The sequence below is a fragment of the Kribbella deserti genome, assembly GCF_042434725.1.
GTDB classification, from domain to species: Bacteria; Actinomycetota; Actinomycetes; order Propionibacteriales; family Kribbellaceae; genus Kribbella; species Kribbella deserti.
Map to the genome: position 1 here is coordinate 1 of NZ_JBHLTC010000057.1, position 111686 is coordinate 111686.

The following is a 111686-nucleotide window of genomic DNA, read 5'->3' on the forward strand; positions in this document are numbered from 1 at the left end:
CAAAGCCGTCACCAGCGCCCTGTTCGACTACATCGAAGGCTGGTACAACACCCGCCGCCGACACTCCACCCTCGGCTACCTCACCCCCAACGCCTACGAAAACACCATCAACCCCGCGGCCGAACAAGTAGCCTGACCACCCCACACCAACCCCGTCCGTCGAACCGGGTCAACTTCACTACAACTAGCGATCGTCGCGTGTTGGGTGGCGCCCGGTGCTTGGGGCTGGGCGCCGCCTTCGCGGTGATGATGGAGGCGGGTTCGTATGCGGGTAGTTGGCGGGTTCTGTGGAGCCCCGAGCCGGGAACGGCGTCCGGTTGGAAGCGTGAGACCTGGGCTGCCAGTGAGACCTCCACATTTGCCGCCCGATCCCATCCCCTGGCTGCCCGTCTTCCGCCCCAGTTTCGCCCTGGTCTGTCGCCGTAGGTCGCTGGTTCGGCCCCGGTTCGCTCTTCGCCTTTGCGCTCAGCTGGATCCGTCGAGCGGCCGCCGGTACGGCACGTGCCCGGCCCAGCTGGCGGGTTGTGGGGCGCCGACCGGGCCGGCTACCGGGTTGTGGTGTGCCCACTACCGAGTATTTGCGCGACTACCCGGTTCCAGCCAGGTAGTCGCGCAAATACTCGGTAGCCGACCTCGGGGTTCACCCCGACCGCCACCTCCACGCGAACCCGGCGCGATCACGCGAACCGGGCGCGATCACGCGGGCCCGGCGCGGAGCGTGCGGAACCGCCCGAGTCGACCGGCCATACCTCACCCGTCCCCCTGATAGCCCGCTGTCCTTGGCCGGGTCGGCCCGGGTCAAGGGCGCGTGCGTATCGAGCTGGCTGGCCAGCGGTGTCGACCGACCTCGAGCGCCAGCCGGGCGACCGTGGCGATCACGCGGCGAACTCCCTATCTCGCCCCCTCGCATTCACCGGGTTCGGGCGAGGTTGACGGCGCTGCTGATCAGACCGATGTGGCTGAACGCCTGAGGGAAGTTGCCGAGGAACTGTCCGGTGGTGGGGTCGATCTGTTCAGGCAGGAGACCGACGTGGTTGACGCGTGCGCAGAGCCGTTCGAAGCGTTCCCTGGCCTCGGCCAGACGACCGCTGTGGGCGAGGTTGTCCACCCACCAGAACGAGCAAAGCAGGAAAGCGCCCTCCTCCCCGCCCAGACCGTCGGGCGATTCCGCGGGTAGGTAGCGGTAGAGCAGGTCGTCACCGGCGCCGAGCCGGTCGATGACGGCGTCGACCGTCGCCATCATCCGGGGGTCGGCCCCGTCGAGGACCCGTCGCAGCGGCAGCGCCAGCAGGCTCGCGTCGACGGTTCCGGGCTGGCCAAGGTGTTCAGTGAGGTGTCCGGCGGCCGGGTCCCACGCCTGCTCGAGCAGGCTGGCGCGGATCGTGCCGGCCAACTCGCGCCACCGGCCTTCCTCACCGGCGCGACCCGTAGCGGCGGCGATGCGCGCCATCCGGTCCGCGGCCACCTGACACATCGCGACCGAGTAGGTGAACGGGCGGCCCGCGTCCCGGATCTCCCAGATGCCGTGGTCCGGCGTGCGCCAGTTGTTCTCAGCCGCGGTTGCGAGTTCGACCAGCTTGGCCCACCGCCGGTCGTCGACGATGCCGCCGCCGCGGACCCACTGCCAGGCGCAGTCGAGGATCTCGCCGTACACGTCATGCTGCACCTGATCGGCGGCTGCGTTACCCCATCGGACCGGGGCGGACCGGCGGTAGCCTTCCAGGTCGGGGTCGAGGCGTTCCGCTGTGGGTTGGGTGCCGTCGAGGGTGTAGAGGATGTGCGGTCGGCCGTCGCGCAGGCAGGCGTTCAGGACCCAGGCGAGGAAGCCTTCGCTCTCGTCGGTCAGGCCGATGCGGCGTAGCGCGTAGACGGTGTAGGCGGCGTCGCGGACCCACGTGAACCGGTAGTCCCAATTGCGTTCGCCGCCGATGGCTTCCGGCAGGGACGACGTCGGGGCGGCGACGATCGCGCCGCTGGCGTGGTGGTCGCACAGCTTCAGGGTGATGGCGCTACGCCGGACCAAGTCCTCGTACGGTCCGGTGTAGGTGATGTTCGCTGCCCACTTCCGCCAGGCCGAGGCCGTCGCCTCTAGGGCCGTGGCCACGTCGTCCGCCGTGCGGAGCCGGGTGGGTCCGGCGGCCCAGCGCAACACGAGCCCAAGACGGTCACCCGCCCCCAGCCGCACCGAACCATCGAGGCGGTCGAGTCCGTCAACGGTGAGGGTGCTGGTGAGGGTGACCGGGGTCGCAGCGCCGGGCCACCCGAGCGTGATCTCGTCTGGGCCGGCTGCCGGTGTCAGGCCGCCGCGGCCGGTAAGGCGAACCCGCAGGTCGACCTCGCCGTGCAAGACGGTGACTAGGCGTGCCAGTTCGCCGGGGCCGCTGGGACTCCCGGCGCCCAGCGCCCCGCCGGTGACCATGGCGTCGGTGATCTGCACCGTGCCGGTGTCACACCGCAGCTCGGTGACCACCACGGCGGTGTCGGCCAGATAGCGTTGCCGCACTTCCCGCAGCGGCCCTGCCGGCTGCACCGTCCAGGCTCCGCCGCGTTCTGCGTCGAGCAGTGACGCGAACAGAGCCGGTCCGTCGAAGCGGGGCAGGCACAGCCATCGGATGGAGGCGTCCATACCGACCAGTGCCGCCGTGGCGCCGTCGCCAATCAGCGCGTGGTCCTCGATCCTGGGATACCCATCGGCCGCTTCCACTGGACGGGTGAAAGGTCTGATGCCGAGGTCGAGCGTCATGTCCGCCTCCATAGCTGTTGGCCGCTGGCCTTGCTTCGGTTCGCCGCCGCTGGATCGGGTACCGCCGAATGTCTCGCAGTGCCTTGCGCCGCGTGTGCTGAGGATGAGTTAGCTCCTCAGTCCGGCGGAAGGGGCTCGTCAGATCTGGTTACATCTCGGGGCGAGGGCTGGTAGATGTCGGGAACTCCGTCTGCGTCGTAGTCGCGGGCGGCGCGTTCGTGCAGGCGGCGGTAGACCTTGTTGCGGCGGCCGAGTACAACCGCGGCGAGGGTGGCGGCGATGACCGAGCCGACGACGATGGCGACCTTGGCGGCCTCGTCACGTTCGGTGCCGGTGCCGTAGGCGAGTTCGCCGATCAGCAGACTGACAGTGAAACCGATCCCGGCCAGCAAAGAGACGCCCAGAAGATCGGTCCAGGTCAGGCCGTCATCGAGTTCTGCGCGGGTGAAACGCGCGATCAGGTACGACGAGCCGAGAATGCCGATCACCTTGCCCAACACCAGACCGGCGACGATCCCCAAAACGATCGGGTCGGTAGCGATCGTGCCTAAATCGGTGCCGCGCAGCGAGACCCCGGCGGCGAAGAAAGCGAAGACCGGTACGGCGATCCCGGCCGAGATCGGTCGCCACCGGTGCTCGAAGTGTTCCGCCATGCCGGTTTCGGCGCCGTTGCGAGCCAGCACCGGGACGGTGAAACCGATCAGCACCCCGGCGATCGTGGCGTGCACCCCGGAGGCATGCATGAGCGTCCACGCCGTGACGGCCAGCGGGAGGAGCACCCACCACCACGTCTTGCCGCGCTGCACCAGCATGGCGAAGACCGCGATCGGCAGCAGCGAGCCGAGCAGGAACAGCAGGTTGAAGTCGTCGGTGTAGAACACCGCGATGATGGTGATCGCGAACAGATCGTCGACCACCGCCAAGGTCAGCAAGAACGCCCGCAGCCCTAGCGGCAGGTGCGAGCCGATCACCGCGAGCACCGCCAGGGCAAACGCGATGTCGGTGGCGGTCGGGGCAGCCCAGCCCTGGAGGGCGGCGCTGTCGCCCAGGTTGAAAAGCACGAAGATCAACGCGGGTACGGCCATCCCACCGATCGCGGCGACGATAGGCAGCGCGGCCTGCCGCGGATTACGCAGATCGCCTGCGACGAACTCACGTTTGAGTTCCAGCCCCACGACGAAGAAGAAGATCGCCAGCAGCCCGTCACCGGCCCAGTGGGCCAGGTCGAGATCGAGGTGCAAGGACTCACCGCCCGGCCAGGGCACGAAACGTCTGACGCCCTCGTAGGCTGCTGTCCACGGTGTGTTGGCCCAGATGAGCGCCAGCACCGCACCGAACAGCAACAGAGCGCCACCGACCGTCTCCATCCGCAAGGCCTCGGCGACGAACTTGGCCTCGCGCCAAGACGACAGCCGGAACAACCGCGGCTGCGCAGACTTCTCGTCAGGATGGTCGGTCATCCAGACGCCCCTCTGCCGAAGAAATGCTTCATCGTGATCGCAGTACCCCTCGCCCCGCGCCTGAACCCCACCGAGTACATTCCGCAACTTCCGGCGGTCTGAGCGGAGCCCAGCCTCACCCTGCCCCACTTGAACCCTGCGCACGGGCGCGCTGACCGTGGCCGAGATACCAGGATCAGACTGTTGCTGTGCAACTCGCTCCGCTCCATAGAGTCGCCGCAGGTGCACGACTAGCGGAACACGGTGTGGTTCAGACCGTCGCCGCTGTACGGACCGCTACCGGCTCAGCTGTGCTCAGATGCCGGGTAGCAGCGAGTCCTGCGGTCCGCTGCTTCCCGCTGCGTACTCGCCGAGCGGCACCACATCGGCGCGCCAGGCTGCCAGTACCGGCTCCACAATCCGCCAGCATTCCTCGGCCGTGTCGCCGCGTACCGACAGGGTGGGATCGCCGTCGAGAGCGCCCTTGAGCACCTCGCCGTACGGCGGAAGGGCGCCGGGGCCGAAGTCGGCGTCCAGCGTGACCGGATCGAGGACGAACGGGTCACCGGGGCCGTTGATGTTCAGATCGATGCCGAGCCGGTCCGGCCCGAAGCCGATCCGGAGCCGATCCGGCTGCTCCCAGCCGCTCAGCCCGTCCGGAACTCGCGGCGGCTGCTTGAACGTGATCACCGCCTCCTTGCGTGTACTGGTCATCGCCTTGCCTGACCGCAGCCGGAACGGCACCCCCGCCCACCGCCAGGTATCCACCATGACCACCATCTCGGCCAGCGTCTCCGTGCCCCGCCCGGCGTCCACCCCCGCCTCATCGGCGTAGGCCGGCAACCGCCGGCCGCCGATCTCACCGGCGACGTACCGCGCCCGGCGGCTGGAGGCGGCCGGGTCGTTCCCCCACAGATGCGTGGCCCGCAACACCTGAGCCTTTCGATCGCGCAGTTCCCGGGCGCCCACCGTCGGCGGCGCCTCCATCGCCAGCAGAGCCAGCACCTGCAACAAATGACTCTGCACCATGTCCACCAACGCACCGGCCTGGTCGTAGTAGCCCGCCCGGTCCTCCAACGCGAGGCTCTCGTCGAACACGATGTCGACGCTGGCCACGTGGTCCGCGTTCAGGACCGGTTCGAGAATCCGGTTGGCGAACCGCAGCCCCAAGATGTTGAGCACGGTGGACTTACCCAAGAAATGATCGACCCGGTGAATCTGCTCCTCGGCAACCAATCCGGCCAAGTCCTGGTTGAGCTGCACGGCACTGGCACGATCGACACCGAACGGCTTCTCCACCACCAACCGGGTTCCCTCGGGCAGCCCGAGCGAGCCCAGCGCACGGCACGCCTTCGCCGTCACGGCGGGCGGCAACGCGAAAAAGATCACCACGTCCCCGCGGCAGGCGTCGAGCAACCGCCGCAGATCATCGGCGCGCGTCACGTCAGCCTGCAGATACGTCGTCTGACGCACCGTGGCCGCGACGCGCCCGCCGTCGGAAGTGGCGGCGAACGACTCGCTGACCCGCCGACGCCAGCGATCCTCATCCCAGTCCTCGAGGCCACTCCCCAGTAGGAACAACCCCGGGCCCGCGCCCGCAGCCAGCAAGCCGCTGAGACCCGGCAGTAACAGCCGCCCCGTCAGATCGCCCGTCGCACCCAGCACGAGAAGCGTCTGCTCACTGCCGCCACCACGATCTTGCGCTCGGTCCACAGGGGTAGAGATCAATCGTTGCGCAGGCCTAATCGTCATTACTTCCGATACCCAAACATCGCACTTCCACACCGGCTGCGAGGGCGGCCGACGCTCGCCGCGAGTCCACCGATACCGCCGTTGCGCACCGCGGCGGCCGTGCACCCGACGACATCATCACCTGCGCAACCACGGCTGGCGGCCGCGTGTCGACTGGTTCGGAGCCCGGCTCTTCGGGAAGTAGCTCTCCCTCGTACGTAGGGGCCTTAGCGTGCGAAGAGAAAAGCCTGGGGGACTTGTTCGTCCGGGTCGCACAGCCATTGGGCCTCGATCTCGAACCCGGCGTCCCGCAGCCAGGAAGCCACCTTGTCGGGCTGCCGGCGGTGTACGTAGACCGTCATCGGGTGGCCGCCGTACCCCTGGGTCTTCAGGCGCGAGGTGTCACCAACGTGAAAGCCGAGCTGCAACGGCCCGCCCGGACGCAGTACTCGGCGGAAGTGCGCGAAGACAGTCGGCACCTCGTCGTCGGGGATGTGAATCAGCGACCACCAGGCGAGCAGACCTGCCACCGAAGCGTCACCCAGGTGCAGCTCCGTCATCGAGCCCACCTCGAACGCCAAGCCGGGGTGGTCCCGCCGGGCCACGTCGATCATCGCCGGCGAGAGATCGATTCCGAAGGCGTCGACGCCGAGGTCGTTCAGGTGGGCGGTGACGTGGCCGGGCCCGCAGCCGACGTCCGCTACCGGCCCGCCACCAACGGCCCGCACGCGATCGGCGAACACCGCCAGAGCGGCACGAAGGTAAGGGCCGCCAGCGATGGCGTCGCGCAGGTGGTCGGCATAGCTGATGGCGACCGTGTCGTAGGAGTTTCGAGTGTCAGCCAACCAGTCGCCCGTGCTCATCACCGCACGATATCCAGCACCCCGGTCCACCAGCTGGCCAGGCACACCGCAGCACGGCGCGGGCGAGCCGGTTCGTTGGGCGCAGCGAGCTAGGGCAGCAGGGGGCGCATGAAGGTTCGGTCGTGGCGGAGGACGCAGCCGCTGGTGTCGCGGATCTGGTCGGCCTCGATGAAGTCGGGGTGGTTTCCGAACAGGGCGCGGTATTCCTCGTAGGCGGCCAGGCTCGGGAAGCTGAACAACGCGAGGGCCTTATCGCTGGCACCTTCGGACGGCAGGAAGTAGCCATGGTGAGTACCGCCGTGAGCGTTCACCAGGTGCATCCAGCGCCGGGCGAACTCCTCGAAGGCGTCCAGCTTGGCCGGATCGATGACGTAGTCCACAACACAAGTGATCATCCCCCCAACTTAGAAGCGCCAGATCGTGCCGGTTCGGGCAACGTCAATTGGCCGTCGTAGTCCGGCGGGCAAGATCGTGGAGGGTTGTCGCGTGCTCTGGACCTGGAAGTCGGTTAGCGTCGTCGCGTGGCGAATAACTCGGGAGAGCCGCAGTCCGGCCCAGGTCAGCACCAGCAGCCTGGACAGCCTCCCCCTGGGCAGTACGGTCCTCCCGGGCAATACGGTCAGCCCGGGCCCTATGGACCTCCGGGCCAGCACGGTTCGGCTGGGCATCCGGGGCAGCAGTGGCCGGGGCAGCCGCAGTATCCGAGTCAACCTCAGCAAGGTCCGTACCAAGGCCAGCAACCCCAGCAAGGCCCGTACCAGGGTCAACAGCCACATGGGCCGTATCAGGGACAAGGGCCGCAGGGGCAGCAGCCGGGTGGACCGGCGCAAGGGCCGTATCCCGGGGCGCCGCATCCGAACCAGCCGTACCCCGGCCAACCGCCGTACCCCGGTCAACCGCCGTACCCCGGTCAACCGCCCTACCAAGCCGGTCCGGGAGGTCCGCGAGGCCCAGGTGGTCCGGGCCAGGGTGGGCCGTTTTACTTGAGTGGGCCGCCGCCGCGTCCGCCCCGGCGTGGTGGTCTGATCGTTGGCCTGTGCGTCTTGGTCGCGGTAGTACTGATCGGCGGAGGCGCTGTCGTCGCCGCAGGTCTGGACAACGATGAGCCGACTACTGGTCCCACGATCACGCCCGCGACGACTCTGCCGACTCTGACGCCTACCACCGAGCCCACGACCGTCCCCGCGCCTACTTCGGCCGCACCCACCAAACCGCCGACTACCGCGCCGACGAAGAAGCCGACGACTAAGGTCACGCCGCGGCTTACGAACACCCAGATCGTTACGCGGAACAGGATCTACTTCACGGGCCTACTGCCGGCTTCACGCTGTGCCGAACCGTCGGCCCGGCCGACATCAGTTGCGGGCGTTCGGGCGTACTACACCCGGTTCCTGCCCTGCTTGAACAAGGCATGGCGTCCCGCGATCGTGAAGGCCGGCTACCGCTATAGGAGCCCCCGGCTGCTCGTGTTCGCTGGGACGACCTTCAACACTCCTTGCGGGTTGGCGTCCGTGACGGGCTACTACTGCGGTGCGACCGAGACGATCTACCTGAGCGCGGCGAAGGCGATCAGCAACTACCGCCAGTTCGACAAGGTGTGGACCCGTGCGGACATGGCTTTCACGATCGCCCACGAGTACGGCCACCACGTGCAAATGATGACTGGCATCATGGTGGCCTCGTGGGATCGCCAGTACGACCTGGCCGGCAAGTCCGCCCAGTTGGAGGAGAGCCGCCGCCGCGAGCTGCAGGCCTCATGCTTCAGCGCGGTCTTCCTCGGCGCGGACAAGGCCTACTTCCCGGTCACGGGCAACTTCGGCTACTGGTGGCGCTGGGCGATGGCCAACCGCGGCGATCAGTGGAACCCGGTCCGCGACCACGGTGACAAGAAGTGGCACGCCTGGTGGTCGATGCGCGGCTTCAACTCCAAGAACCCGGGCCTGTGCAACACCTACGTCGCCTCCAGCACCACCGTCAGCTGAATAACCGCAGCTGAAAAAGATCTGAGGCCGGTGTCAAAATCGGCCCGGTTCGTTCGACGCCTCTGTGACAGCACAGCACAGAGGGAGTTCGACATGACCGACCTGATGACCGACGACTTCGCATCCGTGACCGGACTGCTCTGCGGTGGTTTCGGTGGCACGGTGCACCTGCCGGGCGACGAGCAGTACGACGTGCAGCGCCGCCCGCTCGACCCGAACCTGGATCCGAAGCCCGCCGTCGTCGTGGAGGCCCACCGCCGCGAGGACGTGCAGTCGGCCGTCCGGGTGGCCCGTCAGGCGGGTCTGCCGTTCGCCGTTCAGGCCACCGGGCACGGCACGCGTCTACCGTCCGATGGCGGCGTACTGCTCAAGACGGGTGGAATGGCCTCCGTGCTGGTGGACCCGCAGCGCCGCGTCGCGAAGGTGGGACCGGGCGCACGTTGGGGCGAGGTCATCGACGCGGCTAAGCCGTTCGGACTGGCGCCGCTCGCTGGTTCCTCCCGTGACGTGGGTGTCACCGGCTACACGCTCGGCGGCGGGATCGGCTGGCTCGCCCGCAAGTACGGGTTTGCCGCCGACAGCGTGATCCGTGCCGAGGTAGTGACCGCCACAGGCGCGGTTGTCGTCTGCAGCGCGAAGGTACGTCCCGACCTGTTCTGGGCGATCCGAGGCGGCAGTGGCAACTTCGGCGTCGTCACCTCGCTGGAGTTCCAGCTGTACCCGGTGGCGAGCGTGTACGCCGGGATCGCCTACTTCGGGATTGACCGGGCTAAAGAGACCTTGGAGCTGTACCGCACTTGGAGCCGGCAAATCCCGGACGAACTGAGTACGGCCATCACCCTCACCAACAGGCCCGACGGAACCCGGGCGATGGCTATCAAGGTCATGTACGCCGGTGAGGCCTCTGCGGCGGAGGAAATCCTCAAGCCGCTGCTGGAGGTGGCAGGCCCGGTTCGAGAGGGTGGCTACCGCCAGATGGCGTTCGGCGATGCGCAGATGGGTGGAACCGCTTCAAGGCACCTCGACCTCTTGAACGAGCTCCCCGACGAGAAGGGCTTCGACGTACTCCTGGAGCTGGACGCGACGGTGGAGATCCGCCACTGGGGTGGCGCGATGAACCAGGGTGAGACGCCCGTAGGCCACCGGCAGGCGCAGTACTCGCTGATCATCGACAAGGTGGTTCCAGGCCTGCCCAGCACGGGCAGGACGTTCTTGAACTTCCTGTCGGATCCGGCCCGCACGGCCTCGTCGTTCACCGAGGAGAACTACAAGCGGCTACGGGAGGTCAAGCGGGCCTACGACCCCGACAACTTCTTCCGGCTGAACCACAACATCCCGCCGGCCTGACGAGGTTCAGCTGGTTCCGGCGTTGCCGTACACGGTCACGTGCACGTGGTCGAAGTGGTTCGCGGTGGCGCCACCACGGTCCTCCATCGGCCGCCAGCCTTCGCTGCTGCGCTCGACGGTCCAGATCTTCTGCTCCCAAAGAACCTCGCTGACGCCGAGTTCCTTGTGGTGCGAGCGGACCCAGGCGGCGATGTCGTCGCCGGTCGAACCGGTGACCATGATGTCGAGCGCGCGGCCGACGCCGTGCTCGCCACTATCGCCGGAGCGAACGCCGCCGTACGACGAAACCGACGGGAAGAGCGCGCAGACGGCGCGGTGCACGCGGATCGCGTCGGGACGCAGACCGTCCTCGACGCCGCTGCCGTTCTTGCACGGCGCGGCAGAGATCCCGCCCGCGGTGTCCTCGTCCTCATCCTCGGGAGGCGGCATCTTGTCGGCGAGGTACTCCGACTTCACCCAGAGCGATTTCTTGTCCTTGACGATCTCGGCCCACTCGCCGTCCTTCTTGCCGGTGACGGAGACCTTGGTGCCGGCGGTGAGCACGGTCAGCAGTGAAGCGGTCTCGTCGGGCGCGAGCCGGACGTTGAGGTTGACCGTGACGTACTTCGTACCGATCGGCTTGGGAGCCTTCGGCGGTACGGGTACGGCGGCACGGGTCGGCGTGGGCACGGTCTTCGCCTTCGCCAGCGGCTTCTTGCTCGGCTTGGCCGTCGGAGTCGGCTTGAGCGTGGGCCGCGGCGCGTTCCGGCTGGTTCCGAACTCACGGTCCGGTACGACGATGGCGCTGATCGGAGTGCTGCTCTCGGCCAGCGGGAGGTCTTGCGGGGTGTCCGGCCGCGTCAGCGCGAAGGCGATACCGCCACTCAGCGCGAGAGCCAGACCAGTTGGTACGGCGATTCGGACGATCCGGGCTGCCAGGGGCTTCGCGGACACCTGCTTATGTCGCGCGTGTCTGTGGCGTGCCTGGGGCACAACGAATCACCTACCTGCCGTCAGGGTCCCGTGAGGGGTCGAGACCAAACCGTTATCGATCGCGATGAGTCAAGCACACCTATGGGCAACTCCTCACCTCCGCCCCACCGATTTAACGGACTGTGTACATCCGGCCACGTCTGATCCGGGCCACAACGGGAATGCCGCGGCGCTCGGCAGCGGTCAGACGGCCGAAACGATGCGTAGTTGCCGGCTCGCGGACGGTGTAGCTCCCCGCCTGGCTGGAGCGTGCAGGAGCGGCAGCGCAACCGCTCAAAGCGGCCAGCTGAGGTTGAAGCAGGGTTGAGGTGCATGCCCGTGGGCACTGGGATGGTGGAGTCCACCGTCGATCCCCGCCCTGGTGGGCCGAACATCTATAGGAGGATTCATGCTCGTCCTCGGACTGATCCTGTTGTTGCTTGGGATCTTCCTCAACATCTCCATCTTGTGGACCATCGGCGTGATCTTGCTGGTGGTCGGTGCCGTGCTGTACTTGCTCGGCGCAACGGGCCGCGCCGTCGGCGGCCGTAAACATTGGTACTGAGCAGGAACCTCGGGGAATTCGTTGGGGCGGCGACCAGGTGGTCGCCGCCCCGCGGCATGTCCAAGCCCGCCGCACCCGAAGCGCGTCCGAAGGCCCGTCGCTGTCGATAAGACCTCGGCAGAGCGGGAGTCTCAGCTCACCGTGATGGTCAGGTACCGGTAGAGCGGGCTGTTGTCCAAACCAGCGCGCACCAGCGACAGCCGAACCTTGTACGTGCCCTTGGCCGTCGGCTTCCAGTAGCGCGCGAAACTGCCGTCAGCGTTGGACGGGCCGGAGGACAGCGTCCAAACCCAGGACGCGCCGTTCCAGTAGTCCGTACGAGTCTGCACCGTGCCGGGGAAGACCGTGCCCGAGACCTTCCAGTACGCCCCGACCTTCGCGTACGGCGACGCGGACAGCGTGGGCACCGCCATCAAGCGATGGGCCGTGCGTACGTACGACGTCCTGGCCGAGCTGTACGAGGCCGTCTTGGCCGTCTTCACGTAGAACCTGGTCGTCTGGGTGAACGGGATCAAGGCCCGGAAGCGCCCGTTCGTATCGCTGGTGACGTTGGCCAGCACCTGCTGGTCGTTCACGTGCATGACCTGAACCACCCGCCCGGGACTCGGCACGAGCCCTCCGGTCGAGGTGTAGCGCTGCAGGGTGCCGGTCACGACGGTGTTGCCCTTCCCGGTGACCGTGGCCGGCTGAGCGACGGTGATGACGCTTTGCCGGACCACCTTGAAGCGGTAGCTCAACGTCCGCACGCTGGTGCCGTGCTGGAGTTTCACGATCTCCCAGGTGCCGAACCCGTCAGCCAGCGGCACGGTGAGGAACCCGTAGACCGTGACCAGCGGCGGACTCCCGGTGCCACCGCGGTGGTCCAGCGAGACGACCGTGCGATGGCTGCCGTCGATCTTCTGTACGGTCGCGAGCGTTCCCTCGCACGGGTAGTCGACCGGCAGCGGCAGTTCAATGCCGAGCTGCAGGTCGTCCGCACCGATGGCCGGCGGCTCGGTGAGTGGGAATCCACCCGCCCAGACACCTTCGTGCGGTGTTTCGCTGATGCAGAGGTCTTCGGCGGTAGCGGCCGAGGCCGGGCCGGTCACCCCTGCGGAGAACAAGAGAACGGTTATGGCGACAGCGAGGCGTCGGCGCATCAGACACACTCCTTAGTGGATGAGCGCACGGACAGCGCGCTCATCCACTTGATGCGGCGATTGGCCGGGAAGTTGTCACCGCGGTGCGACTGACCGAATGAGGGGCTCGACATCCGGCCCGAAACGTCGAAAAATCGGTTTCGGCCTCGACGTTTTGTCAAGAGGCGCTCACCGAGGGCCTGCCGACACGTCAGGATGGTGCCGTGAAGTACATGCTGCTGATCTACAGCAACGCCGAGAGCTGGGACTCGCTGTCCGCCGAGCAGCGGGACGAGTTCGCGCGATCGCATGCCGAGCTTTCGGCCGAACTCGCCGAATCCGGCCAGCTGGTCAGTTCGGCCGGGCTGGCCGATCCGATCACGACCACAACCGTGCAGGTGCGCAATGGCGCGCGCACCACCACGGACGGGCCGTACGCCGAGGCCAAGGAACATCTCGCCGGGTTCTACCTGATCGAGTGCGACGATCTCGACCAGGCGATCGCGTATGCGGCCCGCCTGCCCGACGCGGAGTACGTCGCCGTCGAAGTCCGGCCTGTCATGGTCGACGCAGGCTTGGAGATGTGAGCGGGCCCGGAGAGATCGAGCACCTGCTGCGCGAGTTGGCGCCGCAGGTGCTCGGCGCGCTTGTCCGGCACTACGGCCACTTCGATCTGTGCGAGGACGCCGTCCAGGAGGCCCTGCTGGCGGCGGCGTTGCAATGGCCGAAGGAGGGTGTGCCGGAGAGCGCCCGCGGCTGGCTGATCCGGGTGGCCTCGCGGCGGCTGATGGACCAGTTGCGCAGCGAAACCGCCCGCCGCAAACGCGAGGAGTCGGCCGCGAACCTCGCCGGTCCGGACGAGTTGGTTGCCGCAGGCCCGGATGTCGACCGTGTCGACGACGGTGACGACACGTTGACGCTGCTGTTCCTTTGTTGCCATCCATCCCTATCGGCCGCGTCTCAGATCGCCTTGACCTTAAGGGCTGTCGGCGGTTTGACCACCGCGCAGATCGCGCACGCGTTTTTGGTGCCTGAGGCAACGATGGCGCAGCGCATCAGCCGCGCCAAGCGCAGCATCAAGAACGCCGGCAGTACCTTCGAGATGCCGCCGGAGGAAGAGCGCGACGAGCGGCTCGGTGCCGTACTGCACATCCTCTACCTGATCTTCAACGAGGGTTACACCTCGTCGTCCGGTTCGGAACTGCACCGGGCCGAGCTGACCGCCGAGGCGATCCGGCTGGCGCGTGCGGTGCACAAGCTGCTGCCCGATGACGGCGAGGTGGCCGGTCTGCTGGCGTTGATGCTGCTCACGGACGCCCGTCGCGCGGCCCGGACCGCGGTGGACGGCTCGCTGGTGCCGCTGGCCGACCAGGACCGCTCGTTGTGGAACACCGAGGCCATCGTCGAGGGCGAGGCGCTGGTCAGCGACGCGTTGTCCCGCACGAGGCTCGGGCCTTACCAGATCCAGGCCGCGATCGCCGCCGTGCACGCAACCGCGCCCAAGGCCGAGGACACCGACTGGCCGCAGATCGTCGCGTTGTACCGGGTCCTCGAACAGGTTTCGGACAACCCGATGGTTCGGCTCAACCACGCGGTCGCGGTGGCGATGGCCCGCGGGCCGAAGGCGGGCCTGGCGCTGTTGGAGCCGCTCGAGTCCGATGGCCGCGTCGCCACGCACCACCGTCTCAACGCCGTACGGGCTCATCTGCTGGAGATGGCCGGAGAGACCGAGGCGGCGAAGGCGGACTACCTGCTGGCGGCTCGCCGTACGACGAGCATGCCCGAGCAGCGCTACCTCCAGGAGCGGGCTAGCCGGCTTTGAGTCCCGCCGCGCGGGCGTCGATCAGCTCGTCCCAGTGATCGTGGGCCCACTCGCAGGCGGCGTTGATCGGCCCGAGCAGGCTGTGGCCGAGCGCGGTCAACTCGTACTCCATCCGGCGCGGGTGGCCCACGAACTCCGTCCGGCGAACGAGGGCCGTCGCGTTCGAGCGTGCGCAGGGATCGCGTCAGTACCTTCGCGGTGATTCCGCGCAGCGGCACCCGTATACCTCCTGAAGGCCGGCGCAGCTATGCGCAGCACACTGGGAAGCGCGGTAGACAATAGTGTGTGCCGCACTGTACTGTCTTGGCCATGGCCGATGCCGAAGAACTGATCCTCAGTCAGGCCCAGGAGCTCCGTCGCGGGACGGTCGTACTGGCCTGTCTCGCGCTGCTCGAGGAGCCGCAGTACGGCTACGCGCTGCTCGTGACGCTGAACGACGCCGGCGTCACGGTCGACGGCAACACGCTGTACCCGTTGCTGCGCCGCCTGGAGAAGCAGGGCCTGTTGACCAGTGACTGGAACACCGACGAGTCGCGGCCGCGGAAGTTCTACCGCGTCACCCCGGAGGGCTCGCTGGTGCGGGCCGGCCTGGTGCGCGAGTGGGAAGACCTCGTCGCCTCGATCGCCCGACTGACCAAGGAGAACCGATGAGCGGGAACACGCTGACCGATCGCTATGTGCACGAGGTGGTCCGGCGGATCCCGGCCGACCAGCGCGCGGATGTCGCCGACGAGCTGCGCACCACCATCGCCGATACCGCCGACGCGCGGGACGAGGCCGACCCGGCGGCCGCCGAGCGCGCGGTCATCACCGAGATGGGCGACCCGATCCGGCTCGCCGCCAAGTACGCCGATCGCCCGCTGGCGCTGATCGGGCCCGGCCTCTACCCGGCGTACATCCGGCTGCTCAAGCTGCTGCTCACCACCGTGCTGCCGATCGTGGTCGCGGTCCTGGTGGTGATCGAGGTGCTCGACACCAACGACGTGGGTTCGGCGATCGGCGCGGCGATCGGTGGTCTCTTCGCGGTCGGCGCGCAGATGATCGCGTGGCTGACGGTCGTGTTCGCCTTGATCGAACGCAGCCAGCAAGGCGGACTGGCCGCCTCCACCGTGGACCAGTGGACGCCGGACGACCTGCCCGAGCTGCGGCAGACCGAGAAGCGCGACCACGGTGCCGCGGCGGCCGTCGGATGGAACGCGCTGGTGATCGCGTTGATCGTCTGGCAGCACACCGCCGAGCCGTACCGGGCCGGCAGCGACCGCATCGAGGTGCTCGACCCGGCGCTGTGGTCGGGCTGGATCTGGCCGATCCTGATCGGCCTGGCCGCGATCGTCACGCTCGACGTCATTCGCTTCGCCACCGGCCGGAGGTCCATGCTCGACGCCGGGCTGTACACCGTGGCCCAGGTGGTCTTCGCCCTGCCGCTGGCCTGGATCCTGTGGCAGCAGCAGTTCTTCAACCCGGTCTTCCTGACCCATTTCAACAACGGCTGGACCACGCCGGACGCGATCTACACGATCTCGGCCATCGTCGTACTGCTGGTCAGTGGTTCCGAGATCATCAGCCGCTTCCGCGACACCCGAAGCCAGAGCTGATCGTGGGAAGCGGGCCCGCCGGCCGTCCCCTGTAGCGGTCGGCGGGCCCGGCGGTGGGTGCCGCCACTTGGTAAGGCGACGCGAGACGGCCATTCGTCACGGTGACCCGCGCCACACCGCCGTACCGGAGTCGCGCGGGTTGGGCGGGTGTGCCAGCGTGGGGTTGTGGATCTGACCAAGGCGACGCTGCTGCGCGAGATGCTGACCGGTACCGAGCTCGGCAGCCGCACCACGCAGTTCGCGTACTCCCTGCGCCGGTTCACCACCCGGCCGCGCGGCCTGATGTTGTTCGGCCCGCGGGGTGACGAACCGTGGCACCTCACCGCTCACCTGGACGACGAACTGCACCGGGCCGGTGTCGAGGATCTGCGCCCGTCCCTGGTCCGCTGGGAACCGCCGCCCGACGCACCACCCCATCTGGCGATCGGCCTCGACCGCCTCGCCGACGCGGGCCGCGGCGAATCCCTGCTGGTGGTCAGCGAGGACACCCCGCACGAGCGACTGCTCGAACGCATCAACGACGTACGCCGCCGCGGCACCACCATCTTCAGCATCGACAACGGCGACAAGGACCTGGCCTCCCTCAGCCACGAGTCACTCGTGCCCGAACTCCTCGTGCCGGACGGCATGGGCAGCGGCTGGATCCGGCACCAGGTGGCCCTCGAATACGACCCCACCGTGCCACAGCCACCCGCCGACGAAACCACGCCGGAACCGAGCGCCGTACCGGACGAAACCCTGCAGGCCGTCCGCGAAGCCGTCGCCGGTTTCGAGATGACCCAGCACTTCGTCAGCCTCGCCGTAGCCGACGAAGACGCCTCCAACCCCCGCTGGCGCCGCCGCCTCCGCACCCTCATAGAACGCCTAGGCGGCGACCCCGGCTAACACCGTCACCATTTCGCCGGCACGCCCCGCCCAGCCAACATCGCGGACGCCAACCGCGCGGCACCCGCCCATCCGCCCGACCTGGTTCGTCCCTCGCTGACCGCCCAACGATTCTTTAGGAGTCTGCTGGACGTTTTCACGGCGAAATTTTGTCCAGCAGACTCCTAAAGAATCGTTGGTCGCCGTGGTCGCCGTGGTCGCCGTGGTCGCCGTGGTCGCCGTGGTCGCCGTGGTCCGGTTCGCGGTTCTGGCGGGGGAAACCGATCCCTGGCAGGGCTATTGCCCTGCTCGGAAGCCGTTGGGGTGGCCGGCTCCCGCAAGGTGTCCCTGGTGATGCGGCTCAGCGCGCCGGCGGGGACGCCGTACGTCCAATGCCGGCCTGCCGCCCCGATACGCCCACCTCCCTGCGAGTGGACGCGTGCACCCGCGACGACGCGTGCACCCGCGACGACTCGGGTGGATGCGACCACTCGGGTGGATGCGACGACTCGGGCGGATGCGACGGCTGGGGCGGATGCGACGACTCGTGCAGAGGCGACCGTTCGCTGGTGGACGCGACGACTCGTGTCGAAGGCGACGGCTCGCGTGCGTCGTGGTGGGTGGGCGTTAGAAGGTGAGGGTGACTTTTCCTGCCAGTCCGCCTTGGGCGAAGCGGTGGTGGGCGGGTTGGATGTCGTGGATGCCGAAGGTGGAGTCGACGCGGGGTGAGACCGCTCCCTGGTCGACGTATTCGGCGAGCGTGCGGAGGCCGGGGCCGTCCTCACGGACCTGGTTGACCGTGGTGCGGATGTTGCGGGCCGAGAGGTCGGGGACCGGGCCGGCCTGGGTGGCGACGGACGCGTACCGGCCGCCGTCGGCTACGGCGTCGGTGACGAAAGCGCCAAAGGTGAAGGCGCCGAAGGTGTCGAAGACCGCGTCGTAGTGGTGGTGTGCCAGGGCCGCCGGGTCGGTGGTGGCGAAGTCGGCGCCGTGGCTCTTGGCGAAATCGAGATGGGCGTCCCGGGCGACCAGCGCGTCGACGAGTACGCCCCGCGCTGCGGCGAGCTGGAGGGCGAGACCGCCGACCGCCCCACCGGCGCCGGCCACGAGCAGCCGTTCGCCCGGTGACGTCGCCAGCCACTTCAGTGTCTGCAGAGCGGTCAGCCCTGGGAGCGGCAGGGTGGCTGCCTCGACCAGGCTGATCGATTCGGGCGCCGGTGCCACCGAGTCCGCCGGTAACGCGACGAGGTCCGCCCAGGTGCCGCGACCCGTGTCCAGCTGGTGCGACATCGCGATCACGCGTGCGCCGACGGCCAGGCCGCTCGCTCCGCCGTCGAGCACGATTCCGGCCAGGTCCCAGCCGAGGGTGCTCGGCAGCGGCGGCACTCCCGGGCCGAACGTGCCGGACCGGGTCTTGTCGTCGACCGGATTGATACTGGTCGCGATCACGCGGATCAGCACCTCCCCGGGGTTCGCCTTGACCTCTGCGACGCCCTCAACCCGCAGGACCTCAGGTCCACCGAAGCGGTCGATCTGGATGGCGCGCACGAACGATCCTCCCCTCAGTCGACAGTCACCGTTCAGGTCCAACCGCGCTCTCGTCAGGTGCATTCCTCCGGGCAACGCTTCGCTGGGAGAGCATCCACGTGGCCGGAACGCGGTGTGCTTCGCCGGAAGGTGGTCCGGAGACGGCGGAGGGTCAGGCGTAGGGCGGTGGGAGGGGGTGGTTCCGGCGGGAGGTCGTCGGAGTAGAGGCGGCGCTGGTTCTCGGCCACCAGGTGGCGGTTGACGGCGAGGTTGAGGGGATCCATGGCTTGCCTCCGACGTAAAGGGTGGCGCCCCGGGTGGGCGCTTCCCTCGTAGATCGGAGCCGGTTCGTGGCCCTCGACATTTCGAAAGGCGGGTGGTCAGCCTTGGGTGGAGGTGCGGACGATCAGTTCGGGGGTGAAGGTGAGACGTTGGTGTTCGTGGTCGGGATTGGAGGCCTCGTCCAGCAGCAGTTCGGCGGCGGTTTTGCCGAGCAGCTGGCGCGGCTGGCGGACCGAGGTGAGCGGTACGGCGGCGGCCTCGGCGAATTCGATGTCGTCGTAGCCCACGATCGCCAGGTCCCCCGGAACACGCAGGCCGAGCCGCACGCACTGCTGGAGCAACCCGAGGGCAAGCAGGTCGTTCGCGCAGAAGGCGGCGGTAGGACGCCGGCTCGCGGGCAAACCGGCCAGCCGCTCCCCGGCGCCACGGCCTTCCGCGACGGTCAGGGCGGCGGTGGGGATGTCGATCAGATCCTCCGCCGGTAGACCGGCCCGGGCCATCGCCTGCTGGGCGCCCGTACGGCGGTCGACGACCTGACCGATGTTCTCCGGACCGCCGACGTACGCGATGCGGGTGTGGCCGAGTTCCACCAGGTGGCTGATCGCGACGTCGCCACCGAGTACGTCGTCCACGGAGACCGAGCAGTGCGACAGATCCTCGGCGGCGCGGTCGACCACGACCACCGGCGTCCCGCGATTCGGCAGGTTCGACAGCCGGTCGGACGCCGGATCGACCGGCGTGATCAGCACACCCTGCACGCGTTGTTGCTCCAGCAGGTCGAGGTAGTCCGCCTCGCGTCCGGCATCGTCGTTGCTGTTGCACAGGACAACCGAAAGCCCAGCCTCGCGCGCGGCTTCTTCCACTCCACGCGCGACATCGGTGAAGAACGGGTTGCCCGCGTCAAGCATCAGGTAGGCCAGGATCCGGCTCTTGCCCGATCGCAGCTGCCGCGCCGATTCGTTGCGCACGAATCCGAGTGACGCCATCGTCTGCTCGACCTTGGCGCGGGTCTTCGGGCTCACGGAGTCGGGTCGGTTCAGCACGTTCGACACCGTGCCGAGGGAGACGCCCGCGGCGGCGGCGACGTCCTTGACCCCGGCCGCGCCTTTACCCGGGCCGGACCCGTTCGTGCGTCGCGCCATCTGTTCTCCTCCGCCGACCGGGTCAATTTTGAAACGTGTTCAAAGCCGAAGGTTATCCCGAAAACGGCGGGAAAACCCTGCCAGTGCGGAACTCTTTCGCGATGGACTCTTGACGGTGTCCCGGCCTGGCCGTAACTTCGTGGCCACCTGATTGAAACCTTTCAAAAACTCCCGCCCCATCGCACATCAGCCGCAAGGAGAACCACGCATGCCGGGTGAGGCCCTGGTCGAGCTGCGTGCCGTCAGCAAGTCGTTCGGCGCCGTGGCCGCCGTGCGCGACGTGTCCTTCGGGCTGTACGGCGGTGAGGCGCACGCGCTGGTCGGGGAGAACGGCGCCGGCAAGTCCACCATCGTGAAGATGCTCGCGGGCGTGCATCGCCCCGACACCGGCACGATCGAGATCGACGGCCGGCCCGTCACCCTGGGCAGTCCCGCGGAGGCCCGGGCGGCCGGGATCGCGGTCATCTACCAGGAGCCCACGCTCTTCCCGGACCTCTCCGTCGCGGAGAACATCGCGATGGGCCGCCATCCGCTCGGCCGGTTCAACGCCATCGATCGCGCGGCGATGAACGAGCAGGCCGAGCAGTTGTTCCGCCGCCTCGGTGTTGTCATCGATCCGGCCCGCCCCGCGCGCGGGCTGTCGATCGCCGACCAGCAGCTGGTCGAGATCGCGAAGGCCTTGTCCGCCGAGGCGTGGGTGGTCGTGATGGATGAGCCGACCGCCGCGCTCACCGGGGTCGAGGTCGAGCGGTTGTTCGCCGTGGCGCGCTCGCTCAAACAAGACGGCGCGGCGCTGGTGTTCATCTCGCACCGGTTCGAGGAGATCACCGCGCTGTGCGAGCGGGTCACGATCATGCGCGACGGGCGGCACGTTTCCACCGACCCGCTGGCCGAGCTCAGCGTGGACGAGATGGTACGGCGCATGGTCGGTCGCGACCTGGACGCCCTCTTCCCCAAGCAGGACGTCGAACCCGGCGCGGTCGTGCTCACCGTCGAAGGGTTGAGCCGGGAAGGCACCTTCCAGGACATCTCATTCGAGGTTCGCGCGGGTGAGATCGTTGCGCTGGCGGGACTGGTCGGATCGGGTCGTTCCGAGGTGGTCCAGTCGATCTTCGGCGTGGATCCCCGCGACGCGGGCACGGTCGAGGTGGTCGGGCGCCGCCTGCCGCCGGGCTCACCGCGCAAGGCGATGGCCGCAGGTGTCGCGCTCGTACCGGAGGACCGCCGCCAGCAGGGCCTGGTGATGGATCTGTCGATCGAGCGCAACGTCACGCTGGCGCGCTCGCGCAAACTCGCCCGGTTCGGGTTTCTCTTCGGTTCCAGCGAACGCAAGCAGGCCACGGAGTGGACCGAGCGGCTCAAGACGAAGTACGGCCGACTCAGCGATGACGTCAGCACGCTGTCGGGCGGTAACCAGCAGAAGGTCGTGCTGGCCAAGTGGCTGTCGATGGCGCCGCGCGTGCTGATCGTGGACGAGCCGACGCGCGGGATCGACGTCGGTACGAAGGCCGAGGTCCACCGGCTGATGTCGGGCCTCGCGGCCGAAGGAGTCGCCGTACTGATGGTGTCGTCCGAACTGCCCGAGGTGCTCGGTATGGCCGACCGCGTGCTGGTGATGCGCGAGGGCCGGCTGGTCGCGGAGCTCCCGCGCGCGGAGGCGACCGAGGAGTCGATCATGTTCGCGGCGACCGGTCAGGAGGCGCGGGTATGAGCACGGCCACGCTGAACCTCGCGCCGAAACTGAGCCTGGTCCTCAAGGCGCGTGAGCTGGGCATCGTCATCGCGCTGGCCCTGCTCGTCGGCGTTACCGCGATCTCGAACCCGCGGTTCCTCTCCGGCCAGAGCATTCGCGACATCCTGCTCGGTACGGCGATCCTGGCCGTTCTAGCGGTCGGCCAGGCCATTGTCGTGATCACCCGCAATATCGATCTGTCGGTCGGGTCGATCCTCGGCCTGAGCGCGTTCACCGTCGGCACGCTGTTGCGGGACAATCCGGGCCTTCCCGTCGTCGTCGCGCTGCTCGCCGGCGCCGGGGTTGGTGCCGTCTGCGGGTTGGCGAACGGCGCGCTCGTGCAGTTCGGCCGGATCCCCGCGCTGGTGGTCACCCTGGGCACGTTGTACGTGATCCGGGGAATCACCTACTTCTGGGCCGGTGGCCAGCAGGTCAACGCCGACGAACTACCTAGCGGATTCCTTGCCTTCGGCAACGCGACGCTGCTCGGTATTCCTTACCTGGTGTGGATCGCGCTGATTGTGCTCATCATCGCGGCCGTTGTCCTGCGCAACTACCGGGTCGGCCGCGAGTTGTACGCGATGGGCTCGAGTCCGCAGGCGGCAACGCTCGCGGGTATCCGCGTCGGGCGTCGTACGATCGCTGCCTTCATCGTCAGCGGGGGCCTCGCCGGTCTGGGTGGTGTGCTTTTCGCCGCGCGGTTCGGCACCATCGACGCCGCCGCCGGAACCGGCCTGGAACTGAACGTCGTGGCCGCGGTCGTCGTTGGCGGCGTGGCGGTCTTCGGTGGCAGCGGCAGTGTCTGGGGCGCCGCGCTCGGAGCGTTGCTGCTGACAACGATCGGCAGTTCGCTCGCCGTGCTGGAGATCAACCAGTTCTGGCAGCAGGCCATCGTCGGCGCGTTGATCCTGCTCGCGATCGGCTCGGACCGCCTGGTCGCGGCGCGGATGGCCGCCGCTTTGAAGAAGCGAGGATCCCGTGTCTCTTAACAAGCGCGGCTGGGACACCGCGATCATCGCGCTGACCCTCGTCGTCCTCGTCATCGCGTCGGGCGCCGTCGACAACTTCGCCAGTTCGCAGAACTTCGGCTTCCTCGTGCTCGACCTGCTGCCGATCGCGCTGGTGGCCCTGCCGATGACCTTCATCATCGTGACCGGCGAGATCGACCTGTCGGTGGCAAGCACGCTCGGCCTGTGCAGCGCGGTGATGGGCTCACTGTGGAACGCGGGTCTCTCGATCGAAACGATCATCCCGCTCTGCTTGCTGCTCGGGGCGGTTCTCGGCGCGATCAACGGGTTGTTCGTCACGGTGCTGGGCCTGCCATCGCTGGCGGTCACGATCGGCACGCTCGCGCTTTACCGCGGCCTGGCCTTCGTCGTGCTCGGCGACGGCGCCGTCGCGGACTTCCCGGCGCTCTACACCGACTGGGTGACGGGTGGTTCCCCGATTCCGAACGTGCTGTACCTGATCGTGGTGCTGGCCATCGTGTTCGGGCTGATCCTGCACGCGACGCCGATCGGCCGGAACCTGTACGCCGTCGGCGCCAGCGAGCAGGCCGCGCGATTCGCCGGCGTACGTCCCGGCCGGACCAAGTTCTGGCTGTACGTCGCAAGCGGGGCGGTCGCCGGTCTGGCGGGCGTGCTCTGGACCTTGCGGTACTCCAGCGCCCGGGCCGACAACGGCGCGGGCCTCGAACTCGCCGTCGTCGCGGCGGTTCTGCTCGGTGGTGTCTCCATCTTCGGTGGTCGCGGCACGCTGCCCGGAGTGCTCGCGGGTGTTGTCCTGCTGGCCTCCCTGCAGAACGCGTTGCGCCTTTCCGATGTTTCGAACGAAGCCCTCAACGTGGTCACCGGTGCGCTGTTGATCATCTCGGTCCTGGCCCCGAACGCGGTCAGCGCCGCCCAGAAGTCTTTCCAGCGCCGCCAGCGGATGCTGCTTTCAGAAAGGACCGACGCATCATGACGTACCGCTCCCGCTCCCTGGCCACCGTGGCCGTATTCGCGCTGGCCGTGACCGCCTGTGGTGGCACCACCAAGAACAGCACGGCCGGTGACAACACCGCGGCCCCGAGCACCTCGCAGGCCACCGCGGACCCGAACGCGCCGCTGAAGGAGGGCCTGAAAATGGCCTTTCTGCCCAAGCAGCTGAACAACCCGTACACCGATGTCGAGGTGGGCGGCGGCAAGGCGGCGGTCGGCGAGCTCAAGGGCGAGTACAAGCTGGTCGGTCCGAACGACGCCAGCGCGTCTTCGCAGGTCAGCTACATCAACACGTTGATCCAGCAGCAGCAGGACGTGATCGCGGTCGCGGCCAACGACCCGAACGCGGTCTGCCCGTCGCTGAACCAGGCCCGTAAGGCCGGTATCAAGGTGGTCTCGTTCGACTCCGACGCCTCGAAGAACTGCCGGGACGCGTTCATCAACCAGGCGTCCACCCAGGGCATCGGTGAGAGCCTCGCGAAGATGGCGAACGAGCTGGCCGGTGGCTCGGGCGAGATCGCCGTACTGTCCGCGACGCCGAACGCGACCAACCAGAACGCCTGGATCGAGGTCCTGAAGAAGGAGCTCGCCAAGCCGGAGTACGCCAAGCTCAAGCTGGTGAAGGTGGCCTACGGCAATGACGACGACCAGAAGTCGTTCCAGGAGGCGCAGGGCCTGCTCTCGTCGTACCCGAACCTCAAGGTGATCGTGTCGCCGACCACCGTCGGTATCGCGGCGGCCTCCCGCTACGTGAGCGCCTCCAGCTACAAGGGCAAGGTCGCGATCACCGGTCTTGGCCTGCCGAACCAGATGCGCCAGTACGTGAAGGACGGCACGGTCAAGAAGTTCGCGCTCTGGAACCCGGCCGACATCGGTTACCTCGCGGCGTACGCGGGTGCGGCGCTCGCGTCCGGCCAGATCAGCGGCGCCGAGGGCGAGAAGTTCAAGGCCGGCAAGCTCGGCGAGTACACCATCGGCAAGGACAGCGAGATCGTGCTCGGCCCGCCGACCGAGTTCACGCCCGCCAACATCGACCAGTTCGACTTCTGAGCGCGAGAAGGCCGACGAGATGCGCTACTGCTTCACACTCCAGGTCCGGACCGACCGCATGCCGGAGTACGTCGACCGGCACCGGGAGGTCTGGCCGGAGATGCAACAGGCCTTGCGGGACAGCGGGTGGCGCAACTATTCGCTGTTCCTGCGCGAGGACGGCCTCCTGGTCGGGTACGTCGAGGCGGACGATCTGGCCGCGGCCCAGCAGGCAATGGCCGCTACCGAGGTGAACGCCCGGTGGCAGGCGGAGATGACCGAGTTCTTCGAGAACGCGGAGCGGCCGGACGAGTCGTTCGTCCTGCTGCCCGAGATCTTCCATTTACGAGAAACGGGTGAGGGATAGCGATGACGGCCGTGACGGACGCCCTGCGCAGGCAGGAGATCGAGCTGCCCTCCTGGGCCTTCGGTAACTCGGGTACGCGGTTCAAGGTGTTCAGCCAGCCCGGCGTGCCGCGCTCGCCGGAGGAGAAGATCGACGACGCGGCGGTGGTGCATCGCCTGACCGGGGTGGCTCCGAGCGTGGCGCTGCACATCCCCTGGGACAAGGTCGACGACTACGCCGCGCTCAGTGCCTACGCCAAGGAGCAGGGCGTCCGGCTCGGCGCGATCAACACCAACGTCTTCCAGGACGAGGACTACAAGCTCGGCAGCGTGACGAACCCGGACCCGCGGATCCGCCGCAAGGCCACGGACCACCTGCTCGAGGCCGTCGACATCATGGACCAGACGGGATCGCGCGATCTCAAGCTGTGGTTCTCCGACGGCACGAACTACCCGGGCCAGGACGACATCTGGGACCGGCAGGACCGCTTGGCCGCCGCGCTGCGCGAGACCTACGACCGGCTCGGGGAGCACCAGCGCATCCTGCTGGAGTACAAGTTGTTCGAGCCCGCCTTCTACACCACCGACGTGCCGGACTGGGGTACGTCGTACGCGCACTGCCTCGAACTGGGGCCGAAGGCAACGGTCTGCATCGACACCGGGCATCACGCGCCGGGTACGAACATCGAGTTCATCGTGGCGTTCCTGCTGCGGGCCGGCCGACTCGGCGCGTTCGACTTCAACAGCCGGTTCTACGCCGACGACGACCTGATGGTGGGCTCGGCGGATCCGTTCCAGCTGTTCCGGATCATGAACGAGATCGTGCGCGGTGACGCGCTGGACCCGGCGAACGGCATCGCCTTCATGCTCGACCAGTGCCACAACATCGAGGCCAAGATCCCGGCCATCATCCGCTCGGTGATGAATGTGCAGGAGGCCACCGCGAAGGCGCTGCTGGTCGACCGGGCCGCGCTCCGCGAGGCGCAGCAAGGCGGCGACGTGCTGGCCGCGAACGCCGTTCTGATGGACGCCTACAACACCGACGTACGGCCGTTGCTGGCCGAGCTGCGGATCGAGCAGGGACTGGACCCGGACCCGATCGCCGCCTACCGGCACAGCGGGTACGCCGAGAAGATCACCGCCGAACGAGCCGACGGCCAGCAGGCCGGATGGGGAGCCTGAACCAGTGAACGACACCGCAGCCGAGCTTGTTGCCCGTAGCAACAGACTGGGCGCCGACCCGCGCAACACCAACTACGCGGGCGGAAACACGTCCGCGAAAGGTACGGCGACCGATCCGGTCACCTCACAGCCGATCGACCTGGTCTGGGTCAAGGGCTCGGGTGGTGACCTCGGCACGCTGACCTCGCAAGGCCTCGCGGTACTGAGGCAGGACCGGCTGAACGCGCTGGTCGAGGTCTACCCGGGCGTCGAGCGCGAGGACGAGATGGTCGCGGCGTTCGACTACTGCCTGCACGGCAAGGGTGGTGCCGCGCCGTCGATCGACACCGCCATGCATGGCCTGGTGGACGCCCCGCACGTCGACCACCTGCACCCGGACTCGGGCATAGCCCTGGCCACGGCGGCCGACGGCGAGGCCCTGACCCGCGAGTGCTTCGGCGACCGGGTGATGTGGGTGCCGTGGCGCCGACCGGGGTTCCAGCTCGGCCTGGACATCGCCGCGGTGAAGCGGGACAACCCGCAGGCCATCGGCGTGATTCTCGGCGGGCACGGCATCACCGCCTGGGGCGACACCTCCGCGGAATGCGAGGCGAACTCCCTCGACATCATCCGGACCGCCGAGCGCTTCCTCGCGGAACGCGGTAAGCCGGAGCCGTTCGGCCCGGTGGTGCCCGGGTTCGAGGCACTGCCCGAAGAGGACCGGAAGGCTCGCGCGGCGGCACTCGCGCCGTATATCCGGGGCCTGGCGTCGACCGACAACCCGCAGGTGGGGCACTACAACGACAGCGAGGTGGTGCTGGAGTTCACCGCCCGCGCCCGGCTGGCCGAACTGGCCGCGCTCGGTACGTCGTGCCCGGACCACTTCCTCCGGACCAAGGTTCGCCCACTGGTGCTGGATCTGCCCGCGACGGCATCCCTCGACGAGGCCGTGGCGCGGTTGCGCGAGCTGCATGCGTCGTACCGCGAGGACTATGCGGCGTACTACCAACGGCACGCGACCGAGGACAGTCCGGCGATGCGCGGGGCGGATCCGGCGATCGTGCTCGTACCGGGTGTCGGCATGTTCAGCTTCGGCAAGGACAAGCAGACGGCCCGCGTCGCCGGTGAGTTCTACATCAACGCGATCAACGTGATGCGCGGCGCGGAGGCCGTCTCGACGTACCAGCCGATCGACGAGCGCGAGAAGTTCCGGATCGAGTACTGGGCCCTCGAAGAGGCGAAGCTCCAGCGGATGCCGAAGCCCAAGCCGCTCGCCACCCGCGTCGCCTTCGTGACCGGTGGTGGTTCGGGGATCGGCAAGGCCATCGCGCTGCGCCTCGCGGCGGAAGGCGCCTGCGTCGTCGTGGCCGACCTGGACACCGCCGCGGCCGAGGCCACCGCGAAGGAGATCGGCCCGACGGCGGTCGCGGTCACGGCCGACGTATCGAACGCCTCCGCCGTGCAGCAGGCGTTCGACGAGGGTGTGCTGGCCTTCGGCGGTATCGACCTGGTGGTGAACAACGCCGGGCTCTCGATTTCGAAGCCGCTGCTGGAGACCACGGAGAAGGACTGGGACCTGCAGCACGACGTGATGGCCAAGGGCTCGTTCCTGGTCTCGCGCACGGCCGCGAAGGCGATGATCGACCAGGGTATGGGCGGCGACATCGTCTACATCTCCAGCAAGAACGCGGTCTTCGCCGGTCCGAACAATGTCGCGTACGGCGCCGCGAAGGCCGACCAGGCCCACCAGGTCCGGCTGCTCGCGGCCGAGCTCGGGCCGCACGGCATTCGCGTCAACGGCGTGAACCCGGACGGCGTCGTTCGTGGCTCGGGCATCTTCGCCAAGGGCTGGGGCGCACAACGCGCCGCGGTGTACGGCGTACCGGAGTCGGAGCTGGGCGCCTTTTACGCACAGCGCACGCTGCTCAAGCGGGAAGTCCTGCCGGAGCACGTCGCGGCCGCGGTCTTCGCCCTCGCCGGTGGCGACCTGTCCCAGACCACCGGGCTGCATGTCCCCGTCGACGCGGGCGTTGCCGCCGCATTCCTGAGGTAGGCGCTGATGGCCGTGCGGAAGACGAAGATCGGGCTGGTGGCCGGTGGGCTGGGCGCCTACTGGCCGCAGTTCCCTGAGCTGCTGCCGCAGTTGCAGGCCTCGGCACGCCGGGTGTCCGAGCGGTTCTCGGCGCTCGACTGCGAGGTCGTCGATGTCGGCTTCATCTCGGATCCGCACGAAGGCGCTGCCGCCGCGGAGAGGTTGCGGCTGGCGGACTGCGACCTGATCGTCGGCTTCCTCACGACCTACATGACCGCGTCGATGCTCGTCCCGGTCGCGCAGCGCAGCGGTGCGCCCGTGCTGTTGCTGAACCTGCAGCCGACCGAGGCGATGGACCACGCGTCGTTCGATACCGGCGCGTGGCTCGCCTACTGCGGTGCGTGCCCGCTGCCGGAGATGGCGAACGCCTTCGAACGTTGCGGTATCGCCTTCCGCTCGGTCTCGGGGTACGTCGAGGACGAGCGCGCGTGGACCCGCATCGAGCGCTGGATCAAGGCCGCCGGGGTGCGCGCCGCCTTCCGGCACGGGCGGCACGGCCTGCTCGGGCATCTCTACCCCGGCATGATGGACGTCTCGACCGATCCGACCCTGGTCTCCGCGCAGCTCGGGGGACACGTCGAGATCCTGGAGATCGACGACCTACGCGTGCGCGTCGAGAAGGTGACCTCCTCGGAGACGGACGCCCGCCTGACCGAGGCGAGCGAGATCTTCACGCTGGACGACTCGGTCAAACCCGACGACCTGCGCTGGGCCTGCCAGGTATCGGTTGGGCTGGACCGCCTCGTGGAGGACTTCCAGCTCGACACCCTCGCGTACTACCACCGCGGCCTCGACGGTGAAACCCACGAACGCGTCGCCGCCGGCATGATCCTCGGCGCCTCGCTACTCACCGCCCGGGGTATCCCGGCCGCGGGGGAGTACGAGCTGCGCACCTCGCTCGCGATGCTGGTGATGGACCGCCTAGGCGCAGGTGGATCGTTCACCGAACTGCAGGCGCTGAACTTCCGCGACAACGTGGTAGAGATGGGGCACGACGGCCCGGCCCACCTCGCGATCAGCTCGGCCAAACCGTTACTGCGCGGCCTAGGGATCTACCACGGCAAACGCGGCTGGGGTGTCTCCGTCGAGTTCGACGTGGCCCACGGCCCGGTCACCTGCCTCGGCCTCGGCCAGCTCCGTGACGGCTCGTTCCGCCTGATCGCCTCCGAGGGTGAGGTCGTACCGGGCCCGCTGCTGCAGATCGGCAACACCACCTCACGCGTCGACTTCGGTCAGGACCCCGGCGAGTGGACCGACGCCTGGTCCGCCTCGGGCGTAGCCCACCACTGGGCCCTCGGCACCGGCCACCGCGTCGCCGAACTCCGCGCCGTAGCCGACCTCCTCTCCCTAGACCTCCAGGTCATCCAATGAATCCCGTTCATCGGACCCAAGTGACCAGGCGTGTCGTGGTTCATCGGACCCTTGTGACCGAATTGACCGGACGTCTCGGTGGCGGTGATTCCGCATGATCACCGTGGCGGCGGTCGATCTCGGTGCCTCGAGTGGCCGGGTCATGACCGGACGGGTCGGTGGCGGCCGGCTCGAGCTGGACGAGGTGCACCGGTTCTGGAACGGGCCGGTCCAGTTGCGGTCGACCCTGTACTGGGACGTGCTCGGCCTCTATCGCGAAACCCTGGCCGGTCTCGCGCAGGCGGCTCCGCTCGACGGCATCGGCATCGACTCGTGGGCGGTCGACTACGGCCTGCTCGATGCCGACGGCAACCTCCTCGGCAATCCCGTGCACTACCGGGACGACCGAACCACCAGGGTGAGGCTGACCGACGTCAGCTCCGACGAGCTCTACGCCATCACCGGCCTGCAACACCTTCCGTTCAATACGATCTACCAACTACTTGCCGAAGGCCCCCAAATCGCGCGGGCCTCGAAGTTGTTGATGATCCCGGACCTGCTCAACTACTGGCTCACCGGCCATATCGGCGCCGAGATCACGAACGCCTCCACGACCCAGCTGTACGACGTTCGCGCGCGCACGTGGTCCAGCGAACTCGCGACGCGCCTCGGTCTGCCTTCGGGCCTTCTCCCGCCGCTGCACGAACCAGGCACGGTCCTCGGGTCGTACGAGGGGACTCCGGTGATCGCGGTCGGCTCGCACGACACGGCCTCCTCGGTGGTGGCGGTGCCCGCTGCCGGCGAACGGTTCGCCTACATCTCGTCCGGAACCTGGTCGCTGGTAGGACTCGAACTGGACAAGCCCGTCCTGACCGCCGAGGCGAAGGCGGCGAACTTCACCAACGAAGGCGGCGTCGACGGGCGGATCCGCTTCCTCCGGAACGTGATGGGCCTGTGGATCCTGCAGGAGTGCCTGCGCTCCTGGGGTACGACGGACCTGCCCGGGTTGTTACGCGAGGCCGCCGCCGTTTCGTCATCCGGGGTGCTGATCGATCCGGACGATCCGGTGTTCCTTGCCCCGGGCAACATGCCGGAGCGGATCGCCGAGTGGTGCCGGCGCGCGGGAGCCGAACCGCCCGAGGGCGCCGTGGCGATCACCCGTTGCGTGCTGGAGAGTCTCGCGCTGGCCTACCGCCGTACGCTCGCGCAGGCGCAGCGCATCGCGGACCAGCCGGTGGACGTCTTGCACGTCATCGGTGGTGGTTCGCGCAACGAGCTGCTCTGCCAGCTCACCGCCGACGCGTGCGGGCTGCCGGTGCTGGCCGGGCCGGTCGAGGCCTCCGCGCTCGGCAACGTACTGGTCCAGGCCCGGGCGCTCGGCGCTCCGCTGGCCGGACTGGAACAGATGCGGGCGCTGGTGCGCTCGACCCATGAACTGCGGCGTTATCAGCCGCGCGCTACACCGGCCGACTGGGCCGCCGCCGAGGCCCGGGTGTACGGGAGTGTGACCGAATGACGACCACCTACTACAACGGTATGAGTGTCGCGATGAGCCGACGGGAGATGCCAGACCTGCCGATGCTGGGGCACGGTGACATCCAGCTGCTTCGACTGCTGTCGACCGGGTTGCCGGTCGAGGCCGTCGCACGCCGCCTGGACCTGTCCGAGCGGACCGTGCGCCGCCGGACCCGGGCGATCTGCGACCGGCTCGGAGTCGGTACCGCGATCGAGGCGGTCGTCTGGGCCGTCCGCCGCGGCCTGCTCTAAATCTCCAGGCGGGTGGCCGAACAGTCCAGCGGGAATGCGCCTTCCGGCTCGCTGGAATACACCCGCTTGGCAATTTCCGCAATTAGCGGAAAACACCTTTCGATAGCAGTCGAATAGTTGTCGAATTCGGCTGTCCGCAACTGGTCAGCGCCGTTGACGGCTCTGTTGACGACTGCGATGGTTCCCTGGTCGGCGTTCGCCGCGACCGAATCGATTGGCTGGGGATTCATCGTGAAAACTCGCAGTTGGCTGGCCGTCGCGGCCTCGCTTGTGCTGCTCATCTCGTTTCCTCCAATTGCGGAAGGCGGCGTGTTGAATAGCGCCGAAACGCCGGTCGTTTCGCGGCTGCGCGCCAATCAGCTGACCGATCCGTTGGCAATTCCCGCCGGCCCGCCGAAGCTCAGCTGGCAGCTTTCGGCCGAGCGGCGCGGCCTGAGCCAGCGCCGCTACGAGATCCACGTCGCGTCCAGCGCCGATCGGCTGGCGACGCCGGATGTGTGGGACAGCGGTGAGGTCGAGTCGGCGCAATCGGTCGACGTGCCGTACGGCGGTCCGGCACTCGCCCGCTACTCGGCGTACTACTGGAGCGTCCGGATCTGGGACGAGGCGGGCACTGCCTCGGCGTGGAGCCCGGCGGCCCGGTTCGAGACGGGCGCGCTGCAACCGTCGGACTGGACCGGCGAGTGGATCGGCGCCTCGGACGCGGCCGGTCCCGAGTGGACCGACTACACGATGGACCTGGACGCCACGGTGCAACGCGACGCCCTCGGGGTGTTCTTCCGTGGCCGCGGCGGCCTCGGCTACATGTGGCAGCTCAACACCGCCAAGGGCCAGCCGCTGTTGCGCCCGCACGTCCGGAACGCCGACGGCTCCTACGCCTTGCTGGCGGAGATCCCCGTTTCGGCCAACCTCAGCCAGCGGAACAACCTGCGCATCTCCGTGGTCGGCCAGACCATCACCACCTGGATCAACGGCGTACAGGTCGACCAGCGGAACCGCTCCGAGTACAACGGTCCTGGCGCCGTCGGCTTCCGCATCCACGCGGCCGAGGTAGGCGTGGTGCATCGGCTCAAGGTCACGAATACCGCGGGCGCCGTACTGATCGACACGGCTTTCCCTGGTGGCGACGGCACCTTCCCCGAGGGCGTCGTACAGCCGGCCGGCGGTCTGGTGGTCGGACGTGGCGCGACGCTGGGCAGTGGCGACATCGATCTGTGGGCCCCGGCCAAGGCGATGCCACTCTTCCGCAAGGACATCTCGCTGCCGGCCGGCAAGAAGGTTGTTCGCGCACGGCTGCACGCGTCGGCCCAAGGCGTGTACGAACTGCGCGTCAACGGCACCAAGGCGGGCGATCACGAACTCGCACCCGGCTGGACGGACTACCGCCAGCGCATCCAGACCCAGACGTACGACGTCACCTCGCTGCTTCGCGCCGGCGCCGCCAACACGCTCGGCGCCGAACTGGCCAAGGGCTGGTACGCCGGGCAGATCGCGATCTTCCGGCGCGAGCGGTACGGCTCCAACCCGGCGTTCACCGCGCAACTGCGAGTCACGTACGACGACGGCAGCACGGACGTCTTCGCGACGGACTCGAGCTGGCGGACCAGCCCCGGCGCCGTACGGGCCGCTGACCTGCTGCATGGCGAGGCGTACGACGCTCGCGCGGCGCAGCCGGGTTGGGACCAGCCGGGCCATCCCGCGACCGGGTGGCAGCCGGTGCAGGTTCGGCCGTCCGCTACCGCGCTACTCGTGCCGCAGACGGACCAGCCGGTGCGGGTGACGCAGACGCTGACCGCGAAGGCCGTACCGTCCAAGACGCCCGGCACCTACCTGTACGACCTCGGGCAGAACATGGTCGGCGTACCGCGGATCACCTTGACCGGAACGCCGGGCAAGTCCGTGCGTATCCGGGTGGCCGAGGTGCTCGACAAGGACGGCTTCATCTATACGGACAACCTGCGTAGCGCGCGGGCCACGGACCACTACACGTTCGCCACGAGTGCGCCGGAGACCTATCGGCCGCGCTTCACCTTCCACGGTTTCCGCTACGTCGAGATCACCGGCCTGCCGTCGGCGCCGCCCGCGAGTGCCATCACCGGGCTGGTGCTCGGGACGGATGGCGAGCTGACCAGTCGATTGACCACCAGCTCGGCCATGGTGAACCAGCTGCAGAGCAACATCGTCTGGGGACAGCGCGGCAACTTCCTCTCCATCCCGACGGATACCCCGGCCCGTGACGAGCGCCTGGGCTGGACCGGCGATATCAACGTCTTCGCCCGGACAGCCGTCTACAACATGGACTCGCAGGCCTTCCTGACCAAGTGGCTGCGTGACCTGCGACTGGAACAACTGGCGTCCGGGGCCTATCCGAGCGTGGCCCCGACGGTTCCGGAGGAGTTCAACGGCGGTACGAACGACGCTGGCTGGGCCGACGCGGGAGTGAACGTGCCGTGGACGCTGTGGCAGGCGTACGGCGACACGGCCATCATCCGGGAGCAGTTCGACTCGATGCGGCGGTACGTCGACTACCTGGCCTCGACCGCGAACGGGTTCATCCGGCATGGCGGCCAGTACAACGACTGGCTCAACCTGGAGGACCCGAACAACCAGACGGAGCCGGAACTGGTCGGCACGGCGTTCTTCGCCAAGAGCGCGCGCCAGCTCGGCCAAATGGCGGCCGCGATCGGCCGGCCCGCCGAGGCGACTCGCTATCAGCAGCTCTACCTGAATGTGCGCAACGCCTTCGCGGCCAGGTTCGTCGCCGCGGACGGACGGGTGGGACGTGGCAACCAAACCGACTACATCCTTGCTATTAGCAATGATCTGGTGCCGGCGGATCGTGTCGTGGCCGCTGGCAACCACTTCGCGACGAACGTCGCCGCGGCCGGGCAACTGCGAACGGGCTTTCTCGGCGTTGACGGCCTGTTGCCGACTTTGACCAAGGTGGGACGGACCGATCTCGCCTACCGGCTCTTGCAGCGGACCGAATACCCGTCGTGGGGATACGAGATCGGCAAGGGCGCGACCACGATCTGGGAGCGCTGGAACTCGATCAATCCCGACGGCACGTTCAACGACGTCAACATGAACTCGTTCAACCACTACGCGTATGGCGCGGTCGGCGAGTGGATGTACCGAACCATGGCCGGGGTCTCCGCGGCCGAGCCGGGTTATCGCAAGGCCGTGATCGCGCCGGTGCTGGGATCGGGGCTGACGTTCGCCGACTTCAGGCACCTCACGCCGTACGGCGAAATCGCCAGCCGCTGGGATCGGGTCGGATCGGACGGCCTGACGCTCGACGTGACGGTACCGGGTAATACCACCGCGGTGGTCCGGATCCCGGCTTCGGATCGCAGCCTGATCACCGAGAACGGCCAGCCGTTGGCGGGCGAGGTCGTGGACGAAGGCGATACCGTCGCGCTGACCGTTGCCTCGGGCAAGTATCGGTTCGCGGTCCGGCCGGCCGACGGCGCGATCGACCATGTGGACCTCGGTGATCCGGCCTCGGAGACAGCGCACTGGGTGACAGCCGCGCCATCGTCCGGTACGGGCGTCGAGGCGGGACGCACCCGGCGGTACTCGGGTCTGCGCGTGCCGGGTTCGTGGTTCGAGTTCGATCTGCGGATCCAGCCGGGGCAGCCGTTTGTCATGCGTTTGATGGAGACGTTCGACGTGGCGCAGGTGAAGGACTACGAAGTGCGGGTCAACGGTGTGGTCGCGCACCACCGGGTGAACAGCCGGTCGTCGGGTGGGCTAGACGGGTACCAGTTCCGGGTCGATGACCCAGCGTTGCTGACGGGTTCGGTGGTCCGGGTGCGAATTCAGCACAACGCGGCCGCATCCGGTTACGACCCGTCACTGGCAGACGTCTGGGTGCTGCCGGGGTCATAACTCTGGACGCATGGGTACGCCGGGGTGGGGTACCGGCGTACCCATACCAACCCGAGGAGAGACCATGGACGGCACAACCGTGCTGTGGATCGTGCTGGCAGTCGTCGCGCTGCTGGTCGTAGTGGTCCTGGTGATGGCCGGGATGCGCAAGGCCAAGGAGCGGCGGCTCGAGAACGATCGGCAGCAGGCCTACAACAAGGAACAAGAGGCCATCGAGGCCGAGCGTCGCGCCGAGAAGCAAGAGGCCGTCGCCGCCGAGGTGGACGCGCGGGCCCGTAAGGCCCAGGCCGAAGCCGACGAGAAGGCCGCACGCGCCCGTCGTCTCGCGGCAGGTGCCGAGGAACGTCAGTCGGACGCGGCCGAAGCCCGTGCCGAGAGCGACCGGCAGCGCGAACACGCCGACAAGCTGAACCCGGAGCGCGACACGACCACGATGTCCGACGACGGCCGCTTCGCCGACGACGACCTCTCCCGCGACGACCAGGCCGCGCTCGACGACCAGGCTGCGCGCGACGACCAGGCTGCGCGCGACGGTCAGGTGATGCGGGATGACCAGCTTGCTCGTGACGGTCAGGTGACGCGTGACGACGAGGCGTCGCGCGACGATCAGCTCGCGAGTGACGGTCAGGTGACGCGTGAGGATCCAGCTGTGCGGGACGGTGAATTCGGCAAGGACGGCGACGCGCGGGTGAATCCCGCCGACGGCCGGGACATGACCGCCACCGACGGCAACGTCGACGGCCACACCCACTCGAAACACGCCTCCCACTAGAGGGCACCGCGATTCAACTTGTGCGACGATCGGACCCGTTTTGCCGCTCGACCGCTGCCTGTCAGCTACAGGCGGCCTAGCGGCGGCAAACGGGTCCGATTGTCGCAAGAGTGGGCTTCAGGCGGTTCGGAGACGTCGCAGGCTTCGGTGCCAGGGGTTTGAAGGCAGCTGGGGATTGAGCAGGGCCGCTGCCACGCAGTACTTGCTGATCTGGATCGGCCGGATGCCGAGATCCCGCAGCACCCGGTCCGCCGCTCCCGCCCGGCCGGCCGTTTTGCTCTCCACCAGTACGGCGCCAACCGGCCCACGTACGGCCCGTGCCTCGTCCGAGCCACCCTGGTGGAACAGCAGGTCGATATCGCAGGTCAGCCGCGCGTGGTCGATACGATCCACCAGCGTGGTCCGGCGATAGGTCGTCGTGAGGGTCGGCCCGAGATCCCCCTGGTCGCGTACGCCGTACTCCTGGCAGAGCTGAGCTCGCAGGAACTCCGTCGCGGCCGGCGTGAGATCCGATCGATCGGCCAGCTCGTACGGCATGCGGGCTTTCACCGTTTCGCTGCGACCGCCCTTGAGTTTCACCTCGAAGGTGCATTCGCCGCTGTCGAGGTACGCCCGCGTACGGACCTTGTAGCGGCGGCGCCGACGTTGCACGTGTTCCCGGTAGAGCCGGTGGTCCGCGCTGTCGAAGTACACGGACTCGTAGTTGAAGCTCCGCCGTCCGTCGATGTCCAGTACGGCGAACCGGTCACGCAGCCGATCGGTCATCGTGATGAAGGCATTCACCGGCACCAGGTACTTGCGGTCGATCCGGACCTGAAGCGCCGCCTCGTTGAGCACCTCGGCCAGCGAGACGGGCCGGAGGCCGCTGACCGCGCCGGTCATTGCCGCCAGCAACGGAGAGGGGGCGGTCATGACGCGAACCGGTTCACGGTGCGAAGGCTCGGCACGTGCTGGGGCTGATCGGTGCGCACGCGATACCGCACGTCGACCACGGTGATGTCGGTGACCAGGTCGACCTCCAGCACGACGTAGTACCGGATGTCCGCGCGCAACAGCCGCTCCAGCGCCGGCTGGATGTCCCGCGGATCAGGATAGGCCTGATCCAACGTGACCTTCTGGCGACGCGACCGGGCCGTCAACGCGGGGTGATCCACCAGGTACATCAGGGCCACCAGCAGCAGGCTCAATGCGGGCGCGAGCCAGACCGGTCCGGGATGTAGGCCGTTCACCAGGCCCATGGCCAGGGAGACGAAGTAGTACGCGACCTCCTCCTGGGTGATCGAGTCCGACCGCAGCCGGATGATCGAGAGAATGCCGAACAACCCCAGGCCCAGGCCCATTCCGGCCCCGCTGCCCGCGAGCATCGCCGTCACGGCCATCACGCCGACGTTGAGTGCGACGTACGCGAGCAGCAGGTCCCGCCGGTGGTAGCGGCGGAAGTAGATGCCATAGGCAAGTAAAGCGATCGCGATCAGATCCGCGAGCACTGCCAGTCCCAGACCGGGCATGGGTTCATCCTCTCGGGCGACTCCGGCGACGCCGCTCCAGCGAGCGCGGTCGCCGATCGTTTCGGGCGGGCGACCGATCAGCCGGTCGCTTGACACCTTCGAGTCAACCCAGCGCGGGTGAGGTCAGCCTGTGCGGCCGATGAGAGACCTCTCATGTCCGCAGGCGATACCCCATGCCGCGCACGGTCTGGATCCGCTCGGTGCCGAGTTTGCGCCGCAGATAACGGATGTAGACGTCGACCACATTCGAGCCGGGATCGAAGTCGAACCCCCACACCTGGGACAGCAGCTGCTCGCGCGACAACACCTGGTCCGGATGCCGGCAGAGCACCTCGGCCAGCACGAACTCCCGCGCGGTGAGTTCGATGCTCTGGTCCCCGATCGACGCGCGCCGCGTCCGCAGATCCAGGGTCAGATCGCCCACCACCAGCAGGGTCGCCTCGGCGGGTGGACCATTTTCGCCGCGTAGCCGCAATCGCACCCGGGCCAGGAGTTCCTCGAAGGCGAAGGGTTTCGCGATGTAGTCGTCGGCGCCACTCTCCAGCCCGGCCACGGTATCCCGCACGCTGTCCCGGGCGGTCAGGATCACCACCGGCATGCGCACCCGGGCCTCGCGAATCCGCCGCAGCACGGTGAAACCGTCCACCTTCGGTAAGCCGATATCCAGCACCAGCAGGTCGTACGCCCCGCTGACCGCTTCCTGGTACGCCGTCTCGCCATCCCCCACGGCGGTGGTGAGAAAGCCGTTGCTGCGCAGGCCGCGTTCCAGGAACGAGGCGATTCGTTCTTCGTCCTCCGCGATCAGGATCTTGTTCACAGGCTCACCGGTTCGGGATCGTCGGCCGGCAGTACGGCCTGGGATGGCAGTTCGAGCACAAACGTTGCTCCGGGCCCCGATTGCAGGGCCAGTCGGATCTCCCCGCCGTGCGCCCGGGCGATCGACCGGACGATGGCCAGGCCCAGTCCGGCGCCTTCGGTCCGGCGCTGATCGTTGCCGCGGGCGAATCGTTCGAAGACGCGCTCGCGATCGTCCGGGGCGACGCCACTGCCGTTGTCGGCCACCCACAGCTCGACCCGGCCGGGCAGGGCCCGGGAGCCGACAGTGATGCGATCGCCGTCGGCGGTATGGCGGACCGCGTTCGCGACGAGCTGCATCAACGCCTGGGTCAGGCGCTGGCCGTCCGCCTCGATGAACGCGTCGGCGGCCTCGTCCACCCGCCACTGCCGATCGGCCAGTGGCCGGGCCTTCGCGACCACGTCCACGACCAGGTCGGTCAAGTTGACCTCGCCCACCGAAAGGAAGTCGGGCCGCTCGCTCTTGGCCAGCAACAGCAGCTCGGCCACGATCCGGTCCATCCGGGACAGCTCGTCGAGTACCAGCGCGGTCGTCTCGGCCCGATCGGCCGGATCGTCGCCCATCAGTTCGAGATGACCCCGGACCACGGTGATCGGCGTTCGCAGCTCGTGCCCGGCGTCATCCAGGAACTGGCGCTGGGCCACGAACGCGACTTCGAGCCGGTCCAGCATCGTGTTGAACGTCCGGGCCAGCTGCGCGACGTCGTCATTGCCCACCACCTCGATCCGCCGTCGCAGATCCGTCTCGCTGATCTGCTCGGCCGTCGTCCGGACCAGCCGGATCGGCGCGAGCACCCGGCCCGCGACCAGCCAGCACGCCACGGCCGACATCGCCAGCGCGCCGACCACCACGATGCCGAGGACCTTCGCGACATCGTTCAACGGCTTCGCCATCACATCGCGGAATTCCAGCACCACGAGCGCCGCCGTACCGGGTGTCGACCCGACGCGAACCGGCAGGACGGCGTACCGGACGCGGCCGGCGCTGCTGTCCACCCAGCCGTACGACGGGCCGGTGGCGGCGGCGATCCGGGCGACGAAGGCGTGATCGCTGTCGAGGCGTGCGGGTGGTTCGGCCAGGCTGCGGTGATGCGCCCGGCCGTTGAGCACGCTGAAGAACGCTTCGGAGGTGTCGGGCAGATTGCTCTGCATCCACCGGTCCAGCAGCTGCTCGGGCCGGGTGAACGCCTGGGCCTGCGGAGAGGCGGCGAACAACCGGAACTTCTCCGCCTCGTGGCTCAGTTCGGCATCCGCCATCGCGTCCGACCGCGCGCCGAGCGCCTGCCAGGTGAGAAACACCAGCGCGGTCAGGGCCAACGTCAGCACGCTCAACGTCCACCCGATGATCCGCACCCGCGCGCTGAGCCCTTGCCTCCCACCGTTCCGCCGCCATCGTGAGGCCGCTGGCGGCTGGGTGGTGGGCTCAGTCATCGTCGAGGTCATCGCGGTCATCCGCGTCGTCATCGTCGTCGTCCCCGGCGGGCGGTACCGGCGGTGGGGAGACCGGCACGGCCTCGCTCTGGCCTTGCGACGGCGCGGCGGTGGATGAGCCGGTCGGTCGCCGCGACGGCACCACAGTGGGACCAACCGTCGGCCGTGGCGTAGGGCTGACACCGGCCGTTGGCGAGGCTCCAGGCGTCGGCGTGGCTTCAGGCGTCGGCGTGGCTCCTGGGGTCGGAGTGACTTCCGGCGTCGGGGTGGTCTCGGGGCTGGCGGGCGGGTTCGAGCCGGGGGTGGTCGCGTCGGCGGCGGGCACGATGACAACGCCGTCGCCCAGTTCCGGCGCGGACCGGTCGGCGATGAAGTCGGTCAGTACGAACCCGCCGACCACCAGCACCGCGGCCACCGCGAGATAAACCAGCCGGGGAGATCGCATACGCCCACCCTCCACCTCCGACCCGACGACCAGGATGAGTCGTAGATGAGAGTCCTCTCATCTACCGCCCGCCTACACCGTACGAGGCGGCCTCCACCCTGAAGCGAATGAACGCAAGCCCTGCGGCCCGTCAGCAGGTCGGGGTGGAGGCGGGCAGGCCGCGGTAGAGCTCTAGGCGGACGTTGTCGTTGCGCGGGAGCAGTACGGCGATGCCGTCCGCGGGCGTCCACGCGGCCGGCAGGATCAAGTACTGGTCGTTCGATTGCAGCACCAGCTTCAGGCCGTCGTACCGGAACGCGTAAAGCGCGTCAGAACCTGTGCAGGGTGTTTCGGTCACGCCCTTGCCGCCGAGGTTGAGTTCGCCCGTGCTGTAGACGACGGCGTTCGGGACCTCGGGTAGTTCGCCGACGAACTGCTCCGCCCGGGCCCGTCCCACCGCCGACGAGTAGTCATTGGTCGCCCAGAACAGACAGATACCGACGAGCGCGAATACCCCGGCCCATTCGGCCATTCGCCGCGGACTGAGGTCTTCGGCGGTTTCCGGCGGCGGCGCTTCCGTCGTACGGCGGAGGTGGTTCGCGTACGAGAGCAGCAGTACGCCGCCCGCGAGGCTCAGCGGCGCGGCCAGCTCGATCCGGTCGCGCAGGGGTTCCGCGAACATCGCGACGAGTCCGATCGTCGCCAGGATCCCGCCCGCGATGAGCAGGGCCTCCGGTCCGACTGCCCGCTGACGCCGGACCAGCGGACGGCTCCAGATCGCGACCAGCACCACGCAGGCGAACACCACGAGCGGTACGAACAGACCGTCCACACTGAGTACCAGGTAGTCGACCGTGGTCAGCCCGAGCAGCGACGTGTCCACGCCGAAGTAGTCGTAGAACCAGAACCCGCGCTGCCAGCCGAACCAGAACAACAGCCCGGTCAGCAACGTCGTCGGCGCGATCACCGTGCCGAACAGCCGCACCACCTGCGGCAGCCCGACCGAAAACGCCGCCCCCGAAACCACCGCCTCCCCCAACGGCACCGACTCCTCCGCCTTGGCCGTGCCACCCGGCCGCGTCGGCCCGCCCGGCTGTGCCGCGTCTGCGGGCTTGGCCGGGTCAGGCGGTTGGAGCTGGGTGGCGGTCATTCCCCGGCCTCACTGGGCGTCTCCTCCGGAGCGACCGACTCCGCCGGTGACTCCGCTGGCGAAGGCGACTCGGACGGGGACTCTTCCGGCGAAGGCGATTCCTCCGGGGACGGGCTCGGGGTCTCGCAGGGCGAGGTACCGGCGAGGAGGGTGATGGTGCCGCCGCGCGGCACGGTCGCGCCCTCGTCCGGCCTCGACGAGTGGAACTCGCAGTTCTCCCAGTCCGGTGCCGAGTTCTCGACCACAACGCTGACGCACAACGTGCCGTCACCGCACTGCTTCCGGACCGACGCCTCCAGATCACGCACCACGTCGTCGATCGGATTGCCCTGCGTGAATCGGGTCGTAGTCACCTTGATCGGCGGCTTCGGGGCCTTGCCGTCCCGGTCCCGCGGTGCTCCGGCGACGCCATTCGGCTCGTTGCCGCCGGACCCACCGCCCTGGCCCGATCCGTTGCCCACCACCGATCCACAACCGGTGGCCAGCATCAAGGTGGCTGTCATCGCGATCAGTTTCCGGCTGTTGCTCATTTCGGTCCCCCAGTGCTCGATGTCGATATCACTCATCGTGCTCAAGAGGCTTCAGCCAGCCTTAAAGCCGGGATGGGGGTCAGATCAGGTAGCGGAACTCCGCGCTGTCGGGCTTGATGCGCTCGATGTCGAGGGGTGCGGCCTTCATCCGGTCGAGTAGGCCGGCCAGGTCGTGGGCGCGGCCGATCTCGATACCGACCAGCGCGACGCCGGTCTCGCGGTTGTTGCGCTTCACGTACTCGAACAGCGTGATGTCGTCGTCGGGCCCTAGTACGTCGTCTAGGAACTGCCGCAACGCCCCAGGCTCCTGCGGGAACGTCACCAGGAAGTAGTGCTTCAAGCCTTCGTAGATGAGAGAACGCTCGACGATCTCCCCATACCGGCTGACGTCGTTGTTCCCACCCGAGAGCAGGCAGACGACTACTTCGCCCGGTTGTACGTCGACCCCGTGGCCGAGCGCTGCGGTTGAGAGAGCGCCCGCTGGCTCTGCGATCAGCCCATCCGTCTGGTACAGCTCCAACATCTCCGAGCAGACAAGGCCTTCCGGGACCGACGTCATCGTTGCGCCCGCTGCAGCCACTAGCGGCAGCGTCACATCGCCTACGCGCCGTACGGCGGCTCCGTCCACGAAGCTGTCCAGGTGTTCCAGCGTGACCGGCTCACCGGCTTCGAGGGCCGCCGCCATACTTGCAGCGCCTTCAGGCTCTACACCGATCACGCGAACGTTTGGATGACGCGCGGCCAGCCAAGTCGTCATACCTGCGATCAAGCCGCCACCGCCGACAGGAACCACTAGTACGTCGGGAGCCCGGCCTAGCTGCTGTACGACCTCTACGGCGACCGTTCCCTGGCCTGCCACGGTTCTCGGGTCGTCGAACGCCGGGACGAGCGTGGCGCCGGTCGCGACGGCCTCGGCCAGTGCGGCGGCGGCCGCGTCGTCGTACGTGTCACCGGTGACGATGACCTCGACCTGAGCGCCACCGAGTGCGGCGATGCGATCGCGCTTCTGGCGAGGCGTGGTGCGCGGGACGAAGACGCGTCCATGTACACCGAGAATGTGGCACGAGTACGCCAGTCCCTGGCCGTGATTGCCCGCGCTGGCGCAGATCACGCCGGCGGCCTTGGCCTTGTCGTCGAGTTGCGCGATCAGGTTGTACGCGCCGCGCAGCTTGTACGAACGGCCGATCTGCAGGTCTTCGCGCTTCAGGTAGACCTCGGCGCCGGATCGTTGCGACAGCCGCGCGTTGTGCTGCAGGGGAGTGCGAATCGCGACCTCGGTCAGCCGCTGAACCGCCGCCTCGATCGCGTCCGCGTCGACCGACTGCCCGGTCCGGGGACTGCTGCTTGCCATCACACCTTCTTCAACCGTGAAGCACTTCCTCCGAAAATGAAGTACTTCGGAAAACTAATCCGCATCAGCCTTGAAACAGGAGGTATGAACACTCTCCTGACTGGGGAGTCTAGTTTTCATACGCTCACCCGGTGTAACGACCAGCCGCCTGGATCGGATGTGCCGGGTACAACCGGCCAACGGGGGCTGGATTTGGGGGCAGTATGAAATCGATTCCGTTCGATCTGTGGGGCGATGCGTTGTGGTGTGGTCAGGAGGTCGTGCGGGAGGCGCCGCACGAACAAGCGATCCGGGGTCTGTTTCCGGACCCCATCCCGGCGCGAGGCGCAGATCTGGACACCGAGGCGGAACTCGTCCCGGAACCGTACAACCGTTTTGATCCCCGGGCGATCGCCGTCCGGGTGCATGACCAGGTAGTCGGCTATCTGCCCAGGGAGGACGCGCACCGCTATCACCCGGTGCTGACCGAACTGGTCGCGCAAGGCCTGCAACCACGGGTCCCGTGCCACATCTGGGTCAGTGAGTGGGCTCCGGCCGACTGGGAGCACAAAGACAGCGAGTCGACCGATTTCCACGCCAGTGTGGCGATCGCGCTGGGCCAGCCGCACATGCTGGTCCCGGTCAATCTGCCGCCGCCGGGCAGCTATCAGTTGCTGCCCTCGGGTGGTGGCGTGATGGTCTCCGGCAGCGGCGACCACGCCGACGTACTCGCGCCGTTCTTCCGCCCCGAGGGCGAGTGCTGGGCCTATGCCACGCTGCACGCCGTCGAGGAGGAAGGCGACGAGCGGCCCAAGATGGTCGTCGAGGTGCGGATCGACGACGAGCCGGTCGGGCGGCTCAGCCCGAAGCTGAGTCACGACTTCCTGCCGGCCATTTCCTATCTCGCCGACATGCGGGCCGAAACCGCGGCCCGGGTGATCGTGCGCGGCGACCGGATGGTCTCGGAGGTGATCCTGTACGCGGCCCGGAGTCACGACCTGCCGGCCACCTGGCCGGATGGTCTGACCCGGTCGCCAGTGGCCGCTCCGGGATGGCACTACTGGATAGGGAAAGAGGCCAACTGAGCCGATTCAGACGGTGAGGCTCTCGTTCTCCACGGCGGTCAAGGTGGGACCACCGAAGACAACGGCAGCCCGTTTCGTCGCCGCGACCCGATCGAGCGCCGGGCCGACGTGCGTGACCACGAGTCGCCCCACGCCGGCCCGGCGAGCCAGCTCGCCCGCGTCCTCCGGGGTGTGATGCACCTCGGAGGGCTGATCCACGTCCGCCTCACACAGCAGTACGTCGGCTCCCGCGGCCAAGACGTCCAGCCCGGGCGATGGCGCGCAGTCGCCGGAATACACCAGCGTGCGCCCGTTCGCCGTTGCGCGCAGGCCGTACGCCTCAGTGCCGTGCTTGACCGGCTTGCTGAGCAGGGAGAGGTCGTTGATCCGCACCTCGTGGCCGTCGGACAGGTCCTGCAACTCCAGCACCTCGTCGGCCACCCCGGGCTGGAGGAACCAGCCGCCGATGCGATCGCCCATGCCGGCCGGGGCGTAGACCGGAATCGGCGCCACCTTGGGCAACAAGCCGAAACTCAGCGCGTAGTACGCGTTGACGAGGTCCAGCGTGTGATCGGCGTGCAGGTGGGACAGCCAGATGGCGTCGAGCTCCTCGAGCCGGGTATGCCGCAGCAGGTTCATCATCGAGCCCGGGCCGGCGTCCACCCACACCTTGGCGTTCTCGGTGCGCAGCAGATAGCCCGAGCAGGGCCGATCCGGCTGGGGATAGGGCGCGGCCGTTCCCAGCACGGTCAGCGTGAACACGGTTAGCGAGCCTGTCCGGTCAGCATCTACAGGGTCTCGCCGATCAAGGTGTAGATGCGGTCCATCGCGCCCGGCAGATCGTCATGGCCGAAGTCCGGGTAGATGTGCAGGGCCTTCGGCGCGGTGACCTTGTTGTACGCCGCGAACTGGGTGGACGGCGGGCAGGTCTTGTCCTCGAGGCCGACGAACATCTCGACCCGGCCCTGGATCCGGTCGGAGAGGTGCTGCACGTCGACATAACCCAGCCGGTTGAACACCTCCTGCTCACGCTGGTGCTGCGGATCGCGCTTGCGGAACCAGGTGCTGATCTCGTCGTACGGCGCGGACTCCAGGCTCATCTGCCACGCGCGCTGGTAGTCGCACAGGAACGGGTAGACCGTCGCGACGAGCTTGACCCGCGGTTCGAGCGCGGCCGCGACCAGGCTGAGGCCGCCGCCTTGGCTCCAGCCGGTCGTGGCGATGCGGTCCGGGTCCACCTCGTCCAAGCTGCTGACGATGTCGAACAGCCTGCGGGTGTCGAGAAAGACGTGCCGGTAGAGCAGTTGGTCCGGCCCGGCGTCGAGCCCGTCCACCACGTGGTGCTTGAGGTTGAACGAGTTGGCGCGCGGCAGGTTGTCGACGTACCCGACCTGTTCACGCACGTCCAGCGCGGCGATCGTGAACCCGCGGGCAGCGTAGCCCAGCAGTTCGGTCCACTTCGGGGGCTCTCCGCCGTACCCGTGGAACATCAGGACGGCAGGCGCGGGGCCGTCGACGGACAGCGGGCGGACCAGCTTCGCGTGCACACGGGCGCCGCCGGTGCCGGTGAAGTAGAGGTGCTCCGTGCGGGCGAACGGCACGGTGAAGTCGGCGGGCACCAGTTCGACGTCGGCATCAACACCGGCGAGCTCGGTCAGGCTCTTGGCCCAGAACTCGTCGAAGTCGGCCGGCCGGGGATTGGTGCCCTGGTACGTCTGGAGGGCCTCGAACGGCAGATCGAAAGCAAGTGGCACCGGTGACTCCTCAGGTCAGGTCAGTACAAGCAGGGCTTATTCTGCGCGACCATCCCAGATCGTGTAGCCGTGGGCGGAGTTCAGCCGGTCGCGCAGCTCGATCTGGAGTGGCTCCTGGCGGGCCGGTGGCAGCCAGCGCAGCGGGATCAAGGTGGTGTCGTCGGGCCGTTTTGTCCGCAACGCGACAGCGTCGCCCTGGGTTGTCGCCACCAGCTCCACGGTCTTGATGTCCATCCAGTTGGTCCGCAGCCCGCGCACCTCGACCCACTCCTTGCCGAGCTTGAGCAGCACGGGCGGCCGGACCAGCACCCACAGGCCGGTGAGCGTCACCAGGCCACCGAGCACGGCCAGCACGGTGACGAGGGAATCCGGCGCGTTGAAGGCCCACAGGACCGCGGCCACACCCAGGATGATCAGGCCGACCGCGGGTATGCCGAGGAAGCGGTCCGGTCTCATCCGGTACGTCGACGAGCTCATTCGCCAAGGATGTCAGTCCGCGCCGACGTTTTCCGCTCCGGGGCTACTCGTCCTCGTCCTCGCTGATCGGGTGGTAGGCGCAGACATCGGCCAGGTCCTGCTCGTTACCCGGCTTCGTAGTGGGCTTGCTGGTCGGCTTGGTGGTCGCCTTGCCCGTCGTGGTGGTGCTGGGCGGCTTGGTCGTGGACGAAACCGGCTTCACCTTGGGCTTGGTCGCCTTGGCCACGAGTTCGGCGATCGCCTCGTAGTCGGGGTTACGCCCGTTGGGGAAGTTCTTGGACTTGTCCAGGTCGACGTTGGTGACCTTGGCGCCCTTCACCTTGAGCCCGAGTTCGACGAACGCGCTCAGGATCTCCTGTGGAATATCCGTGCGCAGCAGCTTCTTGCTGGCCGAGGCGATCTGCTGGTACTTGGTCACCAGCGTGGCCGGCTGGGCGCTGTCGACGATCGCCTTGATCGTGCAGCGCTGGCGCTCCTGGCGGGAGATGTCGGTCAGTCCGTACCGCCCGCGGGCGAACCACAGCGCCTCTTTGCCGAGCAGCTTCTTGTTGGCGCCCGGCGTCAGGTAGTACCGCGGCAGAGTGTCGTCGTCGGGGCTGCTGGTCCGGCCGGTGTCGCCGCCGACCGGGACCTTGTAGTTGATGTTGACCTTGATGCCGCCGAGGGCGTTGATGATCGACTCGAAGCCCTCGAGGTTGACCTGCATGTAGTAGTCGATGTCGAGGCCGAGCGCCGCGCCCACCGACACCTTGAGCACGTCGGCGCCCTCGTTGTCGGACTCGCCGAGAATGCTTTTGTGCTCGGCCGGAATGTTCCGGTACATCGCGTCGAGGTAGTACTCGGGCTGCTCGGCGGGGCCGTTCGGGTCCCAGTAGCCGTCCGGATACTTCTTGTGCAGCGGGGAGTCCTCGGGGAACGGCATCCGCATCCAGTTCCGGCTGAGCGAGATCAGCGCGGTATCACCGGTTTTGGTGTCGATACTGGCCACCATCACGGTGTCCGTCCGGGTGCCTTCGCGGCCGGCGCCGTCGTCCGCGCCGAGCAGCAGGATGTTCAGCCGGGGTGTGTGCGCCCAGGGGTCCTTCTTGTTCTCGACCTTGGGCCGGGTGGCGCTCTTGGACTCGCCCTCGGCCTGGAAGACGCTGCCGACCAGATCGCGCTGCACCAGCACGTTCTGCGCGGCCAGGGCCATCGGTGCCGCGATCGCGAAACACAGCAATCCGACAAACGCCGATCCGAGCGCACGGCCGCCGTTCGACGCGGCGGCCGGCCGCAGCAGCCGGTGCGAGGCGATGATGGTCGTGATCCAGGCCAGCGTGACCACGACGATGGCGCCGGTGATGATCAGCAGCTGGCTCGGATCGACCAGCAGGCCGAGCACCTCGTCGCGCCGGGTCAGACCCACCACCGCGAGCAGCACCACCACCGCGCCGGTGAGCGTCATGATGAAGGCGCCGAGCTTGGCGCGACCGCCCATGATGAAACCCGAGCCGGGGATCAGCGCGCTGACCAGTGTGAGCCCGATCGCTCGCCCAATGGAGCGAGCCCGGTACGCTCTGTGACGGCCGGATGACCGCGAGCCCTGGGTCGATCTCCGTGCTGCACGAGAGCTGCGGGACATGGCTCCGGTTCCTGTTGGACGACAAGACACGGGCGACGCGACGGCCCCCGTGATCTTGACGCCGTCCCACCCACTTAGGTTGACGTACCGTCTGCCCCTTTGGTTGCCGCTGGCCGAACCACGGTCAGATTACAGGTGCGCCCCATGTCGATCCCAAGCTCCGGGACGCCGTCTTAACGGTTTGCGGTACCCATTTTGCCGCCGGAGCCGATCACCCGATACTCTGGGCCGTCGCCGGATCGCAGTCGGATCCAGCGTGGAGGTGTCGCCTAGTCCGGTCGATGGCGCCCGCCTGCTAAGCGGGTTGAGGGTAATCCCCTCTCGGGGGTTCAAATCCCCCCACCTCCGCCGGTAAGACGAAGAGCGGTAAAGGCCCCCAAGGCCTTTACCGCTCTTCGTCGTTCAGGCGCAGCCGGTTCCCCCACACCCTTGCCGTTCCCTCACCACCCGCACGTACGCCGGTCGCTCCCGCACGCTGTTCGTCGTACCAGGTGGTCTGCGGCGGCTTGGCGCGGGAACGCGATCGGCCCGGGCCATCCGCTTCCGGAAGATGGCTCGGGCCGATCGTCGTTCGCTGCTCGGCGCCGGCGTCGTTGACGGCGCCAAGCGGCGGGTCTTCGGTACTACGCGCCGAGGCGCTGCTTGAGGGTGTCGAGTTCGACCCGCAGGGCGGCCGGAACCTTGTCGCCGATCTTGGCGAACCACTCCTCGATCAGCGGGATCTCGGCCTTCCACTCCTCGTCGTCGACGTTGAGTGCGACCTGCAGGGCCTCCAGCGACAGGTCCAGCCCGGAGATGTCGATGGCGTCCGGTGTCGGTACGTGGCCGATAGAGGTCTCGACCGCGGCGGCCTTGCCCTGGAGGCGCTCGATGACCCACTTGAGCACGCGGCCGTTCTCGCTGAAGCCGGGCCAGACGAACTTGCCCGCCTCGTCCTTGCGGAACCAGTTCACGTAGAAGATCTTCGGCAGCTTGGACGCGTCGTTGTCCTTGCCGACGGTGATCCAGTGGTTGAAGTAGTCACCCGCGTCGTACCCGATGAACGGCAGCATGGCCATCGGGTCACGTCGTACGACGCCCACCTGGCCGACCGCGGCCGCGGTGGTCTCGGACGACAGGGTGGCGCCCATGAACACGCCGTGCGCCCAGTCGCGGGCCTCGGTCACCAGCGGCACCGTGGTGGCGCGCCGGCCGCCGAACAGGATGGCCGAGATCGGCACACCGTTCGGGTCCTCGTACTCGTCGGCGATGATCGGGCACTGCTTGATCGGGGTGCAGAAGCGGCTGTTCGGGTGCGAGGACAGCTCGTCCGAGTCCGGCGTCCAGTCGCGGCCCTTCCAGTCGGTGAGGTGGTTCGGCGGGACCTCGGAGTAGCCCTCCCACCAGACGTCACCGTCGTCGGTCAGCGCCACGTTGGTGAAGAGCGAATTGCCCTTCTCGATCGTGCGCATCGCGTTCGGGTTGGTCTTCCAGCCCGTGCCCGGGGCCACGCCGAACAGACCGAACTCCGGGTTCACCGCGTACAGCCGGCCGTCCTCGCCGAACCGCATCCAGGCGATGTCGTCGCCGAGCGTCTCGACCTCCCAGCCCTCGAGGGTCGGGTCGAGCATGGCGAGGTTGGTCTTGCCGCAGGCGCTCGGGAAGGCGGCCGCGATGTAGTGGACCTTCTTCTCCGGCGAGATCAGCTTGAGGATGAGCATGTGCTCGGCCAGCCAGCCCTCGTCGCGGGCCATCGCCGAGGCGATCCGCAGCGAGTAGCACTTCTTGCCCAGTAGCGAGTTACCGCCGTAGCCCGAGCCGTACGACCAGATCATCCGTTCCTCGGGGAACTGGACGATGTACTTCTCCGGGTTGCACGGCCAAGCGACGTCGGTCTGTCCGGCCTCGAGCGGTGCGCCGACCGAGTGCAGGCACGGCACGTACGGCGCGTCGCTGCCCATCTTCTCGAGTACGTCGGCACCGATGCGGGCCATGATCCGCATCGAGGCGACAACGTAGGCGGAGTCGGTGATCTCGACGCCGAACATCGGCTTGTCCGCGGTCAGCGGGCCCATGCAGAACGGGATCACGTACATCGTCCGGCCACGCATCGAGCCGCGGTACAGCTCGGTCATGATGGCCTTCATCTCGGCCGGGTCCATCCAGTTGTTGGTCGGACCGGAGTCGGCCTCGTCGACCGAACAGATGAAGGTGCGCTCCTCGACCCGGGCCACGTCGGACGGGTCGGTGCGGGCCCAGAACGAGTTCGGCTTCTTCTCGTCGTTCAGGCGGACCAGCGTGCCGGCCTCGACCAGCTCGGCGGTCAGCCGCGCGTACTCCTCGTCGGAGCCGTCGACCCAGTGGATCCGGTCCGGCTGAGTCAGCTCGGCGATCTCGGCCACCCACGCGGCGAGGCCGGCGTGGCGGGTGCTGTTCGCACCGGGAAGGGCGGCGGTGGGGCGCTCGTCGTTGAGGCCTGCGTCGGTCTGGGCGGGACTGGCGGTGGTGGTCATCGGCGGCTCGTTCCCTCTCGCGATCGTCCGGGGTGCACCGAACCGGCCGATCGGATCCCGATGGCCGGTACAGCTGGCTAGGGTCTTGCTCTGACATACCAGTGAACGCTGTGGACGTATACCAGCATGCAAGTGGTACTACGGTACGCGAGCCATCAGGGTGCTGTGAACCGGGAGCTTGTGAGTACGATCACAAAAGCCCGCCGGGAAAGCCTTGTCCCGGCGGGCTGCGGTCTTACGGAGAAAATGCGGTCTAAGAGGTCTGGGTCCGGATATCGTTCAGGACCCGCTGGGCGTCTGCTCTGCCACCATCCTTGGCCGTCACCGCGACGCCGAGCAGCCACCAGCGGCCGCCGCGTTCGAAGGCGCGCGTCATCGAGACCACGTACGAGCCGCGGTCCTGCTCGGTGAACCAGGTCTGGCCGTCCTTGGCCGTGGTAGGGACGGGCGCCTTGAACCGCGACGTCCAGCGCTGGTCGAAAGCGGCCCGATCCTGACGGCAGTCGGCCAGACTCGTGCACGGGTGGGCCGCGATGACGGCATCCAGGGTGGCCGACCTGGGGTTTTCGCCGCTGATCACCCGGCGGTAGATCGCGTGCGACGATTCGCCAAGCCGGATCTGCCCAGGCGGCTGAGGCCACCGGAACGCGAACGGAAGCTCCAGGCCCTCCACCGGCTGCGTCGGGTCACTCGACGCATAGGTCTCGCCTACAACCGAGATGGACGGCCGACGCGGGTCTATCGCCGGCATCTTGGCCTTGGCGATCCCCGGCAACACCACACTCGTGGGAAGTGCGCCCGGACTTACTGCCGGAGGAACCGGCACGGTAGCTCCAGTAGTGGTGTCGTCCTTCTTGTTGAAGGCGGCCCCGACGGAGTAGGTAACAGTGAAGAGCAGCAGGTACGCCACGGGGACGATCACGTAGAACTTCCAACCGGCCCGGCGCTTCACGCCCGCTACAAACCCTTCAGCCCTCGTCGAGGACTCCTGGCCTGGTACGTCGGACGTGGCCGGGGCATGCGTCGTACTGCTCGGGTAGGTGTTACCCGGGCTTGGCGGGACTGGGGCGGCGCCGAAGTGCTGGAGCTGGCGACGTACCTCGTTGACTGAATCCTGGTCATTGCCGAAGACGCCGTCCAGGGGGTCCAGGAGCCGCTCGGCGCCGGACTGGCCGGGGACGAGCTGGGTGATCGCGTACGGGCGGTTCGCCGCGAAGTTGGCCGCCCATAAGGGTGTCTCGGGTAGACCGTTCGCAGGCGCCGGCATGCGGCTTGCCTCGTCCAGGCGCTGCCGGGCCATCGGGTCGTTTGCGCCGGCCTCGCTCAGTACGATCGCGACAACTTCTACGCCCGCGTGGGAGCGGCCACGCCAGATCTCGGCAAGCGAATGCTGCAGGAGCCGCTGGCCCAACTCATACCCGGGGATCCGCGGAGCGGCGGTCACTTCGCCTCCCACATGGCGCGGTCGGCCAGGATCAGCAAAGCGGCCTCAGTGGCTTCACGGCGGATCGGGTGGGCGGCGTACTCCACCTCGACCACAACGTCACCGCGTACGGTGATCACCTTCATGGCCCACTGCTCCTCGCCGTTCTCGGCGCGCTGGATCTTGGTCGGATACGGCCGGTCCTTGATCACGATCCACGGCCGCGTATCGAACGAGCGGCGCGCCACCTGCGGCGCGCTGCTGCCCGGTGTGGCGGCGTGCGGGGTCACGGTGACCCCGAGTCGCGCGCTCGTGTACGTGCTCTGGCTGCGCTCATCGACCGACGCCCGGCAACGCACGTCCTTGAACCCGGTCTGCGCGAGCTTCGGGTTCGAACCCTTGGGAAAGAAGGCCGACACGTCACCGAGCCGCTCGCACAAGTCGGCAGGCAACTTCCTTGCCGTAGGCAACTTGGCAGGGTCGGCCGCGCTCCCGACGGTCAGGCCCAACCCGAATCCCGCCAACACCGTCACACCGGCCCCAATGGCCAAACCCCGTCCCAACCGCATCCTCAAACCTTAACCGCGCAAGGGGGTCCTCCCCGCGCGACCGCGCCATCCGCCGCCGCGACCGCGTGCGGCGCGCCACCGATCTGCCGACGCGAGCCTGCGCCACGCGGTACCGGTCTGTCGATGCGAGCGTGGGTGGGATGCCGCGTCCGTCTGCCGTCGGGTGCATGTTTCAGGTGACAGCGGTCCACCGGCAGGGCGCGGCGTAGGTCGACCGGTAGTCCGTGCGGCGTAGGTCGACCGGTACGAGCGGCGGGAAGTCAGTTCCCGGCGAGGTTGCGGACCGAACCGCCGGACTCGCCAAGCTTGCCGCCCAGACCGGACAGCGCCTGGCCAACCTCAGAAAGAATGCCGGACAGATCCCGCAGATTGCCCGCCAGCGTATCGATCTCCCCAGCGACCCCGCTGATGCTGCTGCTCCCGCTATTCAGCTTCTTTGCGGCCGCGTCGCCAATTCCCGGAATCTTGTCCAACTCGCCAGCCAGCCCCGCCAACATGCCGGCCGCCTCATTCAACTTGTCCTTGGCCGCTGACATCGTGTCGGCACTACCACTCAACGCCCGCTTGGCCCCACCCTCGCCGTCATCCCCGACGAGCGCTCCAGCCGCCTTGCCGGCCTGCTCCCCGGCGTCGGCCAACCCATCCCCGAGCGACTTCAGCAACTTAGGCAGCTGCCCGATGAAGCCCAACGCATCATCCGGCAGATCCCGAACCAACTTGAGGACCTTGTCGAAGTCATCCGCGTTGTCCAGCACAAACCCAACGGCCTTCTTGACGTCGCCCATATCGCGCCCGCCGAACAACTCCCCAATATCCACCCTCAAACCCTAGCCCCACCACCCCGCCCCACCCCTTCACAATCCCCACGCCACGCCGCCAAGCCCGTACGCCCGCCAAACCCGTACGCCCGCCTCCCTTGGACCGAACCCCGCCGCTCGCGGCCTTCACGACCACGCCAGTACAACGACCCAACTCATCCGCCACCCGCCGCCACCCGCCACCACGCGCCGTACGCCACCCGCCACCACGCGCCGTACGCCACCCGCCGTACGCCAGCCGTCGCGTCGACCGCCCCGCCGCGTGCAGGCGGCCGCCACCCGGCACCCATCGCCGTACGCCGATGCCCGGAAGGGCCTTTCCGCTGCGCGATCGGGCTGCCCGTACGGCCGCGGATCGGGTCTCGCGAGGCCCGATTTCATACCTGGGGCCAGGCGCGTGTATCGTTACCTTTCGTTGTCGGCGCTCGTAGCTCAACGGATAGAGCATCTGACTACGGATCAGAAGGTTGGGGGTTCGAATCCCTCCGAGCGCGCAAGCAAAACCCCAGGTCAAGCACTATTGACCTGGGGTTTTCTCATCCTTCAGGGTCGATCTTGCAACACGGCGCCAGCGCAGATGATCCCGGCCGTCCTCCTCGCCCTCTTCGACCCGGTCAACCGCGGCCGCGAACGCATCGGCGATCCAGCGGCGTGCCGACGGATCACATGGGCGTACACCCGACGTGTGACGCGAAGGTGGGGCGATGCTAGGCGCTGTTGCCCAGTAGCTCGGTCAGTGGTGATCTGACGTCGGCCGGGTAGAGACCCAGCTCGTCGAACTCGTCAGCCCCAACCCACATCAGTTCGGAGATGTTCTCCGGGCTCTGGGCGTCGGCTTCGTCGCCGGACAAGACTGGTGTGCCGGTGACCTCGGTCACCAGGAAGTAGGACGCGGGCCTGCCGTTGTGCTTGCCGGTCCACAGCAGCCGGTCGATTCGGCCGGTGAGTGTGGTCTCCTCGTTCAACTCCCGCAAGGCGGCGGTCTCGGCGGTCTCGCCCTCCTCGACGTGTCCGCCAGGCAGTACCGCGTAGTGGTGGCCAGGGCAGTCTGGACTGTCCCAGTCACGTGCCTCGCACATGACTGCAAGCGCTGGCTGACTTTTGCCGCAGGTAGCGCTTGATCACGAGTGCACGATGGCCCTCGGTAACTACGGCTGCTGCTCTTGGAATCGGCATGCGGACGAGAGTGCCAGCCTGATCCGACAATTCCCGGGTCACTCTTGACGAGAGGCCCCTGCTAACAAGCTCGTGGGTAGGAGGCATTCGGGGCGTAGCCTTCGAGGGTGGGGTTGAGCAAGGTTGTTGAGAGGTGGCCGGTGTTTGCGCGGCAGGTTCGGGGCGCGCTTGGTCGGGATGGCGAAGCTGAGCTGGCGAGTCAGGTGGATGAGCTGCGTGTCGTGGAGCTGTGTGAGTGTGGCGACGACTTCTGTCAGAGCTTCTATGTGGAGCGGCCGCCCGATGATGTTTATCCGTCGGATAGTCATCGCAGCTGGTACTGCGATGACGAGGAGCTCGGGTGGGATGGCCACCTGATCCTGGATGTTGTTGATGAACGGATCGCGTTTGTCGAGGTGCTCTACCGGGCGCCGCTCGATTGAGGCTGCGATGAGCCTGCTGGTGAGGTGGTTGACGGCCGGGACGACTGCTTTGGCGAGCACGGGGGAAGTGCGGGATGACGGGAGTTATTGCGTTGCGGGGGCACTACCCAAGGCTTAGCGTGGCGGGACTTGGCGGCGGGGCTCTGGGTCTTGTCGCGGCGGAGTTGTAGAGGGAATGAGGAGCAGATGACGTCTCACCTGTTCGCGCTGGGGTTTTATGCGAAGGACCCGGTTGCTCAGGCGCGATTCTGGGCCGGAGTGCTGGGCTGGAAGCTGGCCGATGAGGCGGCGGACGGCGCGGCGAGCGGCGCGGGCGGTGCGGTCGGCACCGGCGGGACGGATGGCGCGGATGGTGTGGCGGGTGGGGTTGCGATTCTGCCGAATGACGACACTGGGTTTCGGATCAGGTTTTACGAGAGCCAGGAGCCTACGCGTGGTCCGAATCAGGCGCATTTTGATTTGACCAGTCAGTCGCCGGAGGAGCAGCAGGCGACGGTGGCACGGGCGTTGGAGCTTGGGGCCCGGCATCTGGATATTGGGCAGGGCGACGACGCGAAGCATGTGGTTCTTGCCGATCCGGAGGGCAACGAGTTCTGTGTGCTCCCCGCCGGCAACAAGTTCCTGGCCGAGTGTGGATTCCTCGGCGCGCTGTCGTCGGACGGTACGCAGGCCCTCGGGTATTTCTGGAGCAAGGCCCTCGACTGGCCGCTGGTGTGGGACCAGGACGAGGAGACCGCGATCCGCTCGCCGCAGGGTGGTCCGAAGATCACCTGGGGTGGTCCGCCGGTCGCGCCCAAGCTTGGTACGAATCGGCTGTTCCTCGAGCTCGTACCGCCCGCCGACGGGGATCAGCAGGCGGAGGTCGACCGTCTGGTCGCGCTCGGCGCTCGCGTTGAGGGGGAGCCGGGCGAGGACGGCCGCGTGCTGATGTTCGATGTCGACGGCAACGAGTTCGCCGTACTGCCTCCTCGCTAGTCAACGCTCCACCCGAACGCCCGGCGTTACCCGTCTCAACCGCGGGTGGCGCCGGGCGTTCGGTCGTGTACGGCGCTAGCTTAGGTTCTGCGGAATATAGTGACGCTGAACCTGGTTTGGGTTCCATGGAAGATAGTGGAAGGCGGCGGCGATGGCGGAGTTGGGCGGGGTGTTCAACGACCTTGTGCGGTTGGAGATCGAGCTCTGGAACGCCGTTGACCACCGGTTGCGGGCGGACTTCGAACTGCCGTTGAGCTGGTTCGAATTCCTGCAGCTGATCGACCGGACCGAGAACTGCCGGGTGCAGGACATCGCGCGCGATCTCTCGATCACTGTCGGCGGTACGAGCAAGCTGGTGGATCGGATCGAGGCGGCGGGCTATTGCCGGCGCAGCGTCAATCCGGAGGACCGGCGGTCGTCGATTCTCACGCTTACCCGGACCGGCCGGAAGGTGCTGACGAACGCGACCAAGGCGTACCAGGATGAGCTCGATCGCCGGCTGGGTGAGCCGCTATCGGTCCGCGAGCTCGAAGGACTGAGCCGCACTCTGACCAAACTGCGCCAGGCCGGACGACGGCTCGGCGCTACGGAAGGGCGATAGATGGATCCCAGCACCCCAGACGCCAAGACCCCGCAACCGCCGCATGCGACCAATTGGTCAGAAGCGTCCGATGAAGGGCGACACGCCGCGTCACAAGCGTCCGATGAACGGTATACACCGAGGATCATGCGGGTGGGTGCTGGTTGAGGTGAAGGCGTTTGGGCTTAATCGGTCTGAGTTGCATACGAGGCCCACCGGGCGATGGAGGACGGCCAGGCGCAAGGGAAGTTCGTCGTTACCACCTAGGCCTTGGCGAGGGCGGCGATTTCGGTGGTGACGCGGTCCACCTCGGCCTCGGTGTTGTAGTAGTGCGGGGAGAGCCGCAGCGCCCACTCGACGTTCTTGTCGGCGAAGTCGTACTGGGCGGAGGATCGGCTGCTGAGTGACGAGTTGATGCCCTTCGCCTGCAAGGCCGACTTGAACGGCTGTGCCTCCCAGCCGTCGATGGTGAACGTGACGATCGCGGCCAGCGCGGGCCCCTTGTCCAGTACGCGAGTGCCGTCGATCTCCCGCAGCCGATCGCGCAACATCGTCGCGAGCTGGCCCGCGCGCTGGGCGATTCGCTCGATGCCGACCGCCCTCGCGTAGCGGACCGACTCGGCCGCGCCGACAACCAGTGCGTACGGCATTTCCCATTGCTCGAAGCGTTTCGCCGTCGCGCTCGGGGCGTATTCGTCGGGGCTGGTCCAGTCGGCCCCGCGCATATCGATGAACAACGGCTCGATCTCGCCGGACAACACCCGGTTGGAGGCGTAGAGGAAGCCGGCGCCGCGTGGTCCGCGCAGGAACTTCCGGCTGGTCGCGGTGAGGAAGTCGCAGCCGAGCTCCTCCACGTCCACCGGGAGTTGGCCGACCGATTGGCAGGCGTCGACCAGGTAGAGCAGCTCCAGCTCGCGGGCGTACAGGCCGATCTCCGCCACCGGCTGGACGAGGCCCGAGTTCGTCGGAACGTGCGTGACCGAGACGACCCGTGGGCGCCGTTCCCGCATCAGGGCGACCATGGCCGGTACGTCGACGCCGCCCTCGGGCGAATCGGGTGCGCGCACCACCTCGACGCCGAGGCGCTTCCGCAAGGACATGAAGGCGATCTGGTTCGAGATGTAGTCGTTCCGGGTGGTCAGGATGACGTCGCCCGGCTCGAACGGTATGGCCGACAATGCCGTATCGAAGGCGTGGGTCGCACTGCTCAGGAAGGCGAGGTTCTCCGGCGCGGCGTTCACCAGGCCCGCGTGCTCGGCGTAGAACCCGGCGATCGCGTCGGCCTTGGCATCGGCCGCCTCGTAACCGCCGATCTCCGCTTCGAGGTCGAGATAGTCCTTCATGGCGGCGAGCACGGGCGTGGGCATCAACCCCGCGCCGGCATTGTTGAAGTGCACCAACTTCTGGACGGCAGGCGTATCGGCCCGCCACCTGTCAACATCGGAGTCCGAGATTTCGGGGCGCAGCGACGGGTCACTAACCATGCGAAACCGTAACACCGTGACCGGTCCAGGAAGCTAGCCTGACAAGACGATCGAAGGAGGTGGAGCGCGGTGGGACAACGAATCGAGCAGCACGTCGCGGCGTTCAACCAGGCCGTCGAAAGTGGTGACTGGACTGGTTTCGGCGAGCGGTTCGCCCCGGACGCACGGATGAGTTTTGTGAACGCGCCGGCCGGTCCGTTCGAGGGCAGGGCGGCGATCGTCGCGGCCTACCAGGCGAATCCGCCGACGGACACCATGAGCCTGCTCAGTAGCACGACCGAGCCGGACGGCACCGACGTAGCCCGCTTTCAGTGGTCCACCGGTGGCGCCGGCACGATGCGCGTCCGCTGGACCACTGAAGCCCGGATTTCCGGCCTCGAGATCAGCTTCGGCTGACCGCTTTGGCCGCGGTGGCTAGGCGGGGAGGTTGCGGAGGTGGGGGACGACGTCTTCGGCGAATTGGGTGAGGAAGCGTTCCTGGTCCTGGCCGGGGCCGTGGAAGATCAGGTGGTTGAAGCCGGCGTCGGTGTACTGCTTGATCTGGGTGGCGGCGTCTTCGCCGTCGGAGGCGACGATCCAGCGCTTGGCGACCTGCTCGATCGGTAGTTCGTCCGCGAGGCGTTCCATCTCGACTGCGGTGTCCACGCTGTGCTTCTGCTCGGGCGTCAGCGACAACGGCGCCCAGAACCGGGTGTTCTCCAGGGCCTTCGCGGGATCCCGGTCGTACGAGAGCTTGATCTCGATCATCCGGTCGATACCGGCCGGGTCGCGATCGGCCTTGCCGGCGCCTTCCTCCACCGCGGGCAGCAGCTGCTCGGTGTAGAGGTCCATGCCCTTGCCGGAGGTGCAGATCATGCCGTCGCCGAAGCGGCCGGCGTACCGGGCGACCATTGGGCCACCCGCGGCCACGTAGATCGGTACGGGCACCTCCGGGCGGTCGTAGATCATCGCCTCGACCGTCTTGTAGTACTCGCCGTCGAAGTTGACGGTCTCACCGGCCCAGAGCTGGCGGGTCAGCTTGACCGCCTCGCGGAGCCGGGCGAACCGCTCCTTGAAGTCGGGCCACTCGCGACCGGATACGGCCACCTCGTTCAGCGCCTCGCCGGTGCCGACGCCAAGCATCACCCGGCCGGGGTAGAGCAGCCCGAGCGTCGCGAAGGCCTGCGCGATCACTGCGGGGTTGTACCGGAAGGTGGGCGTCAGTACCGACGTACCCAGCAGGACCCGCTCGGTACGCTCGCCGACGGCCGCCATCCAGGCGAGCGAGAAGGGCGCGTGGCCGTTGTCGTGCCGCCATGGCAGGAAGTGGTCGGACACCGTGACCGTGTCCAGCCCGACCTCCTCGGCGCGTACGGAGTACTCCACCAGCTCCCGCGGGCCGAACTGCTCCGCCGACGCCTTGTAACCGATCCGAAGATTCATCGCTGCCTTCCAGTCGAGTCCAGCACTACTTCAGGAACAACTCCGCGAACTGCCGAACCTGTTCCACCTCGGTGGGATTCTCGAAGCTGACCACCAGCTCCTGAACCCCCGCCGCCTCATACGCGGCGATCCGCGCGCGGATGGTGTCGACACTACCCACGAGTCCGTACGACGCGAGGTCGCCGGGGTAGGCGAACTCGGCTCCCGGTGGTACGGCGGCCCGGGCCTGCTCGTCGTTGTCGCGGAGGATGTACGCCGTGGTGGCGGTCCGCCGGATGCTCTCGTAGTCCCGGCCCACGTCAACGCAGTGCTGCCGCAGTACGTCGTACTTGTGCTCCAGACCGGCGGGGGACTCGATAACGTTGCAGGCGTCGGCGTACTCGGCCACAAGCCGCAGGGTGACCTTCTCACCGGCGCCAGCGATCATGAGCGGAATACGCGGTTGAACGCCCTTGGGCTCGTTGATCGCGCCGTGGATCTTGTAGTACTTGCCGTCGAAGGTGGCTTCCTTCTCGGTCCAGAGCGCCAGGATCACCTGCACCGCCTCGCGCAGGTGTCGGAGCCTGTCACCGGCTGAGCCGAATTGGTAGCCGTAGGCAAGGTAGTCCGGCTCGTACCAGCCTGAGCCGATTCCAAAGGTCAGACGCCCGCGGCTCATCACGTCGACCGTGGAAGCCATCTTGGCCTGCAGTGCGGGGTTGCGATAGCTGTTGCCCGTCACGAGCTGTCCGATCCGGATGCGCTGGGTATCGCGCGCCAGGCCCGTCACCATCGACCAAGCCTCGAACAGGTACTCGTGGGACGGCGGGATGGTGTGCAGGTGGTCCGGCACGTACAGGGCCTCGTAGCCGAGTTCATCGGCCGCACGGGCTACGGTTGTCACGGCCTCGTAGGCCTCGATCGGATCGCCGAAATGGGCGAAGTCCTGGCCGAAGCCGCTAGGTAGGAAGATGCTGAACGTGAGGGTCACCGGAACACTCCTAAAGGTCGTTTAGCAGTAGTGACCCGAGCCCACGGCAAAAGGAATCGCCAGCGATACTTGCCGCATGGAGCTTGTGACGATCGAAGAGGTCCGGGCGGCGGCGGAGCGCCTGAACGGGGTGACGGTTCGGACCCCGCTACTACCTGTCCCAAGTGCCTCAAGGAATCAGGAGTCTTCGGAGGGCAGCAGCCTCTGGCTGAAGCCGGAGAGCCTGCAGGTGGTTGGGGCGTTCAAGCTGCGCGGGGCCTTCAACGCGATCGCCATGCTGGACAGGAACCGCCGTAGCCGTGGGGTGATCGCGTTCTCCAGTGGCAACCACGCCCAGGCCGTCGCGTACTCCGCGCGCCACTTCGGTATTCCGGCCGTGATCGTGATGCCCGACAACGCGCCGCGGATCAAGGTCGACTCCACCCGCTCGCACGGCGCCGAGGTGATCCAGGTGCCGATCGGTGATCACGCCGACGTAGCGGTGGCGCTCGCGGAAGAGCGCGGGCTGACCATGATTCCGCCGTACGACGATGCGGCGGTGATCGCCGGGCAGGGCACGGTCGGCCTCGAGATTGCGGCGGATCTACCCGAGGTGGATGTGGTGCTGGTCCCGATCAGCGGCGGTGGATTGGCGGCCGGGGTCGCCGTCGCGATCAAGGCGCTGTGCCCGTCCGCTCAGGTCATCGGGGTGGAACCCGAACTCGCGGCCGACACCGCGGAAGGCCTTCGGCTGGGTCACCAGGTCGATTGGCCAGTGGATGACCGGGCCCGGACGATCGCGGACGGGCTTCGGGCGCAGCCGTCGGAACTCACCTTCGCGCATCTGCGGAAGTTCCTTGACGGAGTGGTCACCGTGAGCGAGGACGAGATTCGCTCCGCGATCCAGGTCCTCGCTCGCCAGGCCCGCCTCATCGCGGAACCAAGTGGTGCCGTGGCGACGGCCGCGTACCTCTTCCGGGGGCACGATCTGCCAGTCGGGAAAACCGTCGCGATCCTCTCCGGCGGCAATATCGACGCCGACCTTCTCCGCACGATCCTTACCTGAGGCTAGGACCTGTAGAGGCGCGAACCACCAGATCGGGGATAAGCGACAACTGTTGCCTAGGGCCGTCGGGATTGGCTAAGCGCGCGCGGAGCACCTCAACGGCCAGACGGCCCACGTCTGCCTTGGCTGGTGATACGGCCGTCAGAGGAACTTCGGACAGGTCCGCCACCTCGTCGTCGTACCCGATCACTGACAGCTCGCCTGGTACGTCGAGACCGCGCTGGCGGGCCGCGTTCACTAGCAGGGTCGCCTCGCGGTCAGCGAAACAGACGGCGGCGGTTACTCCCTCCGCGACCAGTCGGTCCAGGAAGCGCCCGGCGTCGGCGGAAGTCCAGCGCGGCAGGGACTCGAACACCGCGGGTTCGCCGCGTAGACCGATGCGCAGGCCGGCCCGGATCTGCGGCGCGGTATGCGGGCTGGTCCGTTCCAGGTAGGCGATCCGGGTGTGCCCGAGCGCCTGCAGGTGCTTGACCGCGGCCCGGGCGCCTGCGGCGTGGTTCGAGCCGACGAACTCATGCTGGGTGGCGGGCAGTTCCAGCCCGCGTTCCACCAGCACGATCGGTACGCCGAGGTCTTCGAGCGCGTCCAGGCTGGTCGGATCATCCAGCCCTGGTACGACGATCAGCCCGGCCACGTCGGTCGCGATCAGGCTCTCGATCGCCTCGGCCTCCAGCCGCGAGTCCCACTCCGTACTGCGCAGCAGCATCTTCGCGCCGTGCCGGCTCAGTTCGCGCTCGATGCCGGTGATGATGCGGGGGTAGTAGTACGTCATCGAGGGCACGGCCACGCCGATCAGCGGGCCGGTGCCGATCGACGCGATGTACATGCCCGACCCCTGCCGCCGGTAGACCAGGCCGTCCTGCACCAGCAGGTCGACGGCTCGGCGCACGGTGTTCAGGCTGACGCCCTGTTCGCGGGCGAGCTCGGCCTCGGTGGGTAGTTTGCCCGCGGGCCAGCGCAGTTCGGCGATGCCGCGGCGGAGTTCCGCGGCCAGCCGACGGGCCTTGTGACCCCGGACCTCGGCCGGGGTTTCGGATGCGCTCACGGACTCCTGCCTTGTTGTCATTCGATGCGGCAGCGTATCCGGTCGGAAATTCATTCGCATCAATCCGTTGACCAAGAGCATGACTTGCCACAGACTCATGCGACAAGGCCTTCGAGTGAACGCCCGTCCGCTGCCGGAGGAGATCCCGTGAGACGACGTACCTTTCTGGCCGGAAGTACCGCGGCCGTGACCGCCTTCAACCTCGGCATGCCGGCCTTCGCGAGTGCCACGCCCGCCGACTTCGCCGGTCTGCGCGCGAAGTGGGCCGCTGATCTGACCGGCGGTACGGCGCTCGACCCGGCTGATCCGGACTACGCGGCAGCGCTGACCCGCCTGGACAACGCGGCCACTACCGCCTTGGCGCGGCTCGACCGCACGACCGGCCGAACCCGGGTGTTCCTCGATCAGGACCTCAAGCTGGACCCGGCGATTCCCGCCAGCTACGTACGGCTAGAGCAGCTGGCGACAGCTTGGGCCACGAGAGGCTCGCGCTACTTCGGTGACGCCTCGTTGCTGTCCGACGTACTGGCTGGGCTGGAGTCGATGTACCAGCTGATCTACAAGCCGGGAACGGTCGAGTTCGGCAACTGGTGGTCCTGGGAGATCGGCGCGACCCGGCCGCTCGCGAACACGATGGTGCTGCTGTACGCGCAGATCCCGGCCGAGGCGCGGCAGCGGTACTGCGCGGCCATCGACCACTTCGTACCGGACCCGTACTGGATGTTCCCGCCGGAGCGCGGGCGGATCATCTCGACCGGCGCCAACCGCGTCGATCTGTGCCAGGCGGTGATCGTGCGGGCGCTGGTCACGGAGGACGAGGCCAAACTGACGCACGCGCGGGACGGTCTCAGTGACACCTGGCAGTACGTCACCAGCGGCGACGGGTTCTACCGCGATGGCTCGTTCGTGCAGCACACGTACGTCGCGTACACCGGCACCTACGGGCATGTTCTGCTGAGCGGGATCGGGAAACTCCTTGCCCTGCTGGCGAATTCGCCCTGGGCCATCACCGATCCCAAGCGGCAGATCCTGTTCGACTCGGTCGCGAAGGCCTATCTGCCCGTGGTGCACGACCTGCGGATGATGGACTTCGTGCGCGGTCGGGCCCTCTCCCGCTCGAACGCTTCCGACCACAACGACGGCTATACCGCCGCCGAGGCGATCCTGCGGCTGGCCCAGGGCGTCGAACCGGCCTTGGCGGCGAAGTGGCGTGCGGCCGTCGCGGGCTGGCTGGCACGTGACACCTTCGGCAACATGCTGTCTGGAGCAACGATTCCGCGAGTCTCGCTGGTCAAGAGCCTCCGGGCCTCCGGTGTGACTCCCGCGCCGGAACCCGATGGCCACACGTTGTTCGCCGGCATGGACCGCTCCGTGCATCGCCGGAACGGCTGGGCCTTCGCCATCTCGATGGCGAGCCGCCGCATCGCGTACTACGAGTCCGGCAACGGCGAGAACGAGCAGGGCTATCACACCGGCTCGGGCATGACATACCTGTACGACCGCGACAACGGCCAGTACGCCGACGCCTTCTGGCCGACCGTCGACCGCTACCGCCTGCCGGGTATTACCGTCGACCGGCTCCCGCTGCCTCCAAAGGCGGGTGGCGAGTGGGGAGAGGCCCGACCACCTTCAGCCACTTGGGTCGGCGGTAGCACCCTGGACGGGTACGCGGCCGTCGGCCAGCACCTAGAGGGACCCGTCTCGCCTATGCGGGCCAGGAAGTCCTGGTTCTGCTTCGACGAGTACGTCGTTGCTCTAGGCGCGGGTATCACTGGTAGCAGCGGCCACGCGGTTGAGACCGTGGTGGAGAACCGGAATCTCCATGCGAGTGGTACGAACGCCTTGCTGGTAGACGGCGTTGCAACCGCCCAGGCCCTTGGAGAAGGCGCGACCGTCGCGGGTGCGCGTTGGGCTCACCTAGATGGCGTATGCGGTTACGTCTTCCCGAACGGCTCCAACCTCAAGGTACTGCGCGAGGCCCGTACGGGAGCTTGGCGAGACGTGAACACGGGTGGCTCGACTACACCGATCACGCGGCGCTATCTGACGATGTGGCTCGACCACGGGGTAGACCCGCGCAACGCGTCGTACGGCTATCTCGTAGCGCCTGGAGCTTCGGCAGACCGTACGAAGCAGCTTGCGCGTTCGTCCGGTTTGATGATCCTGCGCAACACCGCGGACGCCCAGGCCGTAGTGCATCCCACACTCGGTTTAGCGATGACCAACTTCTGGAAGCCCGGGTCCGTGGCTGACGTTGTTGCCGAGACTCCTTGTTCGGTAATCCAGCGCTGGAAGGACAATCAGCTTCACCTGGCCATTTCCGATCCGACCCAGTTGAGCGCCTCGGTCCGGCTCCGGCTGGTTCTGCCCGGGTTCCGGCTGGTTAGGGCTGATGACGGGGTCACCGCTCGCCGTACGTCCCGAGGGCTTGAGATCACCGTGGACGTCACCGGAGCCGCCGGCGCATCCAAGGCCGTCGTGCTCAGCCGTTAACTCAGGGGTCGAGTTGGTCGAGGGCGGTGGAGAGATCTTCGAGGGCGGCCACCGCGGCGGCGAGGCGGTCGCGGCCCATGATGGTGGCGAGGCGTTTGGCCGCTTCGCCGTGTTGCGGGGTGATCCGGCGGACCGCCGCCAGGCCGGCGGCGGTCGGGGCCAGTAGCTGGGCGCGACGGTGGGCCGGGTTCTCGCGGTACTCGGCATAACCGCGATCGACCAGGATGTCCGCGATGCGCTGCACGCTCTGCCGGGTGATGCCCATCTCGCGAGCGATCCCCGCGACCGGTAGCGGCGCCGGCAGCACCGCGCCGAGCACCTGCCACCAGGCCGCGGTCAGTCCGGCCGGCTTGGCCAGTTCCTCCGCGAGAGCGAGGAACTGGCCGTTCAGCTTGAAACTGGTCAAAGCCGCCGCGGACAGTAGAGGTCCGTCGTCCATTCAGACCGCCATCAACTCGTAGAAGCCCGCTGGGTCGCGGTCGCCGTACAGCTTCAGCCACGACTTGGCGACGCCCGGCTCGTAAACCGCGAGCTGCTCGAGAATCGCGTGCGCGAACTGGACCGGGGCGATCCCGCTACCCGTGATCAGGCCGCGGTCGTTGACCGCGAGCTCCTCACGGTAGTGCGCCGCCCCGGCATAACCGGTGTAACCGAGCGCCTCGGCCGCGTTGCTGGTGTGCGCCCGGTCGTCGAGCAGGCCCTCGATCGCGAGGCCCATCGTGGCGCCGCAGACGGCCGCGACCGGCACGCCCGCCGCCAGGAACTGCCGGGCCGCCGCGCGGAAGCCGGCCATCGCGTCCTCGGTCCAGGTGTCACCGCCGGCCAGGATCAGCATCGCGCTGTCTTCGGGCCGCAGATCGGCCAGGGCCAAGTCAGGGACGATGTCGAACCCGCCCATGGTAGTGACCGGCTCGGTGCTGGGGCCGACCGTGACGATCTCATACTGCCCCGGCTCGCGCTGCCAGTCCGGCTTGCGGATGTGCGCCGTGGCGTAACCGATCTCCCAGTCGGCGAAGGTGTCGAAAACCGCTACGTGGACCTGCTTCGTCATCGTCATGACAGTAGTCTGTCAAAAAGACAGCATGCTGTCAACTATCCAACCCTTGTTCGTTCGAGGGTCGGCTCAGGGGTGAACCGCTGACGTTCCGGATACGCAGGGCGGCGGCCGGACCCCAGGCTGATGGACATGAAACTTGCTCTCATCATCGGTACGACGGCGCTGGCCCTGGCGTCGATGGCCTTGCCCGCGAATGCGGCCCCTGCTCCGGCGAAGCGGGATGACCTGCAGCAGTCGGTTGACGCGGTTGTCGCCGGCGGAGCGACGGGGGTGGTCGCGCGAGTGCGTGACGGTCACCAGGTTTGGCGCCTCGGCGGCGGACTGACCGCGCCCGACGGCCGTCCGGTTCAAGGCAACGAACGCTTCCGCGCAGGCAGCACGACGAAGACCTTCGTGGCGACGGTTGTTCTGCAGCTTGTCGCGGAGCAGCGCCTGCGGCTGGACGATTCGGTCGAGCGCTGGCTTCCCGGCGTGGTCCCGAACGGCGCCAACATCACGATCCGCCAGCTGCTCGGGCATACCAGCGGGCTGCCCGAGATGCTGCGCACGATACCGCGTCCACCTTCGCCCGACTTCGAGAAGTTTCGCTGGCGGGACTGGACCATGGCCGAGCTGACGGCCCGCGCGCTGACCCAGCCGGTGATGTTCGAGCCGGGCACCGAATGGGGCTACTCCAATACGAACTACTTGCTGCTGGCCATGACGATCGAGCAGATCACGAAGCGCTCGTACCGCCAGGAGATCGAGCGACGGCTGTTCCGGCCGCTCGGGCTTTGGCACAGCTCGCTGCCGGGAACGGAGTTCCGGATCAAGGGCGCTCACCTGCGCGGATTCGTCGGAACGGCCGACATGACCGAGCTGAACGCGAGCCTGATGGCCGGAGGTGGTGAGCTGATCTCCACGACGGCAGACCTGTCCCGCTTCTATCGCGCGCTGCTCGGCGGACGCCTGCTACCGAAGGCCTTGCTGACCGAGATGATGACACCCGCACGACCGGGTGCGACGTACGGGCTGGGGCTGCGCTGGCGAATGCTGACCTGCGGTGACACGGTTTACGGACACGACGGGGACGCCCTGGGCTACTCGACCTGGGCTTTCACGAACCCGCGGAACGACCGGCAGCTCACGGTGGGCATCACGCCGCCGGGGCAGAAGCCGCTGGCCGAGGTCAACGCCCTGCTGGACAAGGCCCTCTGCTGATCGTCAGTACCTCAGCAGGCGGGTGCCGGCCGGGGTGAGCGCGTGCAGCGCGACACCGCCGGCGCGATGGGTGGTGACCAGGCCCGCGTTACGCAGTACGCGCGCATGCTCGCTCGCCGAGGCCAGGGAGATCCCGGTCCGGCGGGCGAGCTGCGTCGTACTCGCGTCGGCACCGAGCGAACGCAGGACCGAGGCGCGCGTACGCCCGAGCAGGTCGGCGAGGTGGTCACCCCGGGGGGCGGGGTCATCGCACAGGGCCTCGGCAGCCGGGTAGACCAGCACCGGTCGCCGCCCGGGTACGTCGAGGGCCAGGCATTCCGCGACCAGCGCCGACGGATACAGCAGCAGGCCGCGACCATCGAGTTCGATGGTGAAGGTCGAGGGATGCGGGCTCAGGCCGTGCGCGTGCAGTTCGGGCGCGCGCCACTCGACGTCCGGGTGGATTCCGGCCAGCATGCCCTCGACGCCGTCGGTCAGCAGGGCCCGCGAGCGGATGGCCAGATCGGCGGCGAACCGGCCTTCGAGGGTGGCGGCCCAGGGGGCGAGCGCCTCGGTGTGGAAGGCCCGTACGGCGTGACCGAGTTGGCGCCGGGCCGTCGGCCGATCGTCCAGCAGGTCGCCGATCCAGCCGCCGATACCTGCCGGAAGGTGCGGCACGAGGTCGGCGCGAATCTTTTCGGCTGGAGTGGCGGCCAGCTCCTCGATCGCGTCGTTCAGCCCGGAGCCGTCCAGCTCGGGCGTGAGGAAATTGGGGAAGGCGCCGCCCGGGCTGATCAGCTTGAGCAGCGGCTTCATCTCCGGCCGGAGCTGCGCGCGGGTCTGTCGCCGCCACGCGCGGCCCGTCGCCGAACTCGGCAGGTCCCGCAACGCCCGGGCGGCCAGCGCCGCGTCCCACAGTGGATCCGGCTCGCGACGGAACGTCACCCGCCCCAGGTCGGCCGGCTCGAACCGGATCCGGATCATCTCGCACCCCCAACCTTTTCAGCCCACCGTACGACGCGACCGTGCCACGGATTCCGGCAAGTGCTTCGGGCTGGGCCGAAAGCGGTCGCAACATGGATAGTCCCGCCCGAGCCTTGGGCGCATGACTTCTCGACGTCTCACCGCCGCACTGCTGGCGGCCACCCTGATTCCCCTGACCGCCGCACCCGCAGCGGCCCGGCCGACGACCGAGCCGCGCCACCCCTCGACGTATGTCGTCTCCGAGTTGGCTGGCGACACTCCCGAAGGAATCGAGATCACCCGCGGCGGAACCATCTACGTCACCAGCGTCGGCACGGGCGCGGTCTATCGCGGCACGGTACGAAACCCGCGCCTCAAGACGTTCCTGCCGGCCGGTTCCGACGGGCGGACCCAAGCGACCGGTGTGCACGTGGACCGCTGGGGCCGGGTCCTGGTCGCCGGCGCGGGTACCGGCCGCCTCTACGCGTACGACGCCCGCGGGCGGTTGCTGGCCTCGCGGTTCGCGGCGGAAGGCTCGTTCCTGAACGACTTCGCCTTCACCGCGGACGCCGTGTACGTGACGGACTCGGCGCACAACCAGATCTGGCGGGCGTCGTTGACCCGGCACGGCCTCGGTGAACTCAAGCCGTGGTTGACCCGCGACCGGATCAGCCCGAAGCCGTACTTCCTGAACGGCATCGTCGCCACCCCGGACGGCAGCACCCTGCTGGTCGGCGAACAAGGCCAGAACGTGACGTACCGGGTGGACATCCGCACCGGTGCGGTCAAGGTGGTCGAGGCCGATGGCGTGCTTTCGGGTGATGGCTATCTGCTTGAGGGACACCGGCTGTACGTCGTACACAACGCGGGCGGCGGCAAGTACGTGACCCGGCTGGCTCGTCTGGACCGGACCTGGTCCAAGGCGACCATCCTGGCCGACTCGGTCCCGGGCGAAGCCGGCGCAACGCCGACCACGATCGCCCGGGACCGCCATCGTCTGTTGTGGGTCAACAGCCAGCTCGACCAGGCGCCCGGCACGCCGCCGTACACGGTGACGGTCGTACCGGGCCTGCGCTGAGCATTTGATGCTCGCTGATCGGCGTGGGACGTGGTGAGAGCGCGGCCGTGGGACCCGGCCCGCCGTTCTGGCCGCACCCATCGGCTCGCGCTCTGCAACACGTGACCACCCGATCAGTCGCCATCAGGTACCCAAGCGAATCTGGGATATGCATGGGCTTCGGCAATATTTTTTGAGCGTCATGGCGGCGGCCTAGTTGACTTCAAGTGTCCTTGAGGTTGGAGGCTGCTGGCCATGGACATCAAGGTTGCAGGAGAAGTTCCGAACGTAAGTGACATCGACTCGATCGCGAAGTTTGTGGCCTCGGTGGGCGACATCCAGGCCCGGGAGGACGCGGAGGGCTTCATCGCGCTCTTCCGCGACGACGCCAAGTGGGTGACCGGGCACGGCAAGCGGTTGTACGGCAAGCAGGCCATCGCCGATTTCACCCGCAAGGTGATGCCCGGCGCGACCAAGGACTCGTACGCGACGTACGAGGTGGACCACATTCTCTTCATCACCGCGGATCTGGCCCTCGCCACGATCAACCAGGAGTACCACCAGCGCGACGCCGAACCCGGCGCCGAGCCCGACCGCGGCAGCCCCGGCTACCTGCTGGCGCGCAACGGCGACAGCTGGCTCATCGCGGCCGGCCAGAACACCGTCGTCGTACCGGAGTGACCGCCCGGCCGCCGGGCTGGGCGGCCGTCAGTCGTCGTCCTCGCCGCGGTACATGTTGACGGTTCGCTCGCGCATGATGTCGAGCTGAACCGTCAGGGCTCCGATGATCTCCTCCTCGTTCAGCGACTCGGTCTCGCGGAAGGCCCACGCGGAGCGGCCTTCGGCGTCGAGGCACTTCACCAGCACGATCCCGTCGAGGGCGGTCCACCCCTCCAGTAGCGGTGGTACGACGAACCCGTCGCCAAGGACCTGCCCGATCGGTTGTCCGTAGTCATCGGCCATGACCGGGATCCTTTCATCCACCCGACGCCACGGCTGCCCCGGTCCGGCGTGGTGCGCACCCACCGTGAACCGGAGGGCGGGGGAAAGGGGATCGGCGACAGGCTGGGGACCTGTCGCCGATCAGGTCATTGGGTCTCCGCCAGATACAGAGCGCACCAAGACACTTGTGATCAAACATCAAACAAATCGGGCCGGTCAATGCCCCGCGGCGAAGGTTTACCCGATTGCCAGGAATTTCCGCCCTGCCGTATCCGGCCCGTCACAGAAGGTATCTCCGACCGCTCCGCGCCGGCCATCTGTGCACAACCCCGCGCCGGCCATCTGCGCACAACCCCGCGACGGTCGTCTGTGCATAACCCCGTGACGGTCGGACGCGGAAAACCGTGTGAACGGGCGGCGGTGTGGAAAACCCTGTGACGGTCGGACGCGGAAAACGGTGTGAACGGGCGGTCGTGTGGACAACCCCGCGACGGTCGGACGCGGAATGCGATGGAGGGCGCTGGTCAGGAGGCTTGGGGGCGGCGGGCGAGTTCGATGACGTGGTCCAGGCGGTCGAGGGAGGCGGCCAGCTCCGCGACCCGGGCGGCGATCAGCTCGCGGGTGTCGGCGACCTCGTCGGCCAGAGCCGGATCGAGGTTCATAGCGTCGCCCGTGCCGCAGACCATCGGCAACACGGTCGAGATCTTGCCGCTGCAGAGGCCGATCGAGAAGAGCCACTGGATCTGCCAGACCCGGGCGACGTCGTCCTCGCTGAACTCGCGGTAGCCGTTGCCGCATCGGCCGGGATGCAGCAGGCCGGCTTCCTCGTAGTACCGCAGGGCCCGGACACTCACGCCGGTCCGATCCGCCAGTTCGCCGATTCGCATGCCGTCGCTCCCCTCTGGCACCCGCTTGGTTGTACCTGTGCCGCTAACTAGCCACATTAGCCAGCTGCGGGACTACCGGCCCCGTCCCGATCGCAGGGTGGTCGGCGTACCCCTCGAGCTGTGACCCGTAGAAGTCGTCCGAACGCGGCGTGGCGAGTGGAGCCCCGGTAGCGATCCGTAGCGGCAGATCCGGGTTCGCGATGAACAGGCGGCCCATGGCGACTACGTCCACCAGCCCGGCCTTGAGCAGTTCCCGACCGCCCGAGGGGGTTGAGGGCTCAGAACCGTCCACGTTTCCGACCAGGAGGCCGGACCACCAGGAGCGGGCTGCAGGCAGGGAGGCGAACTTGCCGCGCTCAATGACGTGCAAGTAGCTCAAGCCCAGCCGGTCGAGGTCCCGGACCAAAGGCCCGTACGTCGTGGCTGGATCCGCCTCGACCAGTCCGTTGTCGGGATTGCCCGGGGAGAACCGTACGGCCACCCGGTCCGCGCCAACTGCCGCCACTAGAGCGTCTACCACCTCGCGCACGATCCGGGTCCGCCCGGAACCGCCGTACCCGTCTGTGCGTTGGTTGGCGTTGTCGCTGAGGAACTGGTGCAGGAGGTACCCGTTGGCGCTGTGCAGCTCGACGCCGTCAAACCCGGCGCTGATCGCATTACGCGCCGCCTCGGCGTACTGCCGGATGACCGCGTCGACGCCGTCTAGCGTCAGTGCCTCGGGTGCGACGGCGTCGACCCAGCCGTCGGCCGTGAAGACCTTCTCCGGCGCCGCAATGGCTGACGGCGCCAGCGGGTGTAAACCCGTCGGCAGGTCCCGGGGATGCGCGAGCCGTCCGACATGCCACAGCTGGGCGTAGATCCGTCCACCCGCGGCATGAACGGCGGTCGTCACCTGGCGCCACTTCTCGGTTTGAGCCGCTGTAGCGATCCCCGGTACGCCCGGCCCTCCCCGGCCCGACACATGCGGCCAAAGGCCTTCCGAGATCAGTAGCCCCGCACTCGCCCGCTGGACGTAGTACGCCGTCGTGAGGTCATGGGGTACGCCGTCCCCGTCCGCGCGCCCCCGGGTCATCGGGGCCATCGCGATCCGGTTCGGCAGCCGGAGGGGGGCCGAGGCCAACGGTGTCAGCAGGGGATCGGCCGTCGCCGAGTTCGTCAGGGTGAGCATGCTCCGCAAGCTAAAGCCTCACGCCAACGTGAGGGTCAACCCCTTCTTCGCGCGGGCAGGGGAATGTCGAGAACCATGGCGGGCTTCCGACGTCCCGGGCATGACGGAGTCTCAAGTATCACGGAGAGGGCGACAGGCATGACCGATAACAACTCGCGAGCGTTGCCCGAGGCGGTTGACCGGGCGACGTTCGAGGCGGAGCTGGAGCGGTTGCGGGTCCGGGAGAAGGCGCATTCGCGCGAAGGGGACGCGATCGCGGCTGCCCGGCGCCGCCTGCCGATGGTCGAGGTGGACGCGGCCACGGAGCTCACCGGGCCCGGCGGACCGCTCACGTTGCTCGACGCCTTCGAAGGCCGTCAGCAGTTGATCGCCTACTACTTCATGTGGCACCACGGTCATCCCGCGTCCGAGCAGTGCCAAGGCTGTACGTGGTGCACGACCCAAGTGGCCGAGTTGTCGTACCTGCACTCGCGGGACATCACCTACGCGGTGTTCGCCCAAGGCCCGTACGACGAGAGCAGGCGCTATCGCGACTTCATGGGCTGGGAGATGCCGTGGTACTCGGCAGAGGGCTCACTGGAGACGCTTCTGGCCGGGAGGAAGATCGGCACGATGCGCCTGGTCTGTTACGTACGAGATGGCGACCGCGTCTTCGAGACCTACTGGACGTGGTACCGAGGTGTAGAGGCCATGGACTTCAGCTACGCGCTGATGGATCTCACGGTCTACGGACGTCAGGAGCAGTGGGAGGACTCCCCAGCCGGCTGGCCGAAGAACTGGCAACCCGAAGCGCCGAAGATCCTTAGCGGCCGTCCGATCGCCCAGTGGTCGCGCATCCGGGCCGGACGCTCCGACGAGCTCTAAGCAGGCCGTTCTTCCTTCCGCGACTTGGAGCGCTCGCGGAAGGAAGAACCGGCTGTTTGCTTATTCGCCGAGGAGTTGAGCGAAGGGCGTGGGGGTGGCGTAGGGATCAATCTTGGCGGCCGGCTCGGTGTTGATGACGAGCTTGGCGAACTCGCCTGCCGCCCGGTCGATCCGCTCGTGCAGTCCGGAGGCTCCTGCGCCCCAGTCGGGCGAAGCGGCGTACACGCCGGTGGGAACCACTACGGCCCGCAGGTACGTGAACAGCGGTCGCAGCGCGAAATCGAGCACTAGCGAGTGCCGCTCGGTACCACCGGTCGCGCCGATCAGAACGGGCTTGCCCGCTAGTAGTCCCTCGTCGAGCACGTCGAAGAACATCTTGAACAACCCGTTGTACGACGCGCTGAACGTCGGGGTGACGGCGATAAGCCCGTCTGCCCGGGCAACTTCGTCAAGCACCTCACGAAGGCTTGCCGACGGAAAGCCCGTGAGCAGGTTGTTCGTCAGGTCCTGCGCTAGTTGCCTTAGTTCGACCGTGACGACCTTGTGCTCGATGCCCTGGCCGTCCAGGGCATCTCGCGACGCAGCGGCCAAGCGGTCTGCCAGCAGCCGGGTCGACGACGGCTGGGTCAGGCCTGCGGTGATGACAACGATCGTGCGGGTGGTCACAACGTCTCCAAGTCCTTGGCGCGCTGCGCGGCGGTCTTGAGCGATTCGTGCGTCGGAGCGTCCGGAACGTGCGCCGGCTTCAACGCCGCGAATTCCTTGCGCAGTACGGGAACAACCTCTTCACCGAGGATGTCCATCTGCTCCAGCACGGTCTTCAACGGCAGGCCAGCGTGGTCCGCGATGAACAGCTGACGCTGGTAGTCGCCGAACTTCTCCCGGAACGTCAAGGTCCGTTCAATGATCTCCTGCGGGCTACCGACGATCAGCGGCGTCTCGGCCATCGTGTCCTCCATGGACGGCCCGCCGCCGTAGATGGGCGAGTGGTCGAAGTACGGCCGGTACTCGCGGATGGCGTCCTGCGAGTTCTTCCGCATGAAGATCTGCCCGCCGAGGCCGACGATGGCCTGGTCCGCGGCGCCGTGGCCGTAGTGCTCGAAACGGCGGCGGTACAGGTCGATGAGCTTCGCGGTGTGCTCGGCCGGCCAGAAGATGTTGTTGTGGAAGAACCCGTCGCCGTAGTACGCCGCCTGCTCGGCGATCTCCGGACTACGGATCGAGCCGTGCCAGACGAACGGCGGTACGCCATCGAGCGGCCGCGGGGTTGAGGTGAATCCCTCCAGCGGCGTGCGGAACCGGCCTTCCCAGCTCACCACATCCTCGCGCCAGAGGCGTCGCAGCAGCGCGTAGTTCTCGACGGCGAGGGCGATGCCGTCGCGAATGTCCTTGCCGAACCACGGGTAGACCGGGCCGGTGTTGCCGCGACCCATCATCAGGTCCACCCGGCCGTCGGCCAGGTGCTGCAGCATCGCGTAGTCCTCGGCGATCTTCACCGGGTCGTTCGTGGTGATCAGCGTGGTCGAGGTGGACAGAATGATCTTCGAGGTCTGCGCCGCGATGAACCCGAGCATGGTCGTTGGCGACGAAGGCACAAACGGCGGATTGTGGTGCTCGCCGGTCGCGAACACGTCCAGGCCGATCTCCTCGGCCTTCTTGGCCACGGTGACCATGGCCTTGATCCGCTCGGCCTCACTGACGGTGTGGCCGGTCACCGGGTCGGTGGTGACATCCCCGACGGTGAAGACGCCGAACTGCATCGCTACTCCTCGACTAGGTGATTCATCATTAAACTACCAACATAGGTTGAAACGTCAACTCACCCCCACTCATTCCCGCTCCGACCTCGGTCCACCGCGGCACCAAGCTTCGCTGGCCAGCCACCGCACTTCCCGGCGTCAGCGCCCGCCGCAACCGCCCGACGGTCAGTGCCCGCCGCAACCGCCCGACGGTCGGCGCCCGCCGGAAACCTTCCGACGGTCGGCGCTGCTGAAACCTTCCGACGGTCGGACTCGGAATGCGGTGCCCAGGGCCGCATTTTGCGTCCGACCATGGCGGGGCTTGGCTCCGGCGACGGCCGTATTTTGCGTCCGACCGTCGGAAAGGCATGTACGGCGGGAGTGCGGGCGGTGGACCGTGGGGTGGAACCGCCTCCCGTGTGATGAAACTTGTTTCATTGTGGTGAGGTCTTGCCGATGATGACGATCGGGGTGGATATTGCAGCGGCAAGCGATTGCCCAGCGTTGTTCGACTGCGATTCGACTGGCCACTTGACCGCCCCGAGGAGATGCCATGCGTGACGATCGCCCTAAGTTGAGCCGCCGGCTGCTGCTCGGCGGAGCGGCCGCGACGACCCTCACCGCCCTCCCAGGCACTGCTGCCGCGTCCCCCGCATCGCCCGGCAGCACGCCCGCCCGGGCAGGGCTCGCGGCCGGAACCGCCACCTCACCGGGCGCGGCCGGAGTAACCGGCGCGGCAGCTCAAGGACGGCAGCGGGACGAGGCCGGCGTACTGCTTGCACAGTGGGCTGAGGCGCGCGGTTCGCATCCGTTGCTTCCGGACATCTCTCACGCCGGTTATCGCGGTGGGGAACGTCCGTCGCGCCCCAAGGTGGTTGCCCGGGTGACGGACTTCGGGGCCCGGCCGGACGGGTCCGACTCGGCCAAGGCGTTCAACGACGCCGTACGGTTCGCCGGCGAGCGTGGCGGCGGCACGGTCGTCGTACCGCGGGGGACGTTCGTACTGGCCTCGCCTGTCTGGATGCACTGGTCCAACGTGGTTCTGCGCGGTTCCGGCCGGGACAGGTCGATCCTGCACTTCACTAGGCCGTTGGAGGAGAGCTACCGGCCTAACCTCCAACCGAGCCTGCAGAGCCGGTGGTCCTGGACGGGCGGCCAGATCTGGGTAATCGCGCCAGAACGCCGGGCCAAGTCCGAGACCGAGGACTTCGCCGCATCCGAGGGCTGGCTCCTAGGCGACACCCTGGCCGACGTGGCTTCCGCCTCGCGTGGGCAGCGCACGATCACTGTGTCGAGTACGGCGAACCTCGCGGCCGGGGACATGGTCGTACTCGAGTGCGACAACCCCAGTGATGCAAGCCTCCTGCAGCACCTCGCGGGCGACGTACCTGGCACTAGGCAGTACGACTGGCCTAAGCGGGCTCCGCAGCTCACAACCGGTTCGGGCGGTCAGTACGTCCAGTACGCCGCTCTGCAATGGCCTGTCCGTATTGAAGAAGTACTAGGCGATCGGCTGGTCCGACTCGCTCAACCCCTGCGGTACGACCTACGCCCGGGGTGGCCCGCCCGACTGCGGGATATCGGTCCCACGCTGCATGACGTGGGCGTAGAGGGCTTGACCATCCGCAACGAGCTCAAGCCGATGACGATCCACAACCGGCATCCTGGCGCGAACGGCCTTTGTTTCCAGGCGGTGTACGACTGCTGGGCAAACGACGTACGGGTGGAGAACTGCGATCTCGGCTTCGGTTTCACCACCACCAAGGCCGTCACGATGACCAACGTGGTGGTCGGCGGGCGCTCGGCCCATCACAGCTTCGCGTGCCGGATGCAGGCGCACGACAACCTGGTCGACGGGTTCGAGATCGAGGCCTTCACCGTGCCGTTGCCGACGGGCGCGCTGCATCACGGGCTCAACCTGGAAGGCCTTTCGGCCGGCAACGTCTGGCGCCGGGGCAAGATGGCCGAGGGCACGTTCGACACACATCGGGCGATGCCGTTCGAGAACGCCCGGACCGACATCACGCTGGTGAACAACGGCCGGGTAGGCGGTTCGGCCGCGTCCGGGCCGCTGTTCGGGGCCAGGATCGCGCACTGGAACATCCGCATCAGCAACGGAAATCCGTACGCGATCCTGGTCGGTGATGTCGCCCCGCGCAGCATCACCCTCGGCGTACAAGGAGCCACCTCGGCGGCGAGCGGTCTGCCCCGGGACTTCCTGGGTGACCTCGAGAACGCGACGGCCCAACTCGACGTACGTCCAAGCGTTCCCGACCTGTACGCCGGTCAGCGCGCCTGTTGTTAGGCGGCGTTGAGGCGCTCGACCTGCTCGGGGGTAAGGGTGAGGTCGAGTGCGGCGTACGAGTCGCGGATCGTCTCGGGCCGGCTCGAACCGGGAATCGGAATGACGTGCTCGGACTTGGCCAGCATCCAGGCGAGAGTCACTTGGTGCGGGCTGGCGCCGAGCTCCTGCGCGATCTCGTGGAACGCCGGGTGCTGTTCGCCGAGATCCCCGGCCCGGGAGATCCCGCCGAACGGGCTCCACGGCAGGAACGCGATCCCGAGCTCGTCGCACAGTTCCAGTTCGGGCTCACTCGACCGGAAGGCCGGGGAGAACTGGTTCTGCACCGAGACGAGCCGGCCGCCGAGAATGTCGTTGGCCTGGCGGATCTGGTCCGGGTTCGCGTTCGAGATACCGGCCTGCTGGATCTTGCCCTCGTCGAGCAGATCCCGGATCGCGCCGACGGACTCCTCGTACGGCACCTTCGGGTCCGGCCGGTGGAACTGGTACAGCCCGATCGCCTCGACGCCGAGCCGCTTGAGCGAGGCCTCGGCCGCCTGGCGCAGGTGCGCGGGCGAACCGTCCTGCGTCCACGAGCCGTCGCCGGGGCGGAGGTGGCCGCCCTTGGTCGCGACCACCACGTTCGAGGTGTCACCGCCGTACGACGCGAGGGCCTTCGCGATCAGGGACTCGTTGTGCCCGACGTCGTTCGCCGTCAGGTGGTAGGCGTCGGCGGTGTCGATGAAGGTGATGCCCGCGTCCAGCGCGGCCTGGATCGTCGCGATCGACCGCTGCTCGTCGGGCCGCCCCTCGATCGACATCGGCATACCGCCGAGCCCGATCGCACTGACCTCGACCGTACCGATCTTGCGCGTCTTCGTCGTATCTGCCATATCCCCAACCTCCCTCGCGTGGACCTTGTTTTCCAACAGCAAATTCCACTGGGACCCAGCACTCCGCCTTCTGAATCGGATCCGGCGTCAGGTGTACGGCGTACGCGCGGCAGGTGGGAGCGTTGCGCGGGGCAAGTCCGTGGCGTGGGGCAGGATTGGTGGCATGGCCTCCACCGCGATCATCCGCCGGGCTGAACCCGCTGACGTGCCCGCCCTCGTTGCCCTGGCCCACGAACTGGCCGAGTACGAACGTGCCGCCGACGAGTGCCACCTCACCACCGAGCACCTGACAGCCGCGCTTTTCGCCGAATCGCCGGCGGTTTTCGCTCATGTCGCGGAGGTGGATGGCGTTGTGGTCGGTTCGGCCATCTGGTTCCTGACGTTCTCGACCTGGCGCGGTGTGCACGGCATCCACCTCGAGGACCTGTACGTCCAGCCGGCTCAGCGTGGTTCCGGCCTCGGGAAGGCCCTGCTCGCGGAGTTGGCCCGCGAGTGCGTCCGCAACGGGTACGAACGGCTCGAGTGGGCCGTGCTCGACTGGAACCAGCCGGCCATCGACTTCTACAACTCCCTCAAGGCCGAACCTCAGTCCGACTGGTTCACGTTCCGCCTGACCGCCGACCCCCTCCACGCCCTGGCCGCCCTCCGCTAACACCTCGCGCCCTCCTGCTTTGTCGGACCGATGAACGACGGGTCTTTCGCGCGGACGATCGCCGACGGTGGATCGCGCCGAGGTCGATCAGGCGTCGTGGCGGAGTTTGGCGGTGATGGCGGAGAGGACGAGCATGGCGGAGATGACGCCGGCGGCCAGCCATACCGAGGGACCGGGCGCGCCGGCCATGGAGCCGACGTTCGCCACGATCACCGCCACAGCGCCGATGCGGGCGATCACGGCCCAGGTGCGCTCGCCACGGCGGGAGAAGTGGCGGCCGAGGACGAACAACGCCGCGGTCAGCGCGACGAAGGACAGGCAACCGAACAGCAGGTGGAGACCGGCGTGCCAACTGAGGGTGGCGGGCGGGCCCTGCGGCGTACCCGCGGGGAATCCGTCGCCCGCATCCATCGTGAACACCCCGGACAGGATCATTCCGATGCCATAGACGCCGGCCAGGCGGGGAATCCACTTGCTGGCGAGGGTCCGCTTGAGTCCCGCCGCGCCGATGAGGGTGAGGATTCCGGCGAGGATGAAGTTGGTGATCTGGAGCCACCCGAGTGAACCGGTCGCGAGCATGCTCAGCGGATGCCGGGTGAGGTCGAATCCGTCGCGCGTGGCTGCCTGCGCCAACGAGACGGAAGCCCACAACGGACTGGCCACGATCAGCGCGGTCAGGAGTGTGCGGCCCCGGTACGGCGCGGCCTGGGTGCGGGTGGCTGCCGAGGTGGGCGATGCGGTGGTGGTCATGGTGGTCAGGCCTTTCAGCGCAGGGAACGAACGGTCTTCGTGACCGCCTCTCGCACAGGCGTCGAACGACCACACCAAAATCCGACACCGCGCGGCAGAAGAATCTCGGCCACCCCGGCACCCGCCACGCGCCACCCGCCACCCCTGCACCCCGGCACGCCGGCACCCCGGCACGCCGGCACCCGTCACCTTCCGTCGGCCGCTTCCGCGCGCCGCATCTCGCCCGGCGGCCTGGCCCTTTGGTCTTGTCGTTCCTCGGTCCGAATCTGCCCTCCAGCGCTGCCGCCCGGTGCAGGTCGGCGGCGCAGGGGGCAGATTCGGTCCGATGAACGACACGTCTTTCGCGCGGACGATGACCGCTGGTGGTCAGAAGGGTCCGATGAACGGCGACACGCCTGGTTACAAGCGTCCGATGAACGGCGACACGCCTGGTAACAAGCGTCCGATGAACGGGAGGGCGACACACGGTGGGGGCGGCGGGCTAGGTGAGGGCTTGGGTTAGGGCGGGGGCGTGGGTGGTGAGGCGGGTTCGGGTTTGGCGGATTTGGGTTGGGATGCCTAGGGCAACTAAGTGGGCCATGGCTGGGTCTTCGAGGGCTTGGGATTCGATGCCTTCGATGGTTCGGGTTTGCCACCAGAGCACGGTTTCCACCAGGGCCGAGCGGTCGGTTGGACCGTAACCCGCGCAGAGGGATTGCCAGCGGGAGATGATCTCGGGGAGTTCTGCATTCGGGAGGTCGGCGTACTGCCAGCAGATGAAGGCCAGGTCGTGGATCCGTGGGCCGGGAGCGGCGAGATCCCAGTCCAGGAAGGCGAATGCCCGCATGCCTTCGTCCGAATTGCCCGCCTGCATGCCTTCGTCCGAAGCACCCAACCGCATCCTCTCGTCCGAAGCGCCCGACCGCGCGGGCTCGCCCTGCCCCTCAGAACCGCCCTGCCCCTCAGGGCCGCCCTGCCCCTCAGGGCCGCCCTGCTCCTCGGGGTCGCGCTGCTCCTCGGGGTCGCGCGGCTCCTCGGACTTGCTATGGCCCTGGGGGGCGGTGGGGGTGTAGACGGTGTTCTTGGGGGAGAGGTCGTTGTGGCAGACGACTTCGTGGGTGGCGGCTAGCGGGGTGCCGGCGGTCAGGTCGTGGAACTCGCGGGTTAACCGCCCGACCGAGTGCAAGGTGGCGGGGGCCAGGAAGGCCGGCGGCAGGGATGACCAGGGGACCACGCCGTCCACGAACGTCAGGATCTCCCGCCCGGCCGGATCCAGGCCGAGGTAGCGCGGGGCGCCGGGCCAGGAGTGGGCCTCGAAGTGGTTCAGCAGGGCGTGGGTGAAGTCGGCGTTGGCGGCCGGCTTACGACGGACGGTGTCGCCGACGCGCACGACCTCGTTGATGAATCCGCCGGGCAGGTTCTGCTCGCTCATCCCGCCAGCCTCTCAAAGGGCCGGGGAGTGAGAGGATGACGGCATGGACCTCCGCCCGCTGCTCGTATCGCGGATCGTCAATCTTCTGCCCGGGCTCACGGTTGCCGTACTCGGAGCCGTTTACGGTATCTCCGACCGGGGCGTGTTCGCCGTCATCGTCGCCGTACTGGCCGTCGCGGCCGGCGGCTGGCTCGCGGTCCGGGGGTATCACCTCGGCGCGCGGCTGGACGACGACGCGATCGAGGTGCGCGGCTTGTTCCGCACCCAGCGGGTGGACCGGGAGCGGATCGACAGCATCACCGATCTGCCCGGTCTGGTCTGGAAGGACGACGCCGGCCGGAAGCACTGGACGCCGATCATCGCGTTCGCCCGCGAGGATTCCGCGCCGTTGTTCAAGAGCGTCATCAAGCACAACCAGCAGATGGTCGAGCAGATCCAGGCCTGGGGCCCGCCGCCGCAAGGCAGCGCCCAGCCACGCCGCGCCCTGCGCCGTACCCGCGAAAAGCAGTAACCGCAAACCGCCGGTCAGCGGGTGGCTTTGCGCCGTTTGGCCTGGTACATCGCGTCGTCGGCGGTCCGCAGCAGCTCGTCCAGATCCGACACGTACGGGCTGACCACGCCGGTGCCGATGCTCGCGGTGACCGGTACGTCGATGTCGGGCAGGGGTGACGCGATGGCCTGGTCGAGACGTTCCACCAGCAGATCCAGGGCGTCGCCCGAAATGTCCTCGGCCAGAATCGCGAACTCGTCGCCACCCAGCCGCGCGACGGTATCGCCATGCCGGACCTGGGCCAGCAGGCGGTCCGCGATCTCGCGCAGGGCCCGGTCGCCGGCCTCGTGACCGTACCTGTCGTTGACGTCCTTGAAGTGGTCGAGATCGCAGAACAGTACGGCGCCACGCTGACCGGTCTGACGGCATCGCTGCAGCGCCGCGTTGAAGCGGTGCCGGAGCAGCCGGCGGTTCGGCAGGCCGGTCAACGGGTCGTGCGCGGCGTTGTGCTCGAGCTCGCGCTCGGCGTCCTTGCGCGCGGTGACGTCGTCCACCTGGACCAGGATGAACCGCGGCTGATCCTTGCCCTGGTCAACGATCGAGGCCGTACCGGCCAGCCAGATACTCCGGCCGTCGGCCCGCAGGAAGCGGCGCTCGAACCGGTACGGCTCGTTGCCGGTCTGGGTGAGTTCCTCGATCTCGCGCTGGGTCTGGCCGAAGTCGTCATCGTCGAGATAGCTCGGAAAGCTCGTACCGATCAGCTGGTCGGGGGCGTAGCCGGTGATTCGGCAGAAGGCCTCGTTCACCCGCAGCACCCGGCCCGGGTTCGGCGGGTCGAACGCGATCGTGGCCATGCCGTTGCCCGCGCCCTGGAACACCAGGCGGAAGGTGGTCTCGCTGGCCTCGAGCCGGATCTTCTCCGCGAGCAGTTGGTCTGTCAGGCGGGCCTTGTCGATCGCCAGCCCGGCCTGGGTCGCGAAGATCTCCAGCAGTTCGCGATGGATCGGGCCCGGACGACGCTGGTCCTCGGGCAGATCGACCGACAGCATGCCGACGAGCTCGCCGTTGGGCGACTTGAGCGGTGCGAACAACGCGTCCAGCGGATGCCAGGCGTCCGGGTCGGTCGAGACCGGGATCTCGGGCACCCAGCCGACCACCTCGCCCTCCGGCAGTCGCTCGTGCGGCACGAACCGCAGCGCGCCCCACGAGTCGGCGATCGCGAACTCGGCGTCGAAGATATCGGCTGCGCTGATCGTGCCGAGCAGGGCTTCGCGGGCATCCGGCGAACCGGCCACCGCGATCACCTCGAACTTGCCGTCGGGCTGGCGCAGATTGAGTACGGCGATACCGAAGCCGAGTCCGTCCACCACACCGTCGACCACGGCCTGCAGGGTTTCGGACAGGCTGCGGCCCGCGCCCATCCGGGCGCTCACCTCGTACAGACGGCGGACTGCCGTCATGCGTACGGTGGGCTCGTTCTGCACCTTGGTTCTCCGGCGTCACGGCTACTCGGCGGCCTCACGGGGCCCGGCCGTGGTCTAGGCCCCTTATACAGAGTGACAGATCGCGCCAGCAGAACACTGATGTCCAGCGGGTCTCGTCCGGCCTCTGAGACGCAGAGGGTATCCAGTCACCTGCACTCGGTTACATCCGCGTCCGCAATTGACAATATGTGCGTACCTGATCGCTGATCGTAGTGCGCGCAGATCGGCGGGCATCCGCCGCCCTGGCGCAGCAATCCAAACAAGCGATCGATGCACGGTCAGCTGCGGTGAACGGCGCGGCCACCCGAGTCGTACGTCGTCATGGCCGGCGCAACAACCGGCCGCGTCGAGCGTTGCGGCCGAGCCGGGCGCCGCTGGGGTGCGACCAGCGGCGCCCGGGAATCGGTTGCGTCAGGCAACGTGTTCGCGGTACCGGGCCAGGGCGGTGTCGAAAACCTCCTGGCCGGGCTGGGCCCAGAGCTCGGCGTTGAAGATCTCCACCTCGATCGGCCCGGTGTATCCGGCGTCCTCGCAGGCGGTTCGCAACGCGCGCAGATCGATCGAGCCGTCGCCCATCATGCCCCGGCCGAGCAGTACGTCGGACGGCAGCGGCACGATCCAGTCACACACCTGGTACGAGCAGATACGCGAACCCGCGCGGGCGATCTGCCGTAGTACGTCCGCGTCCCACCAGACGTGGTACGCGTCGACGACGACGCCGACCTGCGACGCCGGGAACTGCTCCGCGATGTCCAGCGCGCCACCGAGTGACGAGACCACACACCGGTCCGAGCAGAACATCGGGTGCAACGGCTCAATAGCCAACCGAACGCCCAGCTCCCCGGCGTACGGCGCTAGTTCGGCGAGGCCGTCGCGAACCATCGCCCGGGCCCCTTCGAGATCGCGCGAGCCCTCGGGCAGTCCGCCACTGACCAGCACGAGCGTGTCCGTACCGAGGGCGGCGGCCTCTTCGAGCGCTCGCCGGTTGTCCGCGATGGCGGCGGCCCGTTCGTCGGCGGTCGCCGCGGTGAAGAACCCGCCACGGCACAACGACGACACCCGCAGGCCGGATTCCGCGACCAGCCGGGCCGCCTTCTCCACGCCGTACTCCTGGACCGGTTCGCGCCAAAGGCCGATCCAGTCCAGGTTCGCCTTGGCGCTGGCGGCCACCACATCTTCCAGTGGCCAGTGCTTCGTGGTGGCCTGGTTCAGGCTGTAGCGGTTCACGCGTCGACTCCGCCGACCACGAGCAACTGGCGGAACCGGTGCACAGCCAGCTCCGGTTTGGTGAGCACACCAGCCTGGTCGGCCAGCCGGAAGGTCTCCGCGAGATGCGGGAGGGACCGCCCGGTCTGCAGGCCGCCGACCATGCCGAAACCGGGCTGATGCCCGTTCAGCCAAGCCAGGAAGGCGATTCCGGTCTTGTAGTACGGCGTCGGCGCGGAGAAGATCTGCCGCGACAGGGGCACGGTCGGCGCGAACAACGCGTCGTACGTCGCCAGGTCACCCTCGTCGAGCGCCTGCAACGCGGCGGCCGCGGCCGGGGCGATCGCGGCGAAGATGCCGAGCAGCGCGTCGCTGTGCAACTCGCCATCGCCCTTGATCAGCTCGGGATAGTTGAAGTCGTCCCCCGTATACAGCCGCACCCCATCCGGCAGTCGTTTGCGTAGAGCAACTTCTTTACTTGCGTCCAGCAACGACACCTTGATGCCGTCGACCGCCGCCGCGTTGTCGTTGATCAGGTCGACGACGATATCCGCCGCCGTGTCCAGCGAGTCCGAACCCCAATAGCCTTCCAGCGCGGGGTCGAACATCGAACCGAGCCAGTGCAGAATGACCGGCCGGCTCGACTGCCCGAGCAGCCGGTCGTACACCTTGCGGTAGTCGTCCGGTGAACCCGCCGCCGCGCACAGCGCCCGACTGGCCATCAGAATCGGCTGCGCACCGGCCGCTTCGGCAACCGCGAGCTGCTCCTCGTACGCCGCGATCACCGCGTCCAGCGGATGTACGCCGGGACCGAGCTGATCCGTACCGACGCCGACCGCGATCCGCCCGTCCGGGGCCTCCGCGGCCGACCGGCGGATCAGCTCCTGGGTGGCGACCCAGTCCAGGCCCATGCCGCGCTGGGCGGTGTCCATCGCCTCGGCGACGGACAACCCGAGCGACCAAAGGTGCCGGCGGAACGCGAGTGTGTGGTCCCAGTCGACCACCGCGGGCGCGCCCGGCGCGTTGTCGCCCAGTGGATCCGCGACCACGTGCGCCGCCGCGAAGGCCAACCGCTCCCGGGACGCCTCATACGTCGTACTGACCGCGGCCGAGGAAACGAGCTGGTACTTCTCCAGCCCGCCCGAAGCCGAGGGCAGGTTGAGCTCGAGGCTCACGCCACACCACCGATCTCCAGGTCCGGTACGTCGAGCTTGCGCCCCTCACGCCACGACTGCAGGCCGAGCTCCGCGAGCTGAACACCCTTCGCGCCTTCGACGAAGTCCCAGCCGAACGGCGCGTCGTCGACGATGTGGCGCAGGAACATCTCCCACTGGACCTTGAACCCGTTGTCGAACACCTCGTTGTCCGGCACGTCGAGCCACTGGTCCCGGAAGGGCTCGGTGACCGGCAGGTCCGGGTTCCAGACGGGCTTCGGCGTGGCCGAACGGTGCTGCACGCGGCAGTTCCGCAGGCCCGCGACGGCGCTGCCTTCGGTACCGTCCACCTGGAACTCGACCAGCTCGTCACGGAACACCCGGGTGGTCCAGGACGAGTTGAGCTGGGCGACGATGCCACCTTCCAGCTCGAAGATGCCGTACGCCGCGTCCTCCGCGGTGGCGTCGTACCGGTTGCCCTGCTCGTCGTACCGGGTGGGGATGTGGGTGGCGCCCTGGCAGTAGACGGACTTGACCGGCGCGAAGATCTGGTCGAGCACGTACCGCCAGTGGCAGAACATGTCGACGACGATGCCGCCGCCCTCTTCTTGCTTGTAGTTCCAGGCGGGCCGCTGCGCCTCCTGCCAGTCACCCTCGAACACCCAGTAGCCGAACTCGCCGCGGACCGAGAGGATCTGGCCGAAGAAGCCGCCGTCGACCAGGCGCTTCAGCTTGCGCAGGCCCGGCAGCGAGAGCTTGTCCTGGACCACGCCGTTCTTGAGGCCGGAGTCGCGCACCAGCCGGGCCAGCTCGACGGCCGCGTCCAGGCCCTCCGCGATCGGCTTCTCGCAGTAGACGGCCTTACCGGCCTCGACGGCGGCCCGCACGCCCTTCTCGCGGAGCTGGGTGAGCTGGGAGTCGAAGTAGATCTCGACATCCGGCTCGGCCAGCGCCTCGGACAGGTTCGTCGTCCAGCGGTTCAGGTTGTACTTGGCGGCGATCCGCTTCAGCTTGTCCTCGTTGCGCCCGACCAGGATCGGCTCGGGCATGATCACCGTGCTGCCGTCGGCCGCGAGAATGCCGCCCTGCTCGCGAATGGCCACGATCGACCGTTCCAGGTGCTGCCGCAGACCCATCCGCCCGGTGACACCGTTCATCACGATGCCAATGCGTCGTTCGTTCACTTTGTAGAGCCTTTCTCATTCATGGGCAGCCGGTCCGGCCGAAACGGGTTTAACGATCGGATTCGCTGCGGCTGGTTTGGCCGTGGCGTCGAGGTCGTACACGTCGAGGCGGCCGCACATGCCGTGGCGGCCGGTTTCGGTCGGCGCGGGAATCCCGTACAGCTCGGCCGTCTGCACGTGCGGCGCGGTCCCGGACTCGAGCGCGTCAAGGGCGGCGCCGGTCTGATCCGCGAGGCGCTTCGCCCCGGACTGCCAGCGCTCACGCCACTCGGCCACCAACGGCTGGACGATGCCGACGGCCGCGGCGTAGAAGTCGTCCAGCCCGGACGGCCCTTCCGTGTCGTACCGCTCGCGCAACGCGAGGAATCCGTGCAGTGCCAGATCCCGGCGGCGCATGGCCGAATCGGTCCGGGCCTCGCCTTCGCCGGTGAGCGTGCTGGCGGCGAGATACGTCTCGCGATCGGTCAGATGCTCGGGCGGGAACGTCAGCACGGCATCACCCGCCTCGGGCAGACCACTGTTCGACATCAACGTCAGGATCTGGAGACCGCCACCATTCACCAGGCGGTGGATCGTGCCGGGGTCGAACCAGACGATGGTGCCGGCCTGTAGCGGGGTCTCGGTGAAGCCGTTGGGATTGAGGGTCTGCACGGCGCCGGAGCCGCCGATCACGTAGTACCCCTCAGCGCAGGCGAGGTGTACGTGCGGAGTACCGCCAACGAGGCCGTCCGGCGCCGTGGTGTCGTACACGCGCAGCAAGGACACACCGATGCCGCCGGGCAATACGGGCGTGCCGGTACCGAACTCGCACATCACCGGTCTCCTCGAGCTTGGGAAAGGGCTTTCCGAGCGTCAGAACCGTAACACTAGGTCCCTACTGAACCCGAGTCAACCGATCGGGAAAGCGATTGCCTCCCGCCACGCCGGGATAGCCGGAATCGGCCACCCGCCACCCGCTGATCCGCACCACGTGACGGCACATATCCGGCCCGCCACAAGAGGGCTGGGGCCTAGCGGCCGGCGCTGGGGTGGCGTGCGGATTCCGACGGTCGACGGTCGGAATCGGGGGTGGGTCAGTCAGATTTGACGGGTCGACCCCCGAGTTGGCATGTCGGCGTGGCTAACGGAGCCGGCGCAGTCGGCACCTCGGCCTGGCTGGTGGTGCCGGCGCGGTTGGGTGGGCGTGGCGAAGGGGGTGGGCGCGACTTGGGCGAGGGGCGCGGTACCGAGGGTGGCGGTAGGGGTGTTGGGGGGTGCGGGCGTTAGCGTCGGTGGGGTCCGGGTGTGTGTGGAGTAGAGGCGGTGTGGTGTGGACGAGGCCGAGCAGGGGCGCGAGCAGCAGCGGGAGGTCTACCGCACCCTCGATCTGGCCTTGCGGATCGGGGAGGTGCTGCTGTCGAGCGGCGCCGGTACCGCGGACGCCACGGCCACGATCCTGTCGGTCACGGCGGCGGGTGGGTTGCGCGGCTGCGAGGTGGACATCACCTTCACGTCGATCGCGATCGCGTACCAGGCCGCGCCGGATGTCGCGCCCGAGACGCATATGCGGGTGGTGCGGTATCGCGGTCTCGACTACTCGCGCCTGACCGCCGTCGACAGCCTGGTTCGGCAGTTCGCCCGCGCCGACGTCAGTCGCGAAGAGGCCAGTCGCGAGCTGGCGCGATTGACCTCCGCCGGTCCGCCGTACCCGCGGTGGAGTTCCGTTGTGGCCTGGGGGGTGATGGCCGGTGGCGCGACGCTGCTGCTTGGTGGTGGCTGGCTGATCACGCTGGTCGCGGTGGTGACGGCCATGCTGATCGAGCTGATGAACCGGTGGTTCCACCGGCAGCGGCTGCCCGCGTTCTACCAGCAGGTGGCCGGGGCGTTCCTTGCCACGGTGGTCGCACTCGGGTTGTACGCCGTGGACGCGCCGGTCAAACCGTCGCTGGTTGTTGCCGCCGGCATCATCATGTTGCTGGCGGGGATCGCGTTGACCGGTGCGGTGCAGGACGCCCTCACGGGGTACTACGTGACCGCGTCCGCGCGCACGCTGGAAGCGATGCTGCTGACCGGCGGCATCATCGCGGGCGTCAGCCTCGGTATCACCGTCGGCATCAAACTGGGTCTGCCGATCGCGATCGAGGCTCAGACCATCCAGCTGACGAACCTGCCGATCATGACGTTCTCGGGCGCGCTGATGGCGGTGGCCTTCGCCTTCGCGTCGTACGCGCCGTTGCGGTCGTTGCTGCCGATCGCGGCGGTGGGTGCGCTTGGATCGCTGGTGTTCACGCTGATGACGCGGGTCGAGTTCGGTTCGGCCTGGGCGACCGCGGCGGCGGCGTTTGTCGTCGGCCTCGGTGGTTACTCGCTCGGGCGCCGCAGCGGGGTCCCGCCGCTGGTCGTGGTGGTGTCCGGGACCGTGCCGCTGTTGCCCGGGTTGACGATTTACAAGGGCTTGTTCGAGGTGATGTCGATGGGCAGCCTGACGGGTGTCGTCAGCCTGGCGACGGCCGTCGCGATCGGGGTGGCGATCGCCTCCGGTGTGATTCTCGGTGAGTACGTCGCGCAGCCGATCCGGCGCGAGGCCCGTCGCCTGGAGGACCGGCTGGCCGGACCGCGCCTGGTCGGTCCGCGCCGGCCGATCCGTCAACGCCCGGCCCGTGCGGAGAAGTCGGTCCGCCGCAAACGCCGCAAGCCAACCTCGCTCTAGCCGCGTGACCTCGGCGCGGCCAGAGCGGCGGAAGGCGGAGGCGGAGTCAGCGGCGCTCGAGCTTCCAGATCTGCGGCTGCAGGTTGTTGCAGTGCCAGATCTGCAGGTCCGCCCCCGCCGCGGTCGAACCACCCGCCACGTCGAGGCAATGCCGCGAGTTCTGGCCGACGATCTTGTAGTAGTTGCGGCCGATGTTCACGAAGCGCCAACGCTGCCAGCCGCCGTTCTGGCAGGCGAATTGCTGGATCTTGGCCCCTGGTTCGAACGAGTTCTTGGTCACCTCGACGCACAGTTGGCTGTTCTGGCCCTTGAGGCTGTAGTACCCGTCGCCGTACGCCGTGAAGTGGAAGTTCTGTGGGCCGAGGCCGTTGCAGTACCACTGCTGGATCCGGCCGCCGTACTCGCGGGAGTCGGCGGCGACGTCCATGCACTGGGCGCTTTGCGCACTGATCAGCCGGTACGTCGCCCCGCCGACGACGCCGCTGTCCGTACCAGTACCAACGGCAGATCCGGTCGCGAAAAACGTCTGGCAATCGCCATTGCTGAAGTCGCTGGCCAACTGCAGAACGCGGGTGCCATCGGCTGATCCCACCAGTGGTGAACTGTAGTTCGGGCAGAAGTTGTCGTACGGATTCGGAACGTGCACAGGTGAGTCCAGCTCGTACCAGTACCCGAAAGTGCCTTCGGTGGTTGCCAGCATGGTCCGGCCGTTGTCGGCGGCAACCGAACCGTTGCCGTTGTGCAGGATCTGCCCGATCAGCAGAAGCTTGCCGCCAGCAACGGTGATCGTCGGGGTGTGGGTGAAGTACTTGCCGTCCACGGTTTGTGGCCGCGTACCCATATCGCTGGGCGACCCCCAGTTCCAGCCGTCACTGGAGGTCCGTTTGTGCACGACGCAGTTGTACTGACCGGCGAGCGCGCAGATCTCGTAGACCATCACGTAGAAGTTCGGGTTCAGCTGGCGAACCACCGGCATGCCGGGGCGATGACCGCGCGTCGGGCTTTGCACGGTCGGGACCCGATCGGTCCAGGTGATGCCGTCGCTGCTGCGGACCTGCATCAGCTTCTGGCTGTGGTTCGGATCGGTCTCGTCCGCGTAGTGACAGACCAGCCGGCCGTCGGTGGCGACGGAGAACTCGGGTTCCCAAAGGCCGCTCGTATTCGGCGCGGTGGCGCAGTTCGAGAGGTAGGACCAGGTCCGGCCGAGGTCGTTGCTGCGCCAGATCCGCAAGGCCATCGGGCGATCGTTCGAACCGACCGAGCCGGCCCAGAGCAAGGTGCCCGCGGGCATCGCGCCGATCTGCCGGGGGAGTTCGAACAGCGTCGCGCAGCAAAGTCCCTGGTTGTTCGAGGCTTCGGGATCGGCGACGACGCCCACCGCCGCGAAGCTGGTTCCGTCGTTCGTGCTCTCGTAGATCGCGCCGAGGCCGCTGGCGCCCGCGCCGAAGGTGACCACGCTCGCGATGATCCGGCCGTTCGCCGTGCCACTGTGCTGCAGGCGGATCGCCCGCGGATAGAGGCTCGCTCCCGCCGCCCGCAACAACGTCCCACTCGCCGCCGGCCCAGCCACTCGAGTCGCCGAATCAGCAGCCGTCGAGGCGGACGCTGGTTGAGCGGTGGCTGGCTGGGCTGGTGCTGGAAGGGTTTGCAGGCCTAGCAGGGACAGGCCGGTGAGCAAGGTGAGCGCGAGTCGCCTCATGCGGGATCTCCTCGGGGCGGGCGGAGAAATCGGTTACCGGCCGAAGCTATCGATGCGCCGGAAGCCGATCAACGTCTTGCACCACGATGGAAATCGATCACGGCCGAGGATCGATGCGCAGCCCTGGCAGCACGATGACCAGCCGGCGGCGACGTACCTCCGGCGGCTCGTCGAGCGACGCGTCGAGCGGCGCGGTGGCCGGCGCGGTGGCCGGCGCCGAAGGTGAGCGGCGTCACCATCGTGCGGGCCGTCGCGGCGAACCGTCCGCGCACCCGGTACGCCGCCGGAGCCAGGGCCAAGCCGCTGCTGGCGATGCGTCGGGTGCTCGGCGATCGCCTGTTCGACCGGTGTTCCGGAGCCTGACCGGCCTGGCGGGATCGGCTGGACGGGTGACCTCGGGCGCGACTGGACGTTAGAGTTACCGACGGGTTTACCAGCTAGTCGCCGGGTCAGACGCCCGGCGGGCTCGGAGGATCGACGTGGCACTGGGTAGGACGTCCCCGCGGGATCTGCCGTTGTTCGCCGACCTGTCCGGGCGGGAGATCAAGGAGATCTTCCGCGCGGGTGAAGAGGTCTCGGTGCCGGCCGGCTGGTCCCTGATCCTGGAACAGACGCCGCCCGACGCGGCGTACCTGATCCTCAACGGCACCGCGGCGGTCCGGGTCAAGGGCGAGGAGATCGCCGAGCTCGGCCCGGGCGAGATCGCCGGCGAGGTCGCGCTCCGGCAGAACCGGTTGCGAACGGCAACGGTCACGGCGAAGAGCCGGCTGCAGTTGCTGCACTTCACCCGGGAGAAGTTCGACGACCTGATCTCGCGGCTGCCGGAGTTCAAGCAGGCCATCGACGCCACGATCGCCGAGCGGCGTGGGGATTCCTGACGAACCGCCTGCTGTTCCCGCCCTCGACGAGGTGCAGCGGGAGTTCGAGCAGACGCTGCTGGGCGGGGAGCGGAAGTTCACCCGGCTGGAGGTTTCGGCTCGCGCCGGGATTTCCAGTGAGCGGGCCGAGCAGATGTGGCGCGCGCTCGGGTTCGCGACCGTGCCGGATGACGAGATCGCCTTCACCGACGGTGATGTCGAAGCCCTGAGGCTGGTCGCCGCACTCGAGGACGACGGCTTCATCGATCCCGCGATCGAGTCGTCGCTGGCCCGCAAACTCGGCCAGACCCAGTCCCGGTTGGCCTCCTGGCAGTCGGCGATGTTCCTCGACCTGCTGGCCGAGTCGAAGCTGCCACCGAAGGAAGCGACCGAAGTCGCGTCTTTGTTGCTGCCGGCAATGGAACGCCTGCAGACGTACGTCTGGCGCCGGCATCTCGCCGCGGCAGCCGGGCGTTCCGTCGCCGGGTCGCACGAGCTGGCCAAGGGTGTGCGGGTGATCGGTTTCGCCGACATCGTCAGCTACACCCGACTGACCAGGCGGCTGTCCGAGACCGAACTGGGCGAGCTGATCGAGCGCTTCGAAGGCCTCGCCGCGGATGTTGTCGCGTTGCACGGCGGCCGCGTGATCAAGTCGATCGGCGACGAGGTGCTGTTCGCGGCTGACCACCCGGCCGAAGGCGCCGCGATCGCGCTTGCGTTGCAGGACCGGATCAGCGCACTGGACGGCATGCCCGAGCTCCGCATCGGAATGGCCTACGGCTCGATCCTGATCCGCCTGGGCGACGTGTACGGCGAGGTGGTCAACCTGGCCTCCCGATTGACCTCCGAGGCGAAACCCGGTCGCGTCCTGGTCGATCGCGAACTGGCGGCCGCGCTCGACGGCCATCCGTCGTACCACTTGCGCAGGCTGCGCCGGGTCCACGTGCGCGGGTACTCCCACCTCGCGCCGTACGCGCTGCAGCGTGCCGCGGACTGAAACCCGGTTGGGCCGACCGGCCGGTCCGGGCGATGATTTGGGCATGCGGTTCAGACCAGCGGTGGCAGCGGATCTGCCGCACCTCATCGACATGTTGCTCGAGGCCTACAACTGGGGCGGGGTCGAGCGATTCACCGCGGACCAGCTCGCGTCCGACGATCACGCCTGGCGGTACGTCGACGGCTGGCCGCGCGCGGGCGAATTCGGCGTTGTCGCGGAGGTCGACGGCCGCCGGGCCGGCGCGGTTTGGGCCCGCCTGCTGCCCGAGGACCGGCCGGGCTACGGATACGTGGCGGACGACGTACCAGAGCTGAGCATCGGCGTGCTGCCCGAATTCCGCGGCCAAGGCGTCGGCCGGGCCCTGCTGGACGAGGTGATCGCCGCGGCCCGGAACGCCGGGTACAAGCGGCTGAGCCTCAGCGTCGAACCGGAGAACCGCGCCGCCGGGCTCTACCGCTCGCTCGGGTTCGAGGTGGCCGGGCGCAACGGCGGCTCCGACACGATGGTGCTGGCGCTTTGACCGCGGGAGTGACCACCGGACGGGTGGTGCCGATCACGGACGTCGCCGAGTTGGCCCGGGCCTGCGGCAACGACGCGCTGATCGTCTGGGCCGGACAAGGCCTTCGGGCGGAACGTTCCGAGCGGGCCTGGCGGCTGGGCGATGCCGTCGCGGTGGTGGCCCCGGACCTGTCCCGCCACGACCGGATCGTCGTACACGGGCCGATCGAACAGCTCGTGCCGCTGGTGTACGAGGTCCTCGGCGAGGTTGGTACGGCGTACCGGCCGTTCGGCGACGAGCCGGTGATCCGCGAACTGGCCGACCGGGTGGAACCGCTCGAGGTCCGCGCGGCCTTCGGCTGGATGGACACGACCGAGCCGCCTTCGGAAACCGCCGAGGGCGTTCGGTGGCTGGACGGTGACACCGGAGTGGCGGAGCTACTGGAACAAGCCTCGCCCGAGTCGTACGCCTGGCCGGGTTTATCCGGTATCGACCGCTGGGCCGCCGCAACCGATCAGGCCGGCCGGTTGATCAGTGTCGCGGCGGACGCGTGGAGTGCGCCCGACCTCGGGTTTCTCGCCGGAGTGGCGACGGCGCCGGAGGCTCGCGGGCGAGGTTTGTCTCGTCAGGTGTGCGCGTTCGTCACGGCGGAACTGCTTGCGCGGCACGGGCGGACCGGGCTGATGGTCGATGGGCGGAACGCCGTCGCGATCCGGCTGTACGAGCGGCTCGGGTACACCTATCGCCCGGTGGCGGCGGCCAACGCCGAACCTCCGAAGGGCTGACGGACAGCCCTCCGGACGCGTTGGTTTGGTCAGCGGGTCGGCGTGGCGCTCGGCACGGCCGAAGGCGCGGTGGCCTTGCCGGTGGGCGCGGGCGTTGTCGTCGTGGACCCGGAAGTGGGCTCAGAAGTGGGCCCGGAGGTGGGCCCGGAAGTGGGCCCGGAAGTGGGCCCGGAAGTGGGCTCGGAAGTGGGCTCGGAAGTGGGCTCGGAAGTGGGCTCGGAAGTGGGCTCGGAAGTGGGCTCGGAAGTGGGCTCGGCGGTCGGTGTCGGCGTGACCGGGATTGACGGCGTTTCGGTCGGTACGCCGGGTTGTGGCGAGGTGGTCGAACCGGGCGGAACCGGCAGCACCTGGAACGTCGGCTTGTCGCTGTCCCGGCACGGCTCGGTCTCCGGCGCGGCGTCGACGAAGACCCGGTGCGGGAAGACGTTGCTCGGAACGGACTCGTTGGACGTGTACGACCTGCAGTCCTGGCTGTTCAGCGCGATCGGATCGCCGTCCTGGTCGTACAGCCGGGCGCTGAGCGGTTTGCCCTGCTGGTCGAACAGGAACACGTTGCTGATGGGTTTGCCGTTCAGGGTGAGCCCATCTTGGGAGTACTGCGAGCTACCGCGGTAGTAGTTGCCGTTGTCGTAGTACGACACGCGGTCCGAGACGTTGAAGACGGCGAAGATCGTGAGCAGCACGGCGACCACGTTCAGCGGCAGCACATACCAAAGCCAGCGCCGGTCGGCCTGTGACTGACGGGCCAGCCAGACCGATCCGACCGCTCCGGCGATCGCGGCCACCAGCACGGCCGGGCCGACGCTGTGGGCGACCGCCGCGAGCAGCCCGCCGCCGATCGCTCCACCACGGATGACCCACCAGACCGGCTGGCCGATGGTGACCAGGTCATTGCGGAACGACGCCGGCAATTCCGCCGTACGACGCTCGAACCAGGCGGCCAGTCGCTGCCAGGCCGGGTACTCCGTCACGATCCGCGGGTCCTGGCCTCGCAGCGCGCGAATACCGAGCAGGGCCGGGACAACCGGAAGCACCATCGCGGCCAGGAACCAGCCGGCGCTGAGCATGTCGGCCAGCCCGATCAGCCCGAAGAAGAACGCGACCCCCAGCGCGACCACGCCCCAGCGAAACGCCTTCCGGCCCTCGTCCGAGTACGCCGGCGGGACCGCGCCTCGCGGCGGATAGCCCGCGGCCGTGCGCAACTCAGCGGCGTACTGCGCGGGGCTGCCGAGTCGTTCGTCCAGCGCCTCGCGGGTGGGACCGCCTTCGAACTCGCCGGCCACCTCGTTCAGATGGCTGGTGACGTCGTCGAGCACGTCTTCCAGTTCACCGACGGGCAGATCGTTCAGCTCGGCCCGAACTTGCGCGAGATACGTCGCGACGGGCCCGGTGATGGTGCTGTTCACGCCGCATCCTCCGCGAGCAGGACCGACATCGTGTCGGCGAAGTTGTTCCAGGTTTTGGTGGACTGGGCCAACAGCTCGTGGCCCGTCTTGTTGAGCCCGTAGTACTTGCGGTGCGGGCCTTCTTCACTCGGCATCACGTAGGTGGTCAGCGCGCCCGCCGCGAACAACCGCCGCAATGTGCCGTACACCGAAGCGTCCGCGACGTCCTCCAACCCGGCCTGCCGAAGCCGCCGCAGCACGTCGTACCCATAACCGTCGGCCTCCCGCAGTACCGCCAGCACGGCCAGATCCAGCACGCCCTTCAGCAGCTGACTCGGATCCACAGCCCCTCCTCCACCAAAAAGTTCGGCGCACCGCCGGAACCAGGGGCGAACCCCTCAGTCGTTCCCTAGCCCGACGGTGCTCTGCGACCCACGCTACTACACACCGCACACTACTCCACCATCCGCCACCCCACCCTCCCACCTCCCACCGCCCGCCCCCGAGAAGCGAGGCGGCCGCCATCCACCTACCGACGGTCGGACGCGGAATGCGAGGCGGGCGCTGTCTACTTGCGGACGGTCGGACGCGGAATGCGAGGCGGGCGCTGTCTACTTGCGGACGGTCGGACGCGGAATGCGAGGCGGGCGCTGTCTACCTACCGACGGTCGGACCCGAAATGCGCGTGAGTCGACTCAGCCCGAACCGCACACTGTCGGGCCAATTTGTGGATATCTCTCCCGTGAGGTGCCCCGTTGTGTTGCGGCCTTCAGCGCCATCGCCGATTCGTCCGCGTATGGCGACACAACCAGGCACCTCGCGGGAGAGATGTCCACAGAAGCGTCACCTCGCGTGCGGTCGGCGTCGGGGAGTTGCGGGACTTCGCATTCCACGTCCGACCGTCGGTAGGTGGACGGTGGCGGCTCCGGTATTCCGGGTCCGACCGTCGATAGGTGGACGGCGGCCGCGTCGCATTTCGGGTCCGACCGTCGGAAGGTAAGCGGCGACGGTTCGGTATTGCGGGTCCGACCGTCGCGAAGTGATGGGCGTGGCTGGCCGAACGGCAGAACGGGACAGCGGCCGAGCCGCCCGAGCCGCCGAGCGGGTGAGCCGCCGAGCGGGCGAGCCGCCGAGCGCGAGCCGCCCGAGTTGGCGGAACGGCGGAACGGGCGGCCGGGGTGGTGTTAGCGGGTGGGGGTGTGGAGGTTGGGGCGTTCGGTGGGGGTGGTGATGTCGACCTTGATCGGGGCGATCTTGGTCGGGGCGGCGGGGATTGAGCCGATGATGACGGGAAGGTCGAGGCGGCTCTTGGCGACGTCGATCTCGATGGAGGCGCCGCCGTTGTTGGGGGTGGTCCACTCGTGGTCGCTCAAGGTCACGGCCAGACCGAGTACGCGGCCCTTGGGAATCACCAGGTCCTGCGCGCGCAGCGGCACCGTCACGGTGGTCCACTTGCCGGGAGTGAGCGGCTTCGGCTTGGACAGCGATTCGCTGTGGGCGGCGTCGATCCAGCCGCGTCCGACGATGCCGTGGTCCGTGGTCTTGGTGAGCTTCTCGACCTCGTAGTAGCAGGGATCGTCGTACGACGTGCTGCCGCCCCAGCAGCTGCTGTGGTCGGTGCGGCGGATGCCCGAGTAGCGCTCGGCCTCGCCGTACTCGATCAGGCGGGCGGTGATCGGGGTGGTGGTCTGGTCGGACTTGATGCGCAGCGAGACCGTTGGCGTTCCGCTCACCCGGATGGTGGCGGGCAACGGCGCGGAGAGGAACATCTGCCGTCCGGCGATCACTTCGGTCGGATCGGCCACGATGTCGTCCTCGCCCAGCGTCGGCTCGTCGGTGATCTCCACCGTGCCCTTACCAGGCGTGCCGAGTTTGCCGACGGCCATCGGGACCGGCACGGCCTTCTTCACCGCCGGCCAGGTGGAGTACTCGCGCCACACGTCCGGCGCGGTCTCGATCGTGGCCATCGGCTCGCGCATAACGCCGTTCGGCAGACCTTGCAGCCAGTAGTCGAACCACTGGTGCAACTCGTCCACCCAGGCCTCGCGGCGGAACTCGAACGGGTCGACGTGCTCCTCGAGGCCGAGCCACAGCTTGCGCGGGACGCGGTTCTTGGCGAGGGCGTTCCACCACTGGCCGAAGTGGTTCGGCTGGACGTTGTAGTCGCTCAGGCCGTGTACGACGAAGACGCTGGCCTTGACCTTGTCCGCGTCCTTGAGGTGGTCGCGCTCGGCCCAGAAGTCGGTGTAGTCGCCGGACTCGTCGGCGTCGTTGTCGCCGAGATCCGCGCGGACCGCCTCGCAGGCGGGGTTGTCGCGGCCGACGTACTTGCCGAGCCAGGGCATGTAGTCCTCGTTGTACGGCACGCCGCCGGAGCGGGTGTAGTCGTACCAGGAGGAGATGGCCGAGATCGGCACGATCGTCTTCAGGCCGTCGATACCGGTCGCGGCCACACCGTTGGCCAGCGTGCCGTCGTAGGACTTGCCGATCATGCCGACCGCGCCGGTGGTCCAGTCGGCCTTGACCGGGGCGCCGGTTCCGGTCTGGGCGGTGTTCCGGCCGTTCAGCCAGTCGATCACCGCGACGACCGAGGCGATCTCGTTCTTGCCGCCGACGTCACCGCAGCCGGTGGAACGGGCGGTGCCGACGATGTCCACTCCGACCACGGCGTAACCACGCGGGACGAAGTAGTTGTCGTAGTACAGCGGCATCTTCGCGATGACGCCGTTCTCGTCGTACGTCTTCTTCTCGCCCTCGTTACCGCGCCCGCAGCAGGCGTAGTACGGCGAGGCGTCCATGATCACGGGGATCTTCCGGCCGGCCTCATCGGTTTCCCGGGGCCGGACGATGTCCACCGCGATCACGTCGTTGGTGCCGTCGCTGTCGGTGTCCATCGCGGTGTTGACGTAGACGGACTCACGGATCGCGTTGGCGTAGTCGTACACCGGAGTGGTCTTGCTGCCGGTCACGTGCGGCGGTGCGATCGGGGCGACCGGCGCTCCGGTCTCGCGCGGCGGCGCGTCGGTTTCCCGAGTGGGTGCGCCGGACTCCCGAGCGGGCAGGCCGGTTTCGCGAGCGGGCAGGCCGAGGTCGGCGGGGGGCGCGGGCGCGAACTCGGGAGTCTCCGGTACCGGGGCTCCGTTCGCGGTTCCCGACATCGCGACCAGCGACAGCGCGGCGGACGAGGCCAGGGTGAGGGCCCTGGCGCGGACGGTCGTCATGGCTCGGAAGGCTAGCCACCCGCGGGCCGCAAAGCCAGGTCTGACTCCGAATAGCCGCCCGCGCACCGCCACACGGTGTGATCACCGCCCGGCTCCGATAGGGTGACGGCCAGCTTGACCAATGAATGACCACCACGAGCCAGCGACCCCCGGAGGTGGACAGGCCGTGAACTTGAAAGCACCGGTGACCCTGCTGGACGTCGCCCAGCGTGCCGGCGTGTCGGTTGCGACCGCGTCGCGGGTGCTGAACGGCGGTGACCGGGTGCCGCGCCAGGAGTTGCAGGAGCGCGTCCGGGCCGCGGCCGAGGAACTCGGTTACACGCCCAACGCGCAGGCGCAGGCGCTGGCCAAGTCCTCCACCAACGTGGTCGGCATCCTCGTGCACGACATCGAGGACCCCTACTTCGCCGCGATCGCGAACGGCGTGATGCGCGCCGCCGACGAGAAGAACCTGCTGGTGATGATGGCCAGCACCTTCCGCGACGCCGATCGCGAGATCACGTACCTGTCCTCGCTGCGGGCCCAGCGCGCCCGCGCCGCGGTGATGATCGGTAGCCGCCGCCTCGACGAGGACGTGCTGGCCCGTACGACGCGTGAGGTCGAGGCCTTCCTGAATTCGGGCGCCGGGTTGGCCCTGGTCAGTCAGCCGGGTATGCCCGCGCACACGATCGTGCCGGACAACCGCGCCGGAGCCGCCCAGCTGGCCCGTGAACTGGTCGGCCTGGGGCAGCGCGAGTTCGCGATTCTCGCCGGGCCGGACGAACTCGCCACCGCGCGGGACCGCCGGGACGGGTTCATCGCCGGTTTGGCCGAGGCCGGGATCGAGCCCCGCGCCGTACTGCAGGGTGACTTCACCCGTGACGGTGGTTACGCCGCCGCGGGCGAACTGGTCGATCGGGAGACCGGTGTGACCTGCGTCTTCGCGGTGAACGACGTCATGGCGGTCGGCGCGATGTCGGCGTTCCGCGCGCGGGGCATCGACGTACCGGGTGAGCTGTCGGTGGCCGGGTTCGACGATATCGCCACCCTGCGGGATGTCTGGCCCGCGCTCAGTACGGTCCGGCTGCCGTTGGAGCAGATGGGCCGTCGCGCGCTGGAGCTGGCCGTGTCCGGGGAGAGCCCGGCGACCGAGACGTTCCCGGGCGAGGTCGTCATCCGCGCGAGCACCCGCCGGCTCTGAACCAATCCGCGCAAGCACCCGCCGGCTCTGAACCACTCGCCGCCGCGAGCCCGCCGCCGCGAGCCCGCCGCCGTGAGCCCGCGGCCGTGGTCCCGAGCCCGGCCACTGCGGTTGGAGAGACGCGTTTATGCTCGGCCGGGTGACCGAGCCAATCTCTGAGATCTTCGATCCCTCCGCCTGGAAGGCCGTCGACGGGTTCGACCTGACCGACATCACCTACCACCGGGCGGTTGACGCCGGCGTGGTGCGGATCGCCTTCAATCGGCCCGAGGTGCGCAACGCGTTCCGCCCACAGACGGTGGACGAGCTGTACCGGGTGCTCGACCACGCGCGGATGTCGTCCGACGTCGGTTGCGTGCTGCTGACCGGCAACGGGCCTTCGCCGCGCGACGGTGGCTGGGCCTTCTGTTCCGGTGGTGACCAGCGGATCCGGGGCAAGGACGGTTACAAGTACGCCGAGGGCACGACGGCCGATTCGATCGACCCGGCGAAAGCGGGCCGGTTGCACATCCTTGAGGTGCAGCGGCTGATCCGCTTCATGCCGAAGGTGGTCATCTGTGTGGTGCCGGGATGGGCCGCGGGCGGCGGGCACAGCCTGCACGTGGTGGCAGATCTGACGCTGGCCTCGGCCGAGCACGGGCGGTTCAAGCAGACCGACGCGGACGTGGCGTCGTTCGATGGCGGTTACGGCTCGGCGTACCTGGCTCGTCAGGTCGGGCAGAAGTTCGCCCGGGAGATCTTTTTCCTCGGCGACGAGTACTCGGCCGAGGACGCGTTCCGGATGGGCATGGTCAACAAGGTCGTGCCGCACGCGGAGCTCGAGGCCGTCGCGCTGGAGTGGGGCAAGAAGATCTGCGCCAAGTCGCCGACGGCCCAGCGCATGCTCAAGTACTCGTTCAACCTGATCGACGACGGGCTGGTCGGCCAGCAGCTGTTCGCGGGCGAGGCGACGCGGCTCGCGTACGGCACCGACGAGGCGGCTGAGGGCCGGGACGCGTTCCTGGAGAAGCGTTCACCGGACTGGTCGCCGTACCCGTATGCGTTTTAGAAGTTTTCCTACGAGCTACTGACTGTAGACGGTTGGTAGCTTACGGTCGTCGGCTATGGACAACCTCTCCCGCCGCGGTCTGCTCACGGGGGCCGGCGCCTTGCTCGCTGCCGGCTCCCTTGGTGTTCCCGCCGCTCAGGCTTCCGCCTTGGCCCTGCCCGCCACCAAACGCTTCAAGATGAGCGCGACGACGAACGAGTTCTTCCGGCACAAACCGCTCTGGGGTCCGAAGGTCATGCAGTCGATGGCCTTCGACACCCCGAACCAGCGCATCTTCGCCGTTCAGCTTCGTTCGGAGACCGGCGAGAACAGCGGCACGCTGACGATGAGCCGCCTCGACTTCTCCGGCAATGTGGTCGGCCACATGTACCTCACCGGTTTCGGCCACGGGGTAGCGATCGGCGTCGAGCCCGTCGGCACCACGTCGTACCTGTGGACAGAGACGGATGCGGACCCTGCGAACGGCCGGGGCCGTCGGATCGCCCGGTTCCCGTGGCAGAACGGCGCGACGCTTACGGAGACCTCAAGCTCGTTGAAGTCGTACAAGCCGGTATCCGACGGCAGTGTCTTCACCTGCACGGTGGACCAGCGCTACAAGCGTCTAGCCGTCCGGTACTCCCAGGGTGGCCGGATGCGGATCAACCTCTACCCGCTGGCCGAGGCCAACCGAGGCATCTTCACCACCGTGCTGGCCTCGTTCGCGCAGCCGGCGCTTACCTCGGGTGTGCCGTTCCAGGGCTGGGCGGTGTACGGCGCGTACGCCTACTTCTGGGAGGGCAGCGCCTATCCGGGTGATCCCGACGAGACCAAGGCCAACTCGAAGCTCTGGTGCTACGACATCAACGCGGGCAAGATCGTCGACTCGTTCCTGACGTTGGCGGGCAAGAGCCTGACGTACCGCGAACCCGAGGGCATGGCCGTCTACGGCACCACCGACGCGACCGCGCGGCTCTACTTCGGCTTCGCCTCGGGAGTGGCCGGGGACCGCCGGGCGAACTTCTTCTACCGCAACGACCTGGTCTGACTGCAGACAGTTCTACTGGGCGACGCCGTACAAGCGGTCACCGGCGTCGCCCAGGCCGGGCACGATGTAGCCCTTCTCGTTCAGGTGCGAGTCCATCCCGGCGACGACCAGGTGAACCGGGATCTGGAGATCGGCCAGCTCCTGCTCGATCCGGGCGACACCCTCGGGCGCGGCCAGCAGGCAGATCGCGGTGATGTGGTCGGCGCCGCGATCGACCAGGAAGCGGATCGCTGCGGCGAGCGTGCCACCGGTCGCCAGCATCGGGTCGAGTACGTAGCACTGCCGCCCGGACAGGTCCTCCGGCAGGCGCTCGGCGTACGTCGAGGCGTCCAGGGTGACCTCGTTGCGGATCATGCCCAGGAAACCGACCTCGGCGGTCGGCAGTAGCCGGGTCATGCCCTCCAGCATGCCGAGGCCGGCCCGCAGGATCGGCACCACCAGCGGCTTCGGCGAGGTCAGCTTGATGCCCTCGGCCGGCGCGACCGGGGTCTGCACGGTGATCGGGCCGGTCCGCACGTCCCGGGTCGCCTCGTACGCCAGTAGCGTCACCAGCTCCTCGGTCAGCCGCCGGAACGTCGGCGAGTCGGTCGACGCGTCCCGCAGCGTGGTGAGCTTGTGGGCGACGAGCGGGTGGTCCGCGACGAGGATCTGCATGGGCCGAACGCTACCGCCGGGTCACGAACACCTGCAAAGACCGGTTAAGGGCGAGCTCGACGATGCGGGATCCCGGTGCAGCTGTGCCACCATGAAGTCGTGTCTGAACCCACGGCTGGGACCACGACCACGACCGAGACCGAGCTCGACTTCGCGGTGGCTGCTTACCGCGAGGACGGAGACTGGCAGGTCACTCCGCTCGTCCTTCCCGACGAGCCCGATCTCGCCACCCTGATCTCCGCGCTGCGGCGATTCCCGAGTGAATCCGGCGTACTCGGCCTGATCTCGGTGGACGAGGACTTCTTCCTGCTCATGCGGGTGATCGGCGGCCGGGCCCGCCTGCTGCTCTCCGATGTCACCGCCGGCAGCGAGTGGCCGCTGGCCCGGCAGGTGCTCGACGAGCTGCGCATCCCGGTCACCGATGACGACGACGACCCGATGGCCGCGGGCGATCTGGAGATCGTCGCGGATCTCGGCCTGAGTCCGATGGACCTGAGCGCACTGTGCGACGACGTCGACCTGTACCCCGAGGAAATGCTGGAGGAGATCGCCGACGCGCTCGGGTTCGGCCGCCAGTTCCACGACACCCTCGAGAGCCTTGGTTAATCCGGCTCACTCCGCCTGGGCCCGGCTGATGCGGCTGGCCCTCGCGGAGGCGGAAGAGGCGCACGCGCACGCCGACGTACCAATCGGCGCGATCGTGGTGGACGCGGCCGGCGAGGTGATCGGCCGCGGCCACAACGAGCGCGAGAAGACCGGTGATCCGACCGCGCACGCCGAGGTACTGGCCATCCGCGCGGCCGCCGAGCACGTCGGCGAATGGCGGCTCACCGGCTGCACGCTGGTCGTCACGCTCGAGCCCTGCACGATGTGCGCGGGCGCGATCGTGCTGTCCCGGCTGGACCGCCTGGTGTTCGCGGCGTACGACGACAAAGCGGGCGCGGTCGGCTCGTTATGGGACGTCGTCCGCGACCGCAGACTCAACCATCGACCCGAAGTTGTGAGCGGTGTGATGGCCGACGAAGCCGGTTCGTTGCTACGCGATTTCTTTAATGGGCATCGGTCTTGATAGCCTCTGCGGCGGTGGCGTGTCCGAGCGGCCGAAGGAGCGCGCCTCGAAAGCGCGTGAAGGGTACCCCCCTTCCGAGGGTTCAAATCCCTCCGCCACCGCCGTAAGACCAGCGGCCCCGTGCACTGCACGGGGCCGCTGGCATTCAGCTCGGGGACCCTGGTGCGGTGTGATGCGTCAGGGTCCTCGTTTTATGCCGGCCTGCGTACGCACGCCCGGTCGGCATCGGCCCGCCCTGTTCACCCTGGTCTCGGCGTACGGCTTTCCCGGCGTACTCGGCACGGCCATCTCGATGGGATTCGAGTCGTCAGTACTGCGGACCGAGGAGCTCAAGGCCGATGGCGAGGAGCAGGTCCGGGCCGAGATGCGCTTCCGCGGGCGATCGCCGCTGCCGGAGCTGGTCGTCGCGCTCGGTGAACTCGACGGTGTGCGGGCGGTGCGAGCCAACCAGGACAACGAGGAATGACCAACCGTACGGAGGTTGCGCGGTAGGACCGCCCGGCGGGCAGTGGCCTTGGGCAACGGCTTGGACCCCTTAGGATTCAGGCACGACCGGAGGGGGTTGACCAAGGCCTGTGGATGTCCACGAGCTCGACAGGATCCTGCTGGCCGGTGCCGCGGTGCTGCTGGTGGCGATCATCGCGGTACGACTGTCCGGCCGCCTCGGGTTGCCCTCGCTGCTGATCTATCTCGGCATGGGCCTGATGCTGGGCGAATCCGTGCTCGGTATCGAGTTCGAGGACGCCGAACTGGCGCATGCGCTGGGTTTCGCCGCCCTGGTGATCATCCTGACCGAGGGTGGTCTGACCACCCGGTGGAACGAGGTCCGCCCGGTGATGCCGCTCGGCATCGTGATGGCGACCGTCGGTGTCACGGTGAGCGTCGGGGTAGTTGCCTCGGTCGCCCATTTCCTGCTCGGCATGGACTGGCAGCTGGCGGTCCTGATCGGCGCGGTCACCTCCCCGACCGACGCCGCCGCGGTGTTCGCCGTACTGCGCAAGGTCCCGATCCGCCCGCGGCTGCGGGGTGCGCTCGAGGCCGAATCCGGTCTGAACGACGCTCCGACCGTTCTGCTGGTCACGCTGGTCAGTACTGGGGAGATCGGCGAGAAGGGCCTGCTGCACTTCGGTGGGCTCGTCATCTACGAACTGGTTGTCGGCGCCATCTTCGGATTTGTGGTCGGCTGGCTCAGCGTGGGCCTGCTCCGCCGGGTGGCGCTCGGCTCCGCCGGTCTCTACCCGCTGGCGATCATGTCGCTCGCCGCCATCTCGTACGCCGGGGGCTCGGTCCTCCTGCACGTTTCGGGCTTCGCGGCGGTCTACGTGACCAGCCTGATCCTGGGCCGGGCGGAACTCCCGCACCGGATCGCCACTCGCTCGTTCGTCGACGGCCTCGCCTGGCTCGCGCAGATCGGGCTGTTCGTCATGCTCGGCCTACTCGCCTCACCCGGCCGGATCGGCCTGAACGACGTACTGGCAGCTCTGGTCATCGGTGTGGCCGTCACGATGGTGGGACGGTTCCTGGCGGTCTGGATCAGCTTGTCCGGGTTCCGCGTGCCCTGGCGCGAGCAGACCTTCATAGCCTGGGCAGGACTGCGCGGGGCTGTACCGATCGTCCTGGCCACGATCCCGCTCGCGGAGAAGGTCCCGCAAGCCGCGCGGATCTTCGACATCGTGTTCGTGCTGGTCATCGTGTTCACCCTGCTGCAAGGCCCGTCCCTGCCCTGGCTGGCCCGGCGTCTCGGCGTACTCGACGACCAGGCGTCCCACGAGGTCGACATCGACGTGGCGCCGCTGGAATCCCTGCACGCGGATGTGCTGCAGGTACGGATCCCGAGCGAATCCCGCCTCGCCGGGGTCGAGATCGCCGAACTCCGGCTACCCCAGGGTGTTTCGGTCTCCCTGGTGGTCCGCGGCAAACAGGCCTTCGTACCGGAACGCCGTTCGGTACTGCGAGCCGGCGACGACATCCTGGTGGTCGCCCCGTCCCACCTGCGCGAGCAAACCCTCCGCCGCCTGCGGGCGGTAAGCCGCGGCGGCCGCCTAGCCGGCTGGTTCGGCGAAACCGGCCAAGAAGCCATCTGACCCCGGTCTCCCCCGGCGTGTCATCGGACTCTTGTGACGCGGCGTGTCGCCGTTCATCGGACCCTTGTGACCACAGGTCGCAGCCTGCCGCACGTCGCATTCATCGGTTCGAATCCGCCCTCGACCCGCCGTCGGCCAGCACCGGCCAGCACCATGGCGGAGGGCGGATTCGGACCTGTGGATGCCGAAGCCGAGGGCGTCGCTGTGCGCGGGCGCCGGGCGGTCACAAGGGTCCGATGAACGGCGACACGCCGCGTCACAAGAGTCCGATGAACGGCGACACGCCGCGTCACAAGAGTCCGATGAGCGGTATGCAACGGGGCGCTCGGGTGTGTTCGAGTGAGCTGGCGCCTGGGAGGCGGCGGGACCCGGCGGCGGGGTTAGCCGGGGTTTTGGCCGGAGGGGATGGGCTGGGGGGTCTTGGGGGTGGGCAGGCAGGCGACGCCGCTGGGGACCGGGACGGACTTGATCTGGCCGCTGTTCAGGTCCTTGAAGTCGGCGCCGAGCACCAGGTCCACGGTGTGGTCGGTACGGCCGTCCTCGATGATCTCCAGCTTCTGCTGCAACTGCAGGTACACCAGCCGGACCTCGGGCGAGTCCTTCGAGGCGCCACGGATGACGCCGACGTCGAACTTCTCGTCGTTCGGCTCGTTGGCCACCTTCTTGAGGTTGAACCCGCGCTGCTCGAGCGCTTCACCGGTCCTGCGCGCGGAGCCGGCCTTGGCGCCGCCGTTGTAGACGTTCACCACGACGTGCTTGGCGGTGAGCTTCTTGTTCGGCAGGGTCTGCTCGACGCAGACCTGTTCAGCGGTGACCTCGGTGAGCGAGTTCCAGCCCCACCAGGCGCCGCCGACAAGAATGCCGAGCAGCACTGCCAGGGTGATCGGGGTCTGCCAGTGGACCCGGCGACGGGGACGAGGTTGCAACATGGCCATCTGAATCAGTCCACAACGAGTACCCGGGCATGCAGCACGAGGCGCTGCTGCAGAGCGGCGCGGAGGGCCCGGTGCAGGCCGTCCTCGAGGAACATCTCGCCCTGGTACTCCACCACGTGGGCGAACAGGTCGCCGTAGAAAGTGGAGTCCTCATCGAGTAGGGCGTCGAGGTTGAGGGTGCCCTTGGTCGTGACCAGCTGATCGAGCCGCACCTGCCGTGGTGGCAGACCAGCCCAATCCTTTTGCCGGTACCCGTGATCCGGGTACGGTCGCCCCTCGCCGACGCGCTTGAAGATCACGACCGAAGTCTAGCTGCCAAGCGGGTCTGATCCGACCTTCGGCCATGTCGCAGCGCGGATCCGGGAAAAGTTCCCCGATGTGCCAACTTCCGGTCACCTGGGTACGTCTAGAAAGAGGACGGGAAATCCCGTGGGGGCACACGGCAGGGGGAGATGAGGATGCGCAATCTGATCAGGGCGGCCGCCGGCGCGCTGGTGACCGTGGTCGCGATCGCCGGTACGACGTTGCCGGCCGACGCGTGGACCGTGCACCAGAACAAGTCCGCCCAGTACCGGCTGAACCAGCTGGGTTGTACGGCGGGACCGGTCGACGGGCAGATCGGCCAGATGACCAAGGCGGCGCTGGTCCGGTTCCAGTCGGCGAACAGGCTGTCCCAGAGCGGCACCCTGACCACGACCACCTTCCAGCGCCTGCTGGCCTCGACCGCGAAGCGCTGCGACCTGCGCCCGGTCCCGGCCGGCAGCGGTAGCGGCCGTCGCATCGTGATCAGCCAGGGCCAGAACTGGATCTGGGTGATCGACAGCCGCGGCAAGCTGGTCCGCACCGGCGGCATCATCGACAACCCGCGCTATCTCGGCCCGGGCACGTACTACACCGGCCCGAAGTGCGGCCGCGCCGCGCGGATCAAGCGCAACACCGACGGCGCCCGGTTGTACCTGAACAACTTCGTGCGGTTCGCGCCGTGCGGCGTCGGCATGCACCAGATCCCGACGTACAAGACCACCGGCGCGCAGATCCACGCCGACTGGCTGCTCGGCACCAACTATCGCGAGTCGCACGGCTGCATCCGGCTCTCGAAGGGCATGTCCGAGACGGTCTGGATCTTCACCCAGTCCACCACCAAGATCGTTGTCATCCGCTGACCTGACCCGCAGGCCGCGGATGGGCCATCGTCGTGAACCCAGGAGGGACCGTGCCAAGGGGCGGCGCGGTCCCTCCTGTCATGCGCCCACCCGCCGCAGGCCGGGTCGAGGGCCCGACCTGCGGAGGTGGCTGAGGGCCTAAAGGTGGAACAGGTCTGGCCGAAAGTAGGCGGTGCGCGGGCGCGGTTTTCACTAGGGTCGGGTTCACCCGAGTGAGAGGTGACGCATGTCCGGGACCGTGCGGCTGAGACCGCCCAACCACCAGCTCGATCCGCGCTGTAAACCGTGGTGGCGGCTCCAGGCGGTCGCGCTCTTCGGGCCGATCATCGCGGCGCTGGTGCTACTCGGCCTGCTGATTCGCCCAGCCCGGTTCTGGCTGTTGCTGCCCGCGGCGATTCTGGTTGTGCTGGCCATCCCGTTCCTGACCGTGCTGCCGCTGTGGTGGTACCGCGTCCACCGCTGGGAGGTCACCGACACCGCCGTCTACGTGCGCACCGGCTACTTCTGGCAGGAGTGGCGAGTGGCTCCGATGTCGCGGATCCAGACCGTCGACACCGTGCGTGGCCCGTTGCAACAGCTGTTCGGTCTGGCCTCGGTCACCGTTACGACCGCCTCCGCAAAAGGCGCGGTCAGCATCGAAGGGCTGGACCACGAAGCAGCCGCCGCCCTGGCCGAACAACTCACCGAGACAACCCAGGCCACACCAGGCGACGCGACATGACCAGCACGGATCCAGTCGATCCCCCAGAGGGATGGCAGAAGCTGGATCGGCGGACCGTGGCGGTGACGGCGATCCTGATGGCCGGGGTCGCTGTTGGTGCCGCCGTGCCGGCCGTCTTCTGGATCACCGCTGGTACGTCGTTCGCGCTCGCGCTCGCGCTCGCGATCGTGGTTCCAGCGGTCCTGCTGGTGATCGCGGCCAGCGCGGCGGCCGACTACGTGCGCTGGCGCAAAACCCGGTACCGGATCGGTGCCGAACGGGCCGAACTGCACAGCGGCATCCTGCTGATCCGGCGCAGGTCGTTGTCCCGCGAGCGAATCCGCAGCGTCGACCTGACGGCACATCCCTTGCAGCGGGTGTTCGGCCTGGTGACGGTCAAGATCGGCACGGGCGAGAAGACCGGCGCCGGCGAGAGCACCCTGACGCTCAATCCCGTCACCCGGCCGCTCGGCGAACGCCTCCGCAAGGAACTGCTCATCCGCGGGACCAGCGACGAAGGAACGCTCGCGCGGCTCGATCCCGGTTGGATCCGGTACGCGCCGATCTCCTTCCTCGTACCGGCGCTCGGCCTGGGCGCGGGTGGTGCCGTCATGCAGGTCGCGCAGTGGTTCAACGCGGAGGCGGCGGTCATCGGCTGGGTCGACGACCGGTTCGAGGGTGTCGGGCTGATCCCGATGCTCGCGATCCTGCTGGCGATCGCGCTGGTGGTCGGCGTGATCGCGTCGCTCGCGCTCTTCGTCGAGATGTGGTGGAACTACCGGCTCGACCGCGAGCACGGCACCCTGCGAATCACCCGCGGTCTGCTCACCACCCGCTCGATCTCGATCGAGGAACGACGCCTGCGCGGGGTCGACGTGGTGGAGCCTCTCGGCGTGCGGCTGGCCGGTGCCGCGCGGGTCGACGCCATCGCAACCGGGATGACCCAGAAGGACGAAGACGACAAGACCGACCACAAGACGCTGCTGCCCGCCGCGCCGAAGGAGATCGCGGATCGCCTCGCGGCCGACGTACTGCGCGAGGAGGTCTCGCCGACCGAGGCGGCTCGCTTGATCGGTCATCCGCGCGCGGCGTACTTGCGGCGCTTGCGATGGTCGTACGGATCTGCCGCCGCCTTCGTCGCCGTACTGGCGGTTCTGGGGCTGTGGCTTACCTCGGTGTTCCTGCATCTCGCGTGGATCGCGGCGGTGGTGCTCGCGCCTACGGCGTTCTTGCTGGCTCGGGACGCCTACCGCGCGCTGGGGCACGCCTTGTCGGGGGACTACCTAGTGGCGCGTTCAGGCACGGTGCGGCGTTCCACGGCGGCCTTGCAGCGTGACGGGATCATCGGCTGGTCGATCAAGCAGTCCGTGTTCCAGCGACGGGCGGGGCTCGTGACGCTTACAGCCACTACTGCGGCCGGCGCTGGGGCGTACTCCGTGTACGACGCTGCCGTCGGCGAAGGCCTGATCTTCGCCCGCGAGGCCGTCCCCAACCTGCTGGCGCCATTCGTCGAGGAATGAGCCGCTACTTGCCGCTCAGGCCATTAGAGTCTGGCCATGGTCGAGTCGAAGGATGTTGTCGAGTCCGTCAAGCAGGGTTACGCGTTCGAGGGGCCGGCCATCGAGCTGGGCGCCCTCCTGGTCGACGGGACGCCTGATCCGGCTGCGGCGGTCCGTATTCCGCTGTCGATGGTCAACCGGCATGGGCTGGTCGCGGGCGCCACTGGTACCGGTAAGACCAAGACGCTGCAACTGATGGCCGAGCAGCTCTCGGCCGCGGGAGTGGCGGTGTTCGCCGCGGACATCAAGGGCGATCTGTCCGGCATCTCGCAGCCGGGTCAGGAGAGCGAGAAGCTGCTCGCCCGGACGAAGACCATCGGCCAGGAATGGACCGCCAGCGGATTCCCCGCCGAGTTCTACACCCTCGGCGGCCAGGGCACCGGGGTACCGATCCGCGCGACCATCACGTCGTTCGGCCCGGTACTGCTGTCCAAGGTGCTTGGCCTGAACGACGTGCAGGAGTCGTCGCTCGGCCTGATCTTCCACTACGCGGACAAGCAGGGCCTGCCGCTGCTGGACTTGAAGGACCTGCGCGCGGTCATCCAGCACCTGACCAGCGACGAGGGCAAGGAGGACCTGAAGTCCCTCGGCGGTCTGTCCAGCGCGACCGCAGGCGTGATCCTGCGCGCGCTGATCGGTTTCGCGGACCAGGGCGCGGACGCGTTCTTCGGTGAGCCGGAGTTCGACACGGCCGATCTGCTGCGGGTGACCGACGGCAAGGGCATGGTCTCGCTGCTCGAACTCCCGAACGTGCAGGACCGGCCCGCGCTGTTCTCGACGTTCCTGATGTGGCTGCTGGCCGACCTGTTCCACGATCTGCCCGAGGTCGGCGACGTGGACAAGCCGAAGCTGGTGTTCTTCTTCGACGAGGCTCATCTGCTGTTCGACGATGCCTCGAAGGCGTTCCTCGATTCGATCGCGCAGACCGTGCGGCTGATCCGGTCGAAGGGTGTGGGCGTCTTTTTTGTCACCCAGACCCCGAAGGACGTGCCGGACGACGTACTCGCCCAGCTCGGTTCGCGGGTCCAGCACCAGCTCCGGGCGCACACCCCGAACGATGCGAAGGCGCTGAAGGCGACGGTCTCCACCTTCCCCAACTCGTCGTACGACCTGAGCGAGGTGCTCACCAGCCTGGGCATCGGCGAGGCCGTCGTCACGGTGATGAACGAGAAGGGCGCGCCGACGCCGGTGGCCTGGACCCGGTTGCGCGCACCGCAGTCGCTGATGGCTCCGGCGAGTCCCGAGCAGATGACCGCCTCGGTGCAGGCTTCGCCGAACTCCAGCAAGTACGCCGAGGTGGTTGACCGCGAGTCGGCGTACGAGAAGTTGACGGCGAAGCTCGAGGCGGGCGCGGCCCAGGCTCAGGCCGAGGCGGAAGCCAAAGCTCAGGCGAAGCCGGCGGAGGCCAAGCCCGCGCCGAGGGCGAAGCAGGAAAAGTCGATGGTCGAGCAGGTGATCGGGTCGTCCGCGTTCAAGCAGTTCGCGCGCTCAGCCGGTCGCGAGATCGTGCGCGGCCTCTTCGGCGCCGCCCGCCGCAAACGCTGAGCCCCGCCCTCCTTTTGCGTTCATCCCCTCTTCGCCAGGCTGGTTGTGAGTCAGTTGGCGATTGGGTGAGGAGCAGGGTGTGACG

Annotated in this window: 109 protein-coding genes and 3 tRNA genes; 56 read left to right on the plus strand and 56 right to left on the minus strand. The window is 67.9% G+C overall.

Going from position 1 to position 111686, the window contains the following annotated elements; translation table 11 throughout:
* Positions 1-136 (plus strand): IS3 family transposase (locus ACFFGN_RS35425; RefSeq protein WP_380057734.1); only part of this gene is annotated, 136 nt, incomplete at its 5' end.
* Positions 137-910: 774 nt separating this feature from the next.
* Here ACFFGN_RS35425 and ACFFGN_RS35430 read toward each other — a convergent pair.
* From ACFFGN_RS35430 to ACFFGN_RS35450, 5 genes are all read right to left on the minus strand, one after another.
* The gene (locus ACFFGN_RS35430) at positions 911-2743 is read right to left on the minus strand and encodes a glycoside hydrolase family 15 protein (RefSeq protein ID WP_380057441.1); all 1833 of its coding nucleotides are present in this window, start codon (positions 2741-2743) and stop codon (positions 911-913) included.
* Between the two features lie 116 nt (positions 2744-2859).
* Positions 2860-4203 (minus strand): Na+/H+ antiporter NhaA, encoded by a 1344-nt coding sequence (nhaA, locus tag ACFFGN_RS35435; protein WP_380057444.1) that lies wholly within the window; start codon positions 4201-4203, stop codon positions 2860-2862.
* Between the two features lie 294 nt (positions 4204-4497).
* Positions 4498-5895, minus strand: coding sequence for a glucose-6-phosphate dehydrogenase (locus ACFFGN_RS35440; protein WP_380057448.1), 1398 nt, complete (start codon positions 5893-5895; stop codon positions 4498-4500).
* A gap of 245 nt (positions 5896-6140) precedes the next feature.
* Positions 6141-6776, minus strand: coding sequence for a class I SAM-dependent DNA methyltransferase (locus ACFFGN_RS35445; RefSeq protein ID WP_380057451.1), 636 nt, complete (start codon positions 6774-6776; stop codon positions 6141-6143).
* 89 nt (positions 6777-6865) lie between these two features.
* Positions 6866-7171 (minus strand): NIPSNAP family protein, encoded by a 306-nt coding sequence (locus ACFFGN_RS35450; RefSeq protein WP_380057454.1) that lies wholly within the window; start codon positions 7169-7171, stop codon positions 6866-6868.
* Positions 7172-7262: 91 nt separating this feature from the next.
* Here ACFFGN_RS35450 and ACFFGN_RS35455 point away from each other — a divergent pair, with 91 nt between their 5' ends.
* The 3 genes from ACFFGN_RS35455 (at position 7263) to ACFFGN_RS35465 (ending at position 10105) form a co-directional block, all read left to right on the plus strand.
* Entirely contained in the window at positions 7263-7763 is a 501-nt protein-coding gene (locus ACFFGN_RS35455) for a hypothetical protein (RefSeq protein ID WP_380057457.1), read from the plus strand.
* Between the two features lie 56 nt (positions 7764-7819).
* Complete coding sequence (locus ACFFGN_RS35460) at positions 7820-8758, plus strand: neutral zinc metallopeptidase (RefSeq protein ID WP_380057459.1); 939 nt, start codon at positions 7820-7822, stop codon at positions 8756-8758.
* Positions 8759-8851: 93 nt separating this feature from the next.
* Positions 8852-10105: an FAD-binding oxidoreductase gene (locus ACFFGN_RS35465; protein WP_380057461.1), complete on the plus strand. Its 1254-nt coding sequence runs from the start codon at positions 8852-8854 to the stop codon at positions 10103-10105.
* Positions 10106-10111: 6 nt separating this feature from the next.
* Here the strand turns inward: ACFFGN_RS35465 and ACFFGN_RS35470 are convergent, their stop codons facing one another.
* Positions 10112-11038: an SH3 domain-containing protein gene (locus ACFFGN_RS35470; RefSeq protein ID WP_380057464.1), complete on the minus strand. Its 927-nt coding sequence runs from the start codon at positions 11036-11038 to the stop codon at positions 10112-10114.
* Positions 11039-11465: 427 nt separating this feature from the next.
* Between ACFFGN_RS35470 and ACFFGN_RS35475 the strand changes: the two genes are divergently transcribed.
* On the plus strand, positions 11466-11621 hold the full coding sequence (locus ACFFGN_RS35475; protein WP_380057467.1) for a DUF6131 family protein: 156 nt from the start codon (positions 11466-11468) through the stop codon (positions 11619-11621).
* 131 nt (positions 11622-11752) lie between these two features.
* On the opposite strand, the gene ACFFGN_RS35480 is transcribed toward ACFFGN_RS35475, so the two are convergent.
* Positions 11753-12760 (minus strand): hypothetical protein, encoded by a 1008-nt coding sequence (locus ACFFGN_RS35480; protein ID WP_380057469.1) that lies wholly within the window; start codon positions 12758-12760, stop codon positions 11753-11755.
* Positions 12761-12972: 212 nt separating this feature from the next.
* Here ACFFGN_RS35480 and ACFFGN_RS35485 point away from each other — a divergent pair, with 212 nt between their 5' ends.
* Positions 12973-13326, plus strand: a complete 354-nt coding sequence (locus ACFFGN_RS35485; protein WP_380057737.1) for a YciI family protein — start codon at positions 12973-12975, stop codon at positions 13324-13326.
* On the plus strand, positions 13323-14561 hold the full coding sequence (locus ACFFGN_RS35490) for an RNA polymerase sigma factor (protein WP_380057472.1): 1239 nt from the start codon (positions 13323-13325) through the stop codon (positions 14559-14561). The genes ACFFGN_RS35485 and ACFFGN_RS35490 overlap by 4 nt, the downstream gene beginning before the upstream one ends.
* Here ACFFGN_RS35490 and ACFFGN_RS35495 read toward each other — a convergent pair.
* Positions 14548-14673 (minus strand): hypothetical protein, encoded by a 126-nt coding sequence (locus ACFFGN_RS35495; RefSeq protein ID WP_380057475.1) that lies wholly within the window; start codon positions 14671-14673, stop codon positions 14548-14550. The two genes, ACFFGN_RS35490 and ACFFGN_RS35495, sit on opposite strands and share 14 nt — an antisense overlap.
* A gap of 197 nt (positions 14674-14870) precedes the next feature.
* Between ACFFGN_RS35495 and ACFFGN_RS35500 the strand changes: the two genes are divergently transcribed.
* From ACFFGN_RS35500 to ACFFGN_RS35510, 3 genes are all read left to right on the plus strand, one after another.
* Positions 14871-15212: a PadR family transcriptional regulator gene (locus ACFFGN_RS35500; RefSeq protein WP_380057477.1), complete on the plus strand. Its 342-nt coding sequence runs from the start codon at positions 14871-14873 to the stop codon at positions 15210-15212.
* Complete coding sequence (locus ACFFGN_RS35505) at positions 15209-16156, plus strand: HAAS signaling domain-containing protein (RefSeq protein WP_380057480.1); 948 nt, start codon at positions 15209-15211, stop codon at positions 16154-16156. The genes ACFFGN_RS35500 and ACFFGN_RS35505 overlap by 4 nt, the downstream gene beginning before the upstream one ends.
* Positions 16157-16321: 165 nt before the next feature.
* A complete protein-coding gene (locus ACFFGN_RS35510; RefSeq protein WP_380057483.1) occupies positions 16322-17041 on the plus strand; it encodes a hypothetical protein in 720 nt (239 codons plus the stop codon).
* 606 nt (positions 17042-17647) lie between these two features.
* Here ACFFGN_RS35510 and ACFFGN_RS35515 read toward each other — a convergent pair.
* The 3 genes from ACFFGN_RS35515 to ACFFGN_RS35525 all read right to left on the minus strand — a co-directional run bounded on the left by ACFFGN_RS35515 (position 17648) and on the right by ACFFGN_RS35525 (position 19971).
* Positions 17648-18568, minus strand: a complete 921-nt coding sequence (locus ACFFGN_RS35515; protein WP_380057486.1) for an NADP-dependent oxidoreductase — start codon at positions 18566-18568, stop codon at positions 17648-17650.
* 53 nt (positions 18569-18621) lie between these two features.
* Complete coding sequence (locus ACFFGN_RS35520; RefSeq protein ID WP_380057489.1) at positions 18622-18831, minus strand: hypothetical protein; 210 nt, start codon at positions 18829-18831, stop codon at positions 18622-18624.
* A gap of 96 nt (positions 18832-18927) precedes the next feature.
* Positions 18928-19971, minus strand: coding sequence for a LacI family DNA-binding transcriptional regulator (locus ACFFGN_RS35525; RefSeq protein WP_380057492.1), 1044 nt, complete (start codon positions 19969-19971; stop codon positions 18928-18930).
* A 208-nt stretch (positions 19972-20179) separates the two neighbouring features.
* Here ACFFGN_RS35525 and ACFFGN_RS35530 point away from each other — a divergent pair, with 208 nt between their 5' ends.
* From ACFFGN_RS35530 to ACFFGN_RS35575, 10 genes are all read left to right on the plus strand, one after another.
* The gene (locus ACFFGN_RS35530; RefSeq protein WP_380057495.1) at positions 20180-21682 is read left to right on the plus strand and encodes a sugar ABC transporter ATP-binding protein; all 1503 of its coding nucleotides are present in this window, start codon (positions 20180-20182) and stop codon (positions 21680-21682) included.
* Complete coding sequence (locus tag ACFFGN_RS35535) at positions 21679-22692, plus strand: ABC transporter permease (protein WP_380057498.1); 1014 nt, start codon at positions 21679-21681, stop codon at positions 22690-22692. The genes ACFFGN_RS35530 and ACFFGN_RS35535 overlap by 4 nt, the downstream gene beginning before the upstream one ends.
* A complete protein-coding gene (locus ACFFGN_RS35540; RefSeq protein WP_380057501.1) occupies positions 22682-23665 on the plus strand; it encodes an ABC transporter permease in 984 nt (327 codons plus the stop codon). Before ACFFGN_RS35535 ends, ACFFGN_RS35540 begins: the two co-directional genes overlap by 11 nt.
* A complete protein-coding gene (gene rhaS, locus ACFFGN_RS35545) occupies positions 23662-24732 on the plus strand; it encodes a rhamnose ABC transporter substrate-binding protein (RefSeq protein ID WP_380057504.1) in 1071 nt (356 codons plus the stop codon). Before ACFFGN_RS35540 ends, rhaS begins: the two co-directional genes overlap by 4 nt.
* A 19-nt stretch (positions 24733-24751) precedes the next feature.
* Complete coding sequence (locus ACFFGN_RS35550; RefSeq protein ID WP_380057507.1) at positions 24752-25078, plus strand: L-rhamnose mutarotase; 327 nt, start codon at positions 24752-24754, stop codon at positions 25076-25078.
* 2 nt (positions 25079-25080) lie between these two features.
* A complete protein-coding gene (gene rhaI, locus ACFFGN_RS35555; RefSeq protein ID WP_380057510.1) occupies positions 25081-26238 on the plus strand; it encodes an L-rhamnose isomerase in 1158 nt (385 codons plus the stop codon).
* Positions 26239-26242: 4 nt separating this feature from the next.
* Entirely contained in the window at positions 26243-28270 is a 2028-nt protein-coding gene (locus tag ACFFGN_RS35560) for a bifunctional aldolase/short-chain dehydrogenase (RefSeq protein ID WP_380057513.1), read from the plus strand.
* 6 nt (positions 28271-28276) lie between these two features.
* Positions 28277-29680: an arabinose isomerase gene (locus tag ACFFGN_RS35565; RefSeq protein ID WP_380057517.1), complete on the plus strand. Its 1404-nt coding sequence runs from the start codon at positions 28277-28279 to the stop codon at positions 29678-29680.
* Between the two features lie 94 nt (positions 29681-29774).
* Positions 29775-31175: a rhamnulokinase gene (locus ACFFGN_RS35570; RefSeq protein WP_380057519.1), complete on the plus strand. Its 1401-nt coding sequence runs from the start codon at positions 29775-29777 to the stop codon at positions 31173-31175.
* Complete coding sequence (locus ACFFGN_RS35575) at positions 31172-31426, plus strand: LuxR C-terminal-related transcriptional regulator (protein WP_380057522.1); 255 nt, start codon at positions 31172-31174, stop codon at positions 31424-31426. Before ACFFGN_RS35570 ends, ACFFGN_RS35575 begins: the two co-directional genes overlap by 4 nt.
* Here ACFFGN_RS35575 and ACFFGN_RS35580 read toward each other — a convergent pair.
* Positions 31423-31707: a hypothetical protein gene (locus ACFFGN_RS35580; RefSeq protein ID WP_380057525.1), complete on the minus strand. Its 285-nt coding sequence runs from the start codon at positions 31705-31707 to the stop codon at positions 31423-31425. The two genes, ACFFGN_RS35575 and ACFFGN_RS35580, sit on opposite strands and share 4 nt — an antisense overlap.
* Positions 31708-31735: 28 nt before the next feature.
* On the opposite strand from ACFFGN_RS35580, the gene ACFFGN_RS35585 reads away from it, so the two are divergent.
* Together ACFFGN_RS35585 and ACFFGN_RS35590 are read left to right on the plus strand one after the other, a co-directional pair.
* Positions 31736-35317 carry a family 78 glycoside hydrolase catalytic domain gene (locus ACFFGN_RS35585; RefSeq protein WP_380057528.1) on the plus strand — a complete coding sequence of 1194 codons (3582 nt, stop codon included), beginning with the start codon at positions 31736-31738 and terminating at the stop codon, positions 35315-35317.
* Positions 35318-35381: 64 nt separating this feature from the next.
* Positions 35382-36089 carry a hypothetical protein gene (locus ACFFGN_RS35590; protein WP_380057531.1) on the plus strand — a complete coding sequence of 236 codons (708 nt, stop codon included), beginning with the start codon at positions 35382-35384 and terminating at the stop codon, positions 36087-36089.
* A gap of 117 nt (positions 36090-36206) precedes the next feature.
* On the opposite strand, the gene ACFFGN_RS35595 is transcribed toward ACFFGN_RS35590, so the two are convergent.
* The 8 genes from ACFFGN_RS35595 to ilvA form a co-directional block, all read right to left on the minus strand.
* Entirely contained in the window at positions 36207-37001 is a 795-nt protein-coding gene (locus tag ACFFGN_RS35595) for a VTC domain-containing protein (protein WP_380057534.1), read from the minus strand.
* Positions 36998-37597: a DUF4956 domain-containing protein gene (locus tag ACFFGN_RS35600; protein WP_380057537.1), complete on the minus strand. Its 600-nt coding sequence runs from the start codon at positions 37595-37597 to the stop codon at positions 36998-37000. The genes ACFFGN_RS35595 and ACFFGN_RS35600 overlap by 4 nt, the downstream gene beginning before the upstream one ends.
* Before the next feature lie 151 nt (positions 37598-37748).
* The gene (locus ACFFGN_RS35605) at positions 37749-38414 is read right to left on the minus strand and encodes a response regulator transcription factor (RefSeq protein ID WP_380057540.1); all 666 of its coding nucleotides are present in this window, start codon (positions 38412-38414) and stop codon (positions 37749-37751) included.
* Positions 38411-39916 carry a sensor histidine kinase gene (locus tag ACFFGN_RS35610; protein WP_380057543.1) on the minus strand — a complete coding sequence of 502 codons (1506 nt, stop codon included), beginning with the start codon at positions 39914-39916 and terminating at the stop codon, positions 38411-38413. The genes ACFFGN_RS35605 and ACFFGN_RS35610 overlap by 4 nt, the downstream gene beginning before the upstream one ends.
* Positions 39876-40328, minus strand: a complete 453-nt coding sequence (locus tag ACFFGN_RS35615) for a hypothetical protein (protein ID WP_380057546.1) — start codon at positions 40326-40328, stop codon at positions 39876-39878. The genes ACFFGN_RS35610 and ACFFGN_RS35615 overlap by 41 nt, the downstream gene beginning before the upstream one ends.
* A 130-nt stretch (positions 40329-40458) precedes the next feature.
* Positions 40459-41457 carry a hypothetical protein gene (locus ACFFGN_RS35620; protein WP_380057549.1) on the minus strand — a complete coding sequence of 333 codons (999 nt, stop codon included), beginning with the start codon at positions 41455-41457 and terminating at the stop codon, positions 40459-40461.
* Complete coding sequence (locus tag ACFFGN_RS35625) at positions 41454-42023, minus strand: hypothetical protein (RefSeq protein WP_380057552.1); 570 nt, start codon at positions 42021-42023, stop codon at positions 41454-41456. Before ACFFGN_RS35625 ends, ACFFGN_RS35620 begins: the two co-directional genes overlap by 4 nt.
* A gap of 43 nt (positions 42024-42066) precedes the next feature.
* The gene (gene ilvA / locus ACFFGN_RS35630; protein ID WP_380057555.1) at positions 42067-43338 is read right to left on the minus strand and encodes a threonine ammonia-lyase IlvA; all 1272 of its coding nucleotides are present in this window, start codon (positions 43336-43338) and stop codon (positions 42067-42069) included.
* A gap of 203 nt (positions 43339-43541) precedes the next feature.
* Between ilvA and ACFFGN_RS35635 the strand changes: the two genes are divergently transcribed.
* Positions 43542-44402, plus strand: coding sequence for an HIRAN domain-containing protein (locus ACFFGN_RS35635; RefSeq protein ID WP_380057558.1), 861 nt, complete (start codon positions 43542-43544; stop codon positions 44400-44402).
* Between the two features lie 6 nt (positions 44403-44408).
* On the opposite strand, the gene ACFFGN_RS35640 is transcribed toward ACFFGN_RS35635, so the two are convergent.
* From ACFFGN_RS35640 to ACFFGN_RS35655, 4 genes are read right to left on the minus strand one after another with little or no spacing between them, the layout of a single operon-like run.
* Positions 44409-45143 (minus strand): MBL fold metallo-hydrolase, encoded by a 735-nt coding sequence (locus ACFFGN_RS35640; RefSeq protein WP_380057561.1) that lies wholly within the window; start codon positions 45141-45143, stop codon positions 44409-44411.
* A 26-nt stretch (positions 45144-45169) separates the two neighbouring features.
* Complete coding sequence (locus ACFFGN_RS35645; RefSeq protein ID WP_380057564.1) at positions 45170-46135, minus strand: alpha/beta fold hydrolase; 966 nt, start codon at positions 46133-46135, stop codon at positions 45170-45172.
* Positions 46136-46171: 36 nt separating this feature from the next.
* Complete coding sequence (locus ACFFGN_RS35650) at positions 46172-46612, minus strand: hypothetical protein (RefSeq protein WP_380057567.1); 441 nt, start codon at positions 46610-46612, stop codon at positions 46172-46174.
* 43 nt (positions 46613-46655) lie between these two features.
* The gene (locus ACFFGN_RS35655) at positions 46656-48089 is read right to left on the minus strand and encodes an LCP family protein (RefSeq protein ID WP_380057569.1); all 1434 of its coding nucleotides are present in this window, start codon (positions 48087-48089) and stop codon (positions 46656-46658) included.
* Between the two features lie 402 nt (positions 48090-48491).
* Between ACFFGN_RS35655 and ACFFGN_RS35660 the strand changes: the two genes are divergently transcribed.
* Positions 48492-48581: transfer RNA gene (locus ACFFGN_RS35660), tRNA-Ser, on the plus strand.
* A 275-nt stretch (positions 48582-48856) separates the two neighbouring features.
* Here ACFFGN_RS35660 and ACFFGN_RS35665 read toward each other — a convergent pair.
* The 4 genes from ACFFGN_RS35665 to ACFFGN_RS35680 form a co-directional block, all read right to left on the minus strand.
* Positions 48857-50725 carry a phosphoenolpyruvate carboxykinase (GTP) gene (locus ACFFGN_RS35665; RefSeq protein WP_380057572.1) on the minus strand — a complete coding sequence of 623 codons (1869 nt, stop codon included), beginning with the start codon at positions 50723-50725 and terminating at the stop codon, positions 48857-48859.
* Between the two features lie 253 nt (positions 50726-50978).
* Positions 50979-52169 carry a hypothetical protein gene (locus tag ACFFGN_RS35670; protein ID WP_380057575.1) on the minus strand — a complete coding sequence of 397 codons (1191 nt, stop codon included), beginning with the start codon at positions 52167-52169 and terminating at the stop codon, positions 50979-50981.
* The gene (locus tag ACFFGN_RS35675; protein ID WP_380057578.1) at positions 52166-52717 is read right to left on the minus strand and encodes a hypothetical protein; all 552 of its coding nucleotides are present in this window, start codon (positions 52715-52717) and stop codon (positions 52166-52168) included. The genes ACFFGN_RS35670 and ACFFGN_RS35675 overlap by 4 nt, the downstream gene beginning before the upstream one ends.
* A 260-nt stretch (positions 52718-52977) precedes the next feature.
* The gene (locus ACFFGN_RS35680; RefSeq protein ID WP_380057581.1) at positions 52978-53535 is read right to left on the minus strand and encodes a hypothetical protein; all 558 of its coding nucleotides are present in this window, start codon (positions 53533-53535) and stop codon (positions 52978-52980) included.
* Positions 53536-53956: 421 nt separating this feature from the next.
* On the opposite strand from ACFFGN_RS35680, the gene ACFFGN_RS35685 reads away from it, so the two are divergent.
* Positions 53957-54029 (plus strand) — tRNA-Arg (locus tag ACFFGN_RS35685).
* Between the two features lie 213 nt (positions 54030-54242).
* Here ACFFGN_RS35685 and ACFFGN_RS35690 read toward each other — a convergent pair.
* The gene (locus ACFFGN_RS35690; RefSeq protein WP_380057583.1) at positions 54243-54614 is read right to left on the minus strand and encodes an NUDIX domain-containing protein; all 372 of its coding nucleotides are present in this window, start codon (positions 54612-54614) and stop codon (positions 54243-54245) included.
* A 204-nt stretch (positions 54615-54818) separates the two neighbouring features.
* Here ACFFGN_RS35690 and ACFFGN_RS35695 point away from each other — a divergent pair, with 204 nt between their 5' ends.
* From ACFFGN_RS35695 to ACFFGN_RS35705, 3 genes are all read left to right on the plus strand, one after another.
* Positions 54819-55133 carry a hypothetical protein gene (locus tag ACFFGN_RS35695; protein WP_380057585.1) on the plus strand — a complete coding sequence of 105 codons (315 nt, stop codon included), beginning with the start codon at positions 54819-54821 and terminating at the stop codon, positions 55131-55133.
* Between the two features lie 186 nt (positions 55134-55319).
* Positions 55320-56108: a VOC family protein gene (locus tag ACFFGN_RS35700; protein ID WP_380057587.1), complete on the plus strand. Its 789-nt coding sequence runs from the start codon at positions 55320-55322 to the stop codon at positions 56106-56108.
* A 151-nt stretch (positions 56109-56259) separates the two neighbouring features.
* Positions 56260-56709: a MarR family winged helix-turn-helix transcriptional regulator gene (locus tag ACFFGN_RS35705; RefSeq protein WP_380057590.1), complete on the plus strand. Its 450-nt coding sequence runs from the start codon at positions 56260-56262 to the stop codon at positions 56707-56709.
* 242 nt (positions 56710-56951) lie between these two features.
* Here ACFFGN_RS35705 and ACFFGN_RS35710 read toward each other — a convergent pair whose 3' ends face one another.
* A complete protein-coding gene (locus ACFFGN_RS35710) occupies positions 56952-58172 on the minus strand; it encodes an aminotransferase class V-fold PLP-dependent enzyme (RefSeq protein ID WP_380057593.1) in 1221 nt (406 codons plus the stop codon).
* 69 nt (positions 58173-58241) lie between these two features.
* On the opposite strand from ACFFGN_RS35710, the gene ACFFGN_RS35715 reads away from it, so the two are divergent.
* Entirely contained in the window at positions 58242-58568 is a 327-nt protein-coding gene (locus ACFFGN_RS35715) for a nuclear transport factor 2 family protein (protein WP_380057595.1), read from the plus strand.
* A gap of 18 nt (positions 58569-58586) precedes the next feature.
* On the opposite strand, the gene fgd is transcribed toward ACFFGN_RS35715, so the two are convergent.
* Positions 58587-59594, minus strand: coding sequence for a glucose-6-phosphate dehydrogenase (coenzyme-F420) (gene fgd, locus ACFFGN_RS35720; protein ID WP_380057598.1), 1008 nt, complete (start codon positions 59592-59594; stop codon positions 58587-58589).
* A gap of 25 nt (positions 59595-59619) precedes the next feature.
* Positions 59620-60564, minus strand: a complete 945-nt coding sequence (locus ACFFGN_RS35725) for an LLM class F420-dependent oxidoreductase (RefSeq protein WP_380057600.1) — start codon at positions 60562-60564, stop codon at positions 59620-59622.
* 76 nt (positions 60565-60640) lie between these two features.
* Here ACFFGN_RS35725 and ACFFGN_RS35730 point away from each other — a divergent pair, with 76 nt between their 5' ends.
* Entirely contained in the window at positions 60641-61609 is a 969-nt protein-coding gene (locus tag ACFFGN_RS35730; RefSeq protein WP_380057602.1) for a threonine ammonia-lyase, read from the plus strand.
* Here ACFFGN_RS35730 and ACFFGN_RS35735 read toward each other — a convergent pair.
* Positions 61602-62654, minus strand: coding sequence for a substrate-binding domain-containing protein (locus tag ACFFGN_RS35735; RefSeq protein WP_380057604.1), 1053 nt, complete (start codon positions 62652-62654; stop codon positions 61602-61604). The two genes, ACFFGN_RS35730 and ACFFGN_RS35735, sit on opposite strands and share 8 nt — an antisense overlap.
* 147 nt (positions 62655-62801) lie before the next feature.
* Between ACFFGN_RS35735 and ACFFGN_RS35740 the strand changes: the two genes are divergently transcribed.
* Entirely contained in the window at positions 62802-65147 is a 2346-nt protein-coding gene (locus ACFFGN_RS35740; RefSeq protein WP_380057607.1) for a polysaccharide lyase 8 family protein, read from the plus strand.
* Position 65148: 1 nt separating this feature from the next.
* Here the strand turns inward: ACFFGN_RS35740 and ACFFGN_RS35745 are convergent, their stop codons facing one another.
* Positions 65149-65586: a MarR family winged helix-turn-helix transcriptional regulator gene (locus tag ACFFGN_RS35745; protein WP_380057609.1), complete on the minus strand. Its 438-nt coding sequence runs from the start codon at positions 65584-65586 to the stop codon at positions 65149-65151.
* Positions 65587-66204 carry a DJ-1/PfpI family protein gene (locus tag ACFFGN_RS35750; RefSeq protein WP_380057612.1) on the minus strand — a complete coding sequence of 206 codons (618 nt, stop codon included), beginning with the start codon at positions 66202-66204 and terminating at the stop codon, positions 65587-65589.
* 129 nt (positions 66205-66333) lie between these two features.
* Between ACFFGN_RS35750 and ACFFGN_RS35755 the strand changes: the two genes are divergently transcribed.
* The gene (locus ACFFGN_RS35755; protein ID WP_380057615.1) at positions 66334-67404 is read left to right on the plus strand and encodes a serine hydrolase domain-containing protein; all 1071 of its coding nucleotides are present in this window, start codon (positions 66334-66336) and stop codon (positions 67402-67404) included.
* A gap of 3 nt (positions 67405-67407) precedes the next feature.
* Here the strand turns inward: ACFFGN_RS35755 and ACFFGN_RS35760 are convergent, their stop codons facing one another.
* The gene (locus tag ACFFGN_RS35760; RefSeq protein ID WP_380057618.1) at positions 67408-68367 is read right to left on the minus strand and encodes a winged helix-turn-helix domain-containing protein; all 960 of its coding nucleotides are present in this window, start codon (positions 68365-68367) and stop codon (positions 67408-67410) included.
* Between the two features lie 121 nt (positions 68368-68488).
* Here ACFFGN_RS35760 and ACFFGN_RS35765 point away from each other — a divergent pair, with 121 nt between their 5' ends.
* Together ACFFGN_RS35765 and ACFFGN_RS35770 are read left to right on the plus strand one after the other, a co-directional pair.
* On the plus strand, positions 68489-69424 hold the full coding sequence (locus tag ACFFGN_RS35765) for an SMP-30/gluconolactonase/LRE family protein (RefSeq protein ID WP_380057621.1): 936 nt from the start codon (positions 68489-68491) through the stop codon (positions 69422-69424).
* A 234-nt stretch (positions 69425-69658) separates the two neighbouring features.
* Entirely contained in the window at positions 69659-70084 is a 426-nt protein-coding gene (locus tag ACFFGN_RS35770) for an SgcJ/EcaC family oxidoreductase (protein WP_380057624.1), read from the plus strand.
* Positions 70085-70111: 27 nt separating this feature from the next.
* Here ACFFGN_RS35770 and ACFFGN_RS35775 read toward each other — a convergent pair whose 3' ends face one another.
* The 3 genes from ACFFGN_RS35775 to ACFFGN_RS35785 all read right to left on the minus strand — a co-directional run bounded on the left by ACFFGN_RS35775 (position 70112) and on the right by ACFFGN_RS35785 (position 72400).
* On the minus strand, positions 70112-70366 hold the full coding sequence (locus tag ACFFGN_RS35775; protein ID WP_380057627.1) for a hypothetical protein: 255 nt from the start codon (positions 70364-70366) through the stop codon (positions 70112-70114).
* Between the two features lie 503 nt (positions 70367-70869).
* Positions 70870-71232 (minus strand): MerR family transcriptional regulator, encoded by a 363-nt coding sequence (locus ACFFGN_RS35780; RefSeq protein ID WP_380057630.1) that lies wholly within the window; start codon positions 71230-71232, stop codon positions 70870-70872.
* A 43-nt stretch (positions 71233-71275) separates the two neighbouring features.
* Positions 71276-72400, minus strand: coding sequence for an alkene reductase (locus tag ACFFGN_RS35785; protein ID WP_380057632.1), 1125 nt, complete (start codon positions 72398-72400; stop codon positions 71276-71278).
* Between the two features lie 138 nt (positions 72401-72538).
* Between ACFFGN_RS35785 and ACFFGN_RS35790 the strand changes: the two genes are divergently transcribed.
* Positions 72539-73264: a DUF899 family protein gene (locus ACFFGN_RS35790; protein ID WP_380057635.1), complete on the plus strand. Its 726-nt coding sequence runs from the start codon at positions 72539-72541 to the stop codon at positions 73262-73264.
* A gap of 60 nt (positions 73265-73324) precedes the next feature.
* Here the strand turns inward: ACFFGN_RS35790 and ACFFGN_RS35795 are convergent, their stop codons facing one another.
* The gene (locus ACFFGN_RS35795; protein WP_380057638.1) at positions 73325-73930 is read right to left on the minus strand and encodes an FMN reductase; all 606 of its coding nucleotides are present in this window, start codon (positions 73928-73930) and stop codon (positions 73325-73327) included.
* Complete coding sequence (locus ACFFGN_RS35800; RefSeq protein ID WP_380057641.1) at positions 73927-75024, minus strand: LLM class flavin-dependent oxidoreductase; 1098 nt, start codon at positions 75022-75024, stop codon at positions 73927-73929. The genes ACFFGN_RS35795 and ACFFGN_RS35800 overlap by 4 nt, the downstream gene beginning before the upstream one ends.
* A 532-nt stretch (positions 75025-75556) precedes the next feature.
* On the opposite strand from ACFFGN_RS35800, the gene ACFFGN_RS35805 reads away from it, so the two are divergent.
* Positions 75557-77308, plus strand: a complete 1752-nt coding sequence (locus ACFFGN_RS35805; protein ID WP_380057644.1) for a glycosyl hydrolase family 28-related protein — start codon at positions 75557-75559, stop codon at positions 77306-77308.
* Here the strand turns inward: ACFFGN_RS35805 and ACFFGN_RS35810 are convergent.
* Positions 77305-78177, minus strand: coding sequence for an aldo/keto reductase (locus ACFFGN_RS35810; RefSeq protein ID WP_380057646.1), 873 nt, complete (start codon positions 78175-78177; stop codon positions 77305-77307). The genes ACFFGN_RS35805 and ACFFGN_RS35810 overlap by 4 nt on opposite strands.
* Positions 78178-78340: 163 nt before the next feature.
* On the opposite strand from ACFFGN_RS35810, the gene ACFFGN_RS35815 reads away from it, so the two are divergent.
* Positions 78341-78829 (plus strand): GNAT family N-acetyltransferase, encoded by a 489-nt coding sequence (locus ACFFGN_RS35815; RefSeq protein ID WP_380057648.1) that lies wholly within the window; start codon positions 78341-78343, stop codon positions 78827-78829.
* A gap of 87 nt (positions 78830-78916) precedes the next feature.
* Here ACFFGN_RS35815 and ACFFGN_RS35820 read toward each other — a convergent pair whose 3' ends face one another.
* Positions 78917-79579 carry a DUF998 domain-containing protein gene (locus tag ACFFGN_RS35820; protein WP_380057651.1) on the minus strand — a complete coding sequence of 221 codons (663 nt, stop codon included), beginning with the start codon at positions 79577-79579 and terminating at the stop codon, positions 78917-78919.
* Between the two features lie 481 nt (positions 79580-80060).
* The gene (locus tag ACFFGN_RS35825; RefSeq protein WP_380057654.1) at positions 80061-80990 is read right to left on the minus strand and encodes an aminoglycoside phosphotransferase family protein; all 930 of its coding nucleotides are present in this window, start codon (positions 80988-80990) and stop codon (positions 80061-80063) included.
* A 43-nt stretch (positions 80991-81033) separates the two neighbouring features.
* On the opposite strand from ACFFGN_RS35825, the gene ACFFGN_RS35830 reads away from it, so the two are divergent.
* The gene (locus ACFFGN_RS35830) at positions 81034-81501 is read left to right on the plus strand and encodes a hypothetical protein (RefSeq protein ID WP_380057656.1); all 468 of its coding nucleotides are present in this window, start codon (positions 81034-81036) and stop codon (positions 81499-81501) included.
* Between the two features lie 14 nt (positions 81502-81515).
* On the opposite strand, the gene ACFFGN_RS35835 is transcribed toward ACFFGN_RS35830, so the two are convergent.
* The 5 genes from ACFFGN_RS35835 to ACFFGN_RS35855 all read right to left on the minus strand — a co-directional run bounded on the left by ACFFGN_RS35835 (position 81516) and on the right by ACFFGN_RS35855 (position 87321).
* Positions 81516-82940, minus strand: a complete 1425-nt coding sequence (locus ACFFGN_RS35835) for a diguanylate cyclase domain-containing protein (protein WP_380057660.1) — start codon at positions 82938-82940, stop codon at positions 81516-81518.
* 435 nt (positions 82941-83375) lie between these two features.
* A complete protein-coding gene (locus ACFFGN_RS35840; protein ID WP_380057662.1) occupies positions 83376-84191 on the minus strand; it encodes a sugar phosphate isomerase/epimerase family protein in 816 nt (271 codons plus the stop codon).
* The gene (locus tag ACFFGN_RS35845; RefSeq protein WP_380057665.1) at positions 84188-85345 is read right to left on the minus strand and encodes a dihydrodipicolinate synthase family protein; all 1158 of its coding nucleotides are present in this window, start codon (positions 85343-85345) and stop codon (positions 84188-84190) included. The genes ACFFGN_RS35840 and ACFFGN_RS35845 overlap by 4 nt, the downstream gene beginning before the upstream one ends.
* Positions 85342-86508, minus strand: coding sequence for a Gfo/Idh/MocA family protein (locus ACFFGN_RS35850; RefSeq protein WP_380057668.1), 1167 nt, complete (start codon positions 86506-86508; stop codon positions 85342-85344). The genes ACFFGN_RS35845 and ACFFGN_RS35850 overlap by 4 nt, the downstream gene beginning before the upstream one ends.
* Positions 86509-86523: 15 nt before the next feature.
* Positions 86524-87321, minus strand: coding sequence for a cupin domain-containing protein (locus tag ACFFGN_RS35855; RefSeq protein ID WP_380057670.1), 798 nt, complete (start codon positions 87319-87321; stop codon positions 86524-86526).
* 496 nt (positions 87322-87817) lie between these two features.
* On the opposite strand from ACFFGN_RS35855, the gene ACFFGN_RS35860 reads away from it, so the two are divergent.
* Entirely contained in the window at positions 87818-89197 is a 1380-nt protein-coding gene (locus tag ACFFGN_RS35860; protein ID WP_380057672.1) for a threonine/serine exporter family protein, read from the plus strand.
* A gap of 46 nt (positions 89198-89243) precedes the next feature.
* Here the strand turns inward: ACFFGN_RS35860 and ACFFGN_RS35865 are convergent, their stop codons facing one another.
* Positions 89244-90896: an RICIN domain-containing protein gene (locus tag ACFFGN_RS35865; RefSeq protein ID WP_380057675.1), complete on the minus strand. Its 1653-nt coding sequence runs from the start codon at positions 90894-90896 to the stop codon at positions 89244-89246.
* A gap of 222 nt (positions 90897-91118) precedes the next feature.
* On the opposite strand from ACFFGN_RS35865, the gene ACFFGN_RS35870 reads away from it, so the two are divergent.
* From ACFFGN_RS35870 to ACFFGN_RS35890, 5 genes are all read left to right on the plus strand, one after another.
* Positions 91119-91259 (plus strand): hypothetical protein, encoded by a 141-nt coding sequence (locus tag ACFFGN_RS35870; protein WP_380057678.1) that lies wholly within the window; start codon positions 91119-91121, stop codon positions 91257-91259.
* A gap of 116 nt (positions 91260-91375) precedes the next feature.
* Positions 91376-91774: a cyclic nucleotide-binding domain-containing protein gene (locus ACFFGN_RS35875; RefSeq protein ID WP_380057681.1), complete on the plus strand. Its 399-nt coding sequence runs from the start codon at positions 91376-91378 to the stop codon at positions 91772-91774.
* Positions 91761-92750 (plus strand): adenylate/guanylate cyclase domain-containing protein, encoded by a 990-nt coding sequence (locus ACFFGN_RS35880; protein ID WP_380057683.1) that lies wholly within the window; start codon positions 91761-91763, stop codon positions 92748-92750. The genes ACFFGN_RS35875 and ACFFGN_RS35880 overlap by 14 nt, the downstream gene beginning before the upstream one ends.
* 43 nt (positions 92751-92793) lie before the next feature.
* Entirely contained in the window at positions 92794-93270 is a 477-nt protein-coding gene (locus tag ACFFGN_RS35885; RefSeq protein ID WP_380057686.1) for a GNAT family N-acetyltransferase, read from the plus strand.
* Positions 93267-94034 carry a GNAT family N-acetyltransferase gene (locus ACFFGN_RS35890; protein ID WP_380057689.1) on the plus strand — a complete coding sequence of 256 codons (768 nt, stop codon included), beginning with the start codon at positions 93267-93269 and terminating at the stop codon, positions 94032-94034. Before ACFFGN_RS35885 ends, ACFFGN_RS35890 begins: the two co-directional genes overlap by 4 nt.
* 29 nt (positions 94035-94063) lie before the next feature.
* On the opposite strand, the gene ACFFGN_RS35895 is transcribed toward ACFFGN_RS35890, so the two are convergent.
* The 3 genes from ACFFGN_RS35895 to ACFFGN_RS35905 form a co-directional block, all read right to left on the minus strand.
* Entirely contained in the window at positions 94064-95440 is a 1377-nt protein-coding gene (locus ACFFGN_RS35895) for an HAAS signaling domain-containing protein (protein WP_380057692.1), read from the minus strand.
* A complete protein-coding gene (locus ACFFGN_RS35900; RefSeq protein WP_380057694.1) occupies positions 95437-95763 on the minus strand; it encodes a PadR family transcriptional regulator in 327 nt (108 codons plus the stop codon). Before ACFFGN_RS35900 ends, ACFFGN_RS35895 begins: the two co-directional genes overlap by 4 nt.
* An 840-nt stretch (positions 95764-96603) precedes the next feature.
* Positions 96604-98640, minus strand: coding sequence for a Xaa-Pro dipeptidyl-peptidase (locus tag ACFFGN_RS35905; RefSeq protein WP_380057697.1), 2037 nt, complete (start codon positions 98638-98640; stop codon positions 96604-96606).
* A 166-nt stretch (positions 98641-98806) separates the two neighbouring features.
* Here ACFFGN_RS35905 and ACFFGN_RS35910 point away from each other — a divergent pair, with 166 nt between their 5' ends.
* From ACFFGN_RS35910 to ACFFGN_RS35920, 3 genes are all read left to right on the plus strand, one after another.
* Positions 98807-99820 carry a LacI family DNA-binding transcriptional regulator gene (locus ACFFGN_RS35910; protein ID WP_380057700.1) on the plus strand — a complete coding sequence of 338 codons (1014 nt, stop codon included), beginning with the start codon at positions 98807-98809 and terminating at the stop codon, positions 99818-99820.
* 127 nt (positions 99821-99947) lie between these two features.
* On the plus strand, positions 99948-100868 hold the full coding sequence (locus ACFFGN_RS35915) for a 1,4-dihydroxy-2-naphthoyl-CoA synthase (RefSeq protein WP_380057702.1): 921 nt from the start codon (positions 99948-99950) through the stop codon (positions 100866-100868).
* 55 nt (positions 100869-100923) lie between these two features.
* Positions 100924-101892, plus strand: coding sequence for a phage baseplate protein (locus tag ACFFGN_RS35920; protein ID WP_380057705.1), 969 nt, complete (start codon positions 100924-100926; stop codon positions 101890-101892).
* Positions 101893-101904: 12 nt separating this feature from the next.
* Here the strand turns inward: ACFFGN_RS35920 and upp are convergent, their stop codons facing one another.
* Positions 101905-102546: a uracil phosphoribosyltransferase gene (gene upp / locus ACFFGN_RS35925; RefSeq protein WP_380057708.1), complete on the minus strand. Its 642-nt coding sequence runs from the start codon at positions 102544-102546 to the stop codon at positions 101905-101907.
* A 99-nt stretch (positions 102547-102645) separates the two neighbouring features.
* On the opposite strand from upp, the gene ACFFGN_RS35930 reads away from it, so the two are divergent.
* The 5 genes from ACFFGN_RS35930 to ACFFGN_RS35950 all read left to right on the plus strand — a co-directional run bounded on the left by ACFFGN_RS35930 (position 102646) and on the right by ACFFGN_RS35950 (position 105699).
* Positions 102646-103152, plus strand: coding sequence for a tRNA adenosine deaminase-associated protein (locus ACFFGN_RS35930; protein WP_380057711.1), 507 nt, complete (start codon positions 102646-102648; stop codon positions 103150-103152).
* Positions 103153-103180: 28 nt separating this feature from the next.
* The gene (gene tadA, locus ACFFGN_RS35935) at positions 103181-103615 is read left to right on the plus strand and encodes a tRNA adenosine(34) deaminase TadA (RefSeq protein ID WP_380057740.1); all 435 of its coding nucleotides are present in this window, start codon (positions 103181-103183) and stop codon (positions 103613-103615) included.
* Positions 103616-103628: 13 nt separating this feature from the next.
* Positions 103629-103716 (plus strand) — tRNA-Ser (locus ACFFGN_RS35940).
* A gap of 92 nt (positions 103717-103808) precedes the next feature.
* A complete protein-coding gene (locus tag ACFFGN_RS35945; protein ID WP_380057713.1) occupies positions 103809-104081 on the plus strand; it encodes a hypothetical protein in 273 nt (90 codons plus the stop codon).
* 109 nt (positions 104082-104190) lie between these two features.
* Positions 104191-105699, plus strand: a complete 1509-nt coding sequence (locus ACFFGN_RS35950; RefSeq protein WP_380057716.1) for a potassium/proton antiporter — start codon at positions 104191-104193, stop codon at positions 105697-105699.
* A gap of 380 nt (positions 105700-106079) precedes the next feature.
* Here the strand turns inward: ACFFGN_RS35950 and ACFFGN_RS35955 are convergent, their stop codons facing one another.
* Together ACFFGN_RS35955 and ACFFGN_RS35960 are read right to left on the minus strand one after the other, a co-directional pair.
* A complete protein-coding gene (locus ACFFGN_RS35955) occupies positions 106080-106634 on the minus strand; it encodes a LytR C-terminal domain-containing protein (protein ID WP_380057719.1) in 555 nt (184 codons plus the stop codon).
* Positions 106635-106639: 5 nt separating this feature from the next.
* Positions 106640-106933, minus strand: coding sequence for a type II toxin-antitoxin system VapB family antitoxin (locus tag ACFFGN_RS35960; protein WP_328989343.1), 294 nt, complete (start codon positions 106931-106933; stop codon positions 106640-106642).
* Between the two features lie 159 nt (positions 106934-107092).
* Here ACFFGN_RS35960 and ACFFGN_RS35965 point away from each other — a divergent pair, with 159 nt between their 5' ends.
* The 4 genes from ACFFGN_RS35965 to ACFFGN_RS35980 all read left to right on the plus strand — a co-directional run bounded on the left by ACFFGN_RS35965 (position 107093) and on the right by ACFFGN_RS35980 (position 111601).
* Positions 107093-107797: a peptidoglycan-binding protein gene (locus tag ACFFGN_RS35965; protein ID WP_380057723.1), complete on the plus strand. Its 705-nt coding sequence runs from the start codon at positions 107093-107095 to the stop codon at positions 107795-107797.
* Positions 107798-108023: 226 nt separating this feature from the next.
* Positions 108024-108518: a PH domain-containing protein gene (locus ACFFGN_RS35970; protein ID WP_380057726.1), complete on the plus strand. Its 495-nt coding sequence runs from the start codon at positions 108024-108026 to the stop codon at positions 108516-108518.
* A complete protein-coding gene (locus ACFFGN_RS35975) occupies positions 108515-110017 on the plus strand; it encodes a PH domain-containing protein (protein WP_380057729.1) in 1503 nt (500 codons plus the stop codon). Before ACFFGN_RS35970 ends, ACFFGN_RS35975 begins: the two co-directional genes overlap by 4 nt.
* A 36-nt stretch (positions 110018-110053) precedes the next feature.
* Positions 110054-111601, plus strand: coding sequence for a helicase HerA-like domain-containing protein (locus tag ACFFGN_RS35980; protein ID WP_380057732.1), 1548 nt, complete (start codon positions 110054-110056; stop codon positions 111599-111601).
* The last annotated feature ends 85 nt before the right edge of the window (positions 111602-111686 follow it).

Bases quoted from the DNA above. Each gene is read 5' to 3' on its own strand.
- fgd (WP_380057598.1), bottom strand. From the start codon at position 59,594: ATGAATCTTCGGATCGGTTACAAGGCGTCGGCGGAGCAGTTCGGCCCG.
- ACFFGN_RS35970 (WP_380057726.1), top strand. From the start codon at position 108,024: ATGTCCGGGACCGTGCGGCTGAGACCGCCCAACCACCAGCTCGATCCG.
- ACFFGN_RS35760 (WP_380057618.1), bottom strand. From the start codon at position 68,367: ATGATCCGGATCCGGTTCGAGCCGGCCGACCTGGGGCGGGTGACGTTC.
- ACFFGN_RS35570 (WP_380057519.1), top strand. From the start codon at position 29,775: ATGATCACCGTGGCGGCGGTCGATCTCGGTGCCTCGAGTGGCCGGGTC.
- ACFFGN_RS35675 (WP_380057578.1), bottom strand. From the start codon at position 52,717: ATGCGGTTGGGACGGGGTTTGGCCATTGGGGCCGGTGTGACGGTGTTG.
- ACFFGN_RS35705 (WP_380057590.1), top strand. From the start codon at position 56,260: ATGGCGGAGTTGGGCGGGGTGTTCAACGACCTTGTGCGGTTGGAGATC.
- ACFFGN_RS35690 (WP_380057583.1), bottom strand. From the start codon at position 54,614: ATGTGCGAGGCACGTGACTGGGACAGTCCAGACTGCCCTGGCCACCAC.
- ilvA (WP_380057555.1), bottom strand. From the start codon at position 43,338: ATGGCAAGCAGCAGTCCCCGGACCGGGCAGTCGGTCGACGCGGACGCG.
- ACFFGN_RS35580 (WP_380057525.1), bottom strand. From the start codon at position 31,707: ATGAGCAGCACAAGCGAGGCCGCGACGGCCAGCCAACTGCGAGTTTTC.
- upp (WP_380057708.1), bottom strand. From the start codon at position 102,546: ATGCAGATCCTCGTCGCGGACCACCCGCTCGTCGCCCACAAGCTCACC.
- ACFFGN_RS35865 (WP_380057675.1), bottom strand. From the start codon at position 90,896: ATGAGGCGACTCGCGCTCACCTTGCTCACCGGCCTGTCCCTGCTAGGC.
- ACFFGN_RS35815 (WP_380057648.1), top strand. From the start codon at position 78,341: ATGGCCTCCACCGCGATCATCCGCCGGGCTGAACCCGCTGACGTGCCC.
- ACFFGN_RS35980 (WP_380057732.1), top strand. From the start codon at position 110,054: ATGGTCGAGTCGAAGGATGTTGTCGAGTCCGTCAAGCAGGGTTACGCG.
- ACFFGN_RS35755 (WP_380057615.1), top strand. From the start codon at position 66,334: ATGAAACTTGCTCTCATCATCGGTACGACGGCGCTGGCCCTGGCGTCG.
- ACFFGN_RS35485 (WP_380057737.1), top strand. From the start codon at position 12,973: ATGCTGCTGATCTACAGCAACGCCGAGAGCTGGGACTCGCTGTCCGCC.
- ACFFGN_RS35710 (WP_380057593.1), bottom strand. From the start codon at position 58,172: ATGGTTAGTGACCCGTCGCTGCGCCCCGAAATCTCGGACTCCGATGTT.
- ACFFGN_RS35750 (WP_380057612.1), bottom strand. From the start codon at position 66,204: ATGACGATGACGAAGCAGGTCCACGTAGCGGTTTTCGACACCTTCGCC.
- ACFFGN_RS35495 (WP_380057475.1), bottom strand. From the start codon at position 14,673: ATGGAGTACGAGTTGACCGCGCTCGGCCACAGCCTGCTCGGGCCGATC.
- ACFFGN_RS35955 (WP_380057719.1), bottom strand. From the start codon at position 106,634: ATGGCCATGTTGCAACCTCGTCCCCGTCGCCGGGTCCACTGGCAGACC.
- ACFFGN_RS35965 (WP_380057723.1), top strand. From the start codon at position 107,093: ATGCGCAATCTGATCAGGGCGGCCGCCGGCGCGCTGGTGACCGTGGTC.
- ACFFGN_RS35620 (WP_380057549.1), bottom strand. From the start codon at position 41,457: ATGACCGCCACCCAGCTCCAACCGCCTGACCCGGCCAAGCCCGCAGAC.
- ACFFGN_RS35700 (WP_380057587.1), top strand. From the start codon at position 55,320: ATGACGTCTCACCTGTTCGCGCTGGGGTTTTATGCGAAGGACCCGGTT.
- ACFFGN_RS35635 (WP_380057558.1), top strand. From the start codon at position 43,542: ATGAAATCGATTCCGTTCGATCTGTGGGGCGATGCGTTGTGGTGTGGT.
- rhaS (WP_380057504.1), top strand. From the start codon at position 23,662: ATGACGTACCGCTCCCGCTCCCTGGCCACCGTGGCCGTATTCGCGCTG.
- ACFFGN_RS35625 (WP_380057552.1), bottom strand. From the start codon at position 42,023: ATGAGTGATATCGACATCGAGCACTGGGGGACCGAAATGAGCAACAGC.
- ACFFGN_RS35770 (WP_380057624.1), top strand. From the start codon at position 69,659: ATGGACATCAAGGTTGCAGGAGAAGTTCCGAACGTAAGTGACATCGAC.
- ACFFGN_RS35615 (WP_380057546.1), bottom strand. From the start codon at position 40,328: ATGCGATCTCCCCGGCTGGTTTATCTCGCGGTGGCCGCGGTGCTGGTG.
- ACFFGN_RS35525 (WP_380057492.1), bottom strand. From the start codon at position 19,971: ATGGCGCGACGCACGAACGGGTCCGGCCCGGGTAAAGGCGCGGCCGGG.
- ACFFGN_RS35610 (WP_380057543.1), bottom strand. From the start codon at position 39,916: ATGACGACGCGGATGACCGCGATGACCTCGACGATGACTGAGCCCACC.
- ACFFGN_RS35825 (WP_380057654.1), bottom strand. From the start codon at position 80,990: ATGAGCGAGCAGAACCTGCCCGGCGGATTCATCAACGAGGTCGTGCGC.
- nhaA (WP_380057444.1), bottom strand. From the start codon at position 4,203: ATGACCGACCATCCTGACGAGAAGTCTGCGCAGCCGCGGTTGTTCCGG.
- ACFFGN_RS35575 (WP_380057522.1), top strand. From the start codon at position 31,172: ATGACGACCACCTACTACAACGGTATGAGTGTCGCGATGAGCCGACGG.
- ACFFGN_RS35590 (WP_380057531.1), top strand. From the start codon at position 35,382: ATGGACGGCACAACCGTGCTGTGGATCGTGCTGGCAGTCGTCGCGCTG.
- ACFFGN_RS35665 (WP_380057572.1), bottom strand. From the start codon at position 50,725: ATGACCACCACCGCCAGTCCCGCCCAGACCGACGCAGGCCTCAACGAC.
- ACFFGN_RS35595 (WP_380057534.1), bottom strand. From the start codon at position 37,001: ATGACCGCCCCCTCTCCGTTGCTGGCGGCAATGACCGGCGCGGTCAGC.
- ACFFGN_RS35830 (WP_380057656.1), top strand. From the start codon at position 81,034: ATGGACCTCCGCCCGCTGCTCGTATCGCGGATCGTCAATCTTCTGCCC.
- ACFFGN_RS35745 (WP_380057609.1), bottom strand. From the start codon at position 65,586: ATGGACGACGGACCTCTACTGTCCGCGGCGGCTTTGACCAGTTTCAAG.
- ACFFGN_RS35505 (WP_380057480.1), top strand. From the start codon at position 15,209: ATGAGCGGGAACACGCTGACCGATCGCTATGTGCACGAGGTGGTCCGG.
- ACFFGN_RS35805 (WP_380057644.1), top strand. From the start codon at position 75,557: ATGCGTGACGATCGCCCTAAGTTGAGCCGCCGGCTGCTGCTCGGCGGA.
- ACFFGN_RS35730 (WP_380057602.1), top strand. From the start codon at position 60,641: ATGGAGCTTGTGACGATCGAAGAGGTCCGGGCGGCGGCGGAGCGCCTG.
- ACFFGN_RS35835 (WP_380057660.1), bottom strand. From the start codon at position 82,940: ATGACGGCAGTCCGCCGTCTGTACGAGGTGAGCGCCCGGATGGGCGCG.
- ACFFGN_RS35790 (WP_380057635.1), top strand. From the start codon at position 72,539: ATGACCGATAACAACTCGCGAGCGTTGCCCGAGGCGGTTGACCGGGCG.
- rhaI (WP_380057510.1), top strand. From the start codon at position 25,081: ATGACGGCCGTGACGGACGCCCTGCGCAGGCAGGAGATCGAGCTGCCC.
- ACFFGN_RS35650 (WP_380057567.1), bottom strand. From the start codon at position 46,612: ATGAGCTCGTCGACGTACCGGATGAGACCGGACCGCTTCCTCGGCATA.
- ACFFGN_RS35550 (WP_380057507.1), top strand. From the start codon at position 24,752: ATGCGCTACTGCTTCACACTCCAGGTCCGGACCGACCGCATGCCGGAG.
- ACFFGN_RS35945 (WP_380057713.1), top strand. From the start codon at position 103,809: ATGCCGGCCTGCGTACGCACGCCCGGTCGGCATCGGCCCGCCCTGTTC.
- ACFFGN_RS35565 (WP_380057517.1), top strand. From the start codon at position 28,277: ATGGCCGTGCGGAAGACGAAGATCGGGCTGGTGGCCGGTGGGCTGGGC.
- ACFFGN_RS35975 (WP_380057729.1), top strand. From the start codon at position 108,515: ATGACCAGCACGGATCCAGTCGATCCCCCAGAGGGATGGCAGAAGCTG.
- ACFFGN_RS35480 (WP_380057469.1), bottom strand. From the start codon at position 12,760: ATGCGCCGACGCCTCGCTGTCGCCATAACCGTTCTCTTGTTCTCCGCA.
- ACFFGN_RS35655 (WP_380057569.1), bottom strand. From the start codon at position 48,089: ATGGGCGGTCGCGCCAAGCTCGGCGCCTTCATCATGACGCTCACCGGC.
- ACFFGN_RS35535 (WP_380057498.1), top strand. From the start codon at position 21,679: ATGAGCACGGCCACGCTGAACCTCGCGCCGAAACTGAGCCTGGTCCTC.
- ACFFGN_RS35475 (WP_380057467.1), top strand. From the start codon at position 11,466: ATGCTCGTCCTCGGACTGATCCTGTTGTTGCTTGGGATCTTCCTCAAC.
- ACFFGN_RS35445 (WP_380057451.1), bottom strand. From the start codon at position 6,776: ATGAGCACGGGCGACTGGTTGGCTGACACTCGAAACTCCTACGACACG.
- ACFFGN_RS35810 (WP_380057646.1), bottom strand. From the start codon at position 78,177: ATGGCAGATACGACGAAGACGCGCAAGATCGGTACGGTCGAGGTCAGT.
- ACFFGN_RS35800 (WP_380057641.1), bottom strand. From the start codon at position 75,024: ATGCAGTTCGGCGTCTTCACCGTCGGGGATGTCACCACCGACCCGGTG.
- ACFFGN_RS35500 (WP_380057477.1), top strand. From the start codon at position 14,871: ATGGCCGATGCCGAAGAACTGATCCTCAGTCAGGCCCAGGAGCTCCGT.
- ACFFGN_RS35600 (WP_380057537.1), bottom strand. From the start codon at position 37,597: ATGCCCGGTCTGGGACTGGCAGTGCTCGCGGATCTGATCGCGATCGCT.
- ACFFGN_RS35915 (WP_380057702.1), top strand. From the start codon at position 99,948: ATGCTCGGCCGGGTGACCGAGCCAATCTCTGAGATCTTCGATCCCTCC.
- ACFFGN_RS35785 (WP_380057632.1), bottom strand. From the start codon at position 72,400: ATGCTCACCCTGACGAACTCGGCGACGGCCGATCCCCTGCTGACACCG.
- ACFFGN_RS35820 (WP_380057651.1), bottom strand. From the start codon at position 79,579: ATGACCACCACCGCATCGCCCACCTCGGCAGCCACCCGCACCCAGGCC.
- ACFFGN_RS35920 (WP_380057705.1), top strand. From the start codon at position 100,924: ATGGACAACCTCTCCCGCCGCGGTCTGCTCACGGGGGCCGGCGCCTTG.
- ACFFGN_RS35855 (WP_380057670.1), bottom strand. From the start codon at position 87,321: ATGTGCGAGTTCGGTACCGGCACGCCCGTATTGCCCGGCGGCATCGGT.
- ACFFGN_RS35450 (WP_380057454.1), bottom strand. From the start codon at position 7,171: ATGATCACTTGTGTTGTGGACTACGTCATCGATCCGGCCAAGCTGGAC.
- ACFFGN_RS35530 (WP_380057495.1), top strand. From the start codon at position 20,180: ATGCCGGGTGAGGCCCTGGTCGAGCTGCGTGCCGTCAGCAAGTCGTTC.
- tadA (WP_380057740.1), top strand. From the start codon at position 103,181: ATGCGGCTGGCCCTCGCGGAGGCGGAAGAGGCGCACGCGCACGCCGAC.
- ACFFGN_RS35885 (WP_380057686.1), top strand. From the start codon at position 92,794: ATGCGGTTCAGACCAGCGGTGGCAGCGGATCTGCCGCACCTCATCGAC.
- ACFFGN_RS35520 (WP_380057489.1), bottom strand. From the start codon at position 18,831: ATGGATCCCCTCAACCTCGCCGTCAACCGCCACCTGGTGGCCGAGAAC.
- ACFFGN_RS35905 (WP_380057697.1), bottom strand. From the start codon at position 98,640: ATGACGACCGTCCGCGCCAGGGCCCTCACCCTGGCCTCGTCCGCCGCG.
- ACFFGN_RS35430 (WP_380057441.1), bottom strand. From the start codon at position 2,743: ATGACGCTCGACCTCGGCATCAGACCTTTCACCCGTCCAGTGGAAGCG.
- ACFFGN_RS35775 (WP_380057627.1), bottom strand. From the start codon at position 70,366: ATGGCCGATGACTACGGACAACCGATCGGGCAGGTCCTTGGCGACGGG.
- ACFFGN_RS35465 (WP_380057461.1), top strand. From the start codon at position 8,852: ATGACCGACCTGATGACCGACGACTTCGCATCCGTGACCGGACTGCTC.
- ACFFGN_RS35765 (WP_380057621.1), top strand. From the start codon at position 68,489: ATGACTTCTCGACGTCTCACCGCCGCACTGCTGGCGGCCACCCTGATT.
- ACFFGN_RS35780 (WP_380057630.1), bottom strand. From the start codon at position 71,232: ATGCGAATCGGCGAACTGGCGGATCGGACCGGCGTGAGTGTCCGGGCC.